125 protein-coding genes, 1 tRNA gene and 2 pseudogenes (1 of these 128 running past the window's edge) are annotated in these 110,339 nt (G+C 57.7%); 60 read left to right on the top strand and 68 right to left on the bottom strand.

Annotation, left to right across the window (positions count from 1 at the left end; all coding sequences use genetic code 11):
- Both ACR0A2_RS18335 and ACR0A2_RS18330 read left to right on the top strand, forming a co-directional pair.
- Positions 1–5, top strand: partial view of a hypothetical protein gene (locus ACR0A2_RS18335; RefSeq protein WP_152457090.1) — the 3' portion only. It extends 247 nt beyond the left edge of the window; the window shows 5 of its 252 coding nt (coding positions 248–252); its start codon lies off the left edge, out of view; its stop codon occupies positions 3–5.
- Between the two features lie 288 nt (positions 6–293).
- Positions 294–683 carry a VOC family protein gene (locus ACR0A2_RS18330; RefSeq protein ID WP_152457089.1) on the top strand — a complete coding sequence of 130 codons (390 nt, stop codon included), beginning with the start codon at positions 294–296 and terminating at the stop codon, positions 681–683.
- 56 nt (positions 684–739) lie between these two features.
- Here the strand turns inward: ACR0A2_RS18330 and ACR0A2_RS18325 are convergent, their stop codons facing one another.
- The 3 genes from ACR0A2_RS18325 to era all read right to left on the bottom strand — a co-directional run bounded on the left by ACR0A2_RS18325 (position 740) and on the right by era (position 2,408).
- Positions 740–1,063, bottom strand: coding sequence for a SemiSWEET transporter (locus ACR0A2_RS18325; RefSeq protein WP_152457088.1), 324 nt, complete (start codon positions 1,061–1,063; stop codon positions 740–742).
- 110 nt (positions 1,064–1,173) lie between these two features.
- Positions 1,174–1,503 (bottom strand): DUF1491 family protein, encoded by a 330-nt coding sequence (locus ACR0A2_RS18320; RefSeq protein WP_152457087.1) that lies wholly within the window; start codon positions 1,501–1,503, stop codon positions 1,174–1,176.
- Positions 1,500–2,408, bottom strand: a complete 909-nt coding sequence (gene era, locus ACR0A2_RS18315; protein ID WP_171120252.1) for a GTPase Era — start codon at positions 2,406–2,408, stop codon at positions 1,500–1,502. The genes ACR0A2_RS18320 and era overlap by 4 nt, the downstream gene beginning before the upstream one ends.
- A 159-nt stretch (positions 2,409–2,567) precedes the next feature.
- Between era and ACR0A2_RS18310 the strand changes: the two genes are divergently transcribed.
- On the top strand, positions 2,568–3,950 hold the full coding sequence (locus ACR0A2_RS18310; protein WP_480836615.1) for a multicopper oxidase family protein: 1,383 nt from the start codon (positions 2,568–2,570) through the stop codon (positions 3,948–3,950).
- A 2-nt stretch (positions 3,951–3,952) separates the two neighbouring features.
- On the opposite strand, the gene ACR0A2_RS18305 is transcribed toward ACR0A2_RS18310, so the two are convergent.
- From ACR0A2_RS18305 to folK, 10 genes are all read right to left on the bottom strand, one after another.
- Entirely contained in the window at positions 3,953–4,471 is a 519-nt protein-coding gene (locus tag ACR0A2_RS18305; protein WP_480836613.1) for an N-acetyltransferase family protein, read from the bottom strand.
- 4 nt (positions 4,472–4,475) lie between these two features.
- The gene (gene rnc / locus ACR0A2_RS18300) at positions 4,476–5,168 is read right to left on the bottom strand and encodes a ribonuclease III (RefSeq protein WP_480836611.1); all 693 of its coding nucleotides are present in this window, start codon (positions 5,166–5,168) and stop codon (positions 4,476–4,478) included.
- Positions 5,165–6,004 carry a signal peptidase I gene (lepB, locus tag ACR0A2_RS18295; protein WP_480836609.1) on the bottom strand — a complete coding sequence of 280 codons (840 nt, stop codon included), beginning with the start codon at positions 6,002–6,004 and terminating at the stop codon, positions 5,165–5,167. The genes rnc and lepB overlap by 4 nt, the downstream gene beginning before the upstream one ends.
- Before the next feature lie 60 nt (positions 6,005–6,064).
- Positions 6,065–6,484 carry a holo-ACP synthase gene (acpS, locus tag ACR0A2_RS18290; protein WP_171642249.1) on the bottom strand — a complete coding sequence of 140 codons (420 nt, stop codon included), beginning with the start codon at positions 6,482–6,484 and terminating at the stop codon, positions 6,065–6,067.
- A complete protein-coding gene (locus ACR0A2_RS18285) occupies positions 6,481–7,104 on the bottom strand; it encodes a LysE family translocator (protein ID WP_480836607.1) in 624 nt (207 codons plus the stop codon). Before ACR0A2_RS18285 ends, acpS begins: the two co-directional genes overlap by 4 nt.
- A complete protein-coding gene (locus ACR0A2_RS18280; protein WP_480836605.1) occupies positions 7,101–7,847 on the bottom strand; it encodes a pyridoxine 5'-phosphate synthase in 747 nt (248 codons plus the stop codon). Before ACR0A2_RS18280 ends, ACR0A2_RS18285 begins: the two co-directional genes overlap by 4 nt.
- Positions 7,840–8,538 carry a DUF2062 domain-containing protein gene (locus tag ACR0A2_RS18275; RefSeq protein ID WP_480836603.1) on the bottom strand — a complete coding sequence of 233 codons (699 nt, stop codon included), beginning with the start codon at positions 8,536–8,538 and terminating at the stop codon, positions 7,840–7,842. The genes ACR0A2_RS18280 and ACR0A2_RS18275 overlap by 8 nt, the downstream gene beginning before the upstream one ends.
- Before the next feature lie 16 nt (positions 8,539–8,554).
- The gene (locus ACR0A2_RS18270) at positions 8,555–10,687 is read right to left on the bottom strand and encodes a RelA/SpoT family protein (RefSeq protein WP_117869872.1); all 2,133 of its coding nucleotides are present in this window, start codon (positions 10,685–10,687) and stop codon (positions 8,555–8,557) included.
- 26 nt (positions 10,688–10,713) lie between these two features.
- Positions 10,714–11,067 (bottom strand): DNA-directed RNA polymerase subunit omega, encoded by a 354-nt coding sequence (rpoZ, locus tag ACR0A2_RS18265; RefSeq protein WP_117869873.1) that lies wholly within the window; start codon positions 11,065–11,067, stop codon positions 10,714–10,716.
- Positions 11,068–11,161: 94 nt separating this feature from the next.
- Positions 11,162–11,731, bottom strand: coding sequence for a 2-amino-4-hydroxy-6-hydroxymethyldihydropteridine diphosphokinase (gene folK / locus ACR0A2_RS18260; RefSeq protein WP_480836601.1), 570 nt, complete (start codon positions 11,729–11,731; stop codon positions 11,162–11,164).
- 141 nt (positions 11,732–11,872) lie between these two features.
- Between folK and ACR0A2_RS18255 the strand changes: the two genes are divergently transcribed.
- The 7 genes from ACR0A2_RS18255 (at position 11,873) to ACR0A2_RS18225 (ending at position 16,370) form a co-directional block, all read left to right on the top strand.
- Entirely contained in the window at positions 11,873–12,448 is a 576-nt protein-coding gene (locus ACR0A2_RS18255; protein ID WP_117869875.1) for a LabA-like NYN domain-containing protein, read from the top strand.
- A gap of 190 nt (positions 12,449–12,638) precedes the next feature.
- On the top strand, positions 12,639–13,589 hold the full coding sequence (gene ispH / locus ACR0A2_RS18250; protein WP_480836599.1) for a 4-hydroxy-3-methylbut-2-enyl diphosphate reductase: 951 nt from the start codon (positions 12,639–12,641) through the stop codon (positions 13,587–13,589).
- The gene (locus tag ACR0A2_RS18245) at positions 13,586–14,038 is read left to right on the top strand and encodes a DUF3429 domain-containing protein (RefSeq protein ID WP_480836597.1); all 453 of its coding nucleotides are present in this window, start codon (positions 13,586–13,588) and stop codon (positions 14,036–14,038) included. The genes ispH and ACR0A2_RS18245 overlap by 4 nt, the downstream gene beginning before the upstream one ends.
- Positions 14,035–14,622 carry a class I SAM-dependent methyltransferase gene (locus tag ACR0A2_RS18240; protein ID WP_480836595.1) on the top strand — a complete coding sequence of 196 codons (588 nt, stop codon included), beginning with the start codon at positions 14,035–14,037 and terminating at the stop codon, positions 14,620–14,622. The genes ACR0A2_RS18245 and ACR0A2_RS18240 overlap by 4 nt, the downstream gene beginning before the upstream one ends.
- Positions 14,615–15,082, top strand: coding sequence for a ribonuclease HI (rnhA, locus tag ACR0A2_RS18235; protein WP_152457071.1), 468 nt, complete (start codon positions 14,615–14,617; stop codon positions 15,080–15,082). The genes ACR0A2_RS18240 and rnhA overlap by 8 nt, the downstream gene beginning before the upstream one ends.
- Positions 15,079–15,702: a trimeric intracellular cation channel family protein gene (locus ACR0A2_RS18230; RefSeq protein ID WP_152457070.1), complete on the top strand. Its 624-nt coding sequence runs from the start codon at positions 15,079–15,081 to the stop codon at positions 15,700–15,702. The genes rnhA and ACR0A2_RS18230 overlap by 4 nt, the downstream gene beginning before the upstream one ends.
- 65 nt (positions 15,703–15,767) lie before the next feature.
- On the top strand, positions 15,768–16,370 hold the full coding sequence (locus ACR0A2_RS18225) for a COG3904 family protein (protein ID WP_171205737.1): 603 nt from the start codon (positions 15,768–15,770) through the stop codon (positions 16,368–16,370).
- 1 nt (position 16,371) lies between these two features.
- Here ACR0A2_RS18225 and speB read toward each other — a convergent pair whose 3' ends face one another.
- From speB to def (ACR0A2_RS18195), 6 genes are read right to left on the bottom strand one after another with little or no spacing between them, the layout of a single operon-like run.
- The gene (gene speB / locus ACR0A2_RS18220) at positions 16,372–17,193 is read right to left on the bottom strand and encodes an agmatinase (protein ID WP_480836592.1); all 822 of its coding nucleotides are present in this window, start codon (positions 17,191–17,193) and stop codon (positions 16,372–16,374) included.
- A gap of 60 nt (positions 17,194–17,253) precedes the next feature.
- Entirely contained in the window at positions 17,254–17,490 is a 237-nt protein-coding gene (locus ACR0A2_RS18215) for a GlsB/YeaQ/YmgE family stress response membrane protein (protein ID WP_152457067.1), read from the bottom strand.
- Between the two features lies 1 nt (position 17,491).
- The gene (locus ACR0A2_RS18210) at positions 17,492–17,728 is read right to left on the bottom strand and encodes a hypothetical protein (RefSeq protein WP_170344822.1); all 237 of its coding nucleotides are present in this window, start codon (positions 17,726–17,728) and stop codon (positions 17,492–17,494) included.
- 6 nt (positions 17,729–17,734) lie between these two features.
- On the bottom strand, positions 17,735–18,649 hold the full coding sequence (gene fmt, locus ACR0A2_RS18205) for a methionyl-tRNA formyltransferase (RefSeq protein WP_425080175.1): 915 nt from the start codon (positions 18,647–18,649) through the stop codon (positions 17,735–17,737).
- Positions 18,650–18,651: 2 nt separating this feature from the next.
- The gene (gene def / locus ACR0A2_RS18200) at positions 18,652–19,146 is read right to left on the bottom strand and encodes a peptide deformylase (RefSeq protein ID WP_480836589.1); all 495 of its coding nucleotides are present in this window, start codon (positions 19,144–19,146) and stop codon (positions 18,652–18,654) included.
- Complete coding sequence (gene def / locus ACR0A2_RS18195) at positions 19,143–19,661, bottom strand: peptide deformylase (RefSeq protein WP_171120285.1); 519 nt, start codon at positions 19,659–19,661, stop codon at positions 19,143–19,145. Before def (ACR0A2_RS18195) ends, def (ACR0A2_RS18200) begins: the two co-directional genes overlap by 4 nt.
- Positions 19,662–19,755: 94 nt before the next feature.
- Here def (ACR0A2_RS18195) and ACR0A2_RS18190 point away from each other — a divergent pair, with 94 nt between their 5' ends.
- Complete coding sequence (locus tag ACR0A2_RS18190; protein ID WP_171120287.1) at positions 19,756–20,928, top strand: MalY/PatB family protein; 1,173 nt, start codon at positions 19,756–19,758, stop codon at positions 20,926–20,928.
- 165 nt (positions 20,929–21,093) lie between these two features.
- Here the strand turns inward: ACR0A2_RS18190 and ACR0A2_RS18185 are convergent, their stop codons facing one another.
- Positions 21,094–21,447, bottom strand: coding sequence for a hypothetical protein (locus ACR0A2_RS18185; RefSeq protein ID WP_171169191.1), 354 nt, complete (start codon positions 21,445–21,447; stop codon positions 21,094–21,096).
- A gap of 213 nt (positions 21,448–21,660) precedes the next feature.
- On the opposite strand from ACR0A2_RS18185, the gene ACR0A2_RS18180 reads away from it, so the two are divergent.
- On the top strand, positions 21,661–22,650 hold the full coding sequence (locus ACR0A2_RS18180; RefSeq protein ID WP_480836586.1) for a glutathione S-transferase family protein: 990 nt from the start codon (positions 21,661–21,663) through the stop codon (positions 22,648–22,650).
- On the opposite strand, the gene ACR0A2_RS18175 is transcribed toward ACR0A2_RS18180, so the two are convergent.
- Positions 22,632–22,994 carry a response regulator transcription factor gene (locus ACR0A2_RS18175; RefSeq protein WP_171205733.1) on the bottom strand — a complete coding sequence of 121 codons (363 nt, stop codon included), beginning with the start codon at positions 22,992–22,994 and terminating at the stop codon, positions 22,632–22,634. The two genes, ACR0A2_RS18180 and ACR0A2_RS18175, sit on opposite strands and share 19 nt — an antisense overlap.
- 185 nt (positions 22,995–23,179) lie before the next feature.
- On the opposite strand from ACR0A2_RS18175, the gene cobD reads away from it, so the two are divergent.
- The 3 genes from cobD to ACR0A2_RS18160 are packed head-to-tail and all read left to right on the top strand — an operon-like array spanning position 23,180 to position 26,238.
- Positions 23,180–24,145 carry a threonine-phosphate decarboxylase CobD gene (gene cobD / locus ACR0A2_RS18170; protein WP_480836584.1) on the top strand — a complete coding sequence of 322 codons (966 nt, stop codon included), beginning with the start codon at positions 23,180–23,182 and terminating at the stop codon, positions 24,143–24,145.
- On the top strand, positions 24,142–25,062 hold the full coding sequence (gene cbiB / locus ACR0A2_RS18165) for an adenosylcobinamide-phosphate synthase CbiB (RefSeq protein WP_480836582.1): 921 nt from the start codon (positions 24,142–24,144) through the stop codon (positions 25,060–25,062). Before cobD ends, cbiB begins: the two co-directional genes overlap by 4 nt.
- A gap of 12 nt (positions 25,063–25,074) precedes the next feature.
- Positions 25,075–26,238, top strand: coding sequence for a lytic murein transglycosylase (locus ACR0A2_RS18160; RefSeq protein WP_480836580.1), 1,164 nt, complete (start codon positions 25,075–25,077; stop codon positions 26,236–26,238).
- Between the two features lie 13 nt (positions 26,239–26,251).
- Here the strand turns inward: ACR0A2_RS18160 and ACR0A2_RS18155 are convergent, their stop codons facing one another.
- The 5 genes from ACR0A2_RS18155 to ACR0A2_RS18135 all read right to left on the bottom strand — a co-directional run bounded on the left by ACR0A2_RS18155 (position 26,252) and on the right by ACR0A2_RS18135 (position 32,830).
- Entirely contained in the window at positions 26,252–27,049 is a 798-nt protein-coding gene (locus ACR0A2_RS18155; RefSeq protein ID WP_171642275.1) for a class II glutamine amidotransferase, read from the bottom strand.
- 135 nt (positions 27,050–27,184) lie between these two features.
- The gene (locus ACR0A2_RS18150; RefSeq protein WP_480836577.1) at positions 27,185–27,535 is read right to left on the bottom strand and encodes a hypothetical protein; all 351 of its coding nucleotides are present in this window, start codon (positions 27,533–27,535) and stop codon (positions 27,185–27,187) included.
- Between the two features lie 53 nt (positions 27,536–27,588).
- Positions 27,589–31,044 carry a chromosome segregation SMC family protein gene (locus tag ACR0A2_RS18145; RefSeq protein WP_480836575.1) on the bottom strand — a complete coding sequence of 1,152 codons (3,456 nt, stop codon included), beginning with the start codon at positions 31,042–31,044 and terminating at the stop codon, positions 27,589–27,591.
- A 140-nt stretch (positions 31,045–31,184) separates the two neighbouring features.
- Positions 31,185–31,592 (bottom strand): hypothetical protein, encoded by a 408-nt coding sequence (locus ACR0A2_RS18140; RefSeq protein ID WP_171120297.1) that lies wholly within the window; start codon positions 31,590–31,592, stop codon positions 31,185–31,187.
- 44 nt (positions 31,593–31,636) lie between these two features.
- Entirely contained in the window at positions 31,637–32,830 is a 1,194-nt protein-coding gene (locus ACR0A2_RS18135; protein WP_480836573.1) for an aminotransferase-like domain-containing protein, read from the bottom strand.
- Between the two features lie 150 nt (positions 32,831–32,980).
- Here ACR0A2_RS18135 and ACR0A2_RS18130 point away from each other — a divergent pair, with 150 nt between their 5' ends.
- Entirely contained in the window at positions 32,981–33,751 is a 771-nt protein-coding gene (locus ACR0A2_RS18130; RefSeq protein WP_480836571.1) for a FadR/GntR family transcriptional regulator, read from the top strand.
- A gap of 42 nt (positions 33,752–33,793) precedes the next feature.
- Here the strand turns inward: ACR0A2_RS18130 and ACR0A2_RS18125 are convergent, their stop codons facing one another.
- The 6 genes from ACR0A2_RS18125 to ACR0A2_RS18100 all read right to left on the bottom strand — a co-directional run bounded on the left by ACR0A2_RS18125 (position 33,794) and on the right by ACR0A2_RS18100 (position 37,399).
- Positions 33,794–34,627 carry a hypothetical protein gene (locus ACR0A2_RS18125; RefSeq protein ID WP_480836569.1) on the bottom strand — a complete coding sequence of 278 codons (834 nt, stop codon included), beginning with the start codon at positions 34,625–34,627 and terminating at the stop codon, positions 33,794–33,796.
- Positions 34,628–34,828: 201 nt separating this feature from the next.
- Positions 34,829–35,389 carry a F0F1 ATP synthase subunit B gene (locus ACR0A2_RS18120; protein ID WP_152457049.1) on the bottom strand — a complete coding sequence of 187 codons (561 nt, stop codon included), beginning with the start codon at positions 35,387–35,389 and terminating at the stop codon, positions 34,829–34,831.
- 5 nt (positions 35,390–35,394) lie between these two features.
- Positions 35,395–35,946, bottom strand: coding sequence for a F0F1 ATP synthase subunit B' (locus ACR0A2_RS18115; protein ID WP_480836567.1), 552 nt, complete (start codon positions 35,944–35,946; stop codon positions 35,395–35,397).
- Positions 35,947–36,032: 86 nt separating this feature from the next.
- The gene (locus tag ACR0A2_RS18110; protein ID WP_005981269.1) at positions 36,033–36,257 is read right to left on the bottom strand and encodes a F0F1 ATP synthase subunit C; all 225 of its coding nucleotides are present in this window, start codon (positions 36,255–36,257) and stop codon (positions 36,033–36,035) included.
- Positions 36,258–36,305: 48 nt separating this feature from the next.
- Positions 36,306–37,064: a F0F1 ATP synthase subunit A gene (locus ACR0A2_RS18105; protein WP_152457047.1), complete on the bottom strand. Its 759-nt coding sequence runs from the start codon at positions 37,062–37,064 to the stop codon at positions 36,306–36,308.
- 2 nt (positions 37,065–37,066) lie between these two features.
- Positions 37,067–37,399, bottom strand: a complete 333-nt coding sequence (locus ACR0A2_RS18100; protein WP_152457046.1) for an AtpZ/AtpI family protein — start codon at positions 37,397–37,399, stop codon at positions 37,067–37,069.
- 231 nt (positions 37,400–37,630) lie between these two features.
- Between ACR0A2_RS18100 and ACR0A2_RS18095 the strand changes: the two genes are divergently transcribed.
- The gene (locus ACR0A2_RS18095; protein WP_480836564.1) at positions 37,631–37,966 is read left to right on the top strand and encodes an ArsR/SmtB family transcription factor; all 336 of its coding nucleotides are present in this window, start codon (positions 37,631–37,633) and stop codon (positions 37,964–37,966) included.
- Here ACR0A2_RS18095 and ACR0A2_RS18090 read toward each other — a convergent pair.
- From ACR0A2_RS18090 to ACR0A2_RS18080, 3 genes are all read right to left on the bottom strand, one after another.
- Positions 37,963–38,376, bottom strand: a complete 414-nt coding sequence (locus tag ACR0A2_RS18090) for a universal stress protein (RefSeq protein WP_480836562.1) — start codon at positions 38,374–38,376, stop codon at positions 37,963–37,965. The genes ACR0A2_RS18095 and ACR0A2_RS18090 overlap by 4 nt on opposite strands.
- Positions 38,377–38,502: 126 nt before the next feature.
- Positions 38,503–39,417, bottom strand: coding sequence for a DMT family transporter (locus ACR0A2_RS18085; RefSeq protein WP_480836560.1), 915 nt, complete (start codon positions 39,415–39,417; stop codon positions 38,503–38,505).
- Positions 39,414–40,292 (bottom strand): LysR family transcriptional regulator, encoded by an 879-nt coding sequence (locus tag ACR0A2_RS18080; protein ID WP_152457042.1) that lies wholly within the window; start codon positions 40,290–40,292, stop codon positions 39,414–39,416. The genes ACR0A2_RS18085 and ACR0A2_RS18080 overlap by 4 nt, the downstream gene beginning before the upstream one ends.
- A 120-nt stretch (positions 40,293–40,412) precedes the next feature.
- Between ACR0A2_RS18080 and ACR0A2_RS18075 the strand changes: the two genes are divergently transcribed.
- Positions 40,413–40,994: an FMN-dependent NADH-azoreductase gene (locus ACR0A2_RS18075; protein WP_480836558.1), complete on the top strand. Its 582-nt coding sequence runs from the start codon at positions 40,413–40,415 to the stop codon at positions 40,992–40,994.
- Positions 40,995–41,064: 70 nt separating this feature from the next.
- Complete coding sequence (locus ACR0A2_RS18070; RefSeq protein WP_480836556.1) at positions 41,065–41,802, top strand: aspartate/glutamate racemase family protein; 738 nt, start codon at positions 41,065–41,067, stop codon at positions 41,800–41,802.
- Here the strand turns inward: ACR0A2_RS18070 and ACR0A2_RS18065 are convergent, their stop codons facing one another.
- Positions 41,803–42,333, bottom strand: a complete 531-nt coding sequence (locus ACR0A2_RS18065) for a prolyl-tRNA synthetase associated domain-containing protein (protein WP_480836554.1) — start codon at positions 42,331–42,333, stop codon at positions 41,803–41,805. It abuts the gene before it with no gap.
- Positions 42,334–42,411: 78 nt separating this feature from the next.
- Here ACR0A2_RS18065 and ACR0A2_RS18060 point away from each other — a divergent pair, with 78 nt between their 5' ends.
- Both ACR0A2_RS18060 and ACR0A2_RS18055 read left to right on the top strand, forming a co-directional pair.
- Positions 42,412–42,543 carry a hypothetical protein gene (locus tag ACR0A2_RS18060; protein WP_480836552.1) on the top strand — a complete coding sequence of 44 codons (132 nt, stop codon included), beginning with the start codon at positions 42,412–42,414 and terminating at the stop codon, positions 42,541–42,543.
- A gap of 64 nt (positions 42,544–42,607) precedes the next feature.
- On the top strand, positions 42,608–43,132 hold the full coding sequence (locus ACR0A2_RS18055; protein WP_171642298.1) for a hypothetical protein: 525 nt from the start codon (positions 42,608–42,610) through the stop codon (positions 43,130–43,132).
- Here the strand turns inward: ACR0A2_RS18055 and ACR0A2_RS18050 are convergent.
- Positions 43,129–44,016, bottom strand: a complete 888-nt coding sequence (locus tag ACR0A2_RS18050) for a sulfotransferase domain-containing protein (RefSeq protein ID WP_480836549.1) — start codon at positions 44,014–44,016, stop codon at positions 43,129–43,131. The two genes, ACR0A2_RS18055 and ACR0A2_RS18050, sit on opposite strands and share 4 nt — an antisense overlap.
- Positions 44,017–44,267: 251 nt before the next feature.
- On the opposite strand from ACR0A2_RS18050, the gene ffh reads away from it, so the two are divergent.
- The 11 genes from ffh (at position 44,268) to ACR0A2_RS17995 (ending at position 51,608) form a co-directional block, all read left to right on the top strand.
- Complete coding sequence (gene ffh, locus ACR0A2_RS18045; RefSeq protein WP_152457036.1) at positions 44,268–45,764, top strand: signal recognition particle protein; 1,497 nt, start codon at positions 44,268–44,270, stop codon at positions 45,762–45,764.
- Complete coding sequence (locus tag ACR0A2_RS18040) at positions 45,761–46,318, top strand: GNAT family N-acetyltransferase (protein ID WP_480836547.1); 558 nt, start codon at positions 45,761–45,763, stop codon at positions 46,316–46,318. Before ffh ends, ACR0A2_RS18040 begins: the two co-directional genes overlap by 4 nt.
- On the top strand, positions 46,315–46,866 hold the full coding sequence (locus tag ACR0A2_RS18035) for a GNAT family N-acetyltransferase (protein ID WP_480836545.1): 552 nt from the start codon (positions 46,315–46,317) through the stop codon (positions 46,864–46,866). Before ACR0A2_RS18040 ends, ACR0A2_RS18035 begins: the two co-directional genes overlap by 4 nt.
- Positions 46,863–47,402, top strand: a complete 540-nt coding sequence (locus ACR0A2_RS18030) for a GNAT family N-acetyltransferase (protein WP_480447444.1) — start codon at positions 46,863–46,865, stop codon at positions 47,400–47,402. The genes ACR0A2_RS18035 and ACR0A2_RS18030 overlap by 4 nt, the downstream gene beginning before the upstream one ends.
- On the top strand, positions 47,399–47,695 hold the full coding sequence (locus tag ACR0A2_RS18025) for a chorismate mutase (protein WP_152457032.1): 297 nt from the start codon (positions 47,399–47,401) through the stop codon (positions 47,693–47,695). Before ACR0A2_RS18030 ends, ACR0A2_RS18025 begins: the two co-directional genes overlap by 4 nt.
- 40 nt (positions 47,696–47,735) lie before the next feature.
- Positions 47,736–48,125: a 30S ribosomal protein S16 gene (rpsP, locus tag ACR0A2_RS18020; RefSeq protein ID WP_010437590.1), complete on the top strand. Its 390-nt coding sequence runs from the start codon at positions 47,736–47,738 to the stop codon at positions 48,123–48,125.
- A gap of 12 nt (positions 48,126–48,137) precedes the next feature.
- Positions 48,138–48,773 carry a 5,6-dimethylbenzimidazole synthase gene (gene bluB / locus ACR0A2_RS18015; RefSeq protein WP_480836542.1) on the top strand — a complete coding sequence of 212 codons (636 nt, stop codon included), beginning with the start codon at positions 48,138–48,140 and terminating at the stop codon, positions 48,771–48,773.
- Positions 48,774–48,921: 148 nt separating this feature from the next.
- On the top strand, positions 48,922–49,425 hold the full coding sequence (rimM, locus tag ACR0A2_RS18010) for a ribosome maturation factor RimM (protein ID WP_152457030.1): 504 nt from the start codon (positions 48,922–48,924) through the stop codon (positions 49,423–49,425).
- On the top strand, positions 49,425–50,240 hold the full coding sequence (locus ACR0A2_RS18005) for a hypothetical protein (RefSeq protein ID WP_480836540.1): 816 nt from the start codon (positions 49,425–49,427) through the stop codon (positions 50,238–50,240). Before rimM ends, ACR0A2_RS18005 begins: the two co-directional genes overlap by 1 nt.
- Positions 50,237–51,046: a tRNA (guanosine(37)-N1)-methyltransferase TrmD gene (trmD, locus tag ACR0A2_RS18000; protein WP_480836538.1), complete on the top strand. Its 810-nt coding sequence runs from the start codon at positions 50,237–50,239 to the stop codon at positions 51,044–51,046. Before ACR0A2_RS18005 ends, trmD begins: the two co-directional genes overlap by 4 nt.
- 136 nt (positions 51,047–51,182) lie before the next feature.
- Complete coding sequence (locus tag ACR0A2_RS17995; protein ID WP_480836536.1) at positions 51,183–51,608, top strand: hypothetical protein; 426 nt, start codon at positions 51,183–51,185, stop codon at positions 51,606–51,608.
- On the opposite strand, the gene ACR0A2_RS17990 is transcribed toward ACR0A2_RS17995, so the two are convergent.
- On the bottom strand, positions 51,605–52,405 hold the full coding sequence (locus ACR0A2_RS17990) for a glycoside hydrolase family 25 protein (protein ID WP_171120334.1): 801 nt from the start codon (positions 52,403–52,405) through the stop codon (positions 51,605–51,607). The two genes, ACR0A2_RS17995 and ACR0A2_RS17990, sit on opposite strands and share 4 nt — an antisense overlap.
- A 370-nt stretch (positions 52,406–52,775) precedes the next feature.
- Between ACR0A2_RS17990 and rplS the strand changes: the two genes are divergently transcribed.
- From rplS to ACR0A2_RS17975, 3 genes are all read left to right on the top strand, one after another.
- Positions 52,776–53,159 (top strand): 50S ribosomal protein L19, encoded by a 384-nt coding sequence (rplS, locus tag ACR0A2_RS17985; RefSeq protein ID WP_152457026.1) that lies wholly within the window; start codon positions 52,776–52,778, stop codon positions 53,157–53,159.
- A gap of 11 nt (positions 53,160–53,170) precedes the next feature.
- Complete coding sequence (gene rpmE, locus ACR0A2_RS17980; RefSeq protein WP_050605278.1) at positions 53,171–53,392, top strand: 50S ribosomal protein L31; 222 nt, start codon at positions 53,171–53,173, stop codon at positions 53,390–53,392.
- 165 nt (positions 53,393–53,557) lie between these two features.
- Positions 53,558–53,785: a hypothetical protein gene (locus tag ACR0A2_RS17975; protein ID WP_480836533.1), complete on the top strand. Its 228-nt coding sequence runs from the start codon at positions 53,558–53,560 to the stop codon at positions 53,783–53,785.
- Here the strand turns inward: ACR0A2_RS17975 and ACR0A2_RS17970 are convergent.
- Together ACR0A2_RS17970 and ACR0A2_RS17965 are read right to left on the bottom strand one after the other, a co-directional pair.
- A complete protein-coding gene (locus tag ACR0A2_RS17970; RefSeq protein WP_480836531.1) occupies positions 53,782–55,389 on the bottom strand; it encodes an MFS transporter in 1,608 nt (535 codons plus the stop codon). The two genes, ACR0A2_RS17975 and ACR0A2_RS17970, sit on opposite strands and share 4 nt — an antisense overlap.
- 77 nt (positions 55,390–55,466) lie before the next feature.
- A complete protein-coding gene (locus tag ACR0A2_RS17965) occupies positions 55,467–56,354 on the bottom strand; it encodes an AEC family transporter (protein ID WP_171229168.1) in 888 nt (295 codons plus the stop codon).
- A 217-nt stretch (positions 56,355–56,571) separates the two neighbouring features.
- Between ACR0A2_RS17965 and ACR0A2_RS17960 the strand changes: the two genes are divergently transcribed.
- Positions 56,572–57,381 (top strand): division plane positioning ATPase MipZ, encoded by an 810-nt coding sequence (locus ACR0A2_RS17960; RefSeq protein WP_152457022.1) that lies wholly within the window; start codon positions 56,572–56,574, stop codon positions 57,379–57,381.
- A 71-nt stretch (positions 57,382–57,452) separates the two neighbouring features.
- Here the strand turns inward: ACR0A2_RS17960 and ACR0A2_RS17955 are convergent.
- The 11 genes and pseudogenes from ACR0A2_RS17955 to ACR0A2_RS17905 all read right to left on the bottom strand — a co-directional run.
- A pseudogene (locus tag ACR0A2_RS17955) lies at positions 57,453–57,653 on the bottom strand (XdhC family protein); the annotation flags it as partial.
- Between the two features lie 117 nt (positions 57,654–57,770).
- Entirely contained in the window at positions 57,771–58,223 is a 453-nt protein-coding gene (locus ACR0A2_RS17950; protein ID WP_480836529.1) for an SRPBCC family protein, read from the bottom strand.
- Positions 58,224–58,326: 103 nt separating this feature from the next.
- Entirely contained in the window at positions 58,327–59,112 is a 786-nt protein-coding gene (locus ACR0A2_RS17945; RefSeq protein WP_171120343.1) for an XdhC family protein, read from the bottom strand.
- Complete coding sequence (locus ACR0A2_RS17940; protein WP_480836526.1) at positions 59,109–60,296, bottom strand: vWA domain-containing protein; 1,188 nt, start codon at positions 60,294–60,296, stop codon at positions 59,109–59,111. Before ACR0A2_RS17940 ends, ACR0A2_RS17945 begins: the two co-directional genes overlap by 4 nt.
- Positions 60,293–61,168: an AAA family ATPase gene (locus tag ACR0A2_RS17935; RefSeq protein ID WP_480836524.1), complete on the bottom strand. Its 876-nt coding sequence runs from the start codon at positions 61,166–61,168 to the stop codon at positions 60,293–60,295. Before ACR0A2_RS17935 ends, ACR0A2_RS17940 begins: the two co-directional genes overlap by 4 nt.
- 59 nt (positions 61,169–61,227) lie before the next feature.
- On the bottom strand, positions 61,228–63,654 hold the full coding sequence (locus tag ACR0A2_RS17930) for an aerobic carbon-monoxide dehydrogenase large subunit (RefSeq protein ID WP_480447432.1): 2,427 nt from the start codon (positions 63,652–63,654) through the stop codon (positions 61,228–61,230).
- On the bottom strand, positions 63,651–64,145 hold the full coding sequence (locus ACR0A2_RS17925) for a (2Fe-2S)-binding protein (protein WP_171229174.1): 495 nt from the start codon (positions 64,143–64,145) through the stop codon (positions 63,651–63,653). Before ACR0A2_RS17925 ends, ACR0A2_RS17930 begins: the two co-directional genes overlap by 4 nt.
- 11 nt (positions 64,146–64,156) lie before the next feature.
- Entirely contained in the window at positions 64,157–65,011 is an 855-nt protein-coding gene (locus ACR0A2_RS17920; protein ID WP_480836521.1) for an FAD binding domain-containing protein, read from the bottom strand.
- A gap of 148 nt (positions 65,012–65,159) precedes the next feature.
- Positions 65,160–66,263 carry an MHYT domain-containing protein gene (locus ACR0A2_RS17915; RefSeq protein ID WP_480836519.1) on the bottom strand — a complete coding sequence of 368 codons (1,104 nt, stop codon included), beginning with the start codon at positions 66,261–66,263 and terminating at the stop codon, positions 65,160–65,162.
- A 309-nt stretch (positions 66,264–66,572) separates the two neighbouring features.
- Positions 66,573–67,844, bottom strand: a complete 1,272-nt coding sequence (locus ACR0A2_RS17910; protein ID WP_480836517.1) for an adenylate/guanylate cyclase domain-containing protein — start codon at positions 67,842–67,844, stop codon at positions 66,573–66,575.
- A 39-nt stretch (positions 67,845–67,883) separates the two neighbouring features.
- A complete protein-coding gene (locus tag ACR0A2_RS17905) occupies positions 67,884–68,336 on the bottom strand; it encodes a MarR family winged helix-turn-helix transcriptional regulator (protein WP_480836515.1) in 453 nt (150 codons plus the stop codon).
- A gap of 57 nt (positions 68,337–68,393) precedes the next feature.
- On the opposite strand from ACR0A2_RS17905, the gene hmgA reads away from it, so the two are divergent.
- From hmgA to ACR0A2_RS17865, 8 genes are all read left to right on the top strand, one after another.
- Positions 68,394–69,749 carry a homogentisate 1,2-dioxygenase gene (hmgA, locus tag ACR0A2_RS17900; protein WP_152457011.1) on the top strand — a complete coding sequence of 452 codons (1,356 nt, stop codon included), beginning with the start codon at positions 68,394–68,396 and terminating at the stop codon, positions 69,747–69,749.
- On the top strand, positions 69,746–70,369 hold the full coding sequence (locus ACR0A2_RS17895) for a LysE family translocator (RefSeq protein ID WP_480836513.1): 624 nt from the start codon (positions 69,746–69,748) through the stop codon (positions 70,367–70,369). The genes hmgA and ACR0A2_RS17895 overlap by 4 nt, the downstream gene beginning before the upstream one ends.
- Positions 70,370–70,390: 21 nt before the next feature.
- The gene (fahA, locus tag ACR0A2_RS17890) at positions 70,391–71,647 is read left to right on the top strand and encodes a fumarylacetoacetase (RefSeq protein WP_480836511.1); all 1,257 of its coding nucleotides are present in this window, start codon (positions 70,391–70,393) and stop codon (positions 71,645–71,647) included.
- Positions 71,648–71,657: 10 nt separating this feature from the next.
- Positions 71,658–72,608, top strand: coding sequence for an MBL fold metallo-hydrolase (locus ACR0A2_RS17885; protein WP_039541551.1), 951 nt, complete (start codon positions 71,658–71,660; stop codon positions 72,606–72,608).
- A 135-nt stretch (positions 72,609–72,743) separates the two neighbouring features.
- On the top strand, positions 72,744–74,354 hold the full coding sequence (locus ACR0A2_RS17880) for an FAD-dependent oxidoreductase (RefSeq protein ID WP_480836509.1): 1,611 nt from the start codon (positions 72,744–72,746) through the stop codon (positions 74,352–74,354).
- Positions 74,355–74,359: 5 nt separating this feature from the next.
- Positions 74,360–74,557 carry a DUF2783 domain-containing protein gene (locus tag ACR0A2_RS17875; RefSeq protein ID WP_171120365.1) on the top strand — a complete coding sequence of 66 codons (198 nt, stop codon included), beginning with the start codon at positions 74,360–74,362 and terminating at the stop codon, positions 74,555–74,557.
- A gap of 11 nt (positions 74,558–74,568) precedes the next feature.
- The gene (gene maiA, locus ACR0A2_RS17870; protein ID WP_480836507.1) at positions 74,569–75,207 is read left to right on the top strand and encodes a maleylacetoacetate isomerase; all 639 of its coding nucleotides are present in this window, start codon (positions 74,569–74,571) and stop codon (positions 75,205–75,207) included.
- A gap of 86 nt (positions 75,208–75,293) precedes the next feature.
- Positions 75,294–75,647, top strand: a complete 354-nt coding sequence (locus ACR0A2_RS17865) for a DOPA 4,5-dioxygenase family protein (protein WP_480836505.1) — start codon at positions 75,294–75,296, stop codon at positions 75,645–75,647.
- Here the strand turns inward: ACR0A2_RS17865 and ACR0A2_RS17860 are convergent.
- Entirely contained in the window at positions 75,626–77,254 is a 1,629-nt protein-coding gene (locus ACR0A2_RS17860; RefSeq protein WP_480836503.1) for an acyl-CoA synthetase, read from the bottom strand. The genes ACR0A2_RS17865 and ACR0A2_RS17860 overlap by 22 nt on opposite strands.
- A gap of 221 nt (positions 77,255–77,475) precedes the next feature.
- Between ACR0A2_RS17860 and ACR0A2_RS17855 the strand changes: the two genes are divergently transcribed.
- Entirely contained in the window at positions 77,476–78,867 is a 1,392-nt protein-coding gene (locus tag ACR0A2_RS17855) for an aminotransferase family protein (RefSeq protein ID WP_171120373.1), read from the top strand.
- 90 nt (positions 78,868–78,957) lie between these two features.
- On the opposite strand, the gene ACR0A2_RS17850 is transcribed toward ACR0A2_RS17855, so the two are convergent.
- The 5 genes from ACR0A2_RS17850 to ACR0A2_RS17830 form a co-directional block, all read right to left on the bottom strand.
- On the bottom strand, positions 78,958–80,133 hold the full coding sequence (locus ACR0A2_RS17850; protein ID WP_480836501.1) for a S41 family peptidase: 1,176 nt from the start codon (positions 80,131–80,133) through the stop codon (positions 78,958–78,960).
- Between the two features lie 126 nt (positions 80,134–80,259).
- A complete protein-coding gene (rplT, locus tag ACR0A2_RS17845; RefSeq protein ID WP_152457001.1) occupies positions 80,260–80,625 on the bottom strand; it encodes a 50S ribosomal protein L20 in 366 nt (121 codons plus the stop codon).
- A 14-nt stretch (positions 80,626–80,639) separates the two neighbouring features.
- Positions 80,640–80,840: a 50S ribosomal protein L35 gene (gene rpmI / locus ACR0A2_RS17840; RefSeq protein ID WP_010443552.1), complete on the bottom strand. Its 201-nt coding sequence runs from the start codon at positions 80,838–80,840 to the stop codon at positions 80,640–80,642.
- Positions 80,841–81,023: 183 nt separating this feature from the next.
- Positions 81,024–82,574: an alanine/glycine:cation symporter family protein gene (locus ACR0A2_RS17835; protein ID WP_480836499.1), complete on the bottom strand. Its 1,551-nt coding sequence runs from the start codon at positions 82,572–82,574 to the stop codon at positions 81,024–81,026.
- Positions 82,575–82,587: 13 nt separating this feature from the next.
- The gene (locus tag ACR0A2_RS17830; RefSeq protein WP_152456999.1) at positions 82,588–83,025 is read right to left on the bottom strand and encodes a universal stress protein; all 438 of its coding nucleotides are present in this window, start codon (positions 83,023–83,025) and stop codon (positions 82,588–82,590) included.
- Between the two features lie 198 nt (positions 83,026–83,223).
- Here ACR0A2_RS17830 and ACR0A2_RS17825 point away from each other — a divergent pair, with 198 nt between their 5' ends.
- Positions 83,224–83,685: an Lrp/AsnC family transcriptional regulator gene (locus ACR0A2_RS17825; RefSeq protein WP_245218193.1), complete on the top strand. Its 462-nt coding sequence runs from the start codon at positions 83,224–83,226 to the stop codon at positions 83,683–83,685.
- 12 nt (positions 83,686–83,697) lie between these two features.
- On the opposite strand, the gene pyk is transcribed toward ACR0A2_RS17825, so the two are convergent.
- Positions 83,698–85,143 carry a pyruvate kinase gene (gene pyk, locus ACR0A2_RS17820; RefSeq protein WP_480836497.1) on the bottom strand — a complete coding sequence of 482 codons (1,446 nt, stop codon included), beginning with the start codon at positions 85,141–85,143 and terminating at the stop codon, positions 83,698–83,700.
- A gap of 142 nt (positions 85,144–85,285) precedes the next feature.
- Between pyk and ACR0A2_RS17815 the strand changes: the two genes are divergently transcribed.
- From ACR0A2_RS17815 to ACR0A2_RS17805, 3 genes are all read left to right on the top strand, one after another.
- Complete coding sequence (locus ACR0A2_RS17815; RefSeq protein ID WP_480836495.1) at positions 85,286–86,023, top strand: N-formylglutamate amidohydrolase; 738 nt, start codon at positions 85,286–85,288, stop codon at positions 86,021–86,023.
- Positions 86,024–86,110: 87 nt separating this feature from the next.
- Complete coding sequence (locus ACR0A2_RS17810) at positions 86,111–86,350, top strand: DUF6868 family protein (protein WP_152456995.1); 240 nt, start codon at positions 86,111–86,113, stop codon at positions 86,348–86,350.
- A gap of 87 nt (positions 86,351–86,437) precedes the next feature.
- The gene (locus ACR0A2_RS17805) at positions 86,438–86,752 is read left to right on the top strand and encodes a DUF1244 domain-containing protein (protein WP_152456994.1); all 315 of its coding nucleotides are present in this window, start codon (positions 86,438–86,440) and stop codon (positions 86,750–86,752) included.
- Between the two features lie 127 nt (positions 86,753–86,879).
- On the opposite strand, the gene ACR0A2_RS17800 is transcribed toward ACR0A2_RS17805, so the two are convergent.
- From ACR0A2_RS17800 to ACR0A2_RS17770, 7 genes are all read right to left on the bottom strand, one after another.
- Positions 86,880–87,479: a carboxymuconolactone decarboxylase family protein gene (locus tag ACR0A2_RS17800; RefSeq protein WP_254430130.1), complete on the bottom strand. Its 600-nt coding sequence runs from the start codon at positions 87,477–87,479 to the stop codon at positions 86,880–86,882.
- Between the two features lie 367 nt (positions 87,480–87,846).
- Positions 87,847–90,495, bottom strand: coding sequence for an AsmA family protein (locus tag ACR0A2_RS17795; protein WP_480836492.1), 2,649 nt, complete (start codon positions 90,493–90,495; stop codon positions 87,847–87,849).
- A gap of 1,009 nt (positions 90,496–91,504) precedes the next feature.
- Entirely contained in the window at positions 91,505–93,118 is a 1,614-nt protein-coding gene (locus ACR0A2_RS17790) for a mechanosensitive ion channel family protein (protein WP_480836490.1), read from the bottom strand.
- A complete protein-coding gene (locus tag ACR0A2_RS17785) occupies positions 93,115–93,987 on the bottom strand; it encodes a mechanosensitive ion channel family protein (protein ID WP_480836488.1) in 873 nt (290 codons plus the stop codon). Before ACR0A2_RS17785 ends, ACR0A2_RS17790 begins: the two co-directional genes overlap by 4 nt.
- 9 nt (positions 93,988–93,996) lie before the next feature.
- Entirely contained in the window at positions 93,997–94,437 is a 441-nt protein-coding gene (locus tag ACR0A2_RS17780) for a hypothetical protein (protein ID WP_480836486.1), read from the bottom strand.
- 325 nt (positions 94,438–94,762) lie between these two features.
- The gene (locus ACR0A2_RS17775; protein ID WP_174831941.1) at positions 94,763–95,284 is read right to left on the bottom strand and encodes a hypothetical protein; all 522 of its coding nucleotides are present in this window, start codon (positions 95,282–95,284) and stop codon (positions 94,763–94,765) included.
- Between the two features lie 950 nt (positions 95,285–96,234).
- Complete coding sequence (locus tag ACR0A2_RS17770; protein ID WP_480836484.1) at positions 96,235–97,242, bottom strand: helix-turn-helix domain-containing protein; 1,008 nt, start codon at positions 97,240–97,242, stop codon at positions 96,235–96,237.
- Positions 97,243–97,353: 111 nt separating this feature from the next.
- Between ACR0A2_RS17770 and ACR0A2_RS17765 the strand changes: the two genes are divergently transcribed.
- From ACR0A2_RS17765 to ACR0A2_RS17750, 4 genes are all read left to right on the top strand, one after another.
- Positions 97,354–98,865, top strand: a complete 1,512-nt coding sequence (locus ACR0A2_RS17765) for a DUF1214 domain-containing protein (protein WP_480836482.1) — start codon at positions 97,354–97,356, stop codon at positions 98,863–98,865.
- Positions 98,866–98,899: 34 nt separating this feature from the next.
- Positions 98,900–100,393 carry a DUF1254 domain-containing protein gene (locus tag ACR0A2_RS17760; RefSeq protein ID WP_480836480.1) on the top strand — a complete coding sequence of 498 codons (1,494 nt, stop codon included), beginning with the start codon at positions 98,900–98,902 and terminating at the stop codon, positions 100,391–100,393.
- A gap of 371 nt (positions 100,394–100,764) precedes the next feature.
- Positions 100,765–101,073, top strand: a complete 309-nt coding sequence (locus ACR0A2_RS17755; RefSeq protein WP_480836478.1) for a YjhX family toxin — start codon at positions 100,765–100,767, stop codon at positions 101,071–101,073.
- A gap of 7 nt (positions 101,074–101,080) precedes the next feature.
- Positions 101,081–101,545 (top strand): GNAT family N-acetyltransferase, encoded by a 465-nt coding sequence (locus ACR0A2_RS17750; protein WP_480836476.1) that lies wholly within the window; start codon positions 101,081–101,083, stop codon positions 101,543–101,545.
- A 182-nt stretch (positions 101,546–101,727) separates the two neighbouring features.
- Here ACR0A2_RS17750 and ACR0A2_RS17745 read toward each other — a convergent pair whose 3' ends face one another.
- Entirely contained in the window at positions 101,728–103,125 is a 1,398-nt protein-coding gene (locus ACR0A2_RS17745) for a metal-dependent hydrolase family protein (RefSeq protein ID WP_480836474.1), read from the bottom strand.
- Positions 103,126–103,185: 60 nt separating this feature from the next.
- Entirely contained in the window at positions 103,186–103,479 is a 294-nt protein-coding gene (locus ACR0A2_RS17740) for a hypothetical protein (protein ID WP_480620988.1), read from the bottom strand.
- Between the two features lie 835 nt (positions 103,480–104,314).
- On the opposite strand from ACR0A2_RS17740, the gene ACR0A2_RS17735 reads away from it, so the two are divergent.
- The 7 genes and pseudogenes from ACR0A2_RS17735 (at position 104,315) to ACR0A2_RS17705 (ending at position 110,074) form a co-directional block, all read left to right on the top strand.
- The gene (locus tag ACR0A2_RS17735) at positions 104,315–104,620 is read left to right on the top strand and encodes a hypothetical protein (RefSeq protein ID WP_480836472.1); all 306 of its coding nucleotides are present in this window, start codon (positions 104,315–104,317) and stop codon (positions 104,618–104,620) included.
- A gap of 66 nt (positions 104,621–104,686) precedes the next feature.
- Positions 104,687–105,148, top strand: a complete 462-nt coding sequence (locus tag ACR0A2_RS17730) for a hypothetical protein (RefSeq protein ID WP_480836470.1) — start codon at positions 104,687–104,689, stop codon at positions 105,146–105,148.
- A 180-nt stretch (positions 105,149–105,328) separates the two neighbouring features.
- Positions 105,329–105,535 (top strand): helix-turn-helix domain-containing protein, encoded by a 207-nt coding sequence (locus tag ACR0A2_RS17725; protein ID WP_480836468.1) that lies wholly within the window; start codon positions 105,329–105,331, stop codon positions 105,533–105,535.
- Between the two features lie 156 nt (positions 105,536–105,691).
- Positions 105,692–107,383: a tyrosine-type recombinase/integrase gene (locus tag ACR0A2_RS17720; protein ID WP_480836466.1), complete on the top strand. Its 1,692-nt coding sequence runs from the start codon at positions 105,692–105,694 to the stop codon at positions 107,381–107,383.
- A gap of 443 nt (positions 107,384–107,826) precedes the next feature.
- Entirely contained in the window at positions 107,827–108,426 is a 600-nt protein-coding gene (locus ACR0A2_RS17715) for a tyrosine-type recombinase/integrase (RefSeq protein WP_480836638.1), read from the top strand.
- Positions 108,423–109,112, top strand: a pseudogene (locus ACR0A2_RS17710) (recombinase family protein); the annotation flags it as partial. The gene ACR0A2_RS17715 and the pseudogene ACR0A2_RS17710, both read left to right, overlap by 4 nt.
- A 122-nt stretch (positions 109,113–109,234) precedes the next feature.
- The gene (locus ACR0A2_RS17705) at positions 109,235–110,074 is read left to right on the top strand and encodes a recombinase zinc ribbon domain-containing protein (protein ID WP_480836464.1); all 840 of its coding nucleotides are present in this window, start codon (positions 109,235–109,237) and stop codon (positions 110,072–110,074) included.
- Between the two features lie 71 nt (positions 110,075–110,145).
- Here ACR0A2_RS17705 and ACR0A2_RS17700 read toward each other — a convergent pair.
- Positions 110,146–110,222 (bottom strand) — tRNA-Met (locus ACR0A2_RS17700).
- Positions 110,223–110,339: the final 117 nt, after the last annotated feature.

The following is a 110,339-nucleotide window of genomic DNA, read 5'->3' as shown; positions in this document are numbered from 1 at the left end:
CGTGATCCCAAGACATGCAAAGACTGAAGGGCAGAGCATCGGCTTTTCATTGCAACGGTCCGGCACGATATAGCGACCAGACCTGACCACGGTGGTTTCCGTTGTGCCTCAACATGAACCCGCCGCCATTCTTCAGATCACCAATGCCCCGGCAGAACGCGCCTGCTGCCCCTTGGCCGATGGAAACCCCGTCTGTCGTCCGGGGTATCGCCAGACGCGTACAAAAGAATGCGTTGCTTTAATCCCGTTCAGGCCATAATGTTCTTCTTATGTTCTAAAGTGGGATTCCCAAAATGTCTCTTAATTACGTCATGATCGGTTCCAACGACGTTGCCAAGGCACGCAGCTATTACGACGCGGTTATGCCCCGGATCGGCGGAAAGGTCGTCGCCGAGTATATGCCGCATGCTGTATGCTATGAGCTGCGCGGCGGCGGATGCATATGGGTCGCGACACCGTTCGACAAAAAAGACGCGACAATCGGCAACGGAAACATGGTTGGCCTGTTGTGCCAAAGCACAGAGGAAGTGCGTGATGCGCACGCGGCCGCGCTTGCAAATGGCGGAACAAACGAAGGTGATCCGGGGGACCGCCCCCAATATGGCCCAAACTTTTTTGGTGCCTACGCACGCGACCCTGACGGGAACAAGATGAGCTTTGTCTATTTTGGCGACGCGGATTGATGGACCCGAGCATCGTCTGCGACCGCGAACAAGAAAGACCCAAGCCAGCGTGAAGTTCAGAACGTCACACCCGCATGAACCAGAATTCCTATGACCATCAGCAGGTTCAGCACCATCGAGATACCGTTGCCCACATAGATGGGCAACTTGCCCACCACCAGACCATACGCAAACCACAGGAAGGACAGCCCGGCATAAAGCGACCAGGACAGAAGCGACTGACCAGTAGCGTGTTCTGAATGGGTAAAGTAGAGCTTGACCAGTTGCGGAAGCGTGGCAAAAGGACCAACAACCCCGACAAAGACCATGAAGCTTTCGAACCGCTGCATCCAGTGGCCGAGTTCCGATTTTTCCAGTTTCTCAGCAAGCGTTTCAGCCACGAAAGCACCTCTTGGTTGCGCCTGTCCACAGGGCAAGCCAGCCCTGCCAGTGTAATTGCCGGGGTAAAATAGTCATTTTGGTCTCTGCGTCAAAGACCCTTCAGTACTGGTCACTCAAGCCCTTCTTCGCCCAGCAGGTGCCGCCCCTGCCGGTCTTCGACCTCGATCACCCAGAGGTCGGGGTCAAAGCTGCGTTGGCGCTGGATGGCTTGGTCCACGTCACCTTCAAGACCGGACGAGAGTTCGACCCATTTCCGTTCGCCACTCATCAGATCAAAGCTGCGTTGGAAGGCAACGGCCTGCCCGTCCAGTGTGTTCAGCTTGACCAGAACTGCGCCTGCGGTGTCATCGCCATGGGCCACCACATAGGCCGGGATATCCTGAAATCGCAGCCGCGCCAGATAGGCGTGAACCCAGAATTCCGCCGTCAGCCGCGTCATGCGTTTCCGTCTTTGAAATCCAGCCCCATTTCCGAATACCGCTCGGATTCTTCCAACCAATTGGGCCGGACCTTCACTTGCAGGAACAGGTGGATCCTGCGGTCGAGGAACTCTTCCAGTTCGGCGCGCGCGGCCTGGCTGACGGCTTTGATCGTCTCACCCTTTTTGCCCAGCACGATGCCTTTGTGGCCGTCGCGCATGACATAGATGACCTGATCGATCTTGGCAGAGCCGTCTTTGCGCTCTTCCCAATTTTCGGTCTCGACGGTCAGTTGATAGGGCAGTTCCTGATGCAGGCGCAGGGTCAGCTTCTCGCGCGTCATTTCGGCGGCGATCATGCGCAGGGGCAGATCGGCGATCTGGTCTTCGGGATAGAGCCAGGGACCTTCAGGCAATTCAGAGGCCAGCCATTTGCGCAGGTCCTCGACGCCGTGTCCCTTTTCAGCAGAGATCATGAAGGTTTCGGCAAACGGATAGCGTGCGTTCAGGTCACTGGTCAGCGCCAGCAGCTTCTCGGACGGCACCTTGTCGATCTTGTTGATGGCCAACGCGATGGTGCGGCCCTGTCCGATTTCTTCCAGACCTTCGAGGATGCGCTCGACCCCTTCGGTGATACCGCGATGCGCTTCAACCATCAGGACAACGACGTCCGCATCTGCGGCCCCGCCCCATGCAGCAGCGACCATGGCGCGATCCAGGCGGCGGCGGGGTTTGAACAGGCCGGGCGTGTCGACGAAGACCAGCTGCGCGTCGCCTTCCATCGCCACGCCGCGGATACGCGCGCGGGTGGTCTGCACCTTATGCGTCACGATGGAAACCTTGGCCCCGACCATGCGGTTCAGCAGGGTTGACTTGCCCGCATTGGGCTCTCCGATCAGGGCGATAAATCCGGCGCGTGTGGTCATGAGTCTGGCGATCCTGTTTGCAGGTGCGCACCCCTATAGCAGAAAGGTCCGGCGGACCAGAGGGATTTGTCGCATTGCAGCCTTGCGTTTGAGGTGTCAGATGGACGCGGACGCCCAGCCAATCCCAGCCCGGCATCAGATCCGTTCAGTGAGGTCTTCATGAAACGTCGCGAGTTTCTTCTTGGAAGCAGCGCCGCTGCCGGTGCTCTGGGTTTGGGAGGGTTGTCTCTGGCGGCCAGCGATCCCGTTCGGGAACTGGTGGTGCAACCTGCCAGCTATCGGTTGCGCGGTCAGCTGACCACGGGGATGGTCAGCCTGTCACCGGATGCGCCGCCGCCGGTTCTTTACGGGCGCCAGGGCGAAACATTGCGTCTGACGGTGCGCAATACACTACCCGATTATACTGCCATGCATTGGCACGGGCTGCGCATCCGCAACGAAATGGACGGTGTGCCCTATCTGACCCAGATGCCCATCGGCGAGAACGAAAGCTTTACCTATGAACTCACGCCGCCGGATGCGGGCACGTATTGGTATCATCCCCATTGCATGACGATGGACCAGATGGCCCGCGGGCTGACCGGTGTGATGGTGATTGCCGAACCGGAAGACCCGGGATTCGACAGCGAACAGGTGATCAATCTGCGGGATTTCCGGCTGGACGAAGATGACGCGTTTCTGCCGGCCTATACCGCCCGCGGCGCGGCGCGGGCCGGCACGTTCGGCAACGTGCAGACCGCCAATTGGCAGAGCGCGGCAGTATATGACCACGCTGCGGGCAGCCTGGTGCGCGTACGGGTGGTCAACACGGACACGACCCGTATCTACAACTTGCATCCCGAAGGGGCCGAGACCCGTATCATCGCATGGGACGGACATCCGGTCGAGATCGATCTGCCGGTGCCAACGGCGGACGAACCGCTCTTGCTGGCCCCGGGTCAACGGGTGGATTTGGCCGTTCGGATGCCGGACGACGAAGGGCAATCAGCCCTGTTGTTGGCAAAGTTTCCCGGACAGAAACACTGCGCCATGGTCCGGTTGCGAGCCACGGGACACTCCATCGCGCGAGACCTGCGAGAGCTGCGCCCATTGCGGGCAAACCCTGTCCCGCGCCCCGATCTTGATCAGGCCGAGTTGCATGAGTTCGTGTGCGGCTGGACCCCGGAAGGCGGCGCCCCGAATGACGGGTTCTGCGGGTCTTTGGGCTATAGTTTCTGGTCGATCAACCGCACGCCCTGGCCGGGCGATGCGGCGCAGGGAACCGGGCCGCTGGCCGTGCTGCAACGGGGCAAGAGCTATGTTCTGCGACTGCGCAATGAATCGCCCAATCTGCACCCGATCCACCTGCACGGGCTGGCCTTCGTTCCGCTAACGTCGAACCTGCGCAAACTGCCACCGTTGCTGTCTGATACCATGCTTTTGCTGAAAGACGAGACCGTCGACATCGCGCTGGTCGCGGACAATCCCGGCGACTGGGCGTTTCATTGCCACGTGATCGAACACCAGAAAACCGGGCTGACCGGGTTCATCCGGGTGATTTGACGCTAGCCCAGTGGTGGCAGGTTCAACGCTAGAACGTGGTTCGGATAGACTTGGTTCGCGATACGGAAATCCGTGACGCCGACCTGACGGAAACCTTTGGACAGGTAGAAATCGATGGCCGGAGCGTTTTCGGAATTGGTCGTCAGCCAAATTTCGGTGCGGCCTTTGTTGCGGCAATGGTCGATGGCCACCTGCAACAAAGCTGACCCGATGCCCTTTCCGTGGTGACGCGGCTGCACGTAAAAGGTCACGATCTCAAGATCGGACAGCCCGTCGATCGGGGCGGGACGGCCCTCTGCCAGCCGAATGTACCCATCTATGCCATCGCGGTTTTCCGAAACAATCAAAAGGTCCTTGCCTTCTTCAAGCAGCGCTTCGAACCGTGCAGTGGTGAACTCGGACAGTGCAAACTCGGCGAAGAAGGCGCTCACGCCATGGCGCAGATAGGTGCTGATCCAGACTTCGATCGACAGCGCCGCCAGGCTGGCGGCGTCCGATTTCCGGGCTGGTCTGAGCCGCATGTACCTAAGAAGACCCGGCCGGGCTGAGCTGTTCCAACAGAGCTTTTGCCGCAGCCTGTTCGGCCTGACGTTTGGATCCTGCAGTGGCTTGCGCCTCGGTGCCGTCCTGAAGACGGGCCGCGATGGTGAAGATCGGGGCGTGGTCTGGGCCACTGCGTTTGATTTCTACGTATGAGGGCGGCTTTTGCCCACGTGCCTGCGCCCATTCCTGCAAAGAGGTCTTGGCGTCACGCGCATCTGCCTCGACCTTGTGGATGCGGTCCCCCCAAAGCGCCAGGATGACATCGCGGGCAGCCTCGAACCCGGCATCCCGATAGACGGCGGCGATCACGGCCTCCATCGCGTCGCCCAGCAGCGCTTGCTTGCGACGGCCACCGGACAGCATCTCGGACCGGCCGAGTTTCAACACCGCGCCCAGATCAATCTGACGGGCTACATCAGCGCAAGCCTCTTTGCGGACCAGTGCATTGAACCGTGGGGCCAACTGACCCTCGGACGCCTTTTTGTCGGCCTCAAGCAGCGCAGTGGCCATGACCAGGCCCAGAACGCGGTCTCCCAGAAACTCCAGCCGCTGATTGTCGGGCCGGGTGGACGAAGATACCGAGCCATGGGTCAGCGCGCGCACCAGCAGTTCGGGGTTCTTGAACTCATACCCCAATCGCCGCTGGAACGCCTTTATTTCAGCCGAGAGCTTCAATTGACCGCCTTGAAGAACCGATCACCGCGCCATGTCCAGAAGAACAGCATCGAACGGCCCGCGGACGAGAACATGATCCGGTCGGCACGACCGATCAGGTTTTCGTAAGGCACGTATCCGACACCACCGGCAGATTGCGGCAGACGGCTGTCGCTGGAATTGTCACGGTTGTCACCCATGAAGAAATAATGGCCCTCGGGCACGGTATAGATGCCGGTATTGTCCGATGCCTGGTTGCCAATGTTCAGCACGTCATAGGACACACCGTTGGGCAGGGTTTCGATCAGGCGCGACTTTTCACAGGTGCCGCCTATTCCAACGGGGCCGTTTTCACAGCGGGGGCGCAGGCGCTGCGGGCCTTGCGGTTCGGCAATTTCGGTAAAGACGCCGTCAGGCTGCTGAGGAACCGGAGTGCCATTGAGGATGATCTGGCCGTTGCGGACCTGGATCCGGTCGCCCGGCAACCCAATCAGGCGCTTGATATAATCACGTCCGGTGACGGGATGGCGAAAGACGATGACATCGCCACGTTCGGGATCACCGCCCCAGATACGGGTATTGTCTTCGCCCTGCAACCAGCCACAGATATCTTCGGCATCCACGTTCAGACCGACGCTGGGGATGATCAGGCTGGGGCAGGATGCATAGGAATAGCCATAGGCCATCTTGTTGACGAAGAGGAAATCGCCGATCAGCAGCGTCTGCTTCATCGAGCCCGAGGGGATCCAGAACGGTTGAAAGAAAAGGGTGCGGAACACGCCGGCAATCAACAGCGCGTAGACGATGGTCTTGATCGTCTCCCAGACGGGATTTCCGGTTTTGGCGTCCTCGGCCATTCTGCTCGCTCCAGTTCTTTGCTTGGCTTCGCTGCTACATGCGGGGGGGATGGGGGCAAGTCAAGGCTGCGCGGCCTGATCTTGAACCGGACGCGCCTCGATCACCACAAAAGCCTGCGCCCAGGGGTGATCATCGGTCAGGGTGACGTGGATGATCGCCTCGTGCCCGTCGGGGGTCATTTCCTTGAGGCGCTCGGCGGCCCAGCCGGTCACGTGCATCACCGGTTGGCCGGTGCGCAGATTGGTGACGGCCATGTCCTTCCACGCGATGCCCATGCGCAGACCGGTGCCCAGCGCCTTGGAACAGGCCTCTTTCGCGGCCCAGCGTTTGGCGTAGGTTCCGGCGGTATCAACACGGCGTTCGGCCTTGCGCTGTTCGGTGTCGGTGAAGACACGATTGCGGAAGCGGTCGCCGAACCGGTCGAGCGTGCCCTGGATGCGGTCGATGTTTGCGAGGTCTGTGCCGATGCCGAGGATCATGACAACCGCACTGTCAAAATCTTGTAACTCGCCACCCCGAAGAACCCGGCAAAGGCGAAATCGAACCAGCGGCGGGCGCGGCGGTAGGTTCGGACCATGCGCTCGGAGGAAAACAGAAACGCATAGCCGATGAAGATCATCAACGATCCAGCATAGAGCATGGCGAAATAGCCCAGCAGCGTCGACAGGCTGGCATCGCTGGGGGCGACGATGGCATAGATCGAGCCCCAGCTGAGGATCGCCTTGGGGTTCGTCAGGTGGATGGCGGCACCTTTGGCGAAGATCGTCGGCAGCGATCCTGTGGCCGGTTTGCCCAAAGCGACCTCATCCGCTGTCATCGCGCGGCGCAGGGCCTTGAGGGCCAGCCAACCCAGATAGGCCACGCCGATATAGCGGATCACCTCGAAGACCCAGACATTGGCCAGCATGATCGCCGACAAGCCAAGCGCTGCGGCAATGCCCCAGGCGGCGGACCCGGCACAAATGCCCAGCGCAAAGACCAGACCGGCGCGGCGGCCTTCGTTCATGGCGGTTCCTGCAATGCCCATCGTGGCAGGCCCCGGAGAGCCGCCAGCCATCAGCCAGGCCAGCCAGATGGCGACAAAGCCGGGCGTGATCACGCGCGCGCCTCGTCCATCAGGCGACGCATTTCCTGAATGGCCGGGGTCAGGCCCAAAAAAATCGCCTCGCCAATCAGGAAATGACCGATATTCAGCTCTTTGACTTCTGGGAAGGCGGCAACCGGTTTTACGGTGTCATAGGTCAGGCCATGGCCCGCATGAACCTCGAGCTCAAGCGAATGGGCGAAGGCGGACATCTGGCGCAGCGATTCAAGCTCGCGTTCGGCATCTTCCATGCGACCTTCGGCATGGGCGTCGCAATAGGCGCCGGTGTGCAGCTCGATCACTTCGGCACCGATGCGGTGGGCGGCTTCGATCTGACGCTGATCGGCGGCAATGAAGATCGACACGCGGCAGCCGGCCTCACGCAGAGGCGCGATGAAATGCGCCAACTTGTTTTCCTCGCGCGCGACTTCAAGCCCGCCTTCGGTGGTGCGCTCTTCGCGCTTTTCGGGCACGATGCAGACCGCGTGAGGCTTGTGGCGCAGGGCGATTTTCTGCATCTCGGGCGTTGCGGCCATCTCAAAATTCAGCGGCACCGACAGAACCTCCATCAGCCCGTCGATATCGACGTCCGATATATGGCGCCGATCTTCGCGCAGGTGCGCGGTGATGCCATCCGCCCCCGCTTCTTCCGCCAGTTTGGCAGCGCGCAGCGGATCTGGATAATCCCCACCCCGCGCATTGCGCACGGTGGCCACGTGATCGATGTTCACACCCAGACGCAGATGGTTCTCAGACATCACTCGATTCCTTTTGCATGTTCTTGCCCGAGCCTAGAGGCTCTGCCGAAGAAACGGCAGCCGAATCTTCGGCCAAACGCTTGATTTCCTCGAACTTCGCCTTGATCCTGGCGCGGCGGCGCTGCTGATACGTCAGGATCAGCGGCAGGCTGAGGCAATAGCAGATCACCCCCGCAACGACACCCGGAATGATCCCACCGATCATGTAGGGATAGAAGACGTCATCGTAGAACTGCGACAGCCCGTGCCAGTCGGCCACGCGATCCGTAAACAACGCCAGAAAATTGTTCTTGAGATCCCCTATGGCGCTGGCGAATTTGCCCATCAGCCCTTGTGTGTCGCCTTCTTTGTATTCGGTACCCAGCAGGAAATGCCCGGTCTGAAGACAGATCACCCCGATCGGAACATAAGTGAGCGGGTTGCCGAAAAACGTGCCGCTGAGCGCGGCCAGAATGTTTCCCTTGATCAGCCGGGCACCGATGGCGGCGACAAGAAAATGCAACCCGTAAAACGGCGTAAAGGCGGCAAACACCCCTGCCCCGATGCCGCGCGCGATCCGGTCAGGGGTATCCGGCAAGCGCCGGACGCGGTGTTTCACGTAATGGAAGGCGCGGGTCCATCCGCCACGCGGATAGACGAAATCCGATGCGATCTGGACTGGAGAGCGTCGGTCTCGGCGCTTGAATACCACCCGTGATCACCCCTTCTCAGCCAGCCGCAACCGAAGTTTTGACCTGATCCCGATACCGTTCGACCGCAGCAACATCGCTTTCCGCCTCCAGCATCAGCATGAGTGAATGAAGCTGTTCAAGGTCGCGCAGTTCGACATTGATCAGAAGGCGGTAAAAATCCGGTTTGCGATCGACAAACTCGAGGTTCGAGATATTGGCCTTTTTCTCGCCGATCAATGTGCAAATACGCCCCAGAACCCCGGCATCGTTGCCAATGGTCAGATCCAGCGTCGCGCCATAGACGGCCGGGTGCGTGCCCGAGTGCCAGTGCAGATCGACCCACCGGTCAGGTTCGCCTTCGAACTCGCTAAGCCGGTCGCAATCGATGGCATGCACGACCACGCCCTTGCCCCGATAGGTGATGCCGACGATACGTTCCCCCGGCAGCGGCTGACAGCAGGGGGCCCGGTCGAACTTCTGCCCCGGCTCAAGGCCAATCACTGCACGGCGCAACGGAATGGCGTCGCCGTCGTCCTTGGCAAGTTCGGGATAGACGGCCTGAACCACCTCATGCGCAGTCAGTTCGGCACTGCCAAGACGGGCCAGCAGCTCGTGCCGATCTTTCAGGCGCAGGTGTTTTGCCGCGGTATCCAGCGCCTTGTCGGTCGCCTTGCGGCCCACATGCTCGAACCCGGAACGCGCAAGTTCCTTGCCCAGCTTGATGAATCGTTCCCGATCCACTTCGCGCAGGGCGCGGCGAATGGCGGTACGGGCCTTGCCGGTGACTGCAATCTCCAGCCACGTGACCTGTGGCGTCTGACCATCGGCGGTAATGATGTCCACGGACTGGCCATTTTTGAGCCGCGTCCAGAGCGGAACGCGGATACCATCAACCTTGGCCCCGACACAGGCATGACCGATCCGGGTGTGAATGGCATAGGCAAAATCGATCGGCGTCGCGCCACGCGGCAGCTTCACCACGTCGCCCTTGGGGGTGAAACAGAACACCTGGTCCGAATACATCTCGAGCTTGACGGCCTCGAGGAAGTCTTCGTGATCTTCCTCGTTGTCGAACTGCTCGGTCAGATTGGAAATCCATTTGGCCGGGTCGACGGCGAACGGGTTCTCGGTGCGCACACCGTCGCGATAGGACCAATGCGCCGCGACCCCGGTTTCGGCCACGTCGTGCATCTGGCGGGTGCGGATCTGGACCTCGACCCGTTTACCGTCCCGGCCCGACACCGTGGTGTGGATCGAGCGGTAACCGTTCGATTTGGGCTGGCTGATATAGTCCTTGAAGCGCCCCGGCACCGCGCGCCAGCGCTGGTGGATGGCCCCCAGGGTTCGATAGCAGTCTTCTTCGGTCTGCGTGATGATGCGGAACCCATAGATGTCTGACAGGCGCGAGAAGCCCTGATCCTTTTCCTGCATCTTGCGCCAGATCGAATAGGGTTTCTTGGCGCGGCCGAACACCTCGGCCTCGATCCCGGCCTTTTCCAACTCGTGCCGCATGTCGCCGGTGATGCGATGGATCACGTCGCCGGTCTCGCGTTGCAGGGTAATAAAGCGGCGGATGATCGACTGGCGGCCTTCAGGGTTGAGGACACGGAAAGCCAGGTCTTCAAGTTCCTCACGCATCCACTGCATACCCATCCGGCCCGCAAGCGGTGCGTAGATATCCATCGTCTCGCGGGCCTTGACGATCTGTTTTTCGGGACGCATCGCCTTGATCGTGCGCATGTTGTGCAAACGGTCGGCCAGCTTGACCAGAATCACGCGCAGGTCCTTGGACATGGCCATGAACAGCTTGCGGAAGTTCTCGGCCTGCTTGGTCTCGCGGCTGGACAGTTGCAGATTGGTCAGCTTGGTGACGCCGTCGACCAGTTTGGCGACTTCATCCCCGAAAAGTTCAGCCACCTTGCCATAGTTGGCCTTGGTGTCTTCGATCGTGTCGTGAAGCAGCGCCGTGATGATGGTCGCATCATCCAGACGCTGTTCGGTCAGGATGGCGGCAACGGCAACGGGATGGGTGAAATAGGGCTCGCCGGAATGGCGGAACTGCCCTTCGTGCATCTGCTGGCCAAATTCATAGGCCAGCGCAATGCGGTCAGCATTCGTCTTGGGATTGTAGTTGCGGACCAGCGCAATCAGATCGTCAGCAGAAATCATCCGGTCCGCACCTTCGTCTTCAGGGCTTACCCCTGCCCTTGAGCCTCCATCAGAGCGCGCAGGAGCTTCTCTTCCGACATGTCGTCCATGGCGGGTTTGTCCGTTTCGGCACCCATCAGCAGCGCCATCTGATCTTCTTCGGGCTCGTCAACCTCGATCTGGGTCTGGTTGGCCTCGATCAGGCGCTCGCGCAGTTCGTCCGCGCTTTGGGTTTCGTCGGCGATCTCACGCAGAGACACGACAGGGTTTTTGTCGTTGTCGCGGTCAACGGTAATCGCTGCACCGGCGGAAATCTCACGCGCCCGATGGGCGGCGAGCATCACCAGCTCGAACCGGTTTGGAACCTTGTCTACGCAATCTTCAACCGTCACGCGGGCCATTGGGCGCTCTCCGTTTCTGAATCCATGTCAGGAAGGGGTTTATCTAAGCGCGAATCCGCGCCTTGACAAGCAGGAAATGCTGCATTTGCACGGATCACAGCGCCGTGACCGCCGCAACCTCTGCCGCGGGAAGGGTCTGGATCATCTCGCAGATGGTGCGACCCAGAACCGGATGGCGCCAGTCGGGCACGATATCGGCCATCGGCACGAGGACAAAGGCGCGATCCTGAAGGCGCGGATGCGGCAAGATCAACTGATCCGGTGCCTCTTGCCTTTGCGCGTCGGTCGGCAGGGTCAGCCAGCGATCAAACGTGGCGCGATCCGGCAGGACCTGATCTTCGAAACAGACCAGATCCAGATCCAGCGTCCGCATCCCCCAGCGCTGCACCCGTTCGCGCCCGAATTCCTGCTCCACCTCGTGCAGCACCTGCAACAGCTGCGACGGAGATTTCTCGGTCGCAATCAGCGCCGCAGCATTCACATAGTCCGGGCCGGCCCCGGCGGGAAAGCACGGGGTGGAAAAAAAACGACTGACGGAGCGAATCACCACATTGTGACGCGATAACGCGTCAAGCGCGTTCTGAAGTGTTACAGCGGGACCGTGTCCTCTCAAATCGAGATTTGCGCCCAGCGCAACAACGGCATTTGGCATGGATTTGCTCATGTGATACCCTACATTCGACCCATTGCATACTTGCGATAATCGACAGAAGTTCTAATTATAGGCGTACCAGAGCGCGTCATTTTATCACTCACTCACTCACGTAACGCGGCGCGCACTGGATTATACCGGAAGGGAACATTTATGTTTTATAAAGACGAACGGCTAGCGCTGTTCATCGACGGCTCGAATCTTTATGCCGCGGCAAAAGCACTCGGTTTCGACATTGACTACAAACTTCTGCGGCAGGAATTCATGCGCCGCGGCAAGCTTCTTCGGGCCTTCTACTATACAGCGCTGCTGGAAAACGACGAGTATTCGCCGATCCGTCCATTGGTTGACTGGCTGCATTACAACGGCTTCACCATGGTCACCAAACCGGCCAAGGAATACACCGACAGCATGGGGCGTCGGAAAGTCAAAGGAAATATGGATATCGAACTTACCGTCGATGCCATGGAACTGGCGCCGCGCGTCGATCATATCGTGCTGTTCTCGGGTGATGGGGATTTCCGCCCGTTGATCGCCAGCCTGCAACGGCAGGGCGTGCGCGTATCGGTGGTTTCGACTATCCGCAGCCAACCGCCGATGATCTCGGACGAACTGCGCCGCCAGGCCGACAATTTCATCGAGCTGGAGGATCTGCGCGATGTCATCGGTCGCCCGCCGCGTGAAATGCCGACGGAGCATCGCAGCGTCGCTGTTGCCAGCAACAGCTGACAAGGCGACAGGCCTGTCATGATGGGGAAAAATCGCGCGGTCAGGACATCGGTCCTGGCCGCGCTTCTTTAACAAGGTACAGGTGCTTAAACATCACCCGAGTAGCAACGATTCGTGTCAGATGAATGACAATGTCCTGTCTGGACCAAGGCCGGGAAAAGACTTACCTGTGCCTCAAGGAGACAGCCTGATGAAAAAGCCGCCACTGACACTTTACCTTGCCGCCCCGCGCGGGTTCTGCGCCGGTGTGGACCGTGCCATCAAAATCGTTGAGATGGCTTTGCAGAAATGGGGCCCACCGGTCTATGTGCGCCACGAGATCGTGCATAACAAATTCGTGGTCGACGGCCTTCGCGCCAAAGGGGCCGTTTTCGTCGAGGAATTGCAGGAATGCCCCGATGACCGCCCGGTGATCTTTTCCGCCCACGGGGTGCCAAAATCCGTTCCCGCCGAGGCTGCCCAGCGCGAGATGATCTATGTTGACGCCACCTGTCCTCTGGTTTCCAAGGTGCATGTCGAGGCGCAGCGCCACGCGGACGCGGGGTTGCAGATGATCATGATCGGCCACAAAGGCCATCCCGAAACCGCGGGCACCATGGGGCAGTTGCCCGAGGGCGATGTGCTGCTGGTCGAGACCGTGGACGACGTGGCCACGGTGCAGGTGCGTGACCCGGATAAGCTGGCCTTTGTCACCCAAACCACCCTTTCGGTCGATGACACCAAGGATATCATCGCCGCCCTTCGGGCCCGATTCCCGGCCATTGTCGGACCGCACAAGGAAGATATCTGTTATGCCACCACCAACCGGCAGGAAGCGGTGAAAGCCGTGGCCCCCAAGGCGGATGCCTTGCTGGTTGTGGGCGCGCCGAACTCGTCGAACTCGCGCCGCCTTGTCGAGGTTGCCTCGCGCGAGGGGTGCCAGTACGCGCAGCTGGTCCAGCGCGCAACCGAGATTGACTGGCGCGCGCTCGAGGGTATCTCGACCGTGGCTGTCACCGCAGGCGCGTCGGCCCCGGAGGTTCTGGTAAACGAGGTGATCGAAGCGTTCAGCGCGCATTATGATGTCACCGTCGAGCCGGTCGAAACCGCCGTTGAAAACGTCGAGTTCAAAGTCCCCCGCGTGTTGAGGCAACCGGCGTGAACGGAGTACCGAAAGCGCCTCTCTATCTGGGGCTGGCGGGACTTATCCCGTTTGTCTGGGGCGCCCTGACCTATCTGAACAGCGACCTGAATGCCTGGGGCGCGCAAACCTTTGGCCCACGTTTCGTGGGGCCTTATGTGCAACTGTTCTATGGATCGGTCATCCTCAGCTTCATGTCCGGTGTTCTCTGGGGTTTTGCCACCAAGACATCGGGCAGCAATGCGGCCCTGTGTTATCTGTTGTCGGTTCTGCCCGCGCTTTGGGCCTTTGCCATGACAGGCGGCGGGCCGGTCAATGCGGGCACCAATCTGATGTATGGGTTCGCTGGCTTGTTGTTGCTGGATGCCCTGTTTTCCTACTGGCGCCTGACACCGGTCTGGTGGATGCGGTTGCGCATCCTGCTGACCGCGGTCGTATTGGCCAGTCTTGCAGTCGGAGTGTACCTGTGACCGATGAACGCACGATCAACGCCTATACAAACAAGGCGGCCGAATATCTGAAAATCCCCCTGCCGCCCGAGCAGCTTGAGGCCCGTCAGGCTTTTGCCGATGCGGTCGGCGCAGGCGGCTATGTACTGGATTTGGGATCCGGGCCGGGGTCAGACAGCGGGTTCCTGATGCGTCAAGGGCTGAAGGTTCGCGCGCTGGATGCCACGCCAGCCTTTGTCGAACATGCGCGGGAAAACGGTGTGGATGCTTATCTGGGTACGTTCGATGACGTCACCGAGACGGCCGAATATGACGGTGTTTACGCCAGCTTTTCCCTGCTGCACGCGCCGCGCGCTGATTTCCAGCGGCATCTGAATACGATCCACAGGGCTCTGAAACCCGGTGGACAGCTGTTTCTGGGGATGAAGCTGGGCACTGGTGAACACCGGGATGATCTGGATCGTTTTTATTCCTATTACACAGAGGCCGAGATCGAGGACGCCTTGAACAAGGCAGGGTTCACGATTGACCGCGCAGTCCATGGCATGGGCAAAGGCCTGGCCGGATCGTATGACGGATATATTCTGGTGTTCGCCCATGCCTGAATTGTTTGCCTATACGGATGGTGCCTGTTCCGGAAACCCCGGCCCCGGAGGCTGGGGTGTGCTGTTGCGCGCGATGGACGGGGACAGCGTTCTGAAAGAGCGTGAGCTGAACGGGGGCGAAGCCGAGACGACCAACAACCGGATGGAGTTGCTGGCCGCCATCAGCGCCCTTGAAGCGCTGGAGCGACCGTCGAAGATAACCGTCGTCACCGACAGCGCCTATGTGAAGAACGGCGTCACCGGCTGGATTTTCGGTTGGAAACGCAACGGCTGGAAAACCTCGAACAAGAAACCGGTCAAGAATGTCGATCTTTGGCAACGTCTGGATGAGGCGCAAGAACGGCATGATGTGACATGGGAATGGGTCAAGGGCCACGCAGGCCACCCCGAGAATGAAAAAGCTGATGAGCTGGCCCGGGCCGGAATGGCGCCGTTCAAACCGAAAAAGGCACAGGCGTGACCGCGCTGACGCTGCTGGACTATGCCTCGGTTCTGATCTTCGCGTTGACGGGGGCACTGGTGGCCAGCCGTGCCCAGCTGGATCTGGTGGGATTTGCCTTCATGGCCTGCCTGACGGCCGTAGGTGGCGGCACTGTACGAGACCTTTTGCTGGACCGTCACCCGATCTTTTGGGTCGGGCAGCCGGATTACATCCTGATCGCAGTCGCGGCGTCGGTCCTGGTGTTCTTTACCGCACATCTGGTGGAAAGCCGCTATAACTGGCTGGTCTGGCTGGACAGTTTTGCACTGTCAGTGGCTGTCGCGGCCGGAACCGGCGCGGCGTTGTCGCTGGATCAGTCCGGGGTCATTGTCGTTTTGATGGGTGTGACAACCGGATGCCTGGGCGGGTTGATGCGCGATGTGGTCTGCAACGAAGTGCCGCTGGTGCTGAAACAAGGTGAGCTCTATGTGTCCTGCGCCTTTACAGGTGCCCTGACTGCAGTTCTGGCTGCCAGATTGGGGGCGGAGCCTGCGTTTTCTCTGGCGCTCTGCGCCTTGGTGTGCTGGGCGTTGCGCGCCGGGTCGTTGATGTTTGGCTGGCAATTGCCGGTCTACAAAAGCCGGCCGCCGCGCAACTGAGCCCGACAGTGGACGCCAAAGCGGCATGCTGATACCCCTTTTGGAAGCACAGCCCGGAGGCCAACGTGACATTCAGACTTGCATCCATCACAGCCTGCCTGGCCCTGCTCGCCTCATGCGGCGCGTATTACACCCCTGTCAGTTTTGTTGCGCAGGGCGACCAGATCATCGCCTCGGGCACGATTGACGAGACAACGCTGTCTGCCTTTGAGGAAGTGACAGCCCAAAACCCCGAAGCCCGCACTCTGGTTCTGCAATACATTGAAGGATCGGTTGATGATGACGCCAATGTCATCTTCGCCCGCGAAGTGCACAGGGCCGGGTTCGATACCGTTGTTCCATCGAACGGGCTGGTGGCCAGCGGTGGCACCGACCTGTTCCTGGCCGGAAACCGCCGCGTGCTGCAACCGGGGGCCTGTGTCGGTGTCCACAGCTGGGCCGGGTCGGGTCTGGTGGCGACCGACTTGCCCGAGGACGATCCAGAACATGACCGATACCTGGACTATTTCAAGGATATCGGCGTGGACGAGGAGTTTTACTGGTACACCCTGTTCGCAGCCCCGGCCGACAGTATGCACTGGATGACCACTGCCGAGGCGAACCGGTTCGATTTGTCCACCAGGGGTGCTCCGGCACTTGGGTCTGCGACGGTGTGCGACGAACGGTAAGTCAGCCGTTCAGCAAGCGCGCGCCGATTTCCTTGACGAATTTCGCGGCCACCATCGCCGTCATGCCATAGGGGTCGCGATGCGGGTTGAGCTCGACGATATCCGCCCCGACCAGCTGACCTTTGAACCGGTGGATCAGGTCGATAACCTCGCGCGTGCTCAGCCCACCGGGTTCATGGTGCGAGACGCCCGGCGCAAAGGCCGGGTCCAGCGCATCCAGATCAAGTGACAGGTAGACCGGGCCATCGAATGAAATCTGCAAGTCGGGGCGCCAGTTGCGCATGTCGATCACCTCGACCCCGAACTTGTCGGCCTGTTCGCGCTGATGGGCGTTCATGGTGCGGATGCCGACCTGCACCAGACGCTTGACCGGGCAGGTCTCCATCACGCGGGCAAAGGGGCAGCCATGGCCGAGCGGTCCGATATCCTGCGTGTCGTACAGATCAGGGTGGCTGTCGATATGCAGGATGTTCAGGCCTTCGTACCGATCTGCATGGGCCTTGATCAGCGGATAGGCCACGGAATGGTCGCCGCCCAGTGACAACAGGCGTACGCCGGTTGAGATCCGCTTCGCCGCTTCAGCCTCGATCTGGTCAATCGGTTCCTGCCCGCGCATTTCGAACACATCCAGATCGCCGGTATCCCTGAATTTGGCGCTTGCACCCAGATCGGTACCATCTTCGGCGGTCAGGTTGGCGGCACCGGAATGCAGCGCCTCGCGGATGCGTCCGGGGGCGAAGGCCGGCCCTTGCAGGAACGAGGAATGCAGATCCAAAGGAACGCCCATCAGAGCGACATCACCCGGCTTCAAATCATGCGGCATCATCATTCCCCTTTTTCGTTGAAGGCGATCTGGACGGAGGAAAGACGCCGGGTCAAGGGGTCAACGGCGCAGGTAGGTCTGCCAGATCCAAATCACCAGCAACGCACCCAGAACCGCCCCGACAAAACCAGACAGCCACCCCATAACGGTTACAAGAAACCGCAGCAGCATCCCTCCGATCAGGGCCCCCACGATACCGATCAGCATGGTCGTCGGGATGTCGGCCTCGATCCGCATCAGGCGGGTGGCCAGAAATCCGGCGGCTGCACCGATGATGATCAGGGCGACGATTGGCATGTCACTTCCTCCAGTGGGTCGGCACGATGATCAGGGCACCAACAGAGGAAATCACCGCATCCAGCCCCGGAGGACCAAAGCTGATGCCGAACATGATGCGGACGAAATAGAACAGGAACGCCCCGCCCACGCAGATGATGATGGATTGCAAATAGCCGTTATGGGTGAAACCGGTCTGTTCGGACAGATACCCGACGATCCCGGCAATCACGACAGTGCCCATCATCACCATGAACATATGGCTTTACTCCGAAGACATCCGGGTGCCGACCGGGATTGGCCAGCCCCGCAGGAATGTTTCCCTATCCTGCGCGCCTTTGCCCGCCCTTTGCAAGCGCAGCAGTTCTATGGCGCCCTGCCCGCAGGCCACATACAGATCGTCATTCAGAACCTCGCCCGGTGCGCCCTGCCCTTCGGCCAGACGCGAGGCGAGGAGCTTTATCCGGTTGCCGTCGATCTCGGTCCAGGCCCCGGGAAAGGGCGACAGGCCGCGGATCTGCCGATCGACCTCGACAGCGGGGCGCGACCAGTCCACGCGGGCCTCGGACTTGTCAATCTTGGCAGCATAGGTGACACCATCTTCGGGCTGCGGTTCAGGGGTCAGCCCGGGCAGCTTTGCCAACGCCTCGACAATCAAGGCCGCGCCCATCTCCGAGAGCCGGTCATGCAGGTCCGCAGTGGTTTCCTCGGGCCCGATATCGGTGGCCTGCCGCAGCAGAACGGGGCCGGTATCAAGGCCCGCCTCCATTTGCATGATACAGATGCCGGTTTGCGCATCGCCTGCCATGATCGCGCGATGAATCGGAGCCGCCCCGCGCCAGCGCGGCAGCAGGCTGGCATGAATGTTCAGGCAGCCATGTGTCGGTGCATCGAGGATGGGCTGGGGCAGGATCAGACCATAAGCCACAACCACCGCCACATCCGCGTTCAGTGCCGCAAAACTGTCCTGTTCTTCGGCCGGTTTCAGCGAGGTTGGGTGACGCACGTCCAGACCCAGCGCCTGGGCCCGCGCGTGAACCGGCGTTGGGCGATCCTTCTTGCCCCGCCCCGCCGGACGCGGGGGCTGGCAATAGACGGCGGCGATCTCATGCCCGGCCTCGACCAGTGCATCCAGAACCGGCACCGAGAAGTCCGGGGTTCCCATGAAAACAACGCGCATCTTTACCCCTGTTTCTTGGCTTTGCGCAGCAGCATGTCGCGTTTGACCTTGCTGAGCCGGTCAAAAAACATCCGGCCATTCAGATGGTCGATCTGGTGCTGGACACTGGTGGCCTCGATGCCGACAAAATCGCGACGGTCCACCATGCCCTGCTCGTTCAGGAATTTGACAGTCACCGCGCGTGGGCGTTTTACCTTGGCCGACACGCCCGGCAGGTTCGGACTGGCCTCTTCATGTTCACGCAGTTCGATCGAGCTGTGCAGGATTTCCGGGTTCGCCAGACGCACGGCCTTGCCCCGCTCGGCCGACCCATCGACCACGGCCAGACGCAACATCACTCCGATCTGCGGCGCGGCCAGACCGACACCGGGCATGGCCTCCATCGTGTCGATCATGTCCTGCCAAATCCGGCGAATGTCATCGGTGATTTCAGTCACCTCATCCGCCTTTGTGCGCAAGCGTTTGTCAGGCCAGGGCAGACAGGTGCGGACGGTCATGCGCGCGCCCGTTCACGTTTGAGCTTTTGCATCTTGCGGGTAATCATCTGCCGTTTCAGCGGTTTTAGGTAATCAATGAACAGCTTGCCGTTCAGATGGTCGATTTCATGCTGCACGCAAGTGGCCCAAAGCCCGTCGAACGTCTCCTGTCGCAGGTTTCCCTTCTCGTCCATCCAGGTGACATCGACCACCTTGGGGCGGGTCACTTCGGCATATTGATCCGGGATCGACAGGCATCCTTCCTCGTATACATTGGTTTCCTCGGAAGAGGCGATGACCTGAGGGTTGAACATGATCAGCGGGCGCGGTGTTTCGCCTTCTTCCTTGATGCAATCCAGCACGATCAACCGTTCCAGCACACCGATCTGCGGCGCGGCAAGGCCAATCCCGGGCGCGTCATACATGGTTTCCAGCATGTCGTCAGCCAGCGTGCGCAGCTCGTCCGTCAGGTCGGATACGGGCGCGCAGACCTTTTTCAGGCGGGGATCGGGATGGATCAGGATAGTGCGTTTCATGAGGCTGATTTAGGCCATCCCGCCCCGCGCCGCAACGCCCCCCTTGCACCTGCCCGATTTGCGGTTAGCTTTCGGTCGAGAAAATGGAGCAGACATGACTTTCAACGACCTGATCGACCGCCGGGGCACCAACAGTTCAAAATGGGACAAGATGGAGATGCTGTATGGCGTCTCGCCCGAGGACGGTCTGGCCATGTGGACGGCCGATTCCGATTACCAGACGGCACCCTGCGTGATCGAGGCCGTGCGCAAGGCCGCAGATCACGGCGTGTTCGGCTATTCATGGATGCACCCGGACTATCTGGCCTCGGTTCAATGGTGGATGAAAACCCGCCATGATTGGGAAATCGACACGGATTGGATTCTGACGACCCAGGGCTTGGGCAATGCAATCGCCCTGTCGCTGGATGTCTGGACCGATCCTGGTGATGGCATCGTGATCTTCACCCCCGTTTACCATGAGTTTGCCCACAAGGTGAACAAATCGGGCCGCCGGGTCGTGGAATGCCCTTTGGTTCGGGACGGGGAAAGTTACGGCCTGGATCTGGACGACGCCCAGTCCCGGTTGGACGGGTCCGAGAAGATGCTGCTGTGGTGTTCTCCGCAAAACCCGTCGGGTCGTGTCTGGACACCCGACGAATTGCAGGCCGTGGCCGCGTTTGCTGAACGGAACGGTTTGATCCTGGTATCGGACGAGATTCACCACGATCTGGTCTATCCCGGCGCCAAATTTGTGCCGATGGACGTGGCGGCCCCGGATGCACGCCCTTGGACCGTGACGCTGACTGCGGCGTCGAAGACCTTCAACATCGCCGGGCAGCGGACCGGCAACATGATCATTCCCGATCCCAAACTGCGCGCGGCCATGAAGCAACGGCTGCAAACATTGGACTACGATCCCGGCGCGTTGGGCGTGGCGATGATCACCGCCGCGTACAGCCCCGAAGGGGCCGAATGGGTAGATGCCCAGATCGCGCATCTGGAGGGAAACAGGCGTCTGTTCGATCAGACCATCACCGAGATTCCGGGGCTCTGGTCGATGCCCTTGCAGGCGACCTATCTGGCCTGGGTCGATTTCTCGGGCACCGGCATGGATCACGCTGAATTTGTCCGCCGGTTGCGCGAGGACGCGCGGATCGCGACATCGTCAGGTCCGGGTTTCGGCACTGGAGGAGAAACGTTTGAACGGTTCAACCTCGCCACGCAACGGGCGCGGGTCGAGGATGCTTGCCTGCGGCTGAAACGTGCTTTCGGGGATCTGCAATAAGTACGTGCCGGCCGGGGCTTGCAAACCCTGCCCTGTTTTCACAGGTGCCGGTTGCCTTGGTTGAGGCCGCTTTGGGCCGCGCGTGCCTGCCATTAGGCTGGCACCGCTGGCCTTTGGCATCGACCAAACCCTGGGCCAAATGGGAATACCAGTTGAAATTCGCCCCTAGTCGTCACGCCCCAGCAGGGCGATCGGCGCATCGGGCGCGCGGTAAAAGTCAAGCGGCGCGCTGTCATGGGCGGCCGTGCTGCGTTTGAATTCATACCGCATCTCACCGCCTTCATCCTCATCCGCGACGATGAGGCATTGATAGAGATGGTTGGCCCCATCAAAGATATCGACCAGCCCGCGCAGGCGCGGCGTGGTTTCCGCCTCAACCGTAAAGCCGTCTTTCCACAATTTGAGTATTTTGTAGGTATTGTCGCCCATCTCCACCCGTAAACGGCTGGCTTTTTTCAATGTGGCGATTCGGGCCGCGTCCAACTCGGCGCGTATTTCCTTTGAAACATAGGTACTCATTAATCCGTTCCCCCGTGAATGACTTCTATTGTGCGGGATAAGTTGTAAAAATCCAGTGAACCACGTCACATAAACACGATCCGGCCGAGGTTTGTTGCACAGAAATCCCGAACTCGACTGTGCGCGGATGCAGAGCATTTGCGCGGGCGCTCGCATAGGAAGATGCAAGCCCTGGCCCTATGTTTTTTGAAACGCACATGCGGAGGAAAAGACATGGGCCTGCTGGTCGACGGAAAATGGCACGATACCTGGTATGATACCAAATCCACGGGTGGTGCATTCAAGCGCAGCGCCGCGCAGTTTCGCAATTGGTTGACAGCTGACGGTGAGGCGGGGCCATCAGGCAAAGGCGGGTTCAAAGCAGAACCCGGGCGCTATCATCTTTATGTCAGCTATGCCTGCCCCTGGGCCCATCGCACGCTGATCTTTCGCGAGTTGAAAGGGCTGAGCGATCTGATCTCGGTGTCGGTCGTGCATCCGGACATGCTGGATCAGGGTTGGACCTTTGAAACAGACGCCCACGGCGCGACCGGAGATGACCTTTACGGGCTGGGCTTTGCACACCAGATCTATACCAAAGCCGATCCAGCCTATTCGGGGCGCGTGACCGTGCCGATCCTGTGGGACAAACGGCAGGAAACCATTGTGTCGAACGAAAGCTCGGAAATCATCCGCATGTTCAATTCGGCCTTCGACGGGGTCACCGGCAATACCGATGATTACTGGCCCGAAGCGATGCGCGCTGAAATCGAAGAGGTCAACGCGCGCATCTATTCAGACGTCAACAACGGCGTCTACAAGTCCGGCTTTGCCACCTCGCAAGCGGCCTATGACGCCGCCGTGGGCCCGTTGTTCGACACGCTGGACTGGCTTGAAGATCGTCTGGCCCGGAACCGTTACCTGATGGGGGATCGGATCACCGAGGCTGACTGGCGGCTTTTTACGACGCTGATCCGCTTTGATCCGGTCTATCATCTGCACTTCAAATGCAACAAACGGCGCCTGATCGATTACCCGAACCTATGGGCCTATACGCGCGAACTGTACCAATGGCCCGGCGTGGCGCCCACCGTGAACATGAACCATATCGTGCGCCACTATCATTACAGCCATAACAGCATCAATCCGCACCGGATCATTCCGGTAAACCCGGTGCTGGATTACGCAGAACCACACCGCCGCGATCAGCGCCCTGCTGCGTAATGCTCGACCATCGCCGCCAGATCCTCTGGCGGTGTTTCGCTTTGCACATAAGCACAGGCGTTCGGGCTGTGGGCAAATATCGATCCATCCGAGAAGAAGGTAGTGTTGGTCACAAAGATCACCCGCGCCTGGGGGCGGCGATAGCTTGCAAAATCGGCCACGGCCAATGCACTTCCGGTTTCCAGAACCAGATCCAGCACGATGATTTCGAAATCCGTGCCGTACAGCGCCAGAATGGCGGCTTCCTGCGTCTCGACCAGCGTGACGTCGGCGCCCTGCCGTTCTAGATGCCTTTTCCAGACCCGACCAAGGTCGGGATTACTCTCAACAATCAGAACTTTCATTTGCAACAACCTCGGCACTTGGTATGGTGAGTGGTGCCGACCCCCATGGTCCGTGATCTCGTTATTTCCTTAACAAAGTGTTAACAGCAGCCCCACAGGCCCGTGAACAGGCGGATTTGCTTGTGTAAGAGGCGAAAATCCGCTTGATGCGGTTCAAAAGCGGTAATTTCTCGCAGAGAGAGCAGATGAACACTTTGGACGAAGATCTGAATCCACGCGCGGTTCGTGACCATGGCGGCGGGTTGGACAATGCGATTGTCAAATATGGCGGGCAACGCACCGACTGGATCGATCTGTCCACCGGCATCAATCCTCATGCCTACCCCGTGTCCGGCCTGACGGCCGGGGATTGGGCCGAATTGCCGGATCACGGGGCGTTTGAACGGCTCAGCGATGCCGCGCGCCGGTTCTGGAACGTGCCGCAGCGTGCCGCGATCCTGCCCGCGCCCGGAGCGTCGGCGATCATCGCGCGTCTGCCGGCGCTGACTGCAACGGGTACGGTACAGATCACGCCGCCCACCTATAACGAACACGCCGCCGCCTTTTCGGCGCAGGGGTGGAAGGTACGGCAAGACGCGCCCAGCGACACCCGCGTGATCGTACATCCGAACAACCCGGACGGGCGTATCTGGCAGGAAAGCGACGTATCGGCACCACTTACCGTGATTGACGAAAGCTTTTGCGACGTCATGCCGGACAAGTCCTTGATCCATCTGGCAGACCGCCCCGGCGTGATCGTGCTGAAGAGTTTTGGCAAATTCTGGGGGCTGGCCGGGGTAAGGCTGGGGTTTGCCATCGGACGGCCGGATATGATCAGTCGGTTGAACGATCTGACCGGCCCTTGGTCGGTATCAGGCCCGGCCTTGCGGGTCGGCACACAGGCTTTGATGGACAACCGCTGGGCGGACGCCACGCGTGCGCGTCTGGCTGACGAGGCCTCAAGGCTGGATGCGCTGGTCACAAGAAAGGGGGCCAAGGTGATCGGCGGCACCAGCCTGTTCCGACTTTATCAGGTCGACAACGCCGCCCATTGGCAAGGTCGTCTGGCACGGTCCCACATCTGGAGCCGCATCTTCCCCTATTCTGAAACCTATCTGCGCCTTGGGCTCCCGCCCGAGGATGGATGGAACAGGTTGGAGGCGGCCCTGTGAGCCCTGGCCTGATGCTGGTCTGTGCCATGTGTCTGGACGCAGCACTGGGGGAACCCGACTGGCTCTGGTCGCGCGTCAGGCATCCGGCGGTGATGATCGGCAACCTGATCGGCTGGCTGGATACACGCCTGAACCACGGGGCCCAGCGCCGTTCAAAAGGGGTGGGTGTGCTTGTCCTGCTGGTTTGCGGCGCTGGGGCGCTTGGCTGGGGTTTGTCCCTGTTGGGGCCGGTGGCTGAAATCCTGGTCTGCGCGATCCTGTTGGCGCAAAAATCGTTGGTCACCCATGTGCGCGCCGTGGGCGAAGGGCTGATGGCCTCGCTGTCAGAGGGGCGGGCACGGGTGGCCATGATCGTCTCACGCGATACACGGGACATGACCGAGGCACAGGTGGCACGCTCGGCCATCGAAAGCGCCGCTGAGAACCTCAGCGACGGCGTCATCGCGCCTGCTTTCTGGTTTCTGATTGCCGGGTTGCCGGGGCTGCTGGTCTACAAGGCGGTGAACACGGCCGACAGCATGATCGGGTATCGCAATGAAACGTACCGCGCGTTCGGCTGGGCTTCGGCACGGTTCGACGACCTGCTGAACCTGATCCCAGCCCGCCTGACCTGCGTGATGATCGTGGCGCTGTCGGGCCAGTGGTCGCGCTGGCGCGAAATCTTGGCAGATGCGCACCGTCACATCTCGCCCAATGCGGGCTGGCCCGAGGCCGCCATGGCCCGCGCGCTGAACGTCGCCCTGGCCGGGCCGCGCAGCTATGACGGCAAGGTGCGGGATCTGGCATGGGTCAATGGCAACGCTCAGCGCGAGATCGGAGCTTTGGACATTTTCCGCGCATGTCGCATGTTGTGGCGTGTTTGGGGGCTTGCGCTTGGGCTCGTGTCGGTGTCGGTTGGGTTCGACCTGATTTACTGACGGACATTTGTCATGCGTTTTCTTTCCGGCCTGATCGCCGCCACCCTGTTTGCCCAACCTGCCCTGGCCCAATGTGGTGGTGGCTTCAATTCCTTTGTCAAAGGGCTAAAGGCCGAGGCCGTGCAGCAAGGCTTTGACAAATCCACCGTGAACGCATTTTTCAAAGGCGTGCAGCAGGACAGCGCCGTGCTGAAGGCCGATCGGGCGCAGGGGGTGTTTCAGAAACCCTTTATCGAGTTTTCCCGACGGCTGATTTCGCAAAACCGGATCGAACGCGGGCAGGCGATGTCGCGCAAATATGACGCGGTGTTTGACCGGATCGAAAAGCAATACGGCATCTCACGCGGGGTGTTGCTGGCCTTCTGGGCGTTCGAGACCGACTACGGATCCTTTCAGGGCGACTTCAACACCCGCAATGCACTGGTGACTTTGGCCCATGACTGCCGTCGCCCCGACCTGTTCCGCCCTCAAATCTTCGCGGCCATCGAACTTTATCAGAATGGTGATTTCGACCCGGCCCGCACAACGGGCGCGTGGGCCGGGGAAATCGGTATGGTCCAGATGCTGCCGCGGGACATTCTGGAAAACGGTGTCGATGGTGACGGCGACGGGCATGTCCGCCTGAAAACCTCGGCCCCCGATGCGCTGATGTCTGGCGCCAAGATGCTGTCGCATCTGGGCTGGCGCGCAGACGAACCGTGGCTGCAAGAGGTCTCGGTGCCCGCGCAGATGGACTGGTCTCTGTCCGGCCCCGGCAAGCCCCGGTCGGTGGCCGATTGGCAGGCCATGGGCGTTCAGGCACGCAGCGGGTCGCTGGCAAACCTGCCTGCCTCGCTGATCCTGCCCCAGGGGCACAAAGGCCCGGCCTTTCTGGCCTATCCGAATTTCGACGTCTATTTCGAATGGAACCAGAGCTTTGTCTATGTATTGACTGCCGCCTATTTCGGGACACGTCTGGAAGGGGCACAAATTTATGATGCTGGCAACCCCACGCCGGGCCTGAGCGGCGCGCAGATGAAGCAATTGCAAACCAAGCTGCAAGCCAAAGGATATGATGTGGGCAAGGTCGACGGGATCCTGGGCGCTGGCACGCGGGCGGCCGTGCAGGCGGAACAGAAGCGGCTTGGCCTGCCGGCCGATGCATGGCCGACAGTGGATCTGTTAAACCGGCTTTAGGCAGCAACCACGCTTACGCGACCCATTCCCGTTGCTGCGGAACACAAGGCGCAAAGGTGCGCGTCGTCACTGCGGTACCCTCGGTTTCGATTGCCGTGTTGGGCTGTATCTCGAGCCATCCCTCGTTGATGGCATCCAATGGCTCGGACGAAATGATGATACCGTCTTTGCAGGCCTTGTAGTGCAAGCTGGGCGCAAACCGATCCGAGGCATATCGGGCCGCAAAAACCCGTTTGCCGTCCGACCAGCAGGCGGCAAACCGAAGATAGGGTGATGCTCCGCGGCGCCTGGAAAGGGCTTCGACCCGACCGACCGCACGCGCCATTGCACCCACAGGATCGGTGTCCAGCCCCTCGCCATGAGCGATGAGAAAGATCGCCTCGCTCTCGGTTGCGCCCATACGATGCAGGTACAGATGCGCCGGGATCATGGCATCAAGCTCTTGCCGGATTCGTTCATGACCCCCAGCCTGACCGTTATGCATGAAACTCCACCTGCCGACGCCGAAGGGGTGACAGTTGTTGCGCGAGGTCGCCGTACCCGTCGAGGCCCGTACATGGGCCAGAAACAGCCGGGATTTCGTGTGATGCGCCAATTGCTTCAGATTGGCATCGGACCACGCCGGATGGGTGTCCTTGTAAAAACACGGCGTGTCACGATCAGAATACCATGCCAGACCGAACCCATCCGCGTTTATCGGTGTTTTTCCGATCAATGCGTTTCGGCTTTGAATGACAAGCGATTGTTCTTGTTCAAGGACCAGTTCGTCCAGGTATCTCTGCTGCCCAACCCAAGCCAAGAATCGGCACATGTGCCTGTCTCCGTCCGTCAGTGAAGATTTCCGGGACGATACCACCGTGGTTATCAGGTTTTCTCCCATACATCATCTGATTTGTCGGGTTTTCCCTATCAAATGCTCTGAAAATGCATGAATTTTAGATCAACTTCACTTACTACGCACCGGGTACCGATCGCCTTTTTCGTCAATCAGGATCAACCTGTCCCCGTTGCGTACATACAAATCGCATCGGCTGAACCCATTGCGGTACGCGATGCACACGCTGCCATCATCGGCAATCGCGTAAGTTCCAAAGGCAGAATCTCCGCTTGCATATGTATAGGAATAGGCGCCCCCGGCCGAGAATTTGGCTTGCCCGTCGTCGTAAAAGGTCAGCGTCTGCCCCGCCAAAGCATCAAGCTCTGCGGCTGTAAGGGGCGTATCCCCGGTTTTGACGGGCCAGTCGGCTGCAAATACAGGGCCGGCGGCGATGAGGGCGGGGATCAGGAAGCGCGTCATGCGCTCAGGTTAGCGCGATAAAGCCGCAACCGTCATAAATTTGCAGTGAGCGGTCAAGCGACCATCTGTTCGGCCTTCTTCAGATCGACCGAAACCAGCTGGCTGACGCCCTGTTCCTGCATGGTGACACCGAACAGGCGATCCATGCGCGCCATCGTCACCGCATGGTGGGTGATGATCAGGAACCGCGTGTCAGTCTGGCGGCACATCTCGTCCAGCAGATCACAGAAACGCGTCACGTTTGCATCATCCAAAGGCGCATCAACCTCGTCCAGCACGCAGATCGGAGCTGGATTGGCAAGGAAGACGCCGAAAATCAGCGCGGTCGCCGTCAGGGTCTGTTCTCCGCCCGAAAGCAGGCTGAGAGTCGACAGTTTCTTGCCCGGCGGCTGGCACATGATCTCGAGCCCCGCATCCAGCGGATCGTCGCTTTCGACCATGACCAGATTGGCCTCGCCACCGCCAAAGAGGTGCTTGAACAGCATGGCGAAGTTCGAGTTGACCTGTTCGAACGCGGTCAGCAGACGCTCGCGCCCTTCCCGGTTGAGGCTGGCGATGCCGCTGCGCAGGGCTTTGATTGCCTCTTCCAGATCGGCTTTTTCACCGCTGAGCGTGTCGAACTCTTCTTGAACCTCCTTGCTGTCCTCTTCGGCGCGCAGGTTCACCGCACCCATTGCGTCGCGTTGGCGTTTGTGGCGGTTCACTTCGGATTCCAGAACATCCGCAGCAGGCATCTGGTCGGGGTTTACATCCAACTGATTCAGTAACTGGTTCGGGGTCAGCTGCTGATCTTCGGCAATCCGTTCGGCCGCCGCGACAACACTTTCCTTGGCCGCGTCACAGCGCGCCTCGGCCGCGGCACGGCTTTCGCGCGCTTCTGATGCCAGACGCTCGGCTTCCCGTTCGGCCAGAACGATTTCACGGTGCATAGCCTCGGCTTCGGCCAATTTGTCGGCGGCTTCGGCGCGCCGTGCTTCGGCAGCTTCGATCTGTTCGTTCAGCTCCTCACGCGCCTCGGCGATTTCGCCGGGCACGGCCATGGCCTCGGTCAGCTCTTCTTCCGAGCTTTCCTTGCGCTCGGCAAGTTCGGAAATCCGCTTTTCAGCCGTTTCCAAACGGTGGCGCCACCCGCTGAGATCTTTCGCGACCTCCTGGGTACGACGCGTGCGAGCGTCCCCCTCACGGCGCAGCTCGTCATGGGTCGAACGGTGGGTCAGCATGGTGATCCGCGCCGCCTCGACCGTCTGCTTGATGTCTTCGACCTGTGCGCGGGCACTGTCGAGATCACCCAGACCGGCCAAAGCCGCTTCGGCGTCGCGCAGTTGCGCGCGGGCGGCCATGGCGTCGTCCTTGTGGCGGTCAACGGCGAGGGTCAGGGTTTCCAGCTTGCCCTGGGCCAGATTGCGGTCGGCCTCGGCCCGCGACAGTCCGCGCGCGGTTTCGGCCATGCGCTGATCAGCAGCACGGCGGGCCTCACGCGCGCGCCGGTCGGCCTCGGTCACGTCCGCCAATTGCTGAGACAGCGCCTCATGCGCGGCACGGGCGCCGTCAGCCTGTGCTTCGGCACGGGCAAGGTCCTGTTTCAGTGCTTCCAGCCTGTTGAGCTGCTCCAACCGCAGAGCAGCAGCACTTGGCGCGTCTTCGGCCCAGGCACGGAACCCGTCCCAGCGCCAAAGGTCGCCCGAGCGGGACACCAGACGCTGGCCGGGTTTCAGCGATGCCTGCAACCGTGCGCCCTGATCCGCATCCACCAACCCGATTTGCGCAATGCGTCGACTGAGACGATCGGGGCCCGATACATGAAGCGCCAGAGGCTCGGCCCCTTCAGGCAATGGCTGGTCGCTGTCATATCCAGCCACCTGCACCCAGCCGGATGGCCCGTCACCCTCGACCAGCGGCGCGCGAAGATCGTCGGCCAGAGCAGCACCCAAAGCCTTTTCATAACCGGGTTCGACGCGCAGCAGGTCCAGCACCTGACCGCCTTCCGCCGTGTCGCGTTCCACCAGCTTGGCCAGCGCCGTGGTTTCGGCCCGGATCGCGCCCAGCTCGCCTTCTGCCTCGGACCGTCTTGCCCGGGCCTCGGCTTCGCGCGCTTGCGTTTCGTTGCGCAGTTCATCCGCCGCGGCAAGCGCCTCTTCGGCGGCTTCCACCGCTTCACGGGCTTCTTCTTCGCCCGATTGGGCTTCTTCAAACGCCTCGCTGGCGCGGATCAGGGCCGTCTTGGCCTCGTCCACGGCTTTGCGAGCTTCTTCCTCTTCACTCTCGGATCGGGCCAGTGTCTTGCGACTGTCTTCGACCAGACGCTGGGCGGACTGGTGCCGGGCGACAAGACGGGCCATATCTTCGGTTTGCTGCGACAGGTGGTCTTCGCGTTCCTGTAGGATCGAGGCTGCCTCGCGGGCGATTTCCGCCGCTTCGGCCACTTTCTCATCGTGACCTTCTGCCGCCTTGGCCAGTTCGCGCGCTTCCCATTCCAGCCGTTCAATCATTTGCCCCGCATCGCGGTTCAATCCGGCTTCGCGTTCGATATCGTTGGACAGCTGCTGGATTCGGTTGGTCAGCGTCTCGATCGTTTGACGGGCGCGGGTTTCCTGATCGGACAATTGATCGCGCTGCACCTGCTGGCGTTGCAGCACGGCGGCGGCGATGGCCTCCTCCTCGCGCAGCGGCGGCAGGGTTTCCTCGATCTCGGCACGTTTTGCGGCAGCAGCGCGGGCTTCAGCCTCGGCACGGGAGGCTTCGGTGATCCGCTCACGCAGTTTTTCTTCGGCCTGCTGGCGGGCCATGTCGGCCTCTTTCCAGCGTCGATAAAGCAGCATCCCCTCGGCCTGACGCAGCTGTTCGCCAATTTCGCGATAGCGGGCCGCCTGACGGGCCTGACGCGCAAGCTGGGCCAGTTGTCCGCCCAACTGCTCCAGCACGTCATCGACGCGGGTCAGGTTGGCTTCGGTGCCTTTCAGCTTGAGCTCGGCCTCATGGCGACGCTGATACAGGCCCGAGATCCCGGCGGCCTCTTCCAGAATGCGGCGACGGGCACGCGGCTTGGCGTTGATCAGTTCGGCAATGCGGTTCTGCCCGACCAACGCGGGCGAATGCGCACCGGTCGAAGCATCGGCAAACAACATCTGCACATCACGCGCACGAACGTCTTTGCCGTTCGTCTTGTAGGCGCTGCCCACATCGCGGGTGATGCGGCGAACGATTTCCAGTTGATCGCTGTCGTTGAACCCCGACGGCGCCAGACGTTCCGAGTTGTCCATGGTCAGGACAACTTCGGCAAAGTTGCGCGCGGGCCGCGTGGCGGCCCCGGCAAAGATCACGTCTTCCATCGCGCCACCGCGCATGGATTTAGGGCGGTTTTCGCCCATCACCCAACGCAAAGCTTCCAGAAGGTTGGACTTGCCGCAACCGTTCGGGCCCACCACACCGGTCAACCCGTCCGCGATGATCAAATCGGTCGGATCAACAAAGCTTTTGAAGCCGGTCAGTTTGAGCTTGCTGAAACGCAATGGCTGCGTGCCCCATGATTCCTGTGCATTGGAAGTCTGCGCAAGGGATGGGGTCTGAGTCAACGGAGTTGCGCAGGATATGGGATATCACCCCAAGTTATCCACAACATCTTGCCGAAACACGCAAGAACGCGCGCATCTCAATACGGCGTGCATTCAAAGACCTGATACCCGTTTTCCCCACCGACGTTTTCATAAAGACCAAAGTCGATGCATTCGTAATTGGGGGTCGAGACGGCCGTCAGCAAAAGCCGCTCACCCGCATCACGGTCACACCCCAAAACCCCAACGGTCACGGCTGCATCCCCCAGCACGTCCAGAATTGGACATCCCGAAACCTGTGCCATCGCTAAAGCGGCGCGATCCCGGACCGGGCCCAGCCGAGGGGCGTATTGCGCGTTGATCCGCACAGCCTCGGCCAGGTCGCCGCGCACACGCACATCAAAGACACTGCCATTCACAGCCACGCGCGTGGCGGGAACGTCACGGAAATGCGGAGTACCGGCGGCGCAGGCGGCCAGCAACAGAGGTGCGAGAAACCGGATCATGCCGCAGAGTTGCAGCATTTTGGTTAACAGAACCTTTCCGGACGTCAGGCCCGCAGCACCTCTCCCAGCCGGCGAATTCCTTCGCGAATTGTCGCCTCGTCAGAATTCGAAAAACTGAGACGGATCGTGTTTGCCCCGCTGCCATCCGGGAAAAACGCCTGCCCCGGAACAAAAGCTACTTTGACGGTGTCCAGCGCACGCGCCAGCAGGTCAGAGCCAACCATCCCCTCGGGCAACGTGACCCAGATGAACATCCCCCCTTCGGGACGTGTCCAATCCACCCCGTCAGGCATATGCTGGTCCATGGCGTTCAGCATCACATCACGACGGGCGCGATAGACATTTCGTACTTTCGGAATATGGGTGTCGAAACAGGCCTGCGCCACCTGATGCACAGCCATCTGGTTGATGGTCGCGGAATGAAGGTCAGCTGCCTGTTTCAACAGCACCATCTGGGAAATGACTGGCTTGGACGCAACGACCCATCCCATACGCAAACCCGGCGACAGCGTTTTCGAGAAACTGCCGCAATAGATCGTCCGACAGTCCTCGATTGACCCTTTGCGGGCCTGCTCCAATGACAGTATGGGGGGGATCGGATCCCCGTCATAGCGCAGAGCCTGATAGGCTCCGTCCTCTATCAACGCGCAATCCAGTTCCTCGGCCAGATCCAGCAGAGCTTCTCTGCCCTGCAAGTCCACGGTTTCTCCTGTCGGGTTCGCAAAATCCGCCGACAGATAGGCAAATTTCACTGCGCCTGCGCCCGCTGCGGCCTTGTATTCCTTGGCCCCCTGATTGCCATTGAGCCGGTCAAAGCGTGGCTCGTAGGCGTTGAATGCCGCCAGCGCGCCCAGATAAGTGGGCCACCCGACCAGGGCCGTGTCACCGGGGGACAGGAACAGCTTGCCCAGATAGTCCAGCGCCTGCTGTGACCCCGAGGTGATCAGGATGTTGTCGATGTCACAGGCCACCCCGATTTCGCGCATGTGCTGCGCCAGCCACTGCCGCAATGGGACATAGCCTTCGCTGACCGAATACTGCAGCGCCTGCGCTTGCAAATCCGGCCCCAGGGCCTGCTGAAACGCCTGTGCAAACGCATCGGCTGGAAACTGTGCGGGATCAGGAATCCCACCGGCAAAGGAAATGATGCCGGGTTGGTCAAGCAGCTTCAGCAATTCGCGAATCTCTGACGCTTTCATCCGCGAGGCCCGGGTGGCAAACAAAGGGTGTTGGGACATGAGGCTCCTCCGATCTCAATTCGGTGCAGCCTAAGCTCTCCACTATTAAAGTCAATATTGCTGACCTAATTATTAAATGGATGAGACCGGGGATTCTTGAACAGCACCAGCGTCCATGGTCAAATGAATTGACCAATTTCGGAAGATGAGATGCCATTTCACAAAGTTCAGACGGAAAAGCTGTCGCTCGCAGTCGTTCGCCAGATCGAGCTTTTGATCCTGCGAGGCATCCTGCGCCCCGGCGAGCGCCTGCCATCCGAGCGGGAGTTGGCAGAGCGCATGGGCGTTTCGCGCCCCTCCCTGCGAGAAGCCATTTCCGACCTTCAGGAACAGGGGCTTTTGACCGCGAAGGCCGGATCCGGGATCTATGTGGCCGAGGTTCTGGGCTCTGCCTTTTCCCCGGCACTGATCCGTCTGTTCGGCAGCCATGAGGAAGCCGTATTCGATTACCTGTCCTTTCGCCGTGACATGGAAGGGTTGGCGGCGGAACGGGCCGCGCGCCTGGGGTCGGACAGCGACCTGAAGGTCGTTCAGGCGATCTTTGACAAGATGCAGGCGGCCCATAACCGAAACGCTGCGAATGACGAGGCGCAGCTGGACGCCGAGTTCCACATGGCCATCATCGAAGCCAGCCACAATGTGGTGATGCTGCACATGATGCGCTCGATGTATGACCTTCTGGTGCAGGGGGTGTTCTACAACCGTCAGACCATGTTCCGTCAGCGCGCCACCCGCGAGGCCATCCTGGATCAGCACCGCGCCATCAATGCGGCGCTGCAAGAGCGTGATCCCTTGGCCGCCCGAAATGCAATCGAACGCCATTTGGATTTTGTGGAACGCTGCATGGCGGACCAGCAAAAGGCCGATCGGAACGAAGCTATTGCGCAACAAAGGCTGCAACACGAAACCGGGCGGGGCTGAGCGCGGTTCGGATTTTGCAGACTTGGCAGGGCAAGGCAGGGACTAGGCAGCGCCTGACGCGGCTGGCAGCAGATGTCGGGGGAACGGCGCGCCGCTGCCTTCTCCCAGACGGTCCTCCGCGGCCAGTGTCGTCAGCGCCGGGTCGATGAACAGCCTTGCGCCGCGATCTCTCAGACGTTTGTGCAGCATTACATGTTCGCACACCTGTTGGCCTTTTTCGTCCCGGCAAGAATAGCGCAACCCTCGCAACGCGCGGGATTTATACAACCCGGCACCGCCGAATGCGCTGTCGACCGGGATCAGGGGCGTATCGGCAGGAATGTGAAACTGGCGGTCAAAAACAGCGGACTTCATGACAGACCGGCGCCACTTGCGACGCCCGAACAGCGGCCTGCGCGTGCTTTGAATGCGTTGCCACACGTCTTCATCACACCAACCCGAACAACGCAGGGCGTAGATATCGTCATATGCAGCTTTGGGATTGGCGAAAACACCCTCCCACAACGGGGCGACCCGCTGCGCTGCTGTCAGAACCGCCTGAGCATCCAGACAGGTATTCGGCCCATCCAGATCCAACACCAGCGTCAACTCCAGGTCCGTGTCCTGATCCTCGAGTTTTTTGAGAACTGCATTTCTGGCCGCCGTGATACGCTCGACCCGGTTTGGCAATCCTGACGCAAGACCATCCAGCTGCAGGATATCAACATACCGGCTTTGACCCGCATAGTCGGACAACACTTGATCCGTACCGTCCGTGTTGTCGTTCGTGGCAATGGTGACGGTGAACCGGTGCAACTGCGCAGACAGGTTTTCGATTCTGTTGATCGTGTCGATCAGCGCTGACCCGCCATTTCGGACGACGCCGACAATATTCATCGAAACTGCGTTGCCTGACACCGCCTGTCTTTCCCTGTTGTTTTCACGCCCCCATCAGGGCGGTCCCATCAACCTGATCCCCGGCAGGTCGTAGGATTCGGAGTGTTTGAAACAACAGAAACAGAAGCACGACAAAAACAAAAGACCCGACAGCCAAAAGCTCTCGGGTCGTCTGTATCACGTGTCTGTCGGGGTCACCCGTCAGTGCAGCTTGGCATCCACGTCTGCAATCGATGCATCGATCAGCTTGTTGGCCTGCGCTGCGGTCATTTGCTTTGCCAGAACCGAGCTGGCCGCCGAAACCGCAACCGATACGGCCTGATCACGCACTTCCTTCAGTGCAGACGCTTCGGCCGAAGCGATCTGGTCCTGAGCTGCGGCCAGACGACGCTCGATCGACTTTTCCAAGTCAGCTTTCGCCTGTTCTGCCGCCAAGGCCGCGTCTTCCTTCGCTGCCGCGACGATCGCATCGGCCTGCCCCTGAACTTCACGCTGCTTGCGCTCGTACGAGGCCAGCAAACTGCGGGCTTCTTCATGCAGAGCACGGGCTTCGTCAAGTTCGGACTTGATGCCTTCGGCACGTTTGTCCAGCGCGCCACCGATCATACCGGGGACCTTGAAGTAGAACAGGACCGCGATGAAGACGATGAAGCCCAGAAGGACGACAAAGTCGGTATTGCCAAGCGAAAAGAACGGGCCGCTTGCAGCCAGCGCGGGGCTGGCGGCACCAACGGTCAGGATAAGGGCAAGAGTGTTCCGCATGTCACTTATCCTTTCGTCTGTGCGTCTACTGCACTGTCGATGACTTTGGCATCTGCCTCGCCGCCCAGTGCGGTGACCAGTTCAGCCGCCGTATCCTTGGCAACCACTTGAATGCTTTCCAGCGCACCGGCACGGATTTCGGCGATTGCCTTTTCCGATTCAGCCGCCTTGGCAGCGATTTCCGCATCCGCCTTGGCAATCGCGTCATCCAGTCCAGCCTGAATTCCTGCGCGAGCTTCGGCAGCGATACGCTGCGCTTCGGCACGGGCATCGGCCAGCGCCTTGTTATAGGCCTCTTCGGCCTCGACCGCCTTGGCCTTCAGATCTTCGGCCGCAGCCAGGTCATTTGTAATGGTCCCCTGACGTTCAGCCAGGATTGCCGCGATGCGCGGCAGGGCCACGCGGGACAGGACCAGAAAGATGACGACCAGCGTAATGACCAGCCAGAAAATCTGGTTGGGGAACCAATCGAAGCAGAGCTGTGGCATCCCGATGGCAGAGCCATAGGAGTCGACGCACGAGCCAGCTACCTCTTTTGTAAGGGGTTCAGTCGCCATGATATCCTCCGTCGGAAACTTGTCTTTACAACAGGTGGGCCGCTATGGCTTGGACCCACCTGCGCGTAAGGATCAGGTTCCGCAGATTATACGGCGAACATCAGCAGCAGCGAGACCAGGAATGCGAAGATCCCCAGGGCTTCTGCGAACGCGATACCGATGAAGAGGGTTGCGGTCTGCGAAGCAGCCGCCGAAGGGTTGCGAAGGGCGCCGGCCAGGAAGTTGCCTGCTACGTTGCCCACCCCGATTGCGGCTGCGCCGGAACCGATTGCTGCCAGGCCTGCGCCGATGTGTGCGAGATCGCCTTCCATGATGTATCTCCTTACGAATTGGAAGTTTCGATGTTGGGGTATCGGACCTTAGTGTGAAGGATGCAGCGCATCTTTCAGATAAACACAGGTCAGAATGGTGAATACGTAGGCCTGAATGAAGGCCACCAGGACCTCAAGACCATACATAGCGGTGATCGCCAGAACCGACACCGGCGAGATCACGGCAATCGCGGCGAAGCCTGCGAAAACCTTGATAACCGCGTGGCCAGCCATGACGTTGCCGGCAAGACGAATGGAGTGGCTGACCGGGCGCACGAAGTACGAGATCAGCTCGATGATCGCCAGGATCGGGCGCAGCGCCAGAGGCGCGCTGGAGACCCAGAACAGACCGAGGAATGCGGCGCCGTTTTTCACGAAACCCAGCACGGTCACGGTCAGGAACACGGCCAGCGCCAGCGGGATGGTCACGGCAAAATGCGATGTGGTGGTGAACGAGGTCGGGATCAGCCCCAGGAAGTTTGCGCAGACGATGAACATGAACAGGGTCATGACATAAGGGAAGTATTTCACGCCTTCCTTGCCGCAGATGTCTTCCAGCATCTTGTAGATGAAGCCATAGGCCAGCTCGGCCACCGACTGCATACGGGTCGGGACGATGGCGCGTTTCGAAGTGGGCAGCACCAGCAGAGCGATTATGGCCAGCACCGCAAAGAACAACCACAGGGTCACGTTGGTGACCGTGAACATGCCTACTGCACCGTCGCCGAACAGCGGCTTGACGATGAACTGATCCATCGGGTGGAATACCAGGCTGCTGCCTTCTGCTGCGGTGGTCTCGGTTGCCACGTTCAGTCCCTCTCGTCCTTCTCGGCAGCCGTTGCCGCCGTTTGTTTCTCTTGAACCTCTTTCGCGCTGCGGAGCATAACCTTCACGCCCGCGACAAGGCCCAGCAATGTGAACAGCACCAGAAAGATCGGGATCGTCCCGAGCAGGCTGTCCAGCCCGTATCCGATGCCAAATCCGATCCCCAGACCGGATACCATTTCGATGACCATCCGCCAGGCAAGCTCGCCCCCGGACACGTCAGCATCCGCACGAGGCTTTGGCGCTTTGGCCTTTTTCGCCGCTTCGATCTTGGCCTCAAGCTGCGCCATACGCTGCTTTTGGTCATCATCGGTCACGGGCGTTTCCCTCGTACAATCTTGGGCATGGTGCTAAGGCGCGAAGCGCGCAGAGTCAACGACCTTGAACGCCCTCATTGACGCAGCCTAAATCATTGATAATGATATGTTTTTCAGAAGCCCCGGGGCGTGTCATTGGTTTCGAGGGCCACCGCTGTGCCGCCATAGCCCAGAATCCGCATATTCAACCAAATGGTTGACCAATCCCAGCGGCTATGGTTGAGCGGACGCATGCCCAACGATCTCGACACCGTCTTTGCAGCCCTCGCCGACCCCACCCGCCGCGCCATTCTGGCGATGCTGCTGGAGGATGACATGGCGGTGACGGATGTGGCCGAACCGTTCGAGATGTCGCTGGCGGCGATCTCCAAACACCTGGTCATACTGACCAAGGCCGGTCTGATCAGTCAGGAAAAACGCGGGCGGGTAAAATGGTGCAAGCTGGAACCTGACGCCTTGCGCGCCGCGTCGGTCTGGATGCAGGGGTTCGGACAATTCGAGCCCGTCAATCTGGACGCGTTCGAACGGTTTCTGGAAGCTGAACTGCCAAAGTCGGGCGAGGCCTAGCGCACCACAAAAACAGACATGCTGGCGTGTTTCGCCAGATAACCGGCGTGGCTGGAAAAAATATAGTCGGTGATCCGGGGCGCGTGGGTGCCGACAATGACAAGATCTGCGCCGATCTCCTCGGCCGCGCGGGTCAGATCGCTGTCCACCTCTGCGGCAACGTCAACCGAGTGGATTTTGCGCATCGAAACTTCTGATCCACTTTCTGCGGCCAACTGTTCGGTGAACCCCGCCAATTCCTTGTCGATCTCGGCCTCGGTTTCCGAGGATTCACCCATATGGGCCCCGGTGACGCTGACCAGAGTGATTTTGGCGCCCTGCCACTTTGCAACCTGCCCGGCAACATCGGCTGCTTTGCGAACTTCGGGCGGTAGATGCCGGTCAACCGGCAACATGATATGTTTGAACATGATCTCCTCCATTTGCCTGCCAAAGAGGTTATGGAAGGGCCCGCAGGGGTGCCTTGATCTGGCTCAACAAATTCCACCGCTGGAATACATCTTGGATCTGCCGGGTTTTTCCAGCGAAGATGTGGCTTATTCCATGGCGCGGCGCACTGGCACCGAGGGCGGGACTTCCTCTTTCAACAACATCAGCAGGGCGATGATTGTCAGCGCGACACCACCCAGGATCAAACCGGTTGGCACGCCTTTGCCCAGTGCAATCTCCCACAGAATGACCCAGCTGGGAACCAGGTAGGTATAGGCCATGACCTTGGCCGACGGCAGCCGCAAGGAAGAAAACTGCACCAGCACGAAGCTGGCTGCCGTTGCAAAGAACGAAATATAGAACAGACCGATCCAGACAATAGCGGGAAGCCCGGCCCAATCGGTTGCCATCAGGTCCGACCAGCCGAACGCGACCAACAACAGACACCCGGCGACCAGCGTTCCGAAGGTGAATACCACGGCGGGCTCTCCTCGGTTCAGCTTGCGGATCATGGGCGTATAGATCGCATGGGCGACGCAGCCCCAGAAATAGATGATTTCGCCGCCACCGATTTCAAAGGCGCGGAACATTTGCCAATCGGCCCGGAAAATCACCCAAAGCGCCCCCACGGCGCCAATGGTCAAGGCCAGCGCCATGCGCGGAGTCGTGATTTGGCGCAACAAGACCCACCCCGCCATGGCAGAGACAACTGGTGTCAGGGTGAACACCGCTGCCGCACTGACAGGTGGGGCGGTTTGCAACCCATAGAACATCAGGACGAAATAGGTGGCGAACAAAGCCCCAAGCACCAGATAGCGCCAAGGGGCCTGCGCGGCGCTGCGCGGCAGGCCGGTTGTCGCCAGTGCGGCCAAACCAATCACGGCAGCAGCAATCGCAAAGCGAACCGCATTCAGGGCGGCTGGCGCGATTTCGTTGGCGATCATGGACCCCAGCGAAAAGCTGCCTGCCACAAGGGCTGAAAAGACAAGCATGGCCAGATGGCCACGCATCTGCGGGCTCATGGCTGCCAGCCTTTGGCTTCTTCTTTCAAAAAGCTCAGGAACGCCTGTACCTTTGTGGTGCGGTGCAAATCCACGTGGGTCACCAGCCACAGATTGCCGAACCATTCCGGCAGCGGATCAATCACCTCGACCAGATTGTCGTGGCGGGCGGCCTCCCAACGGGCCATGAAACCGATGCCGGCACCGGCCAGAACCGCCTCGCGCATGCAGAAGTTGTTGGTACAGCGGAAGGTGATGCGATCGGCGGGTACCGTCGCGCGCAGCCAGCGTGTGAACGGCGCGCGGCTGGTTTCATCATCGGAACTGACGAAGTGATGGCGTGCAAAATCTTCGATTCCGGATGGCTTGCCGAACCGTTCGATGTACGAGGCGCTGGCATAAAGACCAACTTCCTCTTGTCGGAAAGGCTGGACGACATTGTCGGGTTGATCGGGGGCCGATCCGGCGCGGATCGCCACATGCGCCTCACCGTATTCCAACCGGAACAGCCGATCGCCTGTCAGGTATCGCACGATCAGGTCCGGATGCATTTTTTGAAACGCGGTGAGCGTCGGCACCACCAACGGGGCAAGCGACCCCAGGGATGTCACGACCAATTCACCCGAGACATCGTCTCCACGTCCCTTCATCCGGCCCACAAGCTGGTTGAACTGATCTTCGGTCGCCTGTGCCACGCGCAACAGATCGTCGCCTGCTTCGGTCGGCGTATACCCACGGGCATGGCGCTGGAATAGTTTGACACCCAATCGCGCCTCGATCGCATCTATGTGGCGGATCACGGTGGCGTGGTGAACGCCCAGAACCTCTGCCGCGCCGCTGACCGTCCCCATGCGCGCCACCTGATAGGCGGTTCTCACTTCATCCCAATTATCCATGGCAATGTCGTCACTGTGCAATTTCCAACAATAACTGTTGATGTATCCGAGTTTTGTTCATCAACGCAACAATCATATTGGGCGCAGGACAAGATTCCCCTGACCGAAAGGACCAAAACAATGACCAAAACGATCCTTCACATCGACTCATCCGCCCGCCGCGTGAACTCGACCACGCGCGATCTGTCTGACCGTGTGGTCAAGCAACTGGGCGCAGACCGTATCATCCGCCGCGATCTGGCCACCCCCCTGCCCCTGCTGACAGAAGACTGGATCGCCGCCAATTTCACCCCCGCCGACCAGCGCGACGATCTACAGCGCGACCGGCTGGCCCTGTCGGACGAACTGGTCTCCGAACTGCAAGAGGCCGACACCATCGTCATCGGCCTGCCGATCTACAACTTTTCGGTGCCTGCCGCATTCAAGGCCTGGGTCGACCTCGTGGCGCGCGCGGGCCTGACCTTTTCCTACACGGAAAACGGCCCCAAAGGCCTGCTGGAAGGGAAACGTGCCATTCTGGCCATCGCATCGGGCGGCGTTCCTGTCGGATCCGAAGCTGATTTCGCCACCAATTACGCGCGCCACGTTCTGGGTTTCATCGGCATTCATGACGTCGACGTCATCGCCGCGGATCAGATGGCCGTGAACCCGGATGCGGCGCTGGAAAGTGCCCACAAGGCGGTTTCGGAGCTTGCGGCCTGATCGCCTCTGGCCAATAAGCGCGGAAACGTCCAGTCTGCCTGATAGCAAACGGGCAGACTGGATGGGCCACATGAAGAAAATCGGCATTCTGGGCGGTGTGGGCTGGGCCTCGACCGTCGATTATTACCGGGCGATTGCCGAAGGGGCAGGGCGTTATCACGCGGAACACGGCCATGGTTCGCCTTTGCCGATCCCACCGATGACCATCGAATCCGTAACGCAGGCCAGAACGCGCGCCCTGCGCGGTGTCGCCGGTGATGATGCAAGCTGGGCGGATTTTGACGCGGTGTTCCGCGACGCCCTGCTGACTCTCGAACGCGCCGGGTGCGATTTTGGCATTATCGCGTCCAACACCCCCCATGCTCGGCTTCACGCGATACGGAAGGGTGTCTCGATGCCGATCCTCAGCATCTTTGACGCAACCGCCGAGGCGACGGCAGGTACCGGCGCATCACGGGCTCTGGTCCTGGGAACAACCGTGACGATGCAGGCCACCAACTATGCGGATCGACTGGCCGCCGAAGGCATTGCCGCGAATGAACGGTTGCCCGAACCCGAGATTTCCCAGATGCAGGCCATGATCGACAGTGATTTCTACGGTGGTGCGTCTGACATGGCCCGCGACCGGTTGCTGGCGTTTTGCGACAAGCACGCCAGCCCCGGAACAGCGATCCTGCTGGCCTGTACCGAGCTTCCACTGGCTTTTCCCAACCACCTGGACGATCCGGTGTTCGAAGCTGACGGGCATTTGTTCGTCAACCCGTCAGCCGCGCATGTTGCAGCCGCATTGAATGAGGCGCTGACGTAATCAGGGCAACCACGTGACCGCGCAGCCGATGCGCTCGAAAAAGGCCATCATGTCGGCCCGCGTCAGGGCCACGGTACGGTCGTTGACAAGGGGGTGCATGTAAATCACCTCGGCCTGCTGTGCCGCCGCATCCATGAAGAACCTGACATCATTCTGAACACCGTTGATCATCGCCAGCGGACTGACCGCGCCGGGGCGTATGCCGAGATTCTGAAACAGCCGGTCCGCCGAGCCGAAGGACAGGTTGCCTATGCCCAACTCGGCCCCCAAAGCCTTGAGATCAATCTCGCGGCTTTGTTCCAAGGTCACCAGATAGTTGCGCTTTTTCTTGTCGCGCAGATACAGGTTCTTGACCCTCAGCGCGTTCTCTCCGGGTGTCATGAACTGGTCTTCGACCACCTTTGCATCCTCGACCGTACGCAATGGCACATGGGTATGCAGGCGATAGGTCAGCCCCCAATCTTCCATCTGCGCAAGCAATGCGTCCGAACTCAGCGGCAAAGTGTCCTGATAGGTGGATGAAGCGTCCATGAAGCCCTCGCTTTTTTGGATTGCTCATTGCGCAACAAAACTTGGAATTCAAGCGCGAGACATACAATTGCCCGGTTAATGCCCGCCCGAATGATCGTCGCATCACAGGCGCAGTCAGTGTCTGGCTTGCCAAACCTGGCCTCGACCCCGCCAACCACACTGCCCGAGATCAAGGACGGCGCTGCCCTGGCCCTGCGCGTTTCAGCCTGATTTCACGCAAGACGGTGATGAAACAAACTGGAACAGGGTGTTGGAACGGTGCTAGCGTACCGCCATGAAAGTGACCCGAGACACCCCGAACCAACTGATTATCGCCAATACGCCCTGGTTCATCGGTATCACGCTGGTCATTTTCATTCTGGCCTTTGTCGGCCCCGGTATCTTTCTGATGAGCACGGGCGGCGAAGGCATCTGGTTCGGCCTGATCTTCGCCCTTGGAGGAGGTGGTCTTGGGTTTGGTGCGTTTTGCGCTTTCGTAAGACGGGTTCAGATCATTCTGGATCGGCACAAAGACAGTATCCTGATCCGCCGCCAATCGGTTTTTGGTTATGAAGCGGTCGAACACAAACTGTCCAACCTGTCCCACGCAGAAATCGAAAGCACGACATCCCGTGGCAAAAACGGCACCTCGACGCTGTATCGCCCGGTCCTTGTTCTTGAGAAAGGCATGAGCGCGGGTCGCCATCCCATTGTCGAAGCGTTTTCCAGCGGCTCCGGCTCTCACCGGTTGGCCGAGGCGGTGAATGACTGGCTTCCATCTAAGCCCGGCCAAGACCGTCGCGCAGTCGGGACGAATTAAGAGGCCAGGCCGCGTTCCAGCCACAATCGTTCTTCGGCTGAGACCAGCCGGGACATGCAGGCGTCATATCGCGCCATGTCCTGCTCGGTCAGCTTGCCTTCCCACTTGTTGCTTGTGCCCGAAGAGAAGAACTGCGCAAAGTCGTGAAACCCGCTGGTGAATCCGGGGGTTTGCTCCAGACGTATGGCATTGTTTTTCATCGATCCGAAACTGCCGGCCTCGGCTATGTCCTTGACCAGGTCCGGGTCAATTTCGATGTCCATGATCCGTGCAAGCCGCGCGACCTGTCCCGGAAGATCCCGGCTGAGCTCGGCATAGTGCAGAAAATGGATGTTGGGCAGGTCGCGATACATCCAAAAGGAATGGAAGTGATGAATGATCGATCTGAGGGTCAGGTCATCTGTGCCCTTGGACGACGCGGGCCGGTTCAAAAACATGTCGAAAGCTTCCGACTGATCGTCGGGGAACAGGTAATCAAGCCAGTCATGTTTCATATTCTCGACATGGCGGCGCATCGAAAAATGAACGTCAACCGGATGGCGGTGAACAACCAGATATTGCGCATTTGGCGAGAATGCGATGCCATCAAGCGGGGTATGTGTTTTGATACAGCGCCGATGGCTTTGCGCGTTCAGTTCATCCGCCTGCGCGACCCGATCGCGAAAACTGCAATCAAGCCACGGTGAGACCCTGTTGTCGTACACGCCGGGGTCGGCCGTTTCGGTGATGAGCATACGCACCAGTGTTTGCGTCCAAGTGGTGCCGCATTTGGGCGGTGTGCACACAAAGACATCGCTGGGCCGGATCTCGAATCCGGACCAGATATCGGTGTTGGTGACCTCGCCGACATAGTCGGTCGTCTTTCGCGGCAGACCATTCTTCATTGCCCCCTCCCTCAGCTGCATTCACGCAGAATAGCCCCCAATGTGACACTCACATAGCTTATCTTGACTCGCACGGCCCAGAGGCGTAGATGACGCCCCAACATCCGGAAGCCTTTCGATCTTCCGGTCCCTTGAGTCGTTCAGGGATCGCCCCCCACCAGCGAGTTTCGCCCGTGGGGGCGTTTGCGCATTGACCCGTCTGCCCTTATCTAAGGGGCGCCAAATCAGAACCGGCTAAGGAGGCCGCAGGCATGTTTGAAAATCTATCCGAACGCCTCTCTGGCGTCTTCGACCGGTTGACCAAACAGGGTGCCCTGTCTGAAGAAGACGTCAAAACCGCCCTGCGTGAGGTCCGCGTTGCCCTGCTTGAGGCCGACGTCTCGCTGCCGGTTGCAAGGGAATTCGTCAAGAAAGTTCAAAGCCAGGCCACCGGTCAGGCGGTCACCAAGTCGATCACCCCCGGCCAGCAGGTCGTCAAGATCGTGCATGACGCTTTGGTTGACACCCTGCGTGGCGAGGAAGACCCCGGTGCGCTGAAGATCGACAACCCGCCCGCGCCGATCCTGATGGTCGGCTTGCAGGGTTCGGGTAAGACGACGACCACCGGCAAGCTGGCGAAACGTCTGAAAGAGAAAGAGGGCAAGAAGGTCCTGATGGCCTCGCTGGACGTCTACCGCCCGGCGGCGATGGATCAGTTGGCCGTTCTGGGCACGCAGGTCGGCGTCGATACGCTGCCGATCGTTCCCGGCCAGAAACCTGTCGATATTGCCAAGCGCGCCAAACAGCAGGCGACGCTGGGTGGTTACGACGTGTACATGCTCGACACCGCGGGTCGTCTGCACATCGACGAAGTCCTGATGGATGAGGTCGAACAGGTCCGCAACGCCGTTGACCCGCGCGAGACGCTGCTGGTGGTCGACGGCCTGACCGGTCAGGTCGCCGTCGAGGTGGCCGAGGAGTTCGACGCCAAGGTCGGCATCTCGGGCGTGGTTCTGACGCGGATGGACGGCGACGGGCGCGGCGGTGCGGCCCTGTCGATGCGCGCGGTCACCGGCAAGCCGATCCGCTTTGTCGGTCTGGGCGAGAAGATGGACGCGCTGGAAACATTCGAGCCGGACCGGATCGCCGGTCGGATTCTGGGCATGGGTGACATCGTTGCCCTGGTCGAAAAGGCCCAGGAAACGATGGAGATGGAACAGACCGAGCGCATGATGAAGCGCATGGTCAAGGGTCAGTTCAACATGAACGACCTGAAAATGCAGCTGGAACAGATGATCCAGATGGGCGGCATGCAGGGCATGATGGGCATGATGCCGGGCATGGGCAAGATGGCCAAGCAGATGGATCAGGCCGGTCTGGACGACAGGATCCTGCGCCAGCAGATCGCCATGATCCAGTCGATGACCAAGCGCGAACGCGCCAACCCGCAGATCCTTCAGGCCAGCCGCAAGAAACGCATCGCGGCGGGGTCCGGGATGGAGGTCAGCGACCTCAACAAGCTGCTCAAGATGCACCGGCAGATGTCGGACATGATGAAGAAGATGGGCAAGATGGGCAAAGGCAAGATGCTGAAACAGGCCATGAAAGGCATGTTCGGCAAAGGCGGCCCCAGTCCCGAGGAGATGGCCGCAGGCATGGATCCCAAGGCGCTGGAACAGGCGGCCAAGGCCATGGGCGGCAAGATGCCCGGTCTGGGCGGCGGGATGGGTCTGCCACCGGGCCTGAGCGGGTTCGGAAAGAAAAAGTGACCCCCGCACGCTGTACCCAGCCCCCGTCCGGAAAGGCGGCGATGGCAGCCGCGCAATATCGCGCAGCCCTGCCGGTCATTCAGACCCGGCGGCTGGTACTGCGCGTGCCCACACTGGAAGACCTGCCGGTGTGGACGTCGATCTGCAAGGACAGCTTTGGTGACACCCCGCAAGCCGCGTGGACTGAGTTTTCCTATTATACCGCGGGCTGGCTTCTGCATGGTCACGGCCTGTTCACGGTCACGCTCAAGGGTGATGATCGGGCAATTGGCTTCGTCGTTCTGGGTTTGGAATGGGACGATCACGAACCGGAACTTGGCTATATGTTCGGCGCTGAACACCGGATGCAGGGCTATGCCACCGAAGCTTGCGCCGCCGTGCGTGATTTCGGATTTGACCTGCTGGGATCGGGGCAGTTCGTAAGCTATGTTTCGCAATCCAACACCCGTTCGAACGCGCTTGCCCAACGACTGGGCGCAGCGCGTGATGCCGATGCAGAAAGCGCCTTTGGGCCAACCCAGCATGTCTGGCGCTACCGCGAGGTGCAGGCATGACATTCGCGATGCCGATCCCGACGCTGGAAACCGAACGCCTGATCCTGCGCGCGCCGTCCGAGGCCGACGTCGATGCAGACACCGCCTTCTTTGCAAGCGATGCGGCCGAGTTCGTCGGCGGCCCTCTGCGCAGGGATGAGGTTTGGCGGGTGCTCGCCTCGCTGCTGGGGCACTGGGCCTTGCGCGGCTATGGGTACTGGAGCGTCGATGAAAAAGACACCGGCACCTATGTCGGGCGGATCGGGCTTTGGTTTCCCGAAGGCTGGCCGGAACCCGAAGTTGGCTGGACCCTGTTGAACCACGCCACCGGCAAGGGCTATGCGACCGAGGCCGCGCTGACTGCACGTGCCTACGCCTATGATGTATTGGGCTGGGAAACCGCGATCTCACTGATCGATCTGGACAATCACGCCAGCAAGGCCGTGGCCAAGCGTCTGGGCGCGCAGTTCGAGTATCACTATGACCACCCCAAGTTCGGAAAATCCGAAATCTGGCGGCACCCGGCGCCCTCGGATCTGGTGAATGGCGGAATGGAGGCATACGCATGACCTCTTTCACCATTCCCACCATTGAAACCGAACACCTGATCCTGCGCGCGCCGCATCTGGACGATCTGCCCGCAATGACCGCATTCTTCGCGACCCAGCGCAGCCATATGGTTGGTGGTCCCAAGGACGCGCTTGGAAGCTGGAGCTCTCTTTCGAACAGATTGGGTCATTGGGCGCTGCGCGGTTATGGTCTGTGGCATCTGACTGAAAAGGCCAGCGGCGCATTCGTGGGATGGGCAGGCATGATCTACGTACCCGGCTGGGCGGAGCCCGAGCTGGGCTGGACGCTGATGGCAGAGGCCGAAGGCAAAGGTCTGGGCTTTGAGGCCGCAGCGGCTGCACGCGACTATGCCGCCCGGCATCAGGGCCTTAACGGTGTGATTTCCTACATCGCCCATGCCAATGACCGCTCGCGCGCTTTGGCCGAACGCCTCGGCGCAACGCTGGAGATTGAGAGAGCCGAGCTTTTGGGCAAGCACGCTCAGATCTGGCGCCATCCGCAGATTGACTTGACCACCGAAAGGACCGGCCAATGACCAACCCCGTGACACAGGCTGCCACGCTGTTGAAAGAGCATCGCGAAAGCATCGACAGGCTGGACGCGATCCTCGTCTATACGCTTGGCGAGCGGTTCAAGCACACGCAGGCCGTTGGCAAGCTCAAGGCCGAACACGACCTTCCCCCGTCCGATCCCTCGCGCGAAGCTGCGCAGATCGCACGGTTAGAAGACCTGGCGAATGAGGCCGACCTGGACCCCGATTTCGCCAAGGCTTTCCTGAATTTCATCATTCAGGAAGTCATCCGACACCACAAGAAACACCAGAATTGACTGGGAAATCCCAGTAACGCCATTCAAAGGAGATACCACCATGGCAATGAAAATTCGTCTCGCCCGCGGCGGCTCGAAAAAACGTCCTTTCTATCGCATCGTTGCGGCTGACAGCCGTATGCCGCGCGATGGCCGTTTCATCGAGAAACTGGGTACCTACAACCCGCTGCTGCCGAAAGACAGCGAAGAGCGCGTGAAAATGAACATGGAGCGCATCCAGTACTGGCTGGATCAGGGCGCACAGCCCACCGACCGTATCGCACGTATGCTGGAAGCGGCCGGTGCCCGTGACAAAGCCGAGCGCAACAACCCCAACAAGGGAACTCCGGGCAAGAAAGCCCAGGAGCGCGCCGAAGAGAAAGCCGCCAAGGCCGCTGAAGCAGCCGAAGCCGCTGCTGCTCCGGCAGAAGAAGCTGCAGCAGAAGAATAAGCAGGCGCACGCGTGCGGGATCACCCCTTTACAGACGATTTTCGCACGCAGTTCGACCTGTTGTTGCGGCTCCGGCGGGATGTGCGCCGGTTTTGCACCGACGCGATTGACGAGGCAGTGCTGACGCGCTGCCTCGACGCATTTCGACTGGCCCCTTCAGTGGGGCTCAGCGAACCCTGGCGCGTGATCCGCGTCGAAAGCGAAGCGGCAAGGGCCGCAGCGCTGAAGAATTTTCGCACCGCCAATGACCACGCTTTGGCGGGCTACTCGGGGGACAAGGCGCAGCTATACAGCAGGCTGAAGCTTTCCGGGATGCAGGAAGCGCCCGTGCAACTGGCCGTCTTCTGCGACGACAGCACCGAAAAAGGGCTGGGACTTGGCGCCGGCACGATGCCCGAGATGCGGCGCTACTCTGTCGTGTCCGCGATCACTTTGTTCTGGCTTGCACTTCGGGTCGAAGGGCTGGGGCTGGGCTGGGTTTCCATTCTGGATCCCGACCAGATGAAGCGCGATCTGAATGTTCCTGAAACCTGGCGCCTGATCGGCTATTTCTGTGTCGGCCGGCCGGAACAGATGTCGGATACACCTGAACTGGAACAGATCGGCTGGGAAACCCGGGCGCAAGGCCTGACGATCGAAACACGGTAAGGCCTTATGTTCGGATTGATACGACTTCCCATTCTGCTGTTGATCGCCTTTATTGTTGGCGTGTTCTTCGAGCGCAACAACCAGCGCGAAGCCTGCAACGGGCTTGGCGAATGGAGAAACGGGATATGTTTGACGACTGGGGCAGCCAATGAGTGATCTGATCTGCGTCGGCAGCATCGCGGGGGCTTACGGTGTGCGAGGCGAGGTGAGGCTGAAAAGCTTTTGCGCCGTTCCCGAAGATATCGAGACCTATTCGCCGCTGACCGATGAAGCGGGCAAAGAGCGTTATCCGGTGGTATTGACGCGCACCATCAAGAACGGATTCGCGGCCCGCCTTGGTGGCGTTGAAACCAAGGAACAGGCGGATGCCCTGAATGGGTTGCGCCTTTACGCAAGGCGCGATCAGCTGCCGTCGCTGCCCGATGATGAATTCTACCACAACGATCTGATCGGGCTGGATGTCTATGACACCGGAGGCACCCTGCTGGGCAAGGTCAAATCGGTGCAGAACCACGGGGCCGCGGACTTGTTGGAATTGCACGGGCCGGGGTTGAAAACCACGGTTTTGCTGCCTTTCACGATGCAAGTTGTACCCACGGTGGATCTGGAACAAGGCCGTATCGTGGCCGACCCGCCCGAAGGCCTGATATAATGCGTCGGGTCCTGCTGCATCTGGGCCTGCACAAGACAGGCATGACCGCAGCACAGTCCTTCCTCCATGAAAACCGGAAACTGATCTGGCCACGCTTCGCGTTGGTTCTGCCCTACAAGACGCGCAACAGCGGCTTGAGCGAGAGCGCCACGCGTCACTCGCTTTACCGGCTGGATTCCACATTGGCGGGTTTTGGAAGCCACCTGCACGCGTTTCTGGACGATCTGGATTTCGGCGCACGCCGGGGGTTGATCCTGAGCGAAGAGAATTTCGCAGGCTTGCGCCCCAGCAGAAACAAGCGTGAAGGTTACGGTGCCGCACCGGAACTGGCGGAAACTCTCGTCAGCGTCGTGCGGCGTCGGTTCCTGGGTCATGAAACCGACATCACGATCTACATATCCTTGCGCGCCCGCGATCAATGGCTGCGGAGCCTGTGGGCACACGACTTGCAGAAATCACGCATGGTGCAGGACTTGGACGCCTTTTCCTCCGACCTTGCCCATTTGCCATCGCTTCAGGAAACCGCTGATGCCGTCCGGAATCGGTTGCCATCCGTCACGGTCAGAACAGAGTGGATGGAGGCGTTGCAGAACCACCGCCTTGGTGCAGGTGCGCCCTTGGCCGAATTTCTGAACCTGCCACCCGAGCTTTCGTCACAACTTGTCGGGCCTGCACATGGCACGCCAACATATTCAGACGATGTGCTACAGGAAATCCTGGCGCTGAACCGATCCTCGCTGGACGACGCCGCCATGATCACCCAGAAGAAAGCACTGATTCAATCCGCACAGAACGAACTGGCCCGCCAGACATGACAGAGAAACCCAGCAGATCCCATGGCCGCAAGGCGATCCGTCCTTCCCTGAAACCACGCGAGCTGATGGCTCCGAGCTCTGATCTGCACGGGGTCTGGAAAGCCAAGATCATCACTTTGTTCCCGTCCGCCTTCCCTGGTGTTCTTGGCGAAAGCCTGACAGGTAAGGCCTTGCAGGAAGGGCTTTGGCAACTGGAAACAGTGGATCTGCGACAGTTCGGAATAGGCAAACATCGCAACGTTGATGACACCCCGGCCGGGGGTGGCGCGGGCATGGTTCTGCGGGCCGATGTTCTGGGTGACGCGATCGAACATGCGATGGCAGGCGTTCAAGGGAACTGGCCGCTGATCTACCTCAGCCCGCGCGGGCGTCGCATGGACCAGCGCATGATGCAGAATCTTGCCCGTTGTGACGGCATGACCCTTCTGTGCGGTCGTTTTGAAGGCGTGGACGAGCGCGTTTTGGAACATTACGGCGTGCAAGAGGTGTCGTTGGGTGATTTCGTCATGACCGGAGGCGAAATCGCGGCCCAAGCCCTGATCGATGCCACGGTACGGCTGATTCCCGGAGTGCTTGGAAATCAGGCTTCGACCGAAGAAGAAAGCTTTGCCTCGGGTTTGCTGGAGCACCCCCAGTATACCCGCCCCGCAGATTGGAAAGGGCGCCCGATCCCCGAGGTTCTGATGTCGGGCCATCATGGCCGGATCGCGGAATGGCGGCATAAAATGGCACAAGACATCACGCGCGAACGGCGTCCTGATATCTGGGCAGAATACGTCAAAGCCAGATCAGAATTCCAAGACTAGACCCGCTCGTTGTGGCCGGGATGCCTCAGTTTCGATGTTTGTCAGAATGCCATTTGAAGCTGAACGCACCTGAACTTATTCACCTCCATGCCCCATTGGTTTTTTTGGGTAACAAGAAGTGAAAATAGAAGGCATTATGAAAAAGCTATTGCTTGGCACGTTACTGGTTGCCTCCGCCTGTACCACCAAACCGCTTGGGATGTCCGTTCCGACGCAAGCCGGTCACAATCTGCACTCTGCGAAGGTTGCCGTTGACTCTTGCTCTCAGGAAGCTGACGAGGGCGGCAACAGCGCCGTAATCGGCGGTTATGCAACCAATATCCTGCTTTGGGGCATCATCATCGGGCCTGCGGTCACCGCGCCATTTCAGGACGAGCTGCGCCATCAGGGCGAAATCGATCAGGTTGATCGCTGCCTGCGCGCACGCGGTTTCGAGCGGCGCGAACTGACCGCGGGTGAATCGTTCTGGGTGCGCAACGCCTTTGGTGATGAACGCGAACGGCGGCTGGACCACCTGGTCGGGGGCGGCACTATCGAAACCTACGGAACGTCACAAAACTAGCGGCGCGCTTTCCAGCTGGCCCAAGTTTCTGGGGTTCCGTTGAACGTGTTGATGTCCACCCTGCCCTGAACCCCCGGCACCAGCCCGGTGCCGGTGTATTGCCAAAACCGCCAGACCGTGCGGGGATAGACCTGACGCGGATGGCCTGCGACGGATCGCAACCAGAACTCGGTTTTGGGCAAACGCCCGATATCCGTATCCGCAAAGAAATCCACCGTCGTATAGACGATGGGGCGCCGGCCATAATGGCGTTCGAGAATGTCCAGAAAGCGCTGCGCTTCGGCGCGGACGGTTCTGCCATCGGGCCGCAACGTGCAGGTCTTGGAATGCGGCGTCCACTCCATGTCAAGCACATGCGGCAGATCTGCCCCTTTCGGGACGTTCTGAATGAACCAACGTGCCTGTTCCCGGGCCGATCGGCAGAAATAATAGTAATGATAAGCCCCCCACGGCACGCCCGCTGCCTGAGCACCGCGCCTGTGGTCGTCGAATAATGGATCCGCCACATCGCCGCCTTCGGTTGCTTTCAGAAACGCAAAGCTTACGCCCGAAGCTTTGGCTGTGCGCCAGTCTATCGGTCCCTGCCAGCGCGAGACGTCAAGCCCGTGGATCGGATACAAGCCGGGGTGACGGCCCTCCCAGTCATGCGGATCGGCGTCCCCAAAATCAGGATAGATTACGGACGGCGCTGTCCTGTCCACACCCGGCGTGGGTTCCACGACCTGCGGTTTCGGGCCGCCGCGCCCGCACGACATAAGCAAAGCGGCTGCAATCGTCAGCATAAGTGCAATTCGCATCATGGGGTCCTGTCTGAAATTTCTGCTCTTTCAATTTCCTTCAGAATGCCTGATCTGACCGCTGTGGCAACGGTGGGATTTTCGAAAGGCGGATTCCCACTGCTTCGCCATACGATTTGTTCTTGATCCCGGCACTCAATACCCTTAAACGACCGCAATCCGGTGCCGCATTCTGCGACTCCGGTGTTTTGGTTTGATTTTCGGCTTAAAGCCCGGCTTTCTTCGGCGGGGATGTGTCAGATCAAACCAGACCAAAGGAACATTCGATCTGACCTCTGGCGGGCTGCATGCAGGACCCGGTGAAGACCAAGAGCTCTCAGGCCGTGCCCAAACTTCGTGGGCCAACCACGAGCATATAGGAGTACCTGCGATGGATCTTATCGCACAGCTTGAGGCGGAACAGATTGCCGCCCTGGGGAAAGACATCCCCGACTTCAAGGCCGGTGACACCATACGTGTCGGCTATAAGGTGACCGAAGGGTCGCGCACCCGTGTGCAGAACTACGAAGGCGTCTGCATCGCGCGCAACAACGGCAATGGCATTGCCGGTTCGTTCACCGTTCGCAAGATTTCGTTCGGCGAAGGCGTGGAGCGTGTGTTCCCGCTGTATTCGACCAACATCGACAGCATCACCGTTGTCCGCCGTGGCCGCGTTCGTCGTGCCAAACTGTACTATCTGCGCACCCGCCGCGGTAAATCCGCACGTATCGCAGAGGTTACGAACTACAAGCCCAAGGCTGGCGCCGAAGCGTAAGGAACGGAAAGATGAAAAAAGACATCCATCCCGATTATCACGTCATCGACGTCAAAATGACCGATGGCACCGTTGTTCAGATGAAATCCACCTGGGGCGCCGAAGGCGACCAGCTGGCTCTGGAAATCGACCCCTCCGTGCACCCTGCATGGACTGGTGGTTCGTCGCGCCTGATGGACGCCGGCGGCCGCGTGTCGAAGTTCAAAAAGAAATACGAAGGTCTGGGCTTCTAAGTCTGACTTGTTTCGATTTCGAAAGGCCGTCCCTTGGGGGCGGCCTTTTTTCTGGAAGCTTCCATGTGTCTTATGGACGCGAAACCGGACATGATGCGTTTTTGCAAAGACCTAGTGATGTTACACTCCGTGTGAACAACCCTCAGCTTCCACGGAGACCCGGACATGCCACAGTACAACGACATGATCGAGCTTTCAGTCGATGATATGGATCTGATTGAAACGGCGTTGCGCGACTCGATCGCTTCGTTGTCACATGCTGTTTCGGATGAACCAGAGGACAGCAGGTCAGACCGGGAAGACACGTTGCGGCGCATTCACGAACTTCTGGGCAAGCTACACGATCAGAAGGTCTTTTTTCGCCCTCAGAAAGGGGTTTACCTCGGCGGTTAGGGGCTTGGTTGTCGCGGATTGCGGGTCAATTCCGCCGCACTGTGTACAGGGGGAACCGGCCCGCGCAGCAACATCAGCGCCAGCGTCATTCCGGCCAGCGCCGCAATCGCGGCAACCAACATGGCATTGTCAAAGGCGTTGTCCTGCACATCCCGCAGGGCCTTCGCCAATGCATCTCCCGCAGACGGATCCATCCCCGAGATCAATTGCTGTATCTGGTTCGGCGTTCCATGTGCCAGCGCATGGGCCAGATCCGCGCGCTGGGTTGACCCGGCAGGCAGCGCGTCGATCACCTCGGACAGACCTCGGCGTCTGGTGATCGCTTCGGCCAGACCGCCCACCACGGCACCAAGGGTTGCGCCGAAATAGAGACAGGCGTTGATGACCCCCGAACCCTGCCCCACATGCTGCTCGGGCAGTAGGCGCAGGCCTAGGCGTGGCAACAGCGAAAAGCAGATGCCCAACCCGACACCGACGATCAGCAGCTTCCACCAGATTTCGGAAAACTGCGTTGTGTTCGTTGTTGTCATCAGCAGCAGGAACCCGCAGGCCATCGCCCCCAGGCCAATGGCGATCGGCCATTGAAAGCTGTAGGGGGCAAGAAAGCGGGGTGCGGTGACCGAGATCGCAAACATGCTGAGGCTGAGCGGCATGATCGCCAGACCCGCATCGATGGACGAATACCCAAAGGCATCGGGCGATTGGACGAATGTATTGAAATAGACGAAGAAGCAGAACAGCGTGAAGCCAGTAAAGAACATTCCCGCCGCGGCCATCAGATAACGCGGATGGCGAAAGTACCGAAGCTCGATCAAAGGATCGTCGCTGCGGCGGGATACGATGACAAGGGCAATTGTCGACACGGCCGCCACGACCAGCGGCACCAGTGTCAAAGGCGAAGTCCACCCGCCGCTTTCTCCGTTGCTGAGCGCAAAGGACAATGGCCCGAGGAAAAACAGAATGGCAACGGCCCCCGCATAATCGAACTTTGCCCCGGCAAGACGGGTATCGGGAACGTATTTCCGTTTGCTGACATGCAGCCCGATGGCGAAGGCCACCGCCAGCAGAATCAGGTCGGCTGCAAAGACGGCGCGCCAGCTGACATAATGGCCGAAAGCGCCACCGACGATGGGCCCGACACCGATCGCCAGACCGACAATCGCCCCCCAGACGCCGGTAACGCTGGCGCGCTGCTCTTCGGGCGTGGCCGCCGTCAACAGTGACAGGGACGTGCCGAACAAAGCAGCCGCGCCCGCGCCTTGCGCGCCGCGCCCGATAAGCAGCATCGCCCCGTCCTGCGCCAACAGGGCAAAGGCAGACCCGATTGCAAAGACGATCATGCCAAAAAAGAACACGCCCATCTTGCCGGTAATGTCACCCAGCCGGCTGACGATGCAGACAAGCGTGGCGCTGGTCACGGAATACGTGGCCATCACCCATTGCAAACCTGACGGGGTCAAATCGAACTCGGCCCTGAGATTGGGCAATATGGTGGTCACAGCAGTTGTGTTGAACCCCACGACCATCATGCAGATGGCCGTCATGGCCAGCACCACACGGGCGCGGGACTGCGGAGATACACTGACCGAGCTCTCGTCGCCCATAAAACACCCACTGACCAAGAATTTTGAATACAAACATCATCAGTTTAACGATTTCTGGTCCTGCGCATAGGGTTGCGTCAAATCCAGTAAGACAGCGCAACGGGCAGCACCAGTACAGTGCTGAGCGTCGAAACAAGAATGAACCCCGCCACATCCGGCCCGTATTCCGGAACATGCTGGTCGATAAACAGATAGGTCGCCACGGAAGAAGGCATCAGGCAACACAGGATCAGCGCACCCCGCTCGGTTCCCGTGAACCCAAACAACCAGATCAGAACACTGGCAATTGCAACCGCCATCGCCAGATGCAGGGCCGTCAGCAGAACCGCGCGACCCAGGCTTTTCACACGCAGCGTCGCGAGCGTATGCCCCAGGGTCAGCAGCATGAGCGGGATCGACAATCCACCCAAGATGTCAAAGGACTTTGCGACCGGTTGCGGCAGGCTTTGCCCCGTTGCCATCAGGATCAGGGCGAGGCCCACGGCGTAGATAATCGGGGACGTCGCCAGTTTCCTGGGCGAGAATTCTCCGGCCGGGATCCACATGCCGACGGTAAAGATGCTGATCAGCACAACCACCACGAACGCCATTGTATAGGCCATACCTGCGTCGCCCAGCGCCAGCAAAGTGATTGGCAGGCCGATGTTGCCGACATTGCCGTGCATCAACGGCGTCAGAAATGCCCTCACCGGCAAGCGAAGAACCTTTAGCACGACATACCCCAACACCCCGAAACCGGCCACCGCAAGGGCAGCGGCCGTCATCATGTCAAGAAACGTGCCCACGGCCAGTTTGGTGTTCGACAGATGAGAAATGATCAATGTCGGATAGCCTACTTTTGAAACGATCCCACCAATGACCTTGTTGTCGAAAGGCGCCTGAATCACGGCAAGAACATAGCCAATTCCAGCGCAGATCAGGACGGGCAGAACCACGTTCAAAACGTTCAGGAACAGGTGCTCCAAGCAAAAATCTCCTTGCTGAAACCGTTTGTCGACAGTGAATCAGTGCCATTGCAATGGCAAGCGCTCTGTGTAACTCGTGCGCAGCGTTAGGTTTTCCCGAATAGAGTCTGATATTGCCCGAAAGCGCCGCTTGAGGTTCTTTCCTTCGCCGCCGACACAACATATAGTGGCTGACAACAACGTGTAGTGAAGCACGGCGGGACTTGGGAATACAAGCATGGCACATATCATTGTGGTCGGGAACGAAAAGGGTGGCGCAGGCAAATCGACCGTGTCGATGCATGTGGCGACCGCGCTGGCCCGATTGGGACACAAGGTCAGCACGTTGGATCTGGACCTGCGTCAGCGCAGTCTGGGACGATACTTCGAGAACCGCAACAATTTCCTCAAAAGCTCGGACCTGACCCTGCCCAGCCCGCGCCATCACGACCTGCCCGAGATCGATGCCGCAACGTTGAAACCGGGCGAGAACATCTATGACCATCGCCTGTCTGCTGCCGTATCCCAGCTGGAAAGCGACAGCGACTTTATTCTGATCGACTGCCCGGGTTCTCACACCCGTCTGAGTCAGGTGGCGCATTCGCTGGCCGACACGCTGATCACCCCGTTGAACGACAGTTTCATTGACTTTGACCTTTTGGCGCGGATCGACTCGAAGGGCGAAAAAATCCTTGGCCCGTCCGTCTATTCCGAAATGGTCTGGAACGCCCGTCAACTGCGGGCACAGGCGGGGCTGAAACCGATCGACTGGGTCGTTGTCCGCAACCGGGTCGGTACGCAGCGGATGGTCAACAAGGAAAAGATGCAGCGCGCGATCGAAATGCTGTCCCAGCGCATCGGCTTCCGCGTCGCCTCGGGCTTTTCCGAGCGGGTTATCTTCCGCGAGCTGTTCCCGCGTGGCCTGACACTGTTGGACCTCAAGGATATCGGGGTCAAACAGCTGAACATCTCGAACATCGCAGCCCGGCAGGAACTGCGTGACATGATGAAAGAGCTGAATCTGCCGGGTGTGGAGATTGACTTTTGATCAGCTGTCCCGGCGGCCGCTATGCGGACTTTTTTAGGCAGTATGAATGTTCTTTGGTTCTGGACTTGCATTCAGAAACAGCTGCAAAGACTTCCCGCATAGAAGCTTGAGAGCAAAGAAAGAAGAGCCTTCAACGTATCGGATCCTTTTTTGGCCGTGCCGCCCGTTTCAAGCACCGAGACCACCTGTAGTCGGATGTCCCGGTCAATGCAGCCATTGGAGATATAGCCGACCATCCTCCCGCTTGAAGAGACAACGGCGAGCGAACCTACTTCGCGCGCCGCTCAGCCCTTGATACTGATCGATGTGATCAGAACAAACTGCTTACCAGCGTTTAGCAGGCCATCTGCATGGCCAAGGACATCAACCCGGTGTTCAGGATGTGTGGATCAAGAAACGGGTTCTTCCGACATGACGTCTGCAAAGGACTTGAAGAATTTGGCGGCGAGTTTCTTTGCTGTGCTCTGGATAAGACGGCTCCCAAGTTGCGCCAGCTTGCCGCCGATCACGGCCTTGGCTTCGTAGCGCAGAATGGTCTGAGACCCATTTTCAGTCAGTGTGACGTCGGCTCCGCCTTTTGCATGTCCAGCCGGGCCACCATTGCCCTGGCCATCCAGCGAAAACGTCTCTGGCGCGCCATCGGTTTTGAGCACCACATCTCCGCTGAATTTCGCTTTCACGGGGCCAACTTTGAGTACAACTTTGGCTTCAAGTTCGGTGTCGGATTTCTTGATCAGTTCTTCGCACCCGGGAATACAACGTTTAAGTATCTCGGGGTCGTTCAAAGCTGCGTAAACCACATCCCTAGGGGCATCGATGATAATTTCGTCGGCCAGTTCCATGGCGGTTCCTTTCTTTGTTCAGCAACAGGGGTATTTAATCGTGGCAAGCACCTCAGCCTGCTCTGTAGATGGCTTGAAACCACGAGTTAAGATTTTGAAAAGTTTACGCATTTGGGTTCCTTTCTACGGAATTCCTGCGCACGGTGATCAGTTCCGCCAGGATGGAAAGCGCAATTTCTTCAGGTGTGACAGCACCAATGTCCAAACCAGCTGGGGCTGAAACCATCGCGAGTGTGACCTCGGGCACACCAGCTTCGGAGAGCTTTTCAGACAGGGCCGCGAATTTCTTCTTACTGCCCACAAAGGCGACATAGTTTGCTTCACAAGCAAGCGCGTCGCGCAAGGCGTCAAGATCACCCTGCCCTTGCGTCGCCACGACGATCGCACTCATCTTTCCAAGTGCATTCTCCTCATCCACGGCACGTGAGATTGACCAGTGAAAATGTGGTGCGATTTGTGCCAAAGCCTCTGCGACCGGCGAGTTTCCGAGTATTGTCAACTCTGGCATCGGAAGACAGGGCTCAATAAAAATGTCGATGGTGCCACGAGAGGGACAACCGTTGCGCGCATAGAATACGCCCTCCACCATTGCTCCGGCACTGACGCCGATATCGTTCAAAAAGTCTTCCGGCGCGACCGACACAAGCTTGGGTGCGCCGGTTTCGAGGGCTTCCAAGGTGGCTCGCCTCACAGCACCACGGGTGCAGCCGCCACCAAGAAACCCGTGCAATATGGTGCCATCCGCACCAATGATTGCCTTTGCGCCGGGTTTCGCCGCGGTGGTTCCGGCAGTGCGCACGATTGTTGCAAAGGCAAAAGGTTGTTCCTTGGCGCGCAGGGATTGGGCTGTTTCTGCCAGGTCAGATGAAAACAACTCAGCGGGGGTCATAGCGATACCAACTCCTTCTCCAGCGCGGCGAGGTCCGCCAGCGTGTTGGCGGCGGAAAAGAGGTCCAAATGAGGCAAGGCTGCCGTCATGCCCGCTGCGACGGGCGCATAGTCGCGCCAGCCTTTGAGCGGGTTCAGCCAAAGAATGCGGCAGCCGCGTTTGCGCAGCTTGGTCAGCGCCGCGTCAATGTGGTCAGGGGAAGAGGTGTCATAGCCGTCCGAGAGGATCATCACGACTGAACGCCCATCGACAAGCCGGCGCGCGTAGGTAGATGCAAATCGATCCAGGCTTTCCCCGATTTTGGAACCTCCGCCGAACCCATCCGCCATCAAGGACATCCGTCCGATGGCGCGCATCGTGTCCTTATCGCGTAAAGCCTCGGTTATCCGCACGAGGCGTGTGTGAAACAGGTATGCGTCGGCGGTTGGATCACCGCGCATCAGGCCGGCCAAAAAGGCCAGGAATACTTGCGCATAGACGGTCATAGAGCCGGAAACATCGCATAGCGCTACGATTTTTCGGCTACGATCAGGGCGTTTGCGCTTGATGAGTCGGATGGGTTCGCCCCCTGTCGCCAGGCTGCGCCGGATTGTTTTGCGGAAATGCAGTCGATCGCCCTTGCGGGCAGCGATGCGGCGGCGGGAGCGGCGGTCGCGCAGCGCTTGTCCGAGGCGGCGAGCAACTTCTTCGGCCTCGGCAATCTCTTCTGCCCGTACCAGATCACGTAGATCGCGCCGGGACAGGTTGCGCATTTCGGTGGCGATCAGCTTACCGTCGCCATCACTTTCGGCATCACCGTCACCTCCGTCTGGCGCTGTCGCATCGCCAGCGCCTCCAACGTCTTCTCCTTTGGCATCTCGTGACGAACGTACGCTGTCGTCGCCCTTGGGATGGGTCGACATTTTCGGCATGACCTTTGTTCGCACGCGACCGGCATCCATCCAGAAACTGTCAAACAACAAATCAAACCTCTGCGCATCGTCCTTGCATCCCGTGCAGACGGCCTTGAGTGCGCAACGCGCCTCTTCAGGGTTGGCTGACTCAACATAGGTCAAGGCCGTCAGAGCTGCTTCGGTTTCCTGCACGCCAAGGCGCAGGCCATTCTCCCGCAAATGGGCCAGGAACCCTGCCATGCGCGCCGTGGCGCCGGGATCTCGGCCAGCAAAGCGGGTCACGCGGGTCATGCGGCCTTCCCCGCGATGCGTTGTGCCACTTCGCTAGTGATATGTGCGCGATCGCTCTGAGTTTTTAGAAGTGTCGTGAGTGTGGCTTGGAGGGCTGCCGGGTTTTCCGTCAGATCAGCAATCCCTAACCCCATGAGCGCGGCGGCAAAATCCAGTGTCTCCGCGATTCCGGGCACCTTCTCAAGTTCTTCCTTGCGCAGCGTCTGGACGAACTCGATCACCTGATCGGCCAGCTGCGCTTCAATCCCAGCACACCGGGCTTTTAGGATCGCGAGTTCCGTTGTCCGGTCGGGATAATCGACATAACTGAAAAGGCAGCGACGCCTCAGCGCGTCCGACAAGTCGCGGGTGCCATTCGAGGTCAGTATAACTGTTGGCACGGTGGTGGCTTTGATGGTGCCAAGCTCCGGAACGGTGATTTGGTAATCAGCGAGGATCTCGAGCAAGAAAGCTTCGAACTCTTCGTCTGCGCGGTCGATTTCATCGATCAATAAAACCGGAGAAACGTCTTGCGTGATCGCCGACAGTAAGGGGCGCTCCAACAAATACTCACGCGAGAATATCCGATCCTCGACCGCCTTGCCGGCCTCGCCTGCTTCAGAGGACGCACGGATCGCCAGTAGTTGTCGTTGGTAATTCCACTCGTAGATTGCCTGAGAGGCGTCCAGACCTTCATAGCATTGCAGGCGGATCAACTGCGTGTTCTGGGCCGCAGCCAGTACTCGGGCAACCTCGGTTTTTCCTACGCCCGCTGCGCCTTCCAGCAGTAGAGGGCGGCGCAATGACAAAGCCAAATGCAGCGAAACCGCCAGATCGTCTGAGGCGACGTAGTTCTGTTCTACAAGTGCAGATTGGAGATCGGTCCAAGTCATCAGAGCCTCAAGTGGTTTATGAGGCGCGCGCCGCCATCCCTGCCGCGCGCGCCGGAAGCTTAGCCGTGAAGGCCCAGTTCGTTTGCTGTCTTCCAGATCCGCCAGTGATCGTGCGGCATATGGGTGTGACGCAGGCCAAAGGCACGGAAGGCATCATTCACCGCGTTAGAGAAACAGGGCACGCCGCCCACATGGGGGCTTTCGCCGACTCCTTTGGCGCCAATTGGGTGGTGCGGGCTGGGGGTAACGGTGTGATCGGTCTCGTAATTCGGTACTTCCCACGCGGTCGGCAGGAAGAAATCCATCAATGTGCCGGTCTTGACGTTGCCCATCTCGTCATAGGCGATCTCTTGCCCCAGAGCGACAGCCAGCGCTTCGGTCAAACCACCGTGCACCTGGCCCTCGATGATCATCGGGTTTATGCGCGTGCCGCAATCATCCAGCGCATAGAAGCGGCGAATGTCGGTCACACCGGTGTCCACATCGATGTCCATCACGCAGACGTAGGCGCCAAAAGGATAGGTCATGTTCGGCGGGTCATAGTAGCTGACCGCCTCCAGACCCGGCTCGATGCCCGGAATGGCCTGATTGTAGGCGGCAAAGGCGATTTCCTTCATCGTCTTGAACTTTTCAGGCGCGCCCTTGACCACGAAACGATCCACGTCGAATTCGACATCATCGTCATGCACCTCCAGCAGGTAGGCCGCGATCATCTGTGCTTTGGCGCGGATCTTGCGCCCTGCCATCGCGGTCGCGGCACCGGCTACCGGCGTCGAGCGCGAGCCGTATGTTCCAAGACCGTAGGGCGCGGTATCCGTATCACCCTCTTCGATGGTAATACTATCCGCCGGCAGGCCGATCTCGGTTGCGAGTATCTGTGCAAAGGTCGTGGCATGGCCCTGGCCTTGCGAGATGGTGCCAAGGCGTGCGATCGCTGAGCCGGTCGGGTGAATGCGGATTTCACAGCTGTCGAACATGCCAAGACCAAGGATATCACAATTTTTGACGGGTCCAGCACCGACGATTTCGGTGAAATGCGTCAGGCCGATGCCCATCAGCTTTCGGGTTTTGCCCGCCTTGAAATCCTCGATCCGTTGAGCTTGTTCTGCACGCAGCCCTTCGTAATCGACGGCCTTTAGTGCCTTGTCCCACGCAGTGTGATAGTCGCCGGAATCATACTCCCACCCAAGCGCGGACTGATAGGGAAACTGCTCTTTCTTGATGAAGTTGATCCGGCGCAGCTCGGCCGCGTCCATGTTCAACTCTATCGCCAGAACCTCGATCATACGTTCGATGAAGTAAGCGGCTTCGGTTACACGGAAGGAGCAGCGATAACTGACCCCGCCCGGCGCTTTGTTGGTGTAAACGCCGTCCACTGCCAAATACGCAGTCGGAATGTCGTAAGACCCGGTACAGATGTTCATAAACCCAGCCGGGAACTTGGTCGGGTCGGCACAGGCGTCAAAGCCGCCGTGGTCTGCGGTCGTGTGGCACCAGAGACCGGTGATTTTACCCTCTTTGGTGGCGCTGATCTTACCTTTCATCCAGTAGTCACGGGCAAAAGCGGTGGTCATCAGGTTTTCCATACGGTCCTCGACCCATTTCACCGGAACACCGGTGACAATCGAGGCCACGACCGAGCACACATAGCCGGGGTAAGCCCCAACCTTGTTGCCAAAGCCGCCACCGATGTCGGGCGAGATCACGCGGATATTGTGCTCTTCAATGCCCGAGATAAGGCTGACCACTGTGCGGATAGCGTGAGGCGCCTGGAACGTGCCGTGCAGCGTGAGCTTGCCGTTGACCTTGTCCATCGAAGCCACGCAGCCACAAGTTTCGAGCGGACATGGGTGCGTGCGATGGTAATACACCATCTCTTCAGCGACCACGTCAGCCTCCCCCATTACCTGCTCGGTCGCATCCTTCTCGCCGACTTCCCAGGTAAAGATGTGGTTAGGGTGTTTGCGGGGGCCGTGAGCTCCATCTGGAATCGCTCCACCTTCGCCCATCAGGTCTTCGCGAAGAACCACGTCGGATTCCAATGCTGCGTGGGGATCGGTCAAAACGGGGAGTTCTTCATACTCCACTTCGACCAGCTCGACTGCATCGGCTGCAACATAACGGTCCTTTGCCACCACAAATGCCACTTCCTGACCTTGGAAGAGCACCTTGCCGTCAGCCAAAACCATCTGCTTGTCGCCCGCCAGCGTCGGCATCCAATGCAGACCAAGAGGGGCGAGGTCTTCGGCCGTCAGTACGGCAATCACACCGTCCAGCGCCAATGCGGCCTCGGCATTGATCGACACGATCTTGGCGTGGGCATAGGGCGAACGTACGAAATCACCATGCAGCATGCCGGGTAGTTTGATGTCGTCGACATAATTGCCTTTGCCTTGGGTAAACCTGGCATCTTCAACGCGCTTGCGTTTGCAACCCATTCCTCCCAGTGCGTCGGCGCGTTCTTCGCGGGTCAGTTCCTTGTTCATTGTGCCGCCTCCTTCGCAGAGTTCATCTCGGCCGCGGCGGCGAGGATAGATTTGACGATGTTCTGATATCCGGTACAGCGGCAGAGGTTGCCCGCCATGCCAAAGCGCACCTCTTCTTCAGTTGGGTTCGGGTTTTCTTCCAAAAGCTTGGATGCGCGGGTGATCATACCCGGTGTGCAGAAGCCGCATTGCAGACCATGGTGTTCTTTGAAAGCTTCCTGCAGCACGTGCAGGCTGTCCGGGTTGCCAAGCCCTTCGATAGTGGTGATTTCGGCACCGTCAGCCTGTGCTACGAACACGGTACAGGACTTCACCGATTTGCCGTTCATGGTCACGGTGCAAGCGCCGCAATGCGAGGTCTCGCAACCAATGTGCGGACCGGTCTTGCGCAGTCGTTCGCGCAGGGTGTGGATCAGCAGTTCGCGCGGTTCAGCCAGGAACTCTTGCTCCTCGCCATTCACTGTAAGAGTGAAGTGTTTCTTGTTTGACATGATCTCTCTCCTCAGGCTCTGGCCCAGGCGTTTTCGATCGCGCGGCGCAAGATAATCGCCGCTGCGTGACGTTTGAATTCAATGGGACCGCGGTTGTCCTGTGTGGGGTCAATGTCGCCCAACATCGCGTCCACCGACGCTTTGATTGCCGCATGATCCACGGACGTGCCGACAAGCGCAGCGCCAGCTTTTTCAGAATGAACCGGTGTATCGCTCAGATTGGTCATCGCGATGGAAGCCGAGGTGCAAGTCCCATTTTCTTTAGTTAAAAGGACCGCAGCAGCCGCGGTAGCGTAGTCGCCGATTTTGCGCTTTTGCTTTTCATAGGCGTAACCGCCCTTTGGTGCATCGAACTCCACCGCTGTCAGGATCTCTTCATCCTCACGGTCAGTCATATAAGCCGCTTCGTAGAAATCGCGGGCCGCGACTTTGCGTTCACCATCCGGCCCGACCAAGGTAAAGGTCGCGTCCAGGCACTGCATCAAACCCGGCATGTCATTGCCCGGGTCGCCGTTGGCGACGTTGCCGCCAACCGTGCCCATGTAGCGCACTTGCGGGTCAGCGATCTGGAATGAAGCCTCTCGCATGATCGGAGCAGCTGTCGCTAATGGTGCGTTGTCGATGATGTCATGTTGCGTCGTCATCGCGCCGATGCGGATGCTATCCCCCTCAATGGAGATGCCGCTCAATCCCTCCACATCCTGCAAGTCGATCAGATGTGGCACTTCGGCCATGCGGAGTTTCATCATGGGTATCAGACTGTGCCCCCCTGCGAGGACCCGTGCGTCATCTCCGTGCTCCACAAGTACGGACAGGGCGCCCGCCAAATCCCTAGGTCTATAATATTCAAAGGCAGCTGGAATCATTGCCTCTCCTCCCTGCAGCAACTGTTCTGGCTGTTAGAGAAGCTCGCGCGATGCCGGGTTGTAGACCCGAGAAAACACTTTGTTTTCGCTAATTTTGCACGAAATGCGCTTCAGGACGCACGAGTTGCGCTGCCGGAATTACCACGCGTTACCCAAAGGCGGTCAGTGCTGCTTTCAGGTTTGATCGGCTGACCGGCACCGGGGGAAGATCGGCCTCACCAAAGGTGCATTGTCCCTTGTCTTTGGTCCGTTGAAACCGCGCGACTTTTTTGGGGTTCACAATATAGCTGCGGTGCACGCGCAAGAAACCAGTTGGCTCCAACCGTTTGACCGCTTCAGTGATCGGCCAGACGCAAAAGTACTTTTCCGTTCGGGTGTAGACCTGCGTGTAGTGACCATCCGCCCTGACGAATGCAACGTCAGGCGCGGCAATAAAGACCTTGCCTCCGTCTCTTTCACAGGGGATGCGAATGGGTGGGGTCTGATCTGGTGAAGGCTCTTCTTGGGCCACGCCTGTCATCGGGATCTCTGTGGCTTGCGTAGGCACAAGATAAGTTGTGCCGACCCACAAAAATGCGCCGAAGATAACAAAGCTCGACAGGATCACCCCAACGGCCATGACTTCGTTGCTGATGACGGGCCCAAACTCTCGGATATCTTTCAAGGCTACAAAATTGGTTCCGGCCATGGCCAGGAAATGCACTGAAAAGACAGCTACGCCAAAACACAGCGTGCCGATCGCGATGGTCCTGTTGGAACGCTCATTATAGGCAATGCCGATCGCCAGAATGCACAGGACAATAGCCAATACCGACGACCCGAGCACCCCTTGAAGGGTATAAACGGGTTTGCAAAGCTGCATGCCAGCCATTCCCACATAGTGCATCGCCAAGATGCCGGCGCCTACGATTGCTCCGGCAGCAATGATGATCCCCCTGGAACGCTCAGTGAAATGCAAAAGAACAAGCGCCAAAGCGACCATAAGGATCGCAATAAGCGCAGATGCGAGCGTGATTGCGGCATCATAGTAAAACAGGATGGGCAGCCTTAGGCCAAGCATAGCCACGAAGTGCATTGACCAGATCCCACCACCCAAAGCAACGGCACCCAACGCGATGGCCAACCTGCGTTGTGAAAGCGACTTTTCGGACAAATCCCTCGTCAAAGACAATCCCGTGGCCCCAGCAACTAGCGCCACAACGAACGATGTAACCACCAACCAAGGGTTATGTCCAAAGTCCAGAAATTCCATGGGCCGGACAATGCCGCAGCGGATTTCTTAATTCAATCTTTGCCTTTACCTGGCAAAGGTTCATCCGGCGGAAACAAAATCCTGCACGGCCATTGCAAACAAGGACCAGAGTCTACCTCAGCGTTTATCGCTCATTGGGCAGGACTGCTGTAAGATGAGTCATCGACAGCTTTGGGCTCTAACCAGCTTAATGTTCATATTCACACTATAGTCGAACATCCGGTCCAAACCGCCGCTCAAACCCGGCGGGTTAAAGGCGTTCCATCAAGCCTTTCAGTTTCGGAACCGCTGGAAGGAATAGCCGCAAATTCAATCGGATTCTGATGGCCCGCCGGGACTGTATACCGTAAACAACTCTTTCGGCTCATTCACGCCGCGCAGCATGTAGCGGCCGACCGAGACAAGCTCCTGCGCGCAGGGCTGTGCAGCGCGGGCGACATCGTCCGAGATAAGGATCCTTTGACCCAAAGACCGGTGCATTCCCGCAATGCGGGCGGCTTGGTTGACAGCCGGGCCGATCACAGTGAAGTCCAACCGGGTCTCGGACCCGATATTGCCATAGAGAATCTCGCCCGAATGTAGGGCCAGCGTATAGTTGGCCACCGGCAGACCTTGCGCGCGGCGCCTTGCGTTCAGTTCATCCATGCGGGACTGCAACAAGGGCACAGCATCAAGCGCGGCACGGGCGTCTTCGTCGATCTCTCCGACATCGAACATTGCCATCAGGCCGTCACCCATGAATTTCAGGATGTTGCCGCCCTTGTCATGCACCACACCCACGGCGACAGCGAGATAGTCGTTCAGCATGTCGATGATCTCATGCCCCGGCAGGTCTTCGGACAGCGTGGTGAAGCCTTCGAGGTCGAAATTCCAGATCACAGCATCGATTTGCTGCAAAGACCCACGCCGAATTTCACCCGACAGAACCCGGCGACCGGCATCCCGCCCCAGATAAACCCGCATCAGATCCTTGGCCAGATCCTGGTTCTTGGCGGATTTGAGCGCCAGCCCCAGATGCGGCAGTACAGTTTGTATTTTGTTCAGATCGCTGTCTTCGAATCCGTTCGGTGCGTCGCTGGTCCAGGACATCAGAACACCATCGCTGACCTTTTTCGTGCCGTCGGGGCGTAGTTGACTGGCCCCTTCATATGACAGGCCGGTGGCATAATAATCGGTCGCTCCGATTTCACGCAGATCATTCAACAAGGGAAAGCGGCTGGGTTCATTATGGTCGACCAGTTTGACCCGGATTTCATCCAGATCATCGTTCAGCAGCGCATAGAGTGGGCTTTGCTGCCAAACTTCGCTGGGCGTTTCCGTGTATTCAAACTTCTCGGATTCACCGCCCGCGCCGTTGTACCAGCTGTAACCGGTTCCTCCGTAAACCGGATGCAAGGTCGACTGCGCCGCATGAAAGCGCATCAACGGAACACCCATATCCACCAATCGGGTGCAAAACCCTTCCAACAGCTCTTCCTGCCCGGCGCCCTCCAGCCCCTTGCTGACCAGCCAATCGATCAGGGAATATGTGGAATCCGAAGCGGAATCTGGCAGGGTCATATCGTTGTCCGTATCAGGCATGGTCCCCATTTGGGGGCGCGCCGCATCAATTGCCATAGGTCAGTCCAAACCAGACAACCTCTGCAGCATTTGACGCAACAACGCGGCCTCTTGCGGTTTGAACAAGCCGGACAATTTGGCATCGTAACTGGCAGCAACGCCGCGCAGGTCACGATACGCAGCCAGCCCTGCCGGTGTCAGCGTCAGCCATTCCGCCCGCCGATCCGCTTCGTCCCGTGTGCGTTTCAGGTATCGACGCTGTTCCAGCTTGGCGACAGCACGGCTGATCTTGGTTTTGTGCATTCTGGCGCGCGCGCCGATTTCCTTGGCGGTCATCTCGCCAAACAAACCCAGATGGAACAATACCCGCCATTCGGTTCTGAGCATCCCATAACGGCCCTTGTAAACGGCCTGAAACTCAAGCGAAGCCTGTTCGGCGGCCTGATTCAGCAGGAAGGGCAGAAAATTTTGCAGATCAAAGTCATCATTTTTTTCGGATTCATCGCGTGTCATGCTTGTTAGTTACAAAATCAACTATTAACCGACAAGCAGCAAACGGAGGAATACGCAATGAATCGTCCGACTGATCCGCATACGCTGACACAGGCTGCGACGCCTGTCGGAACTCATGCAGGCTATATGCCAGGCTTTGGGAACGACTTTGAAACCGAGGCCCTGCCCGAGGCCCTGCCGCAAGGCATGAACAGCCCGCAACGGTGCAACTATGGTCTTTACGGAGAGCAGCTGAGTGGCACGGCCTTTACCGCCAACCCACCCGAGCGCACCTGGTGCTATCGAATTCGCCCATCCGTAAAGCATTCACACCGTTATGAAAAAATCGATCTGCCCTACTGGAAATCGGCCCCCTGCATTGATCCGGATGTAATCAGCCTTGGCCAGTACCGCTGGGATCCTATCCCGCATTCCGATGAAGGTCTGAACTGGATGACGGGTATGCGGACCATGACGACCGCAGGTGACGTGAACACGCAGGTCGGCATGGCAAGCCACATCTATCTGGTCACGGAATCCATGGTGGATGACTATTTCTTTTCGGCTGATTCCGAATTGCTGGTTGTGCCACAGGAAGGACGCCTGCGATTTGCGACAGAACTGGGAATCATCGACTTGGAACCCAAGGAAATCGCGATCATTCCACGCGGTTTGCTGTACCGGGTCGAGGTTCTGGAAGGCCCTGCGCGCGGCTTTGTCTGCGAGAATTACGGTCAGAAGTTTGAGCTGCCGGGTCGCGGACCAATCGGTGCCAACTGCATGGCCAACCCGCGCGACTTCAAGGCACCGGTGGCCGCTTATGAGGATCGTGAAACCCCTTCTACCGTGACAATCAAATGGTGCGGGCAATTCCACACAACCAAGATCGGCCACAGCCCACTGGATGTCGTGGCATGGCACGGCAACTATGCGCCCTATAAATACGACCTGCGCAACTATTGCCCCGTCGGCGCGATCCTGTTTGACCACCCCGACCCGTCGATCTTTACCGTTCTGACGGCTCCGTCCGGCCAGCCCGGCACGGCCAATATCGACTTTGTCCTGTTCCGCGAACGCTGGATGGTGATGGAAGACACGTTCCGCCCGCCGTGGTACCACAAGAACATCATGTCCGAGCTGATGGGCAACATTTACGGCCAGTACGACGCGAAACCTCAGGGCTTTGTTCCCGGCGGCACAAGCCTGCACAACATGATGATCCCGCATGGCCCCGACAGGGAAGCCTTCGACAAGGCGTCATACTCCAACCTGGGGCCGGACAAGCTGGACCAGACAATGTCGTTCATGTTCGAAACCCGCTTCCCGCAGCACCTGACCCCGTTTGCCGCCACCGAGGCGCCGTTGCAGGATGACTATATCGATTGCTGGACATCGCTTGAGAAGAAGTTCGACGGAACGCCGGGCAAGAAATGAGCTTGGATATCTGGATCACCTATGTGGCAACGGTCCTGCTGCTGATGAGCACACCGGGACCCAGCCAGTTGCTGATGTTGTCAAACTCAGCGACTAACGGGCTTCGTCGCGGGCTGTTCACCGCTGCCGGAGATCTGACGGCGAACTTTCTGCAAATGCTGGCGGCGGGGCTGGGCCTAGCCGCCCTGATCGCCACATCTGCAACCGCACTGACGGTCATCAAGTGGCTTGGTGTCACCTATCTGGTTTATCTGGGGGTTAAACAGATCCTAAAGGCCCGTATGTCTGACGCGCAAACCGCGCCAAAGGCCAACCGTAAATCTCTTTGGATGCAGGGGTTCATTACTTCTGCCGCAAATCCCAAGGCCGTGGTCTTTTTTGCAGCACTGTTTCCGCTGTTCATTGACGCAGCCCTGCCCTTCTGGCCGCAATTCGCCATTCTGTCGTCTACCTATCTGGTCATGGACGGGATGTTCCTGACCGCATATGGCGGCAGCGCAAGCTGGCTGGCTCGCCGTTTGCAAGGCCCGGCAAAGCTGTGGCTTGACCGCATTGGCGGCAGCTTCATGATCCTCGCTGCTATCTTGTTGGGGCTGAAATCCCTTCGCCCTTCTGCTTAACCAACAAAACAGGGACATCGTATGCCTCTAATGACATCCTGGGTGGCGTCGGCCAATGACGCGACACATCCGTTCCCACTGAATAACCTGCCGTATGGTGTCTTCTCGACCGAAGGTGATGATCCCCGCTGCGGTGTGGCCATCGGCGACATGATCCTCGACGTCACGGCCGCCGAAGCCGAGGGGTTGATCACCCTGAGCGATGAGCCGCTGTTCGACATGCCGTTCTGGAACCCTCTGATGGAGGAAGGCCCTGCCGTCTGGACCGCGCTGCGCGCGCGGTTGATCAGCCTGCTGGCGGAAGGTTCAGATGAACAAGCCAAGGTCGAACCGCTGCTTGTCAAACAGGAAGATGCGGAAATGCATCTGCCCTTTGCGGTCAGCGAATACACCGATTTCTACGCAGGCCGACACCATGCCTTCAACGTGGGCACCATGTTCCGGGGGCCGGAAAACGCCCTGCCGCCGAACTGGCTGCACATTCCCATTGGTTACAACGGCCGCGCATCTTCGGTCGTGGTTTCAGGCACGGATATTCGCCGCCCCTGGGGTCAGTTGAAAGCCCCCGATCAGGACTTGCCCGCCTTCCTGCCCAGTCGCCGTTTTGACATCGAGCTTGAGATGGGCGCGATTGTCGGAACGCCCTCGGATGGTCCGATCACCGTGCAGGAAGCGGATGACAATATCTTCGGTTACGTGCTTCTGAATGACTGGTCTGCGCGCGACATTCAGGCATGGGAATATCAGCCGCTGGGCCCGTTTCAGGCAAAGGCCACGGCAACCTCGATCAGCCCGTGGATCGTGACCAAGGCGGCGCTCGAGCCATTCCGCTGTGACACGCCACCCCGCGAGTTCGAGTTGCTGGATCACCTCAAGGATTGCGGGCCGATGCTCTATGACATCGATCTGGCGATCACCATGGCACCTGCCGGACAACCCGCCACGACGATTGCCCGGACCAATTACAACCAGATGTACTATTCCGCTGCGCAGCAATTGGCGCATCACACCACATCAGGATGCCCCATGAACACGGGCGACCTGCTGGGATCGGGAACCATTTCCGGGCCAACCAAACCTGAACGTGGCTCGTTGCTGGAGCTTAGCTGGGGCGGCAAGGAACCTCTGACATTGGACAGCGGTGAAACCCGCAGCTTCATCGAGGATGGCGACACGTTGACCCTTACCGGCGCAGCCCAGGGCGACGGCTACACGATCGGCTTCGGTGAATGTGTCGGCACCGTTTTGCCCGCTCTTGAAAACCCATATTCACGATAAGGAACCCACCATGGCCAAGGCATTCGCGTCCCAGGGGGACATGTCGGAAAAAAAGATCAGCTTTACTGAAGTCGGAGAAGGGCTCTATGCCTTTACTGCTGAAGGCGATCCGAATTCGGGTGTGATCATCGGTGACGACAGCGTGATGATCGTCGAGGCGCAGGCGACTCCGCGTCTGGCAAATAAGGTTATCGAATGCGTGCGTTCCGTCACCGACAAACCGATCACGCATGTGGCCCTGACCCACTACCACGCAGTGCGTGTTCTGGGCGCAAGCGCGTTCGGCGCGCAGCAGATCCTGATGTCGGACATGGCCCGCGCCATGGTCGTCGAGCGGGGTCAGGAAGACTGGGACAGCGAATTCCAGCGCTTCCCGCGCCTCTTTGAAGGGCATGAAAGCATCCCCGGCCTGACATGGCCCACCACCACCTTCAGCGATACGATGACGGTGTATCTGGGCAACCGCCGGATCGACCTGATGCATCTGGGCCGCGCGCATACGGCAGGCGATATCGTCATCCATGTGCCGGATCAGAACGTGATGTTCACCGGCGATATCGTCGAATATCACTCGGCCTGCTATTGCGGCGACGGTCATTTCAGCGATTGGGGCGACACGTTGGACGAGATCAAGTGGTTCGACGTCGACGCCATCGCACCGGGGCGCGGTGACGCGCTGGTTGGCAAGGACATGGTGAATGCGGCCATCGAGAACACCCGCGATTTTGTCGAAAGCACATACCGGCCGGCGGCGAAGGTCGCGGCGCGCGGAGGGTCCCTGAAAGAGGCCTGGGACGCAGTCCGCGCTGAATGCGATCCGAAGTTCGCCGACTACGCAATCTACGAACACTGCCTGCCGTTCAACGTGGCCCGCGCCTATGACGAGGCGCGCGGCATTGACACGCCCCGCATCTGGACCGCCCAGCGCGACCTCGAGATGTGGGAAGCGCTGCAAGGCTGACGAAAAACGGTCGAGTTTGATCCAGATCGTTTTTTGCGGCGGGATTCGATGGAACCATAAACTAAGACCTCCGGCGCCCGTCGCCGGGGGACAGGACATGCAGCACATCGGTGCATCTGTTTCGGGGGGGAGCCCATGAACAAGATCTTTGAAACGCCGCTTTACGGATATGAACGCAGCCCGGATCAGGACAGCCCGACGCCCGTCAGGCACAAGGTCATCGTGATCGGTGCGGGGCCGGTTGGTCTGGCCGCCGCCATCGATCTGGCCCAGCAAGGGGTCGAAGTTGTGGTTCTGGACGAGAATGACAAAGTCAGCTTCGGCAGCCGCGCCATCTGTTTTTCTCAGCGTACGTTGGAAATCGCAGACCGGCTGGGTTGCGGCCAGCGATTGGTCGACAAAGGCGTGCTTTGGGACCGGGGCAAGGTCTTTTTCGACGACCGTCAGGTCTATGATTTCAACCTTCAGCCGGACGAAGGCTATGCCAACCCGGCCTTCATCAACTTGCAGCAATACCATTTTGAAAACTTCTTTGTGGAACGCGTGCGCGAATTGCAGGCAGAAGGCGCACCGATTGAAATTCGCGGGCGCAACAAGGTTGACGCAATCGGCACGCACGAAGATCACGTTCGGCTGGAGGTCGAAACCCCCGAAGGCCCCTATACACTCGAGGCCGAATGGCTGATCGCCTGCGATGGTGCCGCGTCGCCCACCCGGCGCATGCTGGGCATCGATTTCGAAGGGCGTGTTTTCGAAGACAATTTCCTGATCGCGGACGTGATCATGGATGCCGATTTCCCCTCGGAACGCTGGTTCTGGTTTGACCCGCCGTTCAATCGCGGGCAATCCGCGCTTTTGCACAAACAGCCCGACAATGTCTGGCGTATTGACCTGCAACTGGGTTGGGACATCGACAAGGAACGCGAAAAGCGCCCCGAGAATGTGATCCCGCGCCTCAAGGCGATGCTGGGCGATGACGTCGAGTTTCAGCTGGAGTGGGTCTCAATCTATACGTTCCAGTGCCGCCGCATGGAGAGCTTCCGCAAAGGGCGTGTCCTATTCGCCGGCGACAGCGCGCACCAAGTCAGCCCCTTTGGCGCGCGCGGTGCCAATTCCGGCCTGCAAGACACTGACAACCTGTGCTGGAAACTGAAACTGGTACTGGATGGGAAAGCCCCAGAAAGCCTGCTGGACAGCTACAACGCGGAACGCGTGCACGGGGCTGATGAGAACATCCAGAAATCCAGCCGCTCCACCGATTTCATCACGCCGAAATCCGAAATGTCGCGGGTTCTGCGGGATGCGGTTCTGGACCTCAGCGAGAAGTACGAATTTGCGCGTCCTTTGGTGAATTCAGGACGCCTGAGTCAACCTTGCACCTATGACGGCTCGACCCTGAATTCTGCCGACGCGCTGGATGGCCCAGCCGAAACGCGCCCCGGCTCGGCCTGCCCGGACGCGCCGCTGGGTGATGCGTTCCTGTTGCCCAAACTGGCAGGCAAATTCACCCTTTTGACGATTGATGCGGATGCCCCAGAAGTGCTGGAAGAAGACGGGGTCGAGGTCACGCGGTTGGCGCTGTCGGTCAAGGATGACCAGACCCTGGCGCTGAAACGTCGCTATCTGGGCGACGCAACCAGCGCGGTTTATCTGATCCGTCCTGATCAGCACGTGGCGGCGCGCCGGGACAGTTATGAAGAAAACAGTTTCCGCCATGCAATCCGCAGAGCCTGTGGCAAGGAGTGAGCGCGATGTCTGACCTGATCCTATCACCGAATATCGACGATGCTGACGACTTCTATGCCGAGCTGCTGGCCGCGCATGAAGGGCTTGAAAAAGCCGACAGTGACGCGCTGAACGCCCGACTGGTTCTGGTGCTGGCCAATCACATCGGCGACAAGGCGGTGTTGTCTGACGCTATTCGCGCCGCCACCCTGGCCGACAAGTGACGGATTCGAATGTGAGCAAAACCGTCCTTTATGACTATTGGCGGTCCTCGGCCAGCTATCGGGTGCGGATCGCCCTGAATCTGGCCGGGATCGACTATCGCGCGGTTGTCGTCGACCTGGTGGGCGGCGAACACAAGGGCGATGCACATATCGCGCGAAATCCGCAAGGGTTGGTTCCGGTGCTGGATATTGACGGGCAGCGGCTGACGCAGTCTCTGGCCATTCTCGACTATCTGGACCAGACACGTGAATTGAACCTTCTGCCCGACGATGCAGCAGGGCGCGCGCGCGTGCAGGCGCTGGCCTATGCGATTGCGGTGGACATTCACCCTGTTTGCAACCTTTCAGTTGCCCGCCATGCGACCACCCTCAGCAAAGATCCGACCGACATGCCCGGAGAGTGGATGCGGCACTTCATCCGGCCGGGGTTGCAGGCCTTCGAGACCATGTTGAGTGAGTTTGAACAAACCCCCTATTGTGTCGGTTCACAGCCCGGCCTCGCCGACATCTGCCTGATCCCGCAGATCTACAATGCACGCCGGTGGAAGGTCGACCTGTCGGACATGCCGCGTCTGCTGGGTGTCGAAAAGGCCTGTGCCGATCACCCCGCATTTGTCGCGGCGCATCCTGACAGGCACGCACCCCAATAAGCTTGCACAGGTCCTGTGTGCCGGTGTGCCTAGGCGTTCGTCGCAATCGGACTTAGCTTTGTTTCATCAAAGCAAAAGAGGTTCTGATGCCCGAGATCACCGGATACCACGCCCATGTCTATTTCGACGCCGACACGCAGCACACGGCGCAACAGGTCTGCGAAGAGGCCGCCCGTCTGTTCCCCGTCCGGATGGGGCACATGCATAGCCGCAATGTCGGCCCCCACCCGCGCTGGAGCTGCCAATTGAGCTTTGCCGCTGATGCCTTCGATCAGGTCACTCCGTGGTTGATGCTGAACCGGCGGGGCCTTACCGTTTTCACCCACCCGGAAACCGGCGACCATCTCGCCGATCACCGCGATCGCGCGATTTGGATGGGTGAAATGCTGGATCTGGACCTGTCGATCTTTGACACGCTTCAGCCCAGCGCCCGCGCCTGATCCCGCAAAACGAATTTCTGCACTTTGCCGGTTGAAGTCTTCGGCAGGGTGCCAAACACCACGGTCTTGGGCGCTTTGAAATGGGCCATGTTGTCCCGGCAAAAGGCAATCAGCTCTGCCTCGGTCGCGGTTGTACCGGGCTTCAGTTCGACAAAGGCACAGGGGGTTTCGCCCCATTTCTCGTCTGGCCGGGCCACAACCGCGGCTTCCATGACTGCCGGGTGTTTGTAGAGAATGCCCTCGACCTCGACGGAGGAGATATTCTCGCCGCCTGAAATGATGATGTCCTTGGACCGGTCTTTGAGCGCGATATAGCCATCCGGATGCATGACGCCCAAATCGCCGGATGCGAACCAGCCGCCCTTGAAGGCCCCATCGGTGGCATCAGGGTTCTTGAGATACCCTTTCATCACCACGTTGCCCTGCATAAAGATCTCGCCCATGGTTTCGCCATCCGCGGGCACGGGCTCCATCGTTTCGGGATCGGCCACCATCAGGCCAGACAGCGCCGTATACCGCACGCCCTGCCTTACTTTCAGGGCAGCACGGTCTTCGGGTCCCTTGTCGTTCCATTCATCCTTCCAGGCACAAACGACCGAAGGCCCGTAAGTCTCGGTCAGGCCATAAACGTGCGTGACCTCGACCCCCATCGCCTCCATCGCTTCGATCACGGCGGCCGGCGGCGGAGCGCCCGCGGTCATCACCTTGATCTGATGGTCAAAGTCTTTCAGTTCATCCGGCGCGTGGGCCAACATGTTCAAAACGATGGGAGCGCCACAGAAATGGGTGACCTTCTCATCGCGGAATGCCGCATAGATCGGCTCGGCACGCACGGCGCGCAGACAGACGGACACGCCCGCATTGGCGGCCATGGCCCAGGGGAAGCACCAGCCGTTGCAGTGAAACATCGGCAAGGTCCACAGATAGATCGAATGCTTGGGCATATCCCAGTCCAGCAAATCCGATTGTGCATTCAGGGTGGCGCCGCGGTGGTGATAAACCACGCCCTTGGGATTGCCCGTTGTGCCGGACGTATAGTTCAGCGTGATCGCGTCCCATTCGTCCTCGGGCAGTGACCAGTCAAATTCCGGGTCGCCCTCTGATATCAGGGCGTCATAGGTCAGGCTGCCAAGCCTTTCACCGCCTTCAAAGCTGGGATCCTCGATGTCGATTACCAGAATATCATGATCAACCTGCTCCAGCGCCTCTTTCACGACGCCGGAAAACTCGGGGTCAACCAACAAGACCTTGGCTTCGGCGTGGTTCAGGATGAAAGCGACTATCGGAGCATCCAGACGCGTGTTGATGGCGTTCAAAACGGCACCGGCCATGGGCACACCAAAATGCGCTTCGTACATCTCGGGGATGTTTGCAGCGATAATTGAAACGGTATCCCCCTTTCCGATACCCCGCGCATTCAGGGCCCCTGCCAGCCTGCGGCACCGGGCATAGGTTTCAGCCCAGGTATACCGCCGCTCACCATAAACGACCGACGGGTAATCGGGATAAACCTGCGCCGTGCGCTCAATGAACGAGAGGGGCGACAAGGGTGTGTAATTCGCCCGGCATTTGTCCAAATGACGCTCATAGATATTGGTCGCTGCCAACTGCTGATCCTCCCTGCACTCGGTTTGCGCGACTTGAGCACAAACTTGGTGCTCTGACAAATCCGTAGTATTACGGTACCCTTATTGACTGGCAATACGGGATGGTGCGATCTGGCCCTACTTGGATCCGGCCATTCGCGGTGATCTGAAGCATCTTAAACATATGCCGGGGCACGCCATTTCCGCACCCCGTGCACCGCACCTCACTGAAAGGACTTGTCATGGACGGCACGTTCAACGAAAACGATCTTTCCCGCGTGGTCGAAGCCGACCGCGCCCATATCTGGCATCATCTGATCCAGCACAAACCCTTTGAAACCAATGACCCCCGCATCATTGTCGAAGGCAAGGGCATGCGCGTCTGGGACCAGAAAGGCAAAGAGCATCTGGATGCGGTTTCCGGCGGCGTCTGGACTGTCAACGTCGGCTATGGCCGCGAATCGATCTGCAAAGCCGTTTACGACCAGCTGATGAAGCTGTGCTATTTCGCCAATTCGGCCGGCTCGATCCCCGGCGCGATCTTTGCCGAGCAACTGATCGACAAGATGCCCGGCATGAGCCGCGTATACTACACCAACTCAGGGAGCGAGGCGAACGAGAAGGCGTTCAAGATGGTGCGCCAGATCGCGCACAAGAAGTACGGCGGCAAGAAGACCAAGATCCTGTATCGTGACCGCGATTATCACGGCTCGACTCTGGCGACGATGTCGGCAGGCGGTCAGGACGAGCGCACCGCACAATACGGCCCCTTTGCGCCTGATTTCGTGCGCGTGCCCCACTGCATGGAATATCGCAAGCACGAGCTGGACGGCGCCCCCGAAGAGAACTTCGGCGAATGGGCCGCAGATCAGATCGAACAGGTCATCCTGCGCGAAGGTCCCGACACCGTCGGCGCACTGTGCCTCGAGCCGGTGACCGCAGGTGGCGGCGTGATCGAAGCGCCCGAAGGATACTGGCAGCGCGTGCAGGAGATCTGCAAGAAATACGACGTGCTGCTGCATATCGACGAGGTTGTCTGCGGCGTGGGCCGCACCGGCACATGGTTCGGTTATCAGCAATACGGCATCAAGCCGGATTTCGTGACCATGGCCAAGGGCGTCGCCTCGGGCTATGCCGCGATTGCCTGCATGGTCACCACCGAGGAAGTCTTTGACATGTTCAAGGATGATGCTTCGGACCCGATGAGCTATTTCCGCGACATCTCGACCTTTGGTGGCTGCACTGCCGGTCCGGCGGCTGCGATCGAAAACATGCGCATTATCGAGGATGAAAACCTGCTGGGCAATTGCGCGGCCATGGGTGACCGCATGATGGGCAACCTTCAGGCGCTGATGGAAAAACACAAGGTCATTGGCGACGTGCGCGGCAAGGGCCTGTTCCTGGGTGCCGAGCTGGTCGCAGACCGTACCAGCAAAGAGCCTGTGGACGAGAAACTGGCACAAGCGGTTGTGGCCGACTGTATGAACCAGGGCGTGATCATCGGTGTCACAAATCGCTCGATCCCAAGCCGCAACAACACGCTGTGCTTCTCGCCTGCCCTGATCGCGACGGCCGATGACATTGACCAGATCACCGACGCGGTCGATGGCGCGCTGGGGCGTGTGTTCGGGTGAATTCCCTCAATGAATTTACGAAAACCGGCGCTGAATGCGCCGGTTTTTTTGCGTTCGCGTGGCATCTACGCGGGCTTTCCTGCCATTCGTCTAATTTCTCAGACTTCTGAGAATTCGTTGATAGAACGCGCCGTGTGCATCGTCAGCGGTAGGTTCGGTGATCAATTCCCAATCCAAATCCAGTGTTCCAGCCGGAACTAGTTGCCGCGCGATCTCGGCTGGTGTGGTTTCATCGCTGGTTCCGTTCTCCCAATCATGAAAAGCCGATGAGTATCGAACGACCGCCCCGCTGGTGGGCAAATCGAGCGAACCTCCCTCGGCAAAAAACGTCAACCCGTCACCCATTTCTTCCCCTATGAGCTTGAGCCTAGGTCCCAATCGATGTTTGAGGATGGCGACAAAAACTATCGCAGCCGAAAACGTGAATTTATCGACAAGCACAACAACCTGCCTGCTTGCGTTTTCACAGATGGCGTCGATCAAGGGCATCGTTTTGAGAAAGTCGCCACCGGTGTTTCCACGAATGTCAATCAAGAGCGTTTTTTCCGAGCAAACGCTTACTTGTTCTGCTGCACTTGAGATGGCTTTCGGCAGCGCACCTTCTCCTGAATCGAGAAAACTGGGCAACAGTATCGAAAGCCCAAGTCCCCGCCAGCCCTTAGTCTCCACAAGTCTCTCGGGTGTCCAAGCCGGATCGGCCCGGCCATGCTCGTTTCTCGGGTAGAGCGTTGATGCAGGAACCGTATGACCGTTTTCCACTTTGAATCCGGATATCTGACCGTTCTCGTCTTGCACGCGATACTCGGTCGTTTCGTCTTTTGAGGAAAAACCGAGACGAGCCAAAGCATAGGGCCACACGAGTATAATCGATCCGATTACCCGTTTCCTTTGGCGCGTTCCTGCCAGAAATGTTTCTGAGGCGGCTTCGATTTGACTTAACGGTGTGCCGTTGACTGCAACCAGCTTTCCTCTGGGCGCCGTTGTTTCTGGTGCCGTACCAACTAACTGGATGGCAGTTCCGATGCTCACGAATCTCAGCGGGAGCACCGAGATGGCATCATTCGGAATCAGCCGTGTGTGCCCGTTGTCGGGAAGTGCCAGTAGGCGCATTGTTGAAAACAGAAAGGCCTCTTTTTGACCTTCTGAAGCGTATCTTCGGGCATCACTAATGCAACTGTCTATCGCCGTCTGTTCGATCCGCCGAAAGCTGGGATCGCGTGGCAAGGCAGTTTCTAAAACTTGCTCAAAGTCTTGTACCAGCGACATAGTTTAAGGTGCGCACGACTGCTGGACGATGTCCAGAGTGTGCTTAACACCGACGTCCAATCTATGGAAAGCAAAAAAGCCGCCCCAAATGGGACGGCCTTTCTTTCACTGTCTCTCGAAAGAGGATCAGGCGGTCAGAGCTGCCTGAGCTTTGGCGACGATCGCGCCGAACGCTTCCGGTTCGTGCACGGCCAGGTCGGCCAGAACTTTGCGGTCCACTTCAATGCCGGCCAGGTTCAAGCCGTTGATGAAGCGGGAATATGTCAGGGCCTCGTCATGCGAACGCACAGCAGCGTTGATCCGCTGGATCCACAGGGCGCGGAAGTTGCGCTTGCGGTTCTTGCGGTCGCGGGTTGCATACTGGTTGGCCTTGTCGACGGCCTGACGGGCAACCTTGAAGGTGCTCTTGCGGCGGCCATAGTAACCTTTGGCGGCCTTGATGACCTTCTTGTGACGGGCGTGAGTTACGGTTCCACCTTTAACGCGGGACATCTCTTAATCTCCTCTTAGCGGTCGTAGGGCATGTAGCCCTTGACGATCTTGGCGTCGGGGGCGGACAGGGTGGTGTTGCCACGGGCGTCGCGGATGAATTTCTTGGTCCGCTTGATCATGCCGTGCCGTTTGCCGGCCTGGCCAGCAAGGACCTTACCGGTCGCAGTCACCTTGAAGCGCTTTTTGGCGCTCGACTTGGTCTTCATCTTAGGCATTTCCGTCTCCTTTTTCGGGTTCGGTTCCAGACGCGACTCGGCATGCCATCTCGGCCGGTCACGCGATCAGAAGCGCCGTTTACGCAAGTTCGGTCATACTGGCAAGAGGGTTTGGATCAGAATCTGCGCTTTTTGCCGGCTGATCGGGCACTGGGGCGACATAGGCCGCCCCAGTGATTGGGTTTAGTGTTCGAATTTCCGGATTTCACCGGTTTTCAGGCGCTCGGAATACGAGGCCAGCTCCTGACGCACCACTTTCATCAGGAAGTAGAGCGCAAAGACGTTGACCACCGCCATCGCAAAGATCGCCGCATCCGAGAAGTCGATGACCGGGCCAAGGTTGGCTGCGGCACCGATGACGACGAAGATGCAGAAGATGATCTTGAACACCAGCTCTTTGGTGTGGCCCTCACCGAACAGGTAAGTCCAGGCCTTGAGGCCATAGTAGGACCAGCTGATCATGGTCGAGAAGGCAAACAGGATCACCGCAACCGCCAAGATATAAGGGAAGAAACCGAACGCGCTGCCGAAGGCGGCAGAGGTCAGGCTGACACCCGAGTTGCCGTCAACAGTGGCAATCGCCGTGCCGGCCTCATTCAGCATGTAGTTGCCGGTTTCCGGATCGATGATCAATTGCTGGGTGATGATGATGACCAAAGCGGTCATCGTGCAGATCACCACGGTGTCGATGAACGGTTCCAGCAAGGAAACGAAGCCTTCAGTGATCGGTTCCTTGGTCCGAACAGCCGAGTGCGCAATCGCTGCCGAGCCAACACCCGCTTCGTTCGAAAACGCCGCACGTTTGAAGCCTTGGATCAGCGCCCCGACCATGCCGCCTGCAACACCCAGACCGGTGAAGGCGCCGGCGAAGATCTGACCAAAGGCCCAGCCGATCATATCCGCATTCATCAAGATGATGACCAGAGCGGTCAGAACATAGAGAATGCCCATGAACGGTACCACCTTCTCGGTCACCCGTGCGATAGACTTCAGGCCACCAACGATGACCATGAAAACAACCGCTGCGAAGACCAGCCCGGTAATCCAGCCCGGATAGTCACCCACGATTCCCGCGATCTGCTGATGCGCCTGATTGGCCTGGAACATGTTGCCCCCACCCAGCGCGCCAAGGATACAGAAGATCGAGAACAAAACCGCCAGGATCTTGCCACCCGGCAAGCCCAGTTCGTTGAACCCTTTGGACATATAGTACATCGGGCCACCCGAAACGGTGCCGTCTTCGTACTCGTTGCGGTACTTCACGCCCAGCGTACATTCGGTGAATTTCGACGCCATCCCCAGAAGACCCGCCAGGATCATCCAGAAGGTTGCGCCCGGTCCGCCGATGCCGACGGCAACAGCAACACCCGCGATATTGCCCAGACCGACTGTACCGGAAAGCGCTGTGGCCAGAGCCTGAAAATGGCTGACCTCGCCCGCATCATTGGGGTCGGAATAGTCACCTTTGACAAGACTGATTGCGTGGCCAAAAAACCGCATCTGCACAAAAGCAAAATACAGCGTGAAAACCGTCGCAGCGATCACCAGCCACATCACGATCCATGGGAAACTGGTCCCGGGGAATGGCGCGAAGATGAAGCTGACGAATGGACCGGTCAGATTAGCGAAAGTCTGGTTGATTTTTTCATCAAGCCCCGGAGCTTCTTGCGCAAAGGCAGGGCTGGCGGCAATAGCGGCTGCCATTGAGGCGCCGAGTTGTTTAAGCATTCTCATTTTGTCCCTCCCTTCAGTTCACAACCGTGACCGGAACATCGGCATGCATCACAAGGTTCTGGGTCGAGCTACCGAAGATACGTTTCTTGATCCCGTCCGCCGAAGACCGGCCGACAACGATCTGCGAGCCGCCCATTTCCATTGTAATGGCGTTCAAGGTCTCGGCCACGTCGCCGTGGCGAACAACACCCTGCGCTTCAAAACCAGCCTCTCTGAGGGCCTCAACGGCAGGTGTCACGATCCGCGACGTTGCCAGATCAACCTCTTCTTCCCGTCGCTTGTGACGCTGCGCGTTTTCTTCCGGTGTCTGAAAGGTGTAAGGGGACCATTCAATCACATAAGCGACCACCAGTTCACACGACCCGATCAACTTTGCCAAATCTTTGGCAAAGGTAATCACGCGCTCACCGGTCTCTGTCCCGTCGAGTCCTATGACAATCTTTGTTGTCATGTCGTTCCTCCATTATTTTTCATTTGGCCGAGGCCCGTGCCCCCGGCAGGGCAGCCGGAACTTGGAACTTTCAATAAGACCGCCCTTTGGTAAGTATCAGGAATTTTCACTAGGGATTGGGGATTTTTTTGGTCTATATTCAGTGGAAATTGTCGTTTTACACTAAAATTACAGGAAGTTTTACTGATTAGTAGAGAATTGGACAATATCGATCAACGCATCCTGCACGAGCTTGAGGCCAATGGCCGGCTCTCAATAGTTGAGCTTGCGGCGCGCGTAAACCTTACGAATACGCCCTGTTCCGAACGTGTGAAACGGCTGGAAAAGAACGGCTATATCAAGGGCTACAGCGCCATCGTCGACAAAGAGAGAATGGGGCTGGCCCTTCTGACCGTCGTACAGGTGTCGTTGACCGCAACGGCCGAGCAATCCCTGGAAAAATTCAACGAGGCCGTACGCGATGTGCCGGAAATCGAAAGCTGCCTGATGGTGGCAGGGTCGTTCGATTATCTTCTGACTGTCCGCACCCGCGATATCGCGCATTTCCGGATGATACTGGGTGAGAAAATCAACAAGCTGCCCGGGATTCACCAAACCAGCTCATTCACGGTCATGGAGGCCGTGAAAGAGCCGGTTGGCCAACGGGTGTCCGGGCTTTGATGCCCGTTCCGGTTATTCGGGATCCGTGCTGTAGATCAGTCGCTCGTCACAGGGCGCCACGCGCAGAATGTTGGTGGTACCCGGTACGTTGAACGGCACCCCGGCGGTGACAACGATCTGGTCGGTTTCAGTTGCAAAGCCCCCTGCCCTTGCGGCGCGCGCTGCGTTTACAACCGCGCTTTTGAACCGTTCGAGCTCGGGCGTCATGACGCAGTTGCAACCCCAGCTCAGACAGAGCCTGCGCGCCGTTCCCATCAGCGACGTCATCGCGATAATCGGAACACCGGGACGTTCGCGCGCGGTCAATGCGGCTGTCGTGCCACTTTGCGTAAAGCAGCAGATCGCCTTGATATCGGTTTTCTCGGCTATTTCACGCGCGGCGGCAACAATCCCGTCCGCAACGGTGGTGCCCTTGGCGGTACGCGAGGCCGCGATGATCTGCGTATATGTCGGGTCGGCTTCGACTTCGATGGCAACCTTGTTCATCGTCTGCACCGCTTCGATCGGATAGGCACCGGCTGCCGATTCCGCGCTGAGCATGATGGCATCAGTGCCTTCGTAGATCGCCGTCGCAACATCCGACACTTCGGCACGGGTCGGCATCGGGCTTTCGATCATGCTTTCCAGCATCTGTGTGGCGACGATGACGGGCTTGGCTGCCCCGCGGCATTTACGGACCAGTCGTTTCTGGATCGGAGGCACGGCAGAAACAGGCAGTTCCACGCCCAGGTCGCCGCGTGCAACCATGATCCCGTCCGACGCATCAAGAATGTCGTCAAACGCCTCAACTGCGGCAGGTTTTTCAATCTTGGAAAGGATCGCTGCGCGACCATCCGCAAGCGCGCGGGCCTCGAAAACGTCCTTGGCGCGCTGTACGAAGCTCAGCGCCAACCAGTCGACACCCAGTTGGCAGACAAATTCCAGATCCTCTCGGTCCTTGGCCGACAAAGCCGCCAGCGGCAGCACCACATCAGGAACGTTGACACCCTTGCGGTTCGAGATCGTGCCACCCACCTCGACCGTGCAATTTGCAAAATCCTGCCCGCAGTCCTGAACGATCAGTCGGATCTTGCCGTCATTCACCAGCAGGCGCGCGCCCGGCTCAAGCGCCGCGAAAATCTCGGGATGCGGCAGGCAGACCCGGTTGATGTCGCCCGCAGCAGGGTCGAGGTCGAGCCGGAAGGACGCACCTTCTTCCAGCTCCTCTGCCTCATTGGCAAAGACACCAACGCGAAGCTTGGGCCCCTGAAGGTCGGCCAGAATGGCAATCGGGCTGTCCAGATCTTTTTCCACCTGCCGAATAATCTTGTGCCGTTCGCGGATCTCATCATGGCTGCCATGGCTCATGTTCAAACGAAAGACATCCGCGCCAGCCTCGTGCAGGGCACTAATCGTGTCATAGTCATTTGACGCTGGCCCCAGCGTCGCCACGATTTTCACATTTCTTAGGCGTCGCATTGGCATAGACCTCCTTACGTCATCTCAAGTTTGCAGATCAGCTTACGCAAAATGTTACCGCAAACATCATCTCGATGCTTATTGCGCAATTCCCTTTTCAAAGCAACTGCCCTACACCAGCGGCAAACAAGATGACAGGCTCATGACATACACTCCATTTTTCGTCCACGGTGCGGATCGCCCGTCTCGCTGGCTGATTACATGCGACCATGCAACCAATACTGTTCCCCCTGACGTAAATGGCGGCGATCTCGGTCTGCCGCGCGAAGATATGGAACGCCATATCGCCTATGATGTCGGCGCGTATGAGGTGTCGAAACATTTGGGCGAGATCCTGAACGCGCCTGTGATTGCCGCCAACTTCTCGCGGCTGGTCATCGATCCGAACCGGGGTGAGGACGATCCCACGCTGTTGATGAAGCTCTATGATGGGTCAATCATACCCGGAAATCGCCATGCAGATGATGACGAGCGCGAACGTCGCCTGAATATGTGCTACCGCCCCTACCACGAGGCACTGGCACAAATGGCGGCCCTGCCCCATGCTGTGATCGTTTCGATGCATTCCTTCACCCGCCAGCTGCGCGGTCGTGAGGCGCGCCCGTGGCACATTGGCGTGCTGCACACCTCGGACGAGCGGTTCTCTGGCCCGCTGATCGAAAGGCTTCAGGCCGAGGAAGATCTGTGCGTTGGCGTCAACCAGCCGTATACCGGAGTTCTGCCGGGGGATGCGATTGACAAACACTGTACCGCGTTTGGACGCCCCAACGCACTGATCGAGCTGCGCAACGACTTGATCGCAGACCATGCGGGGCAAAGGGAATGGGCCGAGCGATTGGCGGTGATCCTGCAAGATGCATTGGAAGCCAGCGACCTTTGACCGCAAGTCCTGCGCGTGCTTTTCCGCGCATCACGCTGTTGTGAGCACGGCCTTCATGTCCCATATCAACTGGGAAAGGGGGTCATCATGACACAAGAGTTTTTGACGACGTTTTTTGGTTGGATGGCCGTGCTCAATATCGCGGTGCTTCTGTTTACCACCCTGATGGTTCTGCTTTTGCAGGATTGGATTGCCGACATTCACGGCAGGATGTTTCGGATGGAACGCCCGGATGTGAAACGCGCCTATTTCAGGTATCTTGCGAACTACAAAATCCTGACGCTGGTTTTCTGCATCGTGCCTTGGCTAGCATTGAAATTGATGTGAAAAGGCGCTTCGGCACGTCCGTTTCTTGTAACGGGTCCACTGGATTGTTAGGTCAGAAGCAACTCATTCGCCATCCGGAGCCAGATCATGGACAAGCAAACCGAAATTGAACTTCAGGCTGCCGCATTTCGCCGGTTGCAAAAGCACCTGATGGAAGACCGCACGGACGTTCAGAACATCGACATGATGAACCTCGCCGGGTTTTGTCGCAACTGCCTGTCGCGCTGGTACCAGGAAGCGGCAAACGAAAAGGGAATCGAACTGGGCAAGGATGAAGCCCGCGAGATTTTCTACGGCATGACGATGGATGAATGGAAATCGAAATATCAAACCGAGGCCAGCCCCGAGAAACAGGCCGCCTTCAAGGTTGCGTTCGAAGAAAACGTCGGCACGAAAGACTGACAACGCAGAGCTCAAAAAGGCCCGCCGATCCGGCGGGCCTGTTGATTTGGATTACCGTTTCAAGCTGTTGTGCCACGCCCGCCATACGCTTATTCGAGGCCCCTGGCCCAGACCGACAGATCAGAAGTCATGCGAAAAGCCCGTTTGCCTTGCCAAAATCAAGGTAGCACCTTTTGCTACGCAGGTTGTCGAGCACGTCTTCACCGGCGGAATTAGTATCTGAATGATACTCGGTAATTCCGGTGCCCTCTAACATACGATTCATCAAGTTGAACAAACCGCAAACTTGTATAGCGTCAAACAGCGCATTCTCGGACCAGCCGGCATCGTAGACTGCTTTTGCATCGGCTTCAGTCATGCGGGAGGGGCTGGTTGTTAATTTCCCGGAATAAGCCAAAATGGGTTTTAGACTGTCGTCGATATCCGCGCTTTCAAGATCATCCATCAAATCCTCGATGGTGCTGACATCAATGCCGAAAGCCTTGGCATGCACGGTGTGCGCGCCATGACAAAAAGCGCAGGCGTTCAATCCGGAGACATAGGCTGCAATGATCTCTCGTTCCGCGATGCTGAGTTCACTGTCGCCCCGCATGACACGATTTTGGTACTCTGCCAGAGGTCCAAGTTTCTCCGGGAAAGCGCGATAGACGTGGCCCAGATTCGCGTCTTCGGGCATGGACGGAAACAGGTTTTTCATTTCAACCTCTCGAAAATCAGTATCTTGCATCCTAGCTGGGCTCCGGGCTTTCGCAAACAAGCAACCTTTTGCATGTCGCAAGGCGGCATGGGGTAGTTGGTGTTATCCCCGAAGATTGCAGTCAATTGCCGCGTTGCACGGTGTCAGTGTGCGTAAGCTGTTGGCTAGTTTTAGGCATGCACGGAGTGCCGGACCTGTTTTGGAAGCTGTGGAAGCCTGTGACTGATGATCCAGCCCTTGCCGCAAACACGGGGGTTCCGGGTGCCCACAAGACGTTGGACATCTAGCGTGGTTTGGCCTTCAATCCACGCTCCTTGCCCAAAACAGACATCTTTAGCAGTCACATTACGACCCTTCACGAACTCTGGGTTCAGGCAGGTACCGAGCCGCTCGCCTACTATTGGAGCTGCAAAATATCCGGAACACAGAGTTTTCTTTTGGCCGGCATTTTATCCGCACCATCAGATCGTTTCAGCCTTTTCGGCCCATCCTTGACCTTGACGTTCGGCTTGGACAATGGACCCCTCAAAGTCACTGGCCAGGGGCTTTTTGAAAGGGGTTCGCCAATCTTTCGGGGTTGCAGGTTCAAATCCAGAGATTTTCCCGCCACATTAACATCGCCAAAGACAACAACCTGGACATGATCTGTTTCCAGGGTGGTTTGTTTTGTCGAAAAATTTCCATTTGAAATATTGATCGGCGCGCGCAAGCATACGATTGGCGCAACCTTTTGTTTTTCTTTTGTAAATACCCAAGGTAAAACCCCAAGCCCCGCCAGATCCAGAAGCTGCGTTTCGATCGAGCCGTCCCGCATTGAAACTGTGGCGCTGCCATTCATGGTGTTGGCAAAGTGTTTTGGTGAATCAGTTCCCCCGGTTACCGAAAAATCAGCATAGATCGTACCGCTGGCGCCCTTTTTGAAGTTCAGATTGTGGAGGATGTCATCCAGCTGCCAGCCGCCCGCCTTGCCGGTCAACGTAAGCAGATGCGCGTCATTCGACAGATCCATTTGCCCGCTGACGTCGAAATGGGCGCCTCCGTACTCAAACTTCAACGGCCCGGCCTTAAGCTCTTCTTCGTTGAGAGTCAGATCACTCTGCAAACTGCTTATGCCTCTGGCGCCTTCGATATGCCGAAGATCAATATCAACATCCATATCCATACCGGACAAGAGAATTGAACGGCCGATAGGTTCAAGCGTCACATCTCTCAGCGGACCGGTGGCACTGTCTTCTTGATCGGCATCTTCCTCGTCTGCCTCTGAACCGCCTAACTTCCTCAACTGTGCGACGGCCTGAATGATGGTACGGATCTGATCTACCTTGATCAGCTCACTTTCAATAGTACCCCGCAATACAGGGGCACTTGTTGCATCATCAAGATCGGCCACGATTTGCAGGACAGAGTCGGCTACCTCGACAGCAGCATTTGCGTTCCAATCAGTGCCCTGGCTGACAAGCCCGATTTCAAACCGCGCAGGACCGGTTTCGACACGTTCAAGTGACAGCGCCTCCAACAGATCCGCCCCGGATGGGACATCGACATCAATTGCCAGATCCAGATCCTCGAATTTGAGCACGTTCTTGACCTTGCCATGCACCTCGAGATTCCAGACTTCCGTTTCGCTTGTCTGGCCATCCAGATTCGTTAGAGACAGCTGATTGATGCCGCCGTTCAAATGAAAGTTGCCGGAAAACCTGCCAAGCTGGTCGTCCGGCCCCAACAACTCTGGAGAGATCAGACTGCTTGCCGGAATATCCATCAGACCTTCAGCTGATATGCCTTGCAACCTCAGCGCATCATCGACCGATCCGTTCAAAATGACAAACGGATCAGCGGGGTTCCCAATTCTCAGGTTGATGCTTCCAACACGCAAGGCGCCTTCGGGTGTTCTGGATAGCTCGGAAAACTTGATTGGAGGCGGGCCTTCGCCCGAGGTGTCCAATGTGAACCCGTTGGTTTTGATAACCATTTGTCGCTGAGGAACCTGCCCAGGAACACTGTCCATTACCATATCAACCGCAACAAGTTTAAGATCATATCGTGATGCGGCGGGGGCTGGTTCAGCATTTTCCGGGTACAACCGAATACGTGTTGTCAGCGATACATCTTCGGGGTTTCCCAATTCCCCGATTTGCCCGTTCAGCGAGAGGCTTTGACCACCATCCAAATCCGCCAGCACGGCCAGATCATCGATCCGGGAAGTGCCGTTAGCCGTTTGGAACGTTGCGCCAATACGCCCAGAGCCTTCCAATACTCGATCAAGTTTCAGGATATCGAGAAGCTGACCAAGTTCCACAATCTCTATCGTCGTCCTCACCTCAAGCCCGGCTTCCGTAGGGACTTCTTCGGCAAGAATAGAGACTTGTTCAAAAACCGCTGTTATCCGAAACGGGTCTTGCGCTGGAAACGTTCCGCTGAGCTCAAACCTCTCGCCGTTCAGCGAACCTTCCCCAGCCGCAGAGGCCGTGTTGGTTTGATCGTCACGCTTCAAAAGCAGTTCAGGAAGCTGCAGATTCAGTTCAAGCCCATTCAATTCATTCTGATAAAAAATGGTGATGTCGGTCAGGTCAACTGTGCGGTCCGACAGAATTCCTGCGACCGGCAGCGTCGGAGGTTTTGCGGTTTGCGAAGCTGCTGCATTCGGTTGAGAAACAGAGCGCCAATTTCCAACGCCATCCTTGTCAGTGATCACGTTCAGGTGAAGACCCGACACAGAGAGGCCACTTAGAGAAAGCTTATTGTTCCAGAGGTCACGCGCGGAAACCTCGAATTCAAGTTTGTCGATTGCCGCCAGCTTCGCATCTGCTTCCGGCGCCCCGGGTAGTACCAACCCCGCCGCTGATATCTGCAACTGCCGACCCAGACCGAGACGCACTTCATCTTCTATTCTGACATCCTGACCAAGTTTCTTACTGATCAGGTTCTCGACAAAAGTGGCCCTGACCGAAGAAAACAACGCGGAGGACAGGAATAGCCAGGCCGCAAAGACAGAAACAAGCGCAACAGCGCAACAAATGAAAACACCTTTGACAACGTATCTCACGCTTCTCTCCCAAGGTTCCAAGTCATCTTGAGCATCCTCATCAGACTGGTCCAAGTTGATTGTTAGTGCATCATCGGCCTGTAATCCATTGAGATGATGGATTTAGGTGCACTAAAGCGATAACCACGTTGGCTGAGTGAGCAATATCGTCGGAAGCGCCGATCTATCCGCAGTGTCGACATGCTTGTTGTCGGCTCCAAACCAAAAAGCCAATGGAAATCGGTACGCGAGCGTCTTCAACGTTAATATCACCCAGTATGGTGTTAAATCATGGATTAAGAGCATTTATCCAAATCTAAACGATAAGATTTGGCCCTTTGGCATCGTTTTATGCGTCGTTTGTGCCTGTGAGTTTCGTTTTGCGAGGCTGTCGCGGAGAAGCCATTGATCCGGTGGATAAATTGGATTGATTTTGGTTTGAGGGCTTGTTTTTGGAAGTGTGGCGCTGGTTACGGGAGCAGGATTTGAACCTCTGACATTCAGGTTGTGAGCCTGACGAGGTTTGATCGTTTAGCCAACAGTCCAGTGGACTGTTTGTAGATCGAACGGTCTGCCTGGAATTATTGGTTGCGGGAGCAGGATTTGGCCTTTGCTGAACTATCGTTGTTTTGAGAAAGTTCAAATAATGCCAAGTGTGTGTCAAAGCTTGATCTTAGAAAAACTGGAGGAGAACATCCGAAAGCCACCTTTCGACAGAGCGGTTATGAGGTCATTGAGCCAGATGAAGCCAGGGCGGCTGTGTCCCGCATGGCGTATATTCTCCAGCGACTTGGCTTTCTAACTGCGGCGACAAGGGAATGGGGGCAAAGGTAGCTCGCGCCCGAAGCTGCCGTTGTTCCCACTTCTGCCTTTCGCCTATGTAGTAGACCGCAAGCGGCACATTCCAGACGTTCAGAACCAGGCGGCAAATGGTAGGTGAGCGGACAAAGCGGACAGGATAAATTTATGGCGCTTTTCTTACGACACGAAGCTCAAAGGCCGAAACTGATAGAGAATTGCTGAATGCGGTTTATTCAACATGATGAGCAAGCTTTCCGTCCCATTCTTCTGTCGAAACCTTGGGCTCCGGCGGGTCTGCAATGTAAGACGGTGTCATTATCTGTGTTCCGTTTTCATTAAACACATCGACAATGTTTTCGCGCAAATCGGACAAAATCTTAGGTAGGCTCGATCCGCGCGAAGTGTATGCGTTGATCTCATAATTTATTGCATAGTCTGCTAGCTGCGTCCAAAGGACAAAAGGTTCGGGGCTCTTTCTCAGCCCTTGAGTTCGATGGGCTGCCTCTATCAGCATCGCTTTGATTTTCTTTGGCGGCTCCTCGTATCCAATCCCGACTGTTGTGTGGACCAATAGCCCTCGGCCATCCACTTTGCGCGAATAGTTTACGACCTCGGAGTTGAGCAGCTGCGCATTTGGAATGCTAATCATCTCGTTCATTATAGATTTAATCAGTGTTTCCATTAACTTGATCTCTGTTACGTCTCCGATCTTGTCGCCAACCTGAATGCGATCACCGACGTTGGTACTGCGTCTGTAGATGACAAACAGGCCGGCCATCATATTTGAAACAACAGTGTTTGAGCCAAGCGAAACCATGATACCCGCCAGAATTGTCAAACCCTGAAAGGCTCGGGAGTCGGAGCCGGGAATATAGGGGTAGGCAAATACAAGCGCGACCACGATGACTAACGCTCTGAACAACATATTGGTGGGAGCGATCCAATGCTCTTCAAAGTCTTTGAGTTCGAAAGCGCCATTCTCAAGGTTTTCAAAGAACAGGTCGAGCCCGCGAATTGCCAACCGTGTCACAGCTGCGATGATTGCGAGCATGATCAAGTTGGGAATATACCCAACAATTGCCAAAACGACAGTCACGAGCGGCTCGCTCACGTACTTCAAGAGGATCTGGGCTATGCCTTGCGTTTCAGCAAATGAGAGCAGCACCAAGGAAAGGTAGTAGTAAAAAACGAATAGAAAAAAGACCCACATCAAAATGTGGATTGAATAGACGATAAGCGACGCGATTGCCCTACTTCTCAAGATCGACTTCGTGGCTTCCTCAACGCCTTCAGCTCTCTTTTCTAAGTTATTTTTGATATAGTCCAATAGCTTTCGCCGCTTCGCAAAAAACGCATACGAAGCGAGTGCAAAGACTGCCGACCAAGCAAATGCAGCCATCGCACTATCTACTCTGCCCTCATTGGACCGGGCATCTCGGTATTGAAGAATTGCTGTCTCAATCGCTTCAGACTGAAGCCCAGCCAGGACTTCAATGGCCATTTGTTCGTGCTCAGCATCAGCTTGGGTGGTTATCGTAACCATCTGCCCGTCGACGCGTATCATTTTCCCAAATTCAGCGTCCGAAACCTGAACCTGAACCGAAGTCCTCGTCGAAGCATCGGCGACCTGAGCAATCCGTTCTTCGATCTTTCTCGCTCGTTCGGTAGCGGGCAACGCACTTGATCCGCGAACCAAAAACAACTCTTCGCCATCCACAATCACTGGCGCAATAAATTCGGGATCCTCTCTCCCTTCAGCCGGTGCGAGGATTTCTTCAGACTGAGCAAGCGCAACAGTACAGGCAAATAGAAGCGGCAGGAACCATAACGTTAGAGCCCTCATGATTTTGCTCCTTCTACGGGAATTATGTGCACATCGCGTTGCGGGAACGGTATAGATATTCCTTCTTCATCAAACCGTTCTTTGGCTTGGCCAGTAAGGTCCCAAAAGACAGTCCAATAGTCGTCGGATTTGGACCATGGACGGAAGAAGATGTTGACCGAGTTGTCTCCCAGCTCACCCACGAAGATTTCTGGTTCTGGTGTTTTCAGACAAAGTTGGTGACGCGCAACCAAGTCCTGGAGGACTTCAATGGCTTGGGCAGCGTTGTCCGAATAGGCGATACCAAAGACCAGATCGACCCGACGTTCTTCAGATGCGCTCACATTAGTTATTACGTCCCCCCAAATCTTGCTGTTCGGTACTATGATAATCTGATTGTCGAATGTTCTGATCTTGGTTGAAACCACCGACATCTCATCCACAAACCCAGATGAGCCGCCTACTTGGATATAGTCGCCAGTGTCGAATGGCTTGAGGACCATGATCATCAGACCACTTGCAAGGTTGCCTAACGTTTCCTGCAATGCAAAACCTAGGATGAACGACAAACCGCCGAGCACAGCAAAAAGCGGTGTAACGTTAACTCCGAACAAAGCTAAAACGACGAGTATGCCAAGGACGAAAACGGCCCAGTATACGGCGGTGGCAATGAAGCGTTTCAGCATTCTGGAGATAGTTGGAATTTTATTCAGACCCCGTTCTGTGACCCGGCGCACCATTCGGGCAATGAACATCATTGCCCAAACTGCCAATAAAACACCCAGACCGGCCATCAGCAGACCGACGCCCCCATCCCATGAAAACATCCACGCCCAAGCGTTTTGAAAAAGTGTTTGAAGATCGGTTGTTTTTAGGGCTCCGGTTTTCAACGCGAGAATTTAGTCAGAATGCGGTTCTAGATCTTCCGCCTTCGCGCCTTTCAGGGCCCATGCTTCGAGCACCAGACGATAATTGTTGAGAGTTTCTGATCCAGAGTCGTTCATGGAGGACAACTGAGACCGCAAGTTGTCTTCCCGAGTTCCGCTCGCCGACCGAAGTTGCAAGTTTACTTGCGCGACTTCTTCGAGCCGAGAGCGTACATAACTCTGCCAAGTACCAGCGACTTGGGAAAGCTCTTCCGCAGTTAGGGGAACAAGTAGGATCTCGAGATCGTCAGCCGCAATCATCTCGTCAACGACTGCATTTATTAGATCGTCATTCTCGACTTCTACCGCCTCTTGGTCCGCCTCAGTTTCTTGCGCGCAGGCTGAAAAAGCACTCAATAGTGCCGTGAACCAAAGGAATGACCAAATCGTCAACGTTCTCAGTGCTCGTCTCATCTATCTGTCCCCTACTTCTTTAACGGTCGAAGAGAGCACACACAGACACACTAAATCCAGACTTATGTTTATGCTTGAATGTTTGATTGCGACCAACAGATACTTTGTCTGGGTCTAACTCTAGATCTGATCACTCACCCGGATCAGCCGGAGTTCCGTGCTCTGCAGAAATCGCGCTCGCCAGTTTAAGTAGGTTAGACGAAAGCTTGAAGCCTAAGGCCAATAGGCAAACACAAACAAAAGAAGGACCCCGCAAGCAGCGGGGTCACGTCACGGTTCGAAATCACGATAACTCAACTAACTCGCGTTCGAGTAAGAGGCGATGTCAGCTAGCAAGTGCAAGATTGCACTTTCGGCCTTCTTCCATTGCCTTCTTTGTACCGGTCAGATCCACAACAAAATTTGCGGATTTCTTTGGAAACGCAATCAAGGTCTGTCCTTCAGCTACGGCAGTCGCCATATTTGCGTCCTTTACAACAATATAACCACCTGAGTAGTCGTCCGCTAGCTTCTTGCTTTTAATACCTTTTGCACGACCTTCATAAACGAAGTCGTCAATTGCTATCTCGATTTTCTGGCGATTTTTGATGTCGATGTCAGCTTGCGTGAATACTCCCAAATAACCGTGTTTTTGGTTTTTGGTGAGACCCATTTGCATTACGTTTCCGCTCTCGAAGACCTTTTCAATAAGGCATGTACCAGAGTCGTTGTCAGCATATACAGTCCAGCCTTCAACCTCACCGTAGATCTCGAAGTTATCACTACTTGCCGGTATCGGATCTTTGGCAGCGGCAACAGTTGCATAAGCGGATATTGCCACGGCGGCAAATATGGCAGCGTATTTCATGTATTCCTCCCTAAAAGATTATGCATCGCGAAGCTTCTCGCGGTGCAACAAATCCAAATATCGCGATGTGAATCCATTTCAACGTTTACAAGTGTTTTCCGTCAAAATTCCTGCAAAACGCGCTATGGATCTTTGTCTGATCCCACCCTCTTTTTGTGGCATAGATGCTGGTTAGTGAATGCCTATCGCCTGAAGACCTCGATAGCTTTTCATCCAAACAATAAAGCTCTTCTAGTTATTCTGATCCAAACTCGTGATCTTTTCGTAGGCATCATACCCCTAACTGCTACCCACGGTCGTATTCCATCCCTCTACGGCCGTGGGTTATTAATAAGGTCCATGATGCGTTTTAGGGAAGCCTTAGTGCAGCGCTGAAAACAGAACTAAAAAAGCTCGCCTAACGTACTTTCGAAAGTTCTTTTATCTTTGCGGTTTTTTTGTGCGACCGTTTTGGAATAGCTCCACAACCGGACCAATCAAAATAAGCAACTAAAAGACTTAAGAAAGTGCTCGGGAAACTTGCCACCAAAACGTACCACCTCGAGGGGTGGTCGTTTTGCTCGCTCCGATTTGGAAAACAGTTGGCACTATCAAGTACGCAAATTGGATACATAAAAAAATCAAGCATCAATATATCGAGATATTTCCCGTAGTGAGTGCGGGCATCGTTTTGATTACCTAGCACTTTCCTACAGCCCTGCGTTGATCCCATCCCAGGGCAATCAACGTAGGGCATTTACTTTCATTATCTTCTGAAAGTAACTCTTCAGTAACGATTTCGTTGTTCCAATGCAGGGTTTACGTTAGCCCTGAAAAAGTTTCGAAAAACGGTCAGTTTAGGGAAGCTACCCGTCTTATTTGCGCACTGATTAGCCGTTCGCTGCGGTCTGTTACTGAGACCGCTTTGCGGACAAAGCAGGCATTCGAAGACTGGTTTCGCGACCCACAAATCAACTATGGTCGGAGTTCATCTTGCGATAGTCAGAGGGCGCCAATCCCGTCAACTTCCTAAATGCGCGGCTGAAATTGTTTGCGGTTTCATATCCTAGCATGGAGGAGATACTGGAGACTGTCTCGCGCGTATCTGTGAGGAGTTCCTCAGCCCTTGCTACCCTGACATCGTTGACGATTTCGCGAAAACGAACCCCTTCGCTTGCTAACTTCCGTTGTAGTGTGCGAACGCCAAGATCGAGCGAACGCGCGGTGGCATCAATCGACATTTCCTCCCGATGAAGTTGTTGCCAAACCACTTCCTCGACTTGTCCTCTAAGTGTTTGAGGTGGGCCGCCCAATCGTTCGCGAGAAATATCTCCGACAGTTGTCGAGCCGCCGGTGAGTTTTTTGGGCGTAGCTTCGGAGCTCAAAGCCGAAGCTTCAAACTCAACCCCAAGGCGGGTGGCGTTCCAGATTACAGGACAAGCGTAAGTGTCTTCTGCCTCGACAAACCCAGGAACTTTCGGGAAGTCCAAGAGCACGGCCGATGGCTTCCAGTCGTTTCCTAAATACGCGCGGAATATGCTCAGAAAAACCCCAACGGCCGAGAAACCGATGTCCGAATACGCGAAATGCGAGCGAAGTCCAAAACGATAACAGTAGCGCGCGCTTGTGCCCGAAGTTTCAAGCCACGCGCGATCCGTGGACGAATGAAATGGCATGACGGCAGAAGCTCGTAATAGCGCTGCCCCCAGCGTTGGAGCAGAAAGAACGTAACTCCCCCAGGCGCCGTAGTCAGCGACAGTGAGATAAGGTGACCACAACAATCCGATGTTTTGTTGTCCCGAAGATCGTGCGGCTTCGTGCACAAAGGTCGCCAAGGCATGCTCCGAGATGTAACCGCCTCTTTCCTCAATGAAGTGAACAGGAAGATCGGCAGAGTCAAAAGCACGCAACAGGCGTCTCTCCCCAGCGGCCTCAAGCACAAACTGGGGCATCGCGCCCAAGGCCTTGGCCGAAATCATCGGTGGTAGGTTCAATCCGTCAACCCGCTTGTTCGCCCGCGTGTCGTGAAATGATACGCATCGGCTGAACGGATGTGCAAGCTTTCCCTAAACAGCAGGGAGCATTGCAATATGAAAACTCTTCGGCCACTACACGGCGGTTTTTCGATGCATTTTTTGGGAATGGTGCTCGGCGCAGGTATTTCTGCTTCACCAGTTTTCTCACAGTCCTTCAACGACACGGGCGAAATCCTTGCACGATCAGCCGAGGTCGAGGACATCGAGTACAAGATTATGGTGCAGCGTGCCACCCAGACGGCCATCTGGGGAATGCCTGCCGCCGGTATGATCGATTTCCTCAAGGGCATTCGTCGCGACCTCGGTGGCGACTACAATGACATCATTTATCTCAACAAGCCGTTCGACTCCAAACATGGGTTTCTTACGGCCAACGATGTTACGGCCTATGCTTGGGCTTCAATGACCTCGGAACCCGGTCCCCTTGTCATTGAAGTGCCCGCTGCCACCGACAAGGTGAACTACTTCGGTACAATCGTAAATGCCTGGGATGTTCCGATTGTGGACGTTGGTCCCGATGGTTTCGATGAAGGCGCCGGCGGCAAGTACCTCATGCTACCCCCAGGCTACGAACGGGATATGTCCCTGGAGGAATTAACTGAGGCGGGATACCTTCCCTTTGAAACAGATACCTACGAATATGGTTTTTCGTTCCGGCCAAAACTGACGAATGGCGGAACGGACGCCGATGCGGCCGACTACGCTCAGACGATCAAAGTGTACTACCTGTCTGAGGCCGACAATCCGCCACCCAACAACTATCTCGAAGCGTCAGAAGTGCCGTACGACTCGCTTCCATACTACAACGAGACATTCTTTCAGGACTTGAACGATTACGTTCAAAACAACCCTGTCAGACCACAAGACAAGGTCATGATAAATTTCCTGAAGGATCTCGGGATCGAAAAGGGAAAACCTTTCGAGCCATCGGAAATTCAGATGCAAGCTATGAATGAGGGTTTGTTGTTGGCGTATGCCTCAATGCAGAACTACTTTGTAACGCCCGGCAAAGCCATGATCCCGCTCTGGGTCGACGATAGTGGCGAGATGAAGAGCCAGTGGCTGATATGGGACTTTGCCGAAGGTCAACCCGAGGCAGGATTCCCGTATGAGACTGAGACAGAGGTACTTGTGGATGCGCGTGCGGGCGGCAGCTACTTCTGGATCACGTACCTGCCGAAACAACTCGGTGGCGGTACATTTTATCTGACGGGCCTTCGCGACAGCGACGGTGAAATGTACGACCACAATCAGACTTACAGACTGAACGTCCCAGCGGACACACCTGCCGACGATTTCTGGTCCGTGATTGTTTATTCGATGGAGACCAAGAGCTTCATCCGGAACGTTGATCCAGTGGGTCTGTCCGAGCGCGACACAGACTCTATGCAAGCCAATGAAGACGGTTCTTACGACATCTTTTTTGGACCAGAGGCACCGGAAGGCATGGAAAGCAACTGGATACCAACCACAGAACCGTACTTCCTTTTGTTCCGTCTATATGGGCCGCAAGACGGATGGCTGGAGAGTGGCTGGATGCTGGGCGATCTAGAAAAAGTAAACTGATCAAAACAAACAGAAATTCCCAATGGAGCGAACAATGAAAACAAAGTCGATAGCTGTGCTGACTGCCCTGATACTCGCATCGCATTCTTCAGCCCAAGAGTACAAGGCCGAAGTGCCGGATAGCATAATCATACCGGATCAGGTGGAGACACGATTTGGAACGTTGGAGTATTTTGACGGCTTGCCGACGCCGGATACAGCTAAGCTGTCGTATAACGCACTAAACTTCATGCGTGGTATGCAGGTATTCATGGATGGAATGCCTGCAGCCTCAACATATGCAATGTGTCACGGGCTCGAAGAGGGCGCTGGCGTTGATCCGATGAAGATCGGGATCTTTGAAGACCTATACAACGCCCGTTCGCTTCTTCTCACGCCGAACACCACGACAATCTATATTCTCAACTGTACGGACCTGTCCGAAGGGCCAGTGGTCTACGACGTGCCGCCGGGCATGCTGGGGTTTGTGAACGATGCCTATATGCGTTATGTCACTGACATCGGGAACGCTGGGCCGGACGCTGGCGAGGGTGGGAAGTTCTTGATCGTTCCGCCCGACTATGAAGGCGAGTTGCCGGACGACGGTTACTATATTGTCGAGCCGCCAAGCTATCGGAACTGGTTTCTGTTGCGTGCGTTTTATGGGGAAGACGGCGTTGGAGCCGCCGTGGATCGTGTGAAGGAAACTCTTCGTGTTTACCGGTGGGAAGACCGCGACGCGCCGCCCGATCAGGAATTTGTGAACCTGACTGATCTTCAGTTCAACACGATACACGCCAATGACTTTTCCTTCTTTGAAGAGATGAAGGCCGTTGTTGACAGCGAAGCGGAAGGAGCACTTCCCGACGAATTGATGGGAGCAATGTTCTCGCTGGGTATCCGGAAAGGTGAACCATTTGAACCCGATGACGAGCTGAGGCTGCTGCTCACAGAAGCAGTCGCATTAGGCACGGCGGCGGCTAAGTCGTTGAACTTTGCTCCTCGTTCGCGTGCGCCCTTCTACTATGACGAAGGGTATTGGAAGACAGCTTTCGTGGGCGGCAATCATGAGTTCCAGGCGGGGGACGTGAAGATCCTCGATGCGCGGACCCTGTTCCACTACTACGCGACTGGCATTACACCTGCCATGGTTGCACAAAAGGTTGGTGTCGGGTCGCAATATGCGCTGGCAAACCGGGACAGTGACGGGAACTACTTCGACGGGAGCAACACCTATTCCGTCACCATTCCGGCAAATCCGCCCGCGCAGGACTACTGGTCTTTCGTCGTCTACGACACCCAGACCCGTTCACTGCTCGAAACTGATCAGAAACTCGCAGGGGTCGACAGCAACCAACCGACATTGGAAGCGAATGAAGACGGAAGTTACACTGTCTGGTTCGCGCCTGAAGCGCCAGAAGGCAAAGAAGGCAACTGGATACAGACGATGCCGGGCAAATCGTGGTCGACCGTATTGCGTTTGTATGGCCCTCTCGAGCCTTGGTTTGACGGATCGTGGAGACCGGGCGGGATCGAACTTATGGAGTGATAGACTGTCAATTTAGTGCCCGATCAGTTCGCTATCGAGAACGAGATGTCGTGCCATGTGAGTGCGCATCCCGAACAACGCGAAAACAACCAAGGGAGGGCGGCAACTACCTCGTGGTGCCGCCCTTCCAATTGTCTGCTATGGGTTCGATTCTGACGTTCGCCTGAATATCGCGAGCGACCGCTATGCGGACATTGCTGCCTTTCACTTTGGTTTTCCGAATGTCCGCTTGCAAAATGATACTTGTCGTACTAGCTCATTTTCACGTGCTGCACGAAAGCAGGGCGATGGAGAATTTATGTCTACGATTGCGGCCTGCCGCTAAGGTCCACCTGATTGGACCAACTTGAACCAGAAGACTTCCGCGCGAGATGCCGGAAGCCTTTTCGGCTGACATAAACACAAGAGACAATCCTTTGAATATCTCAAAACACGAACAGCGTGTTTTGCACGTTCTTGCGCAAGGTGGAGCCATCCATTTTGAGCGTACGGCGAACGGCAAAGTGCGCGAAGTTTCATGCTTCACCCGCGACGGCCACGTATTGGCTGATTGCTCGCTGAAGCTCTTTGACCGCCTGAAGAAACGGCGGTTCATCAAATCTGAAAACGGACGACCCTACCGCGCCACATGGCTCGGCATTCGCTCCGTGAACCCTCAATACGACAACCGATCAGGATAAACAAAAAATGACAAACCCAATCATTAGAGCGACTTCAACCGACGACATTGCAGGACTTCAGGCAGTGCTGGATGGGACCGAGCTTTTCCCGAGCGAAATGCTCCCAGACATGCTGGCCCCATCATTGGCAGGCGAAACAGAAGCCTTTTGGCTGACCTGCCATTGCGACGGAGAAGCTGTGGGCCTGTGCTACACAGTGCCCGAGGAACTCGCCGATGGGACGTGGAACATGCTCGCCCTCGCGGTGCGCCCTGATTTGCAAGGCAAACGGCTGGGGGCGGCACTGGTACATGCAGCCGAGCAGCACCTAAAGTACAAGGGGCAACGCATCTTGATTGTAGACACGTCCGGCACGGACGACTTTGCATTGACGCGCAAGTTCTACGCTCAGAATGGCTATGAAGAAGAAGCACGTATCCGCGACTTTTGGGCCGATGGCGACGACAAGGTGATCTTCCGCAAAGCGCTTTAAACGGCAAAGCCCTCCGCCATTGTTGTGGCGGGGGGCACTTCGTAGCCGACATTCGCTAAGATGCAACAACTCGGTAAGATTGGGCTCACTGCAGTCATTCTCTGAGGTGAGACAGAACAGGTCCTTTGAGCCCGAAGCAGTCGTTACAATACTAGCTTTGAGAAAAAGACTTTATCTCGAATTCAGTCCAACGTGTTTTTATAGACTTTACCGTCTTTCATGATCAGATCGAAATTCTCATGGGGGTCTGCGATCAGGTCGATATCTTGTAGCGGATTGCCGTCCACAAGAATCAAGTCGGCATAAGCTCCCTTTGCGATTACACCCAAAACACCTTGTTGATAGGGGTGGCGCGGGCCTGAGAGATTGAGCAGTTCGGCATTGGTCGAGGTCGCCATTTTCAACACCTCGTATGGCGTGTACCAACGCCGCAATTTGGCAAGGAACGCGCCTTGACGTTCGGCCAGTTTGGGATCGAACAGGATGTCGGTTCCGAAAGCAACTTTCACACCAACTTCTTTCGCCGTTTTATAGGTGAAATCTGTCCCGTTGGTGACGTCAATCCATTTCTGCTGGCTGACAGGGTCGTCGAAAGAAAAGCCATCCTCGTCGTCCAGCAAGGGCTGCACTGACAACCAAACTTCATTGTCACGCATCAGTTCCATCGTTTCGCGGCTCATCAGGAAACCATGCTCGATGGACTTAACGCCAGCGGCAACGGCAATTTCCACGGCCTCGTCCGTGAAGACATGAGATGCAACATAGGTGTTGTAGGTGTTGGCCACCTCTACGAAAGCCTCGATTTCGGCCTTGGTGTATTGGCGTACATCCAGAGGATCATAAGTGGATGACACCCCGCCACCGGTGGAAATCTTAAGCTGGCTTGCGCCCATACGCATGATCTCACGCGCCCGTTTGAGCACTTCCGGAACACCATCAGCCTGCGCCATCAAACCAACGCTGTACCAGTACCATTGCGAATCTGCGCTGTTCGTTGGCACAGCTTGGTATGGGCGGTAGTCGAAGTGGCCGCCGGTTTGTGTCACGGGCGGGCCTGATGGCAGGATGCGGGGGCCATTGATCTCGCCTGCGTCAATCATCCGTTTTATGGCAAATGAATTGCCACCAACGTCGCGCACCGTTGTAAAGCCACGCATTAATGTGCCTTCGGACCCGATGGCACCCCGCACCGCGACCTCAAGAATATCGCCTGTCACCACCACGCTCTGCGGATTGCAGCAGTAAAGCGTGTGCCAGTGTACGTCGATCAGGCCCGGCATCAACGTGCGCCCGCCGCCGTTGATGACGATACCATTGGCGACGGCGAGGGGTTCTGAGGACACTTCTGTGATCAAATTGTCGGTTACAACGACATTGGCATTTGTAATCATTTCCTCATTCACACCATCAAACACGTTGACGTTTGTAAACAGTATCGGCCCCCCATCCTGGGAAAGTGCTTGCGAGTTGGCTATTGTGAGAACAATCGACGAAACCGCCGCAAGTTTAGGAAAATCCATTTTCAGTTCCTCAGGAAATTCTGTCGGAGAAACCATCCCAGCGGAAACGCGCTTTTTCAAGGATAACCTCACTATTCTGTAAGGTAGGCTTGTCCGGATAACGCTGTCCACGGCTCCAAATCACTGCATCTTTGATTTAAAGTCCGCTTCCTGAGCATTGACGCCGCCGCTGAGACCCGGTGCAGCACAAACAGCGAAGGTCTGCTTGGTGGCCAATCGAACTTCACAACTTTTCAAGGGTTTTGTTGTTACCGAGTAGTTGGCGGCCAAAACCACCGTTATTGGTCTTTCTACTAAACCTAGCATTCGACCAACGGCGGAGAAAGCAGGCTTGGCGGACGACCGATCCACTCCCGTGAGTTCTGAGCCATTTGCCTCGACGCCGATCGGTTGAAAAAAACGACACTCAATCATTCAGTAGGAACGCAAGTTGCATCAGCACTTTGCCGACGGTGTTGGACTATTTGTTGGATAGGACGTGAGCGACTCTTGTGCTTCTGTCTTATTTTATCGGACTTATTCCGACATTTTGCCAGGCAATATCCGGCGCCCGCTCCTTCCCCCCGTCATGTGGGAGAAGGCACTTCGCTTTCAGGTTCGAATCCGCGCGATGCCTTTTGTCGGAGGCCAGCCGCTTCCCCGCAGGCTTCTCACCTGCCCCGCTCTGACCGCGCACGGTCTCGGCGGTCCCCGGTCCGACTAGTGCCTGAAGACGTCCGTCGACCGGTGGGTTCCGTAGTCGCGTTTCTGCACCGGGCCAGAAGGAGCCGCGTCGGTGCGGGATGGGGTAGTCCCCGAACCATAGTTCACAATTGGAGGCCGGTCGTGAACGTACCGTGGTCACCACTTTTTTTTGATCGTTTGCGAGGGAAAGCAGCAAGAATAAACCGGGCGCAACGGAGACGGGGAAATCCATCCCGACCCGGAACATCCGATTTTGCGCTCTTGCTGACTAAGTGTATTGATCTGCTTTTTTTGGGGGATCTTTGTGTTTCACGCGGCCGTAAGTTGTACTAACCTTAGCTGACCCGAAGCACCGCAGCCCACCAATAGCGCAGGCGGTTCGGGTCAGCGGCTCGACACAGAACCTAACCAAATTGTTCTCTTCCTGTTCTTTTATTTTTGTGTAACCTTTGAAGGGGTAGCCTCGTCTCAAACAGCGCGCTTTCTCAGCGAACAATACTGCCTTGATGCACATCAGCTTTTGGACGTGCGACCAGACTATAGAGTGAGCCGAACGGAGAAAAACATGAGCGCTAACACGGAGAGCGGTCCGAAGGGCAATCATGACGTCGTAGATATTGAAGGTGACTATTCGGTCTACCCGCACATGGATGGGATCAAATGCTCGATGTCATGGAAGCTCGGCAGTTACGGCGAACGCGTCGCTCTTTCTGAGGACATGATCAAGAGCTTGGCTGAACGGTTTGACCTGCCAACTAATCTCGTAGGCGAACTCTCTGTGCTTCTTGGGAATTGCCTCAACAACGATGAAGACATCGCAATCAACCTGACCGAGGTCCGTCGTTCGCAAGCAATTGAACGAGGTCAATAGCACCTCAAGCAACTTTTTCGGAAAGCCAAACAGAGTTCCATTAGTCCCCAAGAACTCCGGAGCACATTGGGCTCGCTTTCGACTTATTTCGCGTCGACGCCAGAAGACGCAGACCTTCTTCCCCAAGTCCTCAACAAGCTTGAGACCGCTACGACACTTAGCCAAGACATCGTAGATGACATTCGACGCATCTATGCGACGCCAGGCGCGGTTGCAGAGATGTCGCCCCGAGACAAACGGTTCTCACGCGACAAACGCCGTCAGTACATCGTCGAGAGCAGCTGCTATATCTGGAAAGATGCCGGTCGCCCATTGACCTATACGACATACTCAGACGGTCGCCCGGGAGGACAGCGGCAAGGTCAGCTCGTCAACTTTATCCAGGCTGTCGTGAAGATGATCACCGAGCCGGGGCAAATCCTGAGCGGTGAGACGATCCGCGTGGACATTGACGGTTTTCGCGACAAGCTTGAACGCGAAGAGCAAGAGCGTTGGGCGCCGCCGGAATTGGGCAATCAATACACTTAGAATGAGCAAGCCCGCGTTGTCATGGTCATGGCATGACACGCGTTCCTGCCATATCCCCTTCTGACGACCACGCGCACAAGCAGGTTGAGACAGCGATTGACCAGGTGGTCCGATTGCTGGCTGCCCAGGCAGTACGGGAACTGGGTCGGAACGCCTCTGACCAAAAGGAGGCGCATCAGGATGCCACAGATCACTTCCAAGAAGAACCGACCCCGCCAGCTTCTGACGGTGAAAGACGTCGCTGAACTGGACAATTGTTCCGAGAAGACGGTGCGCCGTGCGATTGCGTCAGGCCTGCTTGAGGTTATTCGAGTCGGCCCCGGCGGACGCCTCATCCGCATTGGTCCAGCAGCACATGCCGCCTACCGGCATGCACAGTGCTGGTAGGTAATCGCGACCATTAATGTCAATAACTTATGGTATTTTCGGAAAGAGGGCCCGCCCGTAAGTTTCTGACTTTCTGTGCTACGCTTTTCCCGAATCGGACCCCCTGTCCACACCCGTCCGCCCGAGACTTGACATGTCCAAAGGAACGTAAACCCGATGACTAGCCAGAGCCCCGTTCCAATGACATTGGCCTTCGTCAAAGCCGGCACACCGATGTTCGCCGAGCTCATCGAACAGCTGCGCTCCGATAGCTCTCTGTCGGACGGACGCCGCCGCGACATGATCTCCGGTCTGCGCCGCGTGGCCAAAGCCCTTGGGCTGCCGCCAGAGGATGTGCCCTGCGACAGTCGCTGGTTGCAGCCCCGTCTTTCCAAAGTCACACCGGCAGCACTCGGTCTTACACCGAAGAGTTGGCAAAACGCGGTGAGTGATGCGCGTGCCGCCCTCGCGCATTTCGGGCTGGTGGAACGGCGCTTCAACCGGATCGATGATCTGTCCCCCGATTGGCAAGCGCTCTGGGCGACTGTACTGGCGTCCGGCGACAAGTCATTGCAACCCGCGCTCTGCCGCTTCGTGCACTTTCTAAACCGGCAGGGCGTCAAACCTGCCACTGTGTGTGAAGAGCATGCTCAAGCCTATCGAGTAGCCCTTGAGCATAACGAGATCAGCAAATCTCCTGATGTTGCACATCGTGCCGCTGTCAACGGCTGGAACCTGGCGGCTCGACGTATTTCACAATGGCCCAAGGCCATCCTGCCTCTGGAATCGCGTCGGAAGGTCATTACTTTTCCGGTGACCGAGTTTCCAGCGCCATTCCAAAGTGCTATTGCAAAGCTGATGCATCGTCTGTCCAATCCGGACCCCTTGGCAGATGACGGCCAGATCAGAGCACTCCGATCCGCGACCCTGTCCCGATACAAAAGACAATTGGTTCGGTTTGCCTCTGAACTGGTTCACTCTGGTATCCCGGTCGCGGAGATTGGCGGATTGGACGTCCTGATTAATCCGGTGATGGCTGAACAGGGTTTGCGCCAGATGTTATCGCGCACCAACTACCAGACCCCAAAGATGATCAGCGAGATCGCCGCGCTGCTCCGCAACCTGGCCCGGATACTTAATGCACCCGATGACGCTCGCGATGCACTGGCCGGTCTTGCCACGCGCCTAGCGGTCAAACCTCAGAATGGCATGACCCAAAAGAACCGAAGCAGACTTCGATTGTTGCAAGAGGATCGGCATCAACAGCGCCTGCTGCTCCTGCCTGAACGGATTTTCGCGCGACCACGCGGCACGTCCAAACCGTATGGCTGGGCTCTGGAGCGCGAAGATGCACTCGCCATCTTGCTGGTCTGCTCGGTTCGCGTGAAGAACCTGGCTGGCATCCACCTGGAACGCCACCTGCACCGTCCTGGTGATGGCCGAGCCTACCTGGTTCTGGAAGACGGCGAGACCAAAAATGAGCGACCTGTCGAGTTCGAGATCCCGCGTGATGTATTGCGCATGATCGACGTGCATCTCAAATCTCGCTGTCCGGAACTCTGCCCCGCGGGAACGCCTTGGCTGTTTCCCCGCAGGGATGGTCAGCATTCGGTTGATCCCGGCGTTCTGTCTGCGCGCATCTCCAAACGGATCCGGAAAGAAACGGGTTTGGAGATGAATGCCCACCTGTTTCGGCATTTTGCGGTGATGAACTGGCTCGACGCCAATCCCGGCGGCTATGAGGTCGCGCGCCGGTTGCTCGGACATTCGGAGGTCAGCCACACGATCAACATGTATTCCGGTCTTGAGGCACGTTCGGCAACACGAGCCTTTGCTGACCTGATAGAAGCTAAGAAAGGGCGTCGCTGATGAGCCTTGTTCTGCCTCTGTCTGATTGGCCCGTGCAAGACCGGGAGATGTGGCTCAACCTTCAGATAGAAGTTGGCCCACTCGACGATTGCGGCGCGCTGTCACATCTACGCGCGACCTCGTTGAAGACGTTAGAACTGCGCTATGCCCGATGGCTGCAATGGCTGATTAACAGCGATGCGGAGGCGATCACACCGCCTCCGGCTCGGCGCGGGACCCTGCCGCGCCTTTCCGCTTGGCTTAGGGACCTCTCACACACCCGGCCGATGACCCGGTTGATGTAAATTGACGGCGCGTTGCGTATCCTCTCAGCGGCTGACCCGACACAGGACTGGTCCGCTCAGCGGAGATTGAAAGCGGGATTGAAGCGCGCCGCAGGTCGGGGTGATAGGGATCGCAAACTTGGGCGTGTGTTGTCCAGCGAGGTTCTATTCAAGTCGGGAATGTCTGTGGCGACGGGTCATGCAGAAGCGGAGCCAACACCGCTGCGCCGTATGATGTGCCTGCGGGATGGCACTATGATTGCCATGCTGGCTTTGATGCCAATGCGGCGACGCGCCTTTGCGGGCCTTCGGATTGGCATATCCTTGCATGTAACAACAGACACCATGACCGTCGCGCTCCCGGGGGATCTGACCAAATCAGGGCAGCCTTGGGAGGCTGATGTTCCTCAGAGCGTTGAGCCGCTCTTGCGTCGTTATGTCAACGTAGCCCGTCCCTTTTTTATGGAGCCTGGTCAACAGCAGCACGATGTTCTGTGGGTTGGCAGAACAGGGGCACCGTTGAAGATAGATACATTGAGCCCGCGGATCGCGGAGCAAACTCTGAAGCTGACTGGTCGCCGTATTCCACCGCATTTCTTTCGGGATGCTGCCGCAACAACCTTGGCTCGTTCATCACCTGAACATGCCAAGCTGATCCGACCAATTCTTGCTCATACAAGCTTCGGAACCGCCGAGCGCCACTACATCCACGCCCAGACAATTGAAGCGGGCGGCGACTACGCGGCTTTGATCAACCAGAAGAGAAAGGTCAGGCGATGACCCGAGTTGCAATCTATGCCCGCTTCTCCAGCCAAATGCAGAGAGACGCATCAATCGACGACCAGATGCGTGTGTGCCGGGAACGTGCAGAGCGGGAAGGTTGGACTGTTGTTGACGCCTATTCTGACCGTGCTGTTTCCGGCGCCTCCATGTTGCGCCCCGGTCTGCAAGCCTTGTTCCATGCAACTCAGGAAGGACGGGTTGATCTGATTTTGGCGGAAGCGCTGGACCGTTTGAGCCGGGACCAGGCCGATATCGCCGCGATCTTCAAACGGCTGAACTTTGCAGGTGTTGGCATCGTGACACTGGCCGAAGGCGAGATCAGCGAATTGCATGTAGGTATCAAGTGCACCATGAACCAACTGTTCCTCAAAGATCTCGCCGACAAAACCCGGCGTGGTCTGCGCGGGCGGGTCGAGCTTGGGCGTTCCGGCGGCGGCAATAGCTACGGCTATGACGTCGTCCGGCGTCTTGGGCTCGACGGCCAACCCGTCACGGGAGAACGAATGATCAACGCAGCGGAAGCTGAGATTATCCGGCGGGTATTACATGACTTCACCGAAGGGCACTCCCCGAAAGCCATTGCGCGCCGCCTTAACACGGAGGGTGTCCCGGGTCCCCGCGGCAAGTTGTGGCGTGACACCGCCATCCGGGGGCACCGAATGCGTGGAACGGGTCTGCTCAACAATGAGCTTTACATTGGTCGCCTGGTCTGGAACCGGCTGCGCTATATCAAGGACCCCGAGACCGGCAAACGCGTTTCCCGTCTCAACGATCCTCCAAATGGATCATCACGGAGGTCCCCGAGTTGCGGATCGTCGGAGATGAGCTGTGGGAGGCGGTCAAAAAGCGGCAAGGTGAGATCGAGGCCGAACCCCGTATCAAAGCCATCAAAGAAACCAAGTTTTGGGAGAAGCGTCGCAAGAAGCACCTTCTGACAGGTCTTGCATTCTGCGGCACCTGCGGAGGACCACTCGCAACAGTCGGACGCGACTACCTTGCCTGCTCTGCCGCTCGCAAACTCGACACTTGCGCGCACAAGCAATCCATCCGCCGCAGTGTTCTGGAAGACGCTGTTCTGGATTTGCTTCGTCAGCGTCTGATGCAGCCCGACGCAGTGGCCGCTTTTATCAAGTCCTTCAGCGAAGCCGCAAACTCAGAAGCCAGCACAGCGGAGGCAGCGCGGACCCGTCTACAATCCGAGCGGGACCAAGCTGCACGCAAACTGAATGGGTTTAATGATGCAATCGCAGAGGGCATTCGTACGCCCGGGCTTCAAGCCACGCTCGAAGAGCTCGAAGCGCAGATCGCCGATCTGGATGCAAAGCTGTCTGAGCCCGCGCCCTCGCCGGTGCGACTGCACCCAAATCTGTCTGAACTCTATCGCTCCAAGGTCACTGATCTGGCGCAGGCTCTATCGGATCCGTCGATCCGCACCGGGGCCTTGGAGATTATCCGGGGCTTGATCGAACGTGTCACGGTCGAGCACACCAACGACGGCATTCAGATCGAACTGGAAGGGGCACTTTCAGCGATGATTGCTCTGGCCCAGACCGAACAAAGCCGCCCAGGGGCGGCTTGTTCGACACTGTGTTCGACCGTGATGGTTGCGGGAGTAGGATTTGAACCTCTGACCTTCAGGTTATGAGCCTGACGAGGTTTGATCGTTAAGCAAACAGTCCAGTTGACTGTTTGTATATCGAACGGGCTGCTGGAAGTTGGTTGCGGGGAGAGGATTTGAACCTCTGACCTTCAGGTTATGAGCCTGACGAGCTACCGGACTGCTCCACCCCGCGCCAGTGTCAGTTATTGTGTCATCGTGTTAGAGAGATGTGGGCTTTTACTAGGTTTGGCGGTGACCTACTCTCCCGGGGCTTAAGCCCAAGTACCATTGGCGCGGCAGTGCTTAACTT

The organism is Ruegeria sp. H8 (genome assembly GCF_056532905.1).
This window is presented reverse-complemented; position numbering and strand designations above follow the sequence as displayed.

Coding starts and splice junctions, on each gene's coding strand:
- ACR0A2_RS18330 (WP_152457089.1), top strand. CDS start 294: ATGTCTCTTAATTACGTCATGATCGGTTCCAACGACGTTGCCAAGGCA.
- ACR0A2_RS18320 (WP_152457087.1), bottom strand. CDS start 1,503: ATGACGCGGCTGACGGCGGAATTCTGGGTTCACGCCTATCTGGCGCGG.
- era (WP_171120252.1), bottom strand. CDS start 2,408: ATGACCACACGCGCCGGATTTATCGCCCTGATCGGAGAGCCCAATGCG.
- ACR0A2_RS18310 (WP_480836615.1), top strand. CDS start 2,568: ATGAAACGTCGCGAGTTTCTTCTTGGAAGCAGCGCCGCTGCCGGTGCT.
- ACR0A2_RS18305 (WP_480836613.1), bottom strand. CDS start 4,471: ATGCGGCTCAGACCAGCCCGGAAATCGGACGCCGCCAGCCTGGCGGCG.
- lepB (WP_480836609.1), bottom strand. CDS start 6,004: ATGGCCGAGGACGCCAAAACCGGAAATCCCGTCTGGGAGACGATCAAG.
- acpS (WP_171642249.1), bottom strand. CDS start 6,484: ATGATCCTCGGCATCGGCACAGACCTCGCAAACATCGACCGCATCCAG.
- ACR0A2_RS18280 (WP_480836605.1), bottom strand. CDS start 7,847: ATGTCTGAGAACCATCTGCGTCTGGGTGTGAACATCGATCACGTGGCC.
- ACR0A2_RS18270 (WP_117869872.1), bottom strand. CDS start 10,687: ATGATTTCTGCTGACGATCTGATTGCGCTGGTCCGCAACTACAATCCC.
- rpoZ (WP_117869873.1), bottom strand. CDS start 11,067: ATGGCCCGCGTGACGGTTGAAGATTGCGTAGACAAGGTTCCAAACCGG.
- folK (WP_480836601.1), bottom strand. CDS start 11,731: ATGAGCAAATCCATGCCAAATGCCGTTGTTGCGCTGGGCGCAAATCTC.
- ACR0A2_RS18255 (WP_117869875.1), top strand. CDS start 11,873: ATGTTTTATAAAGACGAACGGCTAGCGCTGTTCATCGACGGCTCGAAT.
- ispH (WP_480836599.1), top strand. CDS start 12,639: ATGAAAAAGCCGCCACTGACACTTTACCTTGCCGCCCCGCGCGGGTTC.
- rnhA (WP_152457071.1), top strand. CDS start 14,615: ATGCCTGAATTGTTTGCCTATACGGATGGTGCCTGTTCCGGAAACCCC.
- speB (WP_480836592.1), bottom strand. CDS start 17,193: ATGCCGCATGATTTGAAGCCGGGTGATGTCGCTCTGATGGGCGTTCCT.
- ACR0A2_RS18215 (WP_152457067.1), bottom strand. CDS start 17,490: ATGCCAATCGTCGCCCTGATCATCATCGGTGCAGCCGCCGGATTTCTG.
- ACR0A2_RS18210 (WP_170344822.1), bottom strand. CDS start 17,728: ATGTTCATGGTGATGATGGGCACTGTCGTGATTGCCGGGATCGTCGGG.
- fmt (WP_425080175.1), bottom strand. CDS start 18,649: ATGCGCGTTGTTTTCATGGGAACCCCGGACTTCTCGGTGCCGGTTCTG.
- def (WP_480836589.1), bottom strand. CDS start 19,146: ATGACCGTCCGCACCTGTCTGCCCTGGCCTGACAAACGCTTGCGCACA.
- def (WP_171120285.1), bottom strand. CDS start 19,661: ATGAAACGCACTATCCTGATCCATCCCGATCCCCGCCTGAAAAAGGTC.
- ACR0A2_RS18190 (WP_171120287.1), top strand. CDS start 19,756: ATGACTTTCAACGACCTGATCGACCGCCGGGGCACCAACAGTTCAAAA.
- ACR0A2_RS18185 (WP_171169191.1), bottom strand. CDS start 21,447: ATGAGTACCTATGTTTCAAAGGAAATACGCGCCGAGTTGGACGCGGCC.
- ACR0A2_RS18180 (WP_480836586.1), top strand. CDS start 21,661: ATGGGCCTGCTGGTCGACGGAAAATGGCACGATACCTGGTATGATACC.
- ACR0A2_RS18175 (WP_171205733.1), bottom strand. CDS start 22,994: ATGAAAGTTCTGATTGTTGAGAGTAATCCCGACCTTGGTCGGGTCTGG.
- cobD (WP_480836584.1), top strand. CDS start 23,180: ATGAACACTTTGGACGAAGATCTGAATCCACGCGCGGTTCGTGACCAT.
- ACR0A2_RS18160 (WP_480836580.1), top strand. CDS start 25,075: ATGCGTTTTCTTTCCGGCCTGATCGCCGCCACCCTGTTTGCCCAACCT.
- ACR0A2_RS18155 (WP_171642275.1), bottom strand. CDS start 27,049: ATGTGCCGATTCTTGGCTTGGGTTGGGCAGCAGAGATACCTGGACGAA.
- ACR0A2_RS18150 (WP_480836577.1), bottom strand. CDS start 27,535: ATGACGCGCTTCCTGATCCCCGCCCTCATCGCCGCCGGCCCTGTATTT.
- ACR0A2_RS18140 (WP_171120297.1), bottom strand. CDS start 31,592: ATGATCCGGTTTCTCGCACCTCTGTTGCTGGCCGCCTGCGCCGCCGGT.
- ACR0A2_RS18135 (WP_480836573.1), bottom strand. CDS start 32,830: ATGTCCCAACACCCTTTGTTTGCCACCCGGGCCTCGCGGATGAAAGCG.
- ACR0A2_RS18130 (WP_480836571.1), top strand. CDS start 32,981: ATGCCATTTCACAAAGTTCAGACGGAAAAGCTGTCGCTCGCAGTCGTT.
- ACR0A2_RS18125 (WP_480836569.1), bottom strand. CDS start 34,627: ATGAATATTGTCGGCGTCGTCCGAAATGGCGGGTCAGCGCTGATCGAC.
- ACR0A2_RS18120 (WP_152457049.1), bottom strand. CDS start 35,389: ATGCGGAACACTCTTGCCCTTATCCTGACCGTTGGTGCCGCCAGCCCC.
- ACR0A2_RS18115 (WP_480836567.1), bottom strand. CDS start 35,946: ATGGCGACTGAACCCCTTACAAAAGAGGTAGCTGGCTCGTGCGTCGAC.
- ACR0A2_RS18110 (WP_005981269.1), bottom strand. CDS start 36,257: ATGGAAGGCGATCTCGCACACATCGGCGCAGGCCTGGCAGCAATCGGT.
- ACR0A2_RS18095 (WP_480836564.1), top strand. CDS start 37,631: ATGCCCAACGATCTCGACACCGTCTTTGCAGCCCTCGCCGACCCCACC.
- ACR0A2_RS18090 (WP_480836562.1), bottom strand. CDS start 38,376: ATGTTCAAACATATCATGTTGCCGGTTGACCGGCATCTACCGCCCGAA.
- ACR0A2_RS18085 (WP_480836560.1), bottom strand. CDS start 39,417: ATGAGCCCGCAGATGCGTGGCCATCTGGCCATGCTTGTCTTTTCAGCC.
- ACR0A2_RS18080 (WP_152457042.1), bottom strand. CDS start 40,292: ATGGATAATTGGGATGAAGTGAGAACCGCCTATCAGGTGGCGCGCATG.
- ACR0A2_RS18075 (WP_480836558.1), top strand. CDS start 40,413: ATGACCAAAACGATCCTTCACATCGACTCATCCGCCCGCCGCGTGAAC.
- ACR0A2_RS18070 (WP_480836556.1), top strand. CDS start 41,065: ATGAAGAAAATCGGCATTCTGGGCGGTGTGGGCTGGGCCTCGACCGTC.
- ACR0A2_RS18065 (WP_480836554.1), bottom strand. CDS start 42,333: ATGGACGCTTCATCCACCTATCAGGACACTTTGCCGCTGAGTTCGGAC.
- ACR0A2_RS18060 (WP_480836552.1), top strand. CDS start 42,412: ATGCCCGCCCGAATGATCGTCGCATCACAGGCGCAGTCAGTGTCTGGC.
- ACR0A2_RS18055 (WP_171642298.1), top strand. CDS start 42,608: ATGAAAGTGACCCGAGACACCCCGAACCAACTGATTATCGCCAATACG.
- ACR0A2_RS18050 (WP_480836549.1), bottom strand. CDS start 44,016: ATGAAGAATGGTCTGCCGCGAAAGACGACCGACTATGTCGGCGAGGTC.
- ffh (WP_152457036.1), top strand. CDS start 44,268: ATGTTTGAAAATCTATCCGAACGCCTCTCTGGCGTCTTCGACCGGTTG.
- ACR0A2_RS18035 (WP_480836545.1), top strand. CDS start 46,315: ATGACATTCGCGATGCCGATCCCGACGCTGGAAACCGAACGCCTGATC.
- ACR0A2_RS18030 (WP_480447444.1), top strand. CDS start 46,863: ATGACCTCTTTCACCATTCCCACCATTGAAACCGAACACCTGATCCTG.
- ACR0A2_RS18025 (WP_152457032.1), top strand. CDS start 47,399: ATGACCAACCCCGTGACACAGGCTGCCACGCTGTTGAAAGAGCATCGC.
- rpsP (WP_010437590.1), top strand. CDS start 47,736: ATGGCAATGAAAATTCGTCTCGCCCGCGGCGGCTCGAAAAAACGTCCT.
- rimM (WP_152457030.1), top strand. CDS start 48,922: ATGAGTGATCTGATCTGCGTCGGCAGCATCGCGGGGGCTTACGGTGTG.
- ACR0A2_RS18005 (WP_480836540.1), top strand. CDS start 49,425: ATGCGTCGGGTCCTGCTGCATCTGGGCCTGCACAAGACAGGCATGACC.
- trmD (WP_480836538.1), top strand. CDS start 50,237: ATGACAGAGAAACCCAGCAGATCCCATGGCCGCAAGGCGATCCGTCCT.
- ACR0A2_RS17995 (WP_480836536.1), top strand. CDS start 51,183: ATGAAAAAGCTATTGCTTGGCACGTTACTGGTTGCCTCCGCCTGTACC.
- ACR0A2_RS17990 (WP_171120334.1), bottom strand. CDS start 52,405: ATGCGAATTGCACTTATGCTGACGATTGCAGCCGCTTTGCTTATGTCG.
- rplS (WP_152457026.1), top strand. CDS start 52,776: ATGGATCTTATCGCACAGCTTGAGGCGGAACAGATTGCCGCCCTGGGG.
- rpmE (WP_050605278.1), top strand. CDS start 53,171: ATGAAAAAAGACATCCATCCCGATTATCACGTCATCGACGTCAAAATG.
- ACR0A2_RS17975 (WP_480836533.1), top strand. CDS start 53,558: ATGCCACAGTACAACGACATGATCGAGCTTTCAGTCGATGATATGGAT.
- ACR0A2_RS17970 (WP_480836531.1), bottom strand. CDS start 55,389: ATGGGCGACGAGAGCTCGGTCAGTGTATCTCCGCAGTCCCGCGCCCGT.
- ACR0A2_RS17960 (WP_152457022.1), top strand. CDS start 56,572: ATGGCACATATCATTGTGGTCGGGAACGAAAAGGGTGGCGCAGGCAAA.
- ACR0A2_RS17950 (WP_480836529.1), bottom strand. CDS start 58,223: ATGGAACTGGCCGACGAAATTATCATCGATGCCCCTAGGGATGTGGTT.
- ACR0A2_RS17945 (WP_171120343.1), bottom strand. CDS start 59,112: ATGACCCCCGCTGAGTTGTTTTCATCTGACCTGGCAGAAACAGCCCAA.
- ACR0A2_RS17940 (WP_480836526.1), bottom strand. CDS start 60,296: ATGACCCGCGTGACCCGCTTTGCTGGCCGAGATCCCGGCGCCACGGCG.
- ACR0A2_RS17935 (WP_480836524.1), bottom strand. CDS start 61,168: ATGACTTGGACCGATCTCCAATCTGCACTTGTAGAACAGAACTACGTC.
- ACR0A2_RS17930 (WP_480447432.1), bottom strand. CDS start 63,654: ATGAACAAGGAACTGACCCGCGAAGAACGCGCCGACGCACTGGGAGGA.
- ACR0A2_RS17925 (WP_171229174.1), bottom strand. CDS start 64,145: ATGTCAAACAAGAAACACTTCACTCTTACAGTGAATGGCGAGGAGCAA.
- ACR0A2_RS17920 (WP_480836521.1), bottom strand. CDS start 65,011: ATGATTCCAGCTGCCTTTGAATATTATAGACCTAGGGATTTGGCGGGC.
- ACR0A2_RS17915 (WP_480836519.1), bottom strand. CDS start 66,263: ATGGAATTTCTGGACTTTGGACATAACCCTTGGTTGGTGGTTACATCG.
- ACR0A2_RS17910 (WP_480836517.1), bottom strand. CDS start 67,844: ATGCCTGATACGGACAACGATATGACCCTGCCAGATTCCGCTTCGGAT.
- ACR0A2_RS17905 (WP_480836515.1), bottom strand. CDS start 68,336: ATGACACGCGATGAATCCGAAAAAAATGATGACTTTGATCTGCAAAAT.
- hmgA (WP_152457011.1), top strand. CDS start 68,394: ATGAATCGTCCGACTGATCCGCATACGCTGACACAGGCTGCGACGCCT.
- ACR0A2_RS17895 (WP_480836513.1), top strand. CDS start 69,746: ATGAGCTTGGATATCTGGATCACCTATGTGGCAACGGTCCTGCTGCTG.
- fahA (WP_480836511.1), top strand. CDS start 70,391: ATGCCTCTAATGACATCCTGGGTGGCGTCGGCCAATGACGCGACACAT.
- ACR0A2_RS17885 (WP_039541551.1), top strand. CDS start 71,658: ATGGCCAAGGCATTCGCGTCCCAGGGGGACATGTCGGAAAAAAAGATC.
- ACR0A2_RS17880 (WP_480836509.1), top strand. CDS start 72,744: ATGAACAAGATCTTTGAAACGCCGCTTTACGGATATGAACGCAGCCCG.
- ACR0A2_RS17875 (WP_171120365.1), top strand. CDS start 74,360: ATGTCTGACCTGATCCTATCACCGAATATCGACGATGCTGACGACTTC.
- ACR0A2_RS17865 (WP_480836505.1), top strand. CDS start 75,294: ATGCCCGAGATCACCGGATACCACGCCCATGTCTATTTCGACGCCGAC.
- ACR0A2_RS17855 (WP_171120373.1), top strand. CDS start 77,476: ATGGACGGCACGTTCAACGAAAACGATCTTTCCCGCGTGGTCGAAGCC.
- ACR0A2_RS17850 (WP_480836501.1), bottom strand. CDS start 80,133: ATGTCGCTGGTACAAGACTTTGAGCAAGTTTTAGAAACTGCCTTGCCA.
- rplT (WP_152457001.1), bottom strand. CDS start 80,625: ATGTCCCGCGTTAAAGGTGGAACCGTAACTCACGCCCGTCACAAGAAG.
- rpmI (WP_010443552.1), bottom strand. CDS start 80,840: ATGCCTAAGATGAAGACCAAGTCGAGCGCCAAAAAGCGCTTCAAGGTG.
- ACR0A2_RS17835 (WP_480836499.1), bottom strand. CDS start 82,574: ATGAGAATGCTTAAACAACTCGGCGCCTCAATGGCAGCCGCTATTGCC.
- ACR0A2_RS17830 (WP_152456999.1), bottom strand. CDS start 83,025: ATGACAACAAAGATTGTCATAGGACTCGACGGGACAGAGACCGGTGAG.
- pyk (WP_480836497.1), bottom strand. CDS start 85,143: ATGCGACGCCTAAGAAATGTGAAAATCGTGGCGACGCTGGGGCCAGCG.
- ACR0A2_RS17815 (WP_480836495.1), top strand. CDS start 85,286: ATGACATACACTCCATTTTTCGTCCACGGTGCGGATCGCCCGTCTCGC.
- ACR0A2_RS17810 (WP_152456995.1), top strand. CDS start 86,111: ATGACACAAGAGTTTTTGACGACGTTTTTTGGTTGGATGGCCGTGCTC.
- ACR0A2_RS17805 (WP_152456994.1), top strand. CDS start 86,438: ATGGACAAGCAAACCGAAATTGAACTTCAGGCTGCCGCATTTCGCCGG.
- ACR0A2_RS17800 (WP_254430130.1), bottom strand. CDS start 87,479: ATGCAAGATACTGATTTTCGAGAGGTTGAAATGAAAAACCTGTTTCCG.
- ACR0A2_RS17790 (WP_480836490.1), bottom strand. CDS start 93,118: ATGAGGGCTCTAACGTTATGGTTCCTGCCGCTTCTATTTGCCTGTACT.
- ACR0A2_RS17780 (WP_480836486.1), bottom strand. CDS start 94,437: ATGAGACGAGCACTGAGAACGTTGACGATTTGGTCATTCCTTTGGTTC.
- ACR0A2_RS17775 (WP_174831941.1), bottom strand. CDS start 95,284: ATGAAATACGCTGCCATATTTGCCGCCGTGGCAATATCCGCTTATGCA.
- ACR0A2_RS17770 (WP_480836484.1), bottom strand. CDS start 97,242: ATGATTTCGGCCAAGGCCTTGGGCGCGATGCCCCAGTTTGTGCTTGAG.
- ACR0A2_RS17765 (WP_480836482.1), top strand. CDS start 97,354: ATGAAAACTCTTCGGCCACTACACGGCGGTTTTTCGATGCATTTTTTG.
- ACR0A2_RS17760 (WP_480836480.1), top strand. CDS start 98,900: ATGAAAACAAAGTCGATAGCTGTGCTGACTGCCCTGATACTCGCATCG.
- ACR0A2_RS17755 (WP_480836478.1), top strand. CDS start 100,765: ATGCCGGAAGCCTTTTCGGCTGACATAAACACAAGAGACAATCCTTTG.
- ACR0A2_RS17750 (WP_480836476.1), top strand. CDS start 101,081: ATGACAAACCCAATCATTAGAGCGACTTCAACCGACGACATTGCAGGA.
- ACR0A2_RS17740 (WP_480620988.1), bottom strand. CDS start 103,479: ATGATTGAGTGTCGTTTTTTTCAACCGATCGGCGTCGAGGCAAATGGC.
- ACR0A2_RS17735 (WP_480836472.1), top strand. CDS start 104,315: ATGAGCGCTAACACGGAGAGCGGTCCGAAGGGCAATCATGACGTCGTA.
- ACR0A2_RS17725 (WP_480836468.1), top strand. CDS start 105,329: ATGCCACAGATCACTTCCAAGAAGAACCGACCCCGCCAGCTTCTGACG.
- ACR0A2_RS17720 (WP_480836466.1), top strand. CDS start 105,692: ATGACTAGCCAGAGCCCCGTTCCAATGACATTGGCCTTCGTCAAAGCC.
- ACR0A2_RS17715 (WP_480836638.1), top strand. CDS start 107,827: ATGTCTGTGGCGACGGGTCATGCAGAAGCGGAGCCAACACCGCTGCGC.